The following is a 111745-nucleotide window of genomic DNA, read 5'->3' as shown; positions in this document are numbered from 1 at the left end:
GGATGTCGGGCGTCGACGACTGACGGCGCGAGGGACGGGCGTACGACCGCACCGGCTCGGGGCGGGGGACGAACTCGTCGAACCAGCGGGCCAGTCGGGCGTCCCACGGCAGCGGCGGATGGCTGAGCGCGCGGATCTCCTGGACCAGGCCGCCGGGCAGGAAGCCGCGCTCCTGCTGCTGGTGCAGGTCCAGGCCGTGCGAGAGGCCCCGGCGGTAGAACTCGTCGAGGTCGCAGGTGTCGCCGGGCGGCCCGAGCGGGGCGCCGAGCACATCGCCGACGCCCTTGCCGCGCAGGGTGGCCAGGCGGCGCATCCGGCGCAGGTCGCCGACGATCCGGTCGTACACCTCCTCGGCGGACAGGCCGGTGAACTGCGCGTCGTACAGCAGCCCTTGGGGCATCTCGCCGACCTGCATCTCGCGCAGCCAGCCGTTGATGACGTAGTCGCAGGCGACATTGAACAGGTACGGGTCGCGGGCACCGCAGCGGTCGCCGTGGCGCAGGGCGGCGTGCAGCATCTCGTGGGCGAGGATGAACCGCCATTCCTCGTCCTCGAAGGTCCGCAGCGGGTTGATGTAGATCTCGCCGGCCTCGGCGTTGACGGCGGCGACGGAGATGCCGTGGGCGCGGGCGAGTTCGGCGTCGGCGACCAGCTTGATGCCGGCCGCGATGCCGCCGAGCAGCGGGTAGGAGGTGATGAACCACTCCAGTGCCCACTGCCACGGCCGCTTCTTGACCGGTTCGCCGTCCATGGAGTCGCGTCGGCCGCCCGCCATGTCCATCGCGGTGGACACGGTGCGGGTCAGCGCGGTGGCGAAGGCCAGTTGGTGGTCCGGAGGCTGGTGGTACCAGTCCCGCCATTCCACGAGCAGCTGGTCGGGCTCGGCGCCGGCGGTACCGCAGCGCTCATACGTGGCCGGGAGCCCATGGCGTCGCCAGTGCGCGGCGAGTCGCTCCTCGTCGCCGTCCGGGTACGACAGGGGCTGGTCGTCCGGGGTTCGGCCCACGGGGAAGGACAGCAGGAAACGGTTGACGACCACGCAGCGCGCCGCGAGGTCGTACCGGTCGGGCTGCTCGCGCTCCCCCTTCGCCGCCGGGACATGGCCGAAGCCGAGGTGGAGGACGGCGTGCGCGATCGACCAGGCCCACACGGCGGGATCGGCGACGCGGGTCGGGTGGGCGTGCAGCGTGCCGCTGGAGGAGACGCGGACGAGTCCGTCCCGGAGCGCCGTGTCGCACTTCTCGTCGCGGCAGACGCTGAACTCTACGGCGGCGAGCGCGGGATTGGCCCGCACCAGCCGCATTCCCTCGGCGAACGCCTCCCCCGCGACATCCCGCTTCTTCTTTACGGGAGTCCGGTTGGCGGGAGTTCGGCTCATCGCCGCGCCTCCACCAGCCGCGGCATGTCCCGTGCCGCCTCGACCAGGAACCAGGCGGGCAGGGCGGGGTTGCCGTCGGTGTCGGAGGCGATGACGCTCTGGGCGACCTCGACGGAGATCTCCGCGAGCTGCACCAGCAGCGACTTGGCGCGGTACGCGGTCTGCCGGCCGCTCGCCGACATGTGCTCCTTGCTGGCGGGCAGTTCCTTGATGAGCCGGCCGCGGAAGGACTCGGCGAGGTAGTAGAGCAGGTCGCGGTCCTCCATGCGGTGCGGCCAGCGGGCGTCGCCCTTGATGATTGCCTCGATGCCGAACTGGCTGCGCACGATCTTGACGTAGCCGCAGAACGCGGTGGCGTGCGTCGGCGTCAGCGTGCCGTGCGCGAGCACCTTCAGCGTCTCCTCGTCGAGGTCGCGTCCGAAGGAGTGCAGCGCGTCGGAGAGCATGTGCCAGGAGCGGGGCGTGGAGAACGGCTCCTCGGTCTTCGGCGGCTTGGACCACAGGTGGTCGGGCCGGTCGATGAGGTGGTCCAGGATCCACGGGTGGATCCCGTTGTTCGCGGCCCAGGTCAGCCAGTCCTTGGCGGACGCCTCCAGGTGGACGTGGGTGAGACGGTTGACCAGCGCGGAGGCGATGGGGCGGGCGAGGGCGTTGTCCGTCGAGCGGTTGCCGGCGCCGATCACGATGGAGCCCTTCGGCAGCTCGTAGTTGCCGATACGGCGGTCCAGGATCAGCGAGTAGAACGCCTTCTGCACATCCGGGGTGGCCGCGTTGAGCTCGTCCAGGAACAGGCAGTACGGCTCGTCGCGGGCGATCGCCTCCGGCGGGCAGAACACCGACCGCCCGTCCCGGATCTGCGGCACGCCGATCAGGTCCTCCGGCGCGAGCTGGGTGCCGAGCAGACTCACGCACTCCAGCCCCAGCGACTCGGCGAAGTCCCTGACGAGGGAGGACTTTCCGATGCCGGGGGCGCCCCAGAGGAAGACCGGCCGCACGGTGGCGAGGCCGAGAAGGAGTTCGGGGATTCGGGCGGGCGTGACGGTGACGGCTGCCTGCAACGCAGGTGCTCCTTGGGGTGTGTTCGAGAGGTTTGCGACTTTGCGACTCGAACAGTGTGGGCCCGCGGCCCCTCCAACGCAGCCGATTTTCAGGCGGCCCGCTCCTCCGGCTCCGTCTCCAAGGGCACCTGGGGGCCGTCCGCTTCGCGCAGCCAGCGCCGCAGCACGCGGTGCACGTGCTCGGCGCCGACGAGGTCCTCCCCGTCGTCGACCGGCGCGGAGAAGACGAGCGGCGACAGCAGGAACGGCTTGCCCTGCGCGCCGCCGAGCCCGCCGTGCGAACCGATCTGCTCCTCGAAGGCGAGGACCTCGCCGCCGTCGGCCGGGTCGTAGGCGGAGTTGACCATGATGTCGGCGGCGTTCGGGAAGGCGTGCGTGCGCCGTACGGCGTCGGCGGCACCCGGCCCGAAGACCTCCAACGGCCCGGGCTTGTCATCCAGTTGGTCGAGAGGGATCTCCGCGCCGTACGCGCCGAGCACGAGCCCGCCGTGCTTCTCGCTGCGGACGAGCAGGAAACCGACGCCGGGATGGTTGGCGAGGGTGGTGAGCAGGGCGGGGTGGCGGGCGTCGATCTCCTCCTTGGTCATCCGGTGCGGCACGTCCGGGAAGGAGACCAGGCCGAGGTTGCCGGAGGCCAGCACGATCGGCTCGGAACGGCGGCGCGAGGGGCGGTGCTGCTCGCCGCCCTCCTCGACGGGGATGCGCAGCGCCGCGCGCACCGCCGCACGGGCCTCGGCCCCGCTGTGGGTGCGCTGCGCCCTGCGCGGCACGGGCAGCCCGCAGCCGGCCCGCACCAGGTCGCCGAGGCCGAGGCCGTAGCGGGCGCGGAAGGTCTCGCCGGGGCTCTGGCCGTGGTCCGACAGCACGACGAACCGGTACGGCCGCGGCGCGTGCTCGGCGACCTTCTCGATCAACGCCAGTGCCCGGTCGAGGCGTTCGAGGACCTTCTCGGCGTCCCGGCTGCACGGCCCCGAGTGGTGGGCCACTTCGTCGTACGCCACGAGGTCGGCGTAGACGGAGGTGCGCCCGGCGAGCATGTCGCCCATCACCGCGGCCACGACGACGTCCCGCTCGACGACGGTCGCGAAGGCGCGGACGAACGGGTAGAGACCGCCGCGCGAGACCCTCGGCCGGACCTTGCGGGCGCGGGCCCGGGTGGACTGGCCGATCTCGCGGCCGACCTCGGCGACGAAGGACAGGGCCGTGCGCACGGCGTTGGCCGGGTCGGAGAAGTAGGCGAAGTAGCCCGCCCGGGAGCGGTTCTCGCGACTGCGGCGCTTGGTGGCGATGGACAGCACGAGGGCCTGCTCGTCGGCACCGCCGCTGAAGAGGTTGCCGCGGCTGGCGCCGTCGGCGGTGAGCAGTCCGCCGTCGCCGGTGCGGTCGATGGCGCGGCGCTGGAGTTCGGCGGCGCTGGTGGGGCGGTTGCAGACCATCACCTCGCGCCCGGCCTTCTCGTACCAGCGGAAGGCGGGGACGTCGTGGTTGCTGCCGTGCAGGATGCCGAGCTGGCTGGCGCCGGTCTGGCTGGACCAGTCGGTGCGCCAGGGGGTGAGCCGGTGGGTGGGGCGGGCGCCGCCGCCGAGCCAGCGGGCGACCGTGGGCATCAGGTCCTTGTCGACGGCGGCGCACAGGACGTCGTGGCCCACGCCGTCGAGCTGCAGGAAGACGGTGCCGGGGCTGGACGGGCCGGGTGGCAGCGCTCTGCGGCGGCGGTCGGCGAGGCGGTACAGCCTGCGCCGGTACGCGTCGTCGTCCCGTACGGCGAGGGCCGCGCCGGTGGCGGAGGCGACGGCGGACATCACGGCGGCGACGATGACGGCGGTCTCGGGGGCGGCCTCGCTGTCGCCGGAGGGCACGAGGCGCAGGGCGACGATGAGCAGCGAGCCGTTGAGGAAGAACACCAGCAGGCCGAGCACCAGGGCGGGCACCAGCAGCAGGAGCCGTATGAGGAGGGGCCAGAAGATCGCCGAGAGCAGACCGAACGCGCCGGCGCCGAGGGCGGCGGTGACGGCGATGCTGGTGGCGCTGTCGCCGTCCGCGGACTGGAGCTGGAAGTCGGGCAGGATCCCGGCGAGCACGAGCATGGTGACGGTGGAGACCGCCCACACGGTGACGCTCCGCCCGACCTGACTGGCAACCCGCCGCCAACGCCCACCACGCACGCCCAGCCCACCTCACGTCCCGGCTCGCCGCCCCGAACGAGCCTTCGGTCCCCAGCGTGGCATACCGCTCCGACACCGGGCGGGGGCCGGGCCTCGGCCCGGTGTTTCTCGCCCCCGCCGCCCCTGCCCGTCCCATTCTTGAAGGGAGGCTCCGCCCCCCTGGACCCCCATCGGCCCTGAACCGGCCTCGTCCTCGAACGCCGGACGGGCCGGAATGTGTCAACGTCCGTCGTAGCCGGCCGTCGGCATCGACAGTCTCCGATGTACCCGGGCCTTCATCTGCGCGTCGTACAACGGCTCCGCGCGCCCCACGAGCTCCACCCGCACACCCCGCCGGGCGCACTCCGCGGTGAACTCCTCGACGGACGACAGCGCGCTCTCCAGCACCCTCCGGCTGGGCGCCACGAACAGGTCGAGGCCGGGCCGCACGCCCTCCCACAGCACGCTGTGGTCCGCCCGCAACCGGCGTACGAGCAGCTCACGCGCGACGACGTACCCGTGCTCCGCGGCCCAGCGGGCGCACATGGCGTGCTGGCTGCGGGAGTCCACCAGGAAGGGGTCGGCGTCCAGCTCTTCGAGAGGCGTCAGACTGGCGATCGCCGTGACACGCACTACGGATGACCCCATGGCGTCCCCCTCACCTCCGGGTTTCGCCGCCGACCCTACTCCAGCCCGTACGCTTCGGGGAGTCGCGCGAAGGAGGCAAAGAAGGTGCCGGTGGAGATCACCTGGTGGGGTCACGCCACTTGCACGGTCGACGACTCGAACGTACGCGTCCTCACCGATCCCCTGTTCGCGCGCCGGCTCGCACACTTGCGCCGCCGCCGGGGCGCGCTGCCACCGCCCGGCGCCTGGCACGCGGACGTCGCCGCGGTCTCCCACCTCCACGCGGACCACCTGCACGTTCCGTCCCTGGCGAGGCTGGCGCGGGGCACCCTCCTGCTCGTGCCCCGGGGTGCGCCCCGCGCGGTGCCGGCACTGCGTCGGCTCACGCATCTGCGGGTGACCGAGATGGCGCCCGGGGACGTGACGACGGTGGGCGAGCTGACCGTACGGGCCGTGTCCGCGCGGCACGACGGGCGGCGACTGCCCGTCGGACCGCACCGCTCCCCCGCCCTGGGCTATGTCATCGAGGGCGAGGGGCGTACGTACTTCGCCGGGGACACCGGGCTGTTCGAGTCGATGGCGAAGGAGGTCGGGCCGGTCGACGTGGCACTGCTGCCGGTGGGCGGCTGGGGACCGTATCTCGGGGAGGGCCATCTGGACGCGGGGCGGGCCGCCGAGGCACTGGCCCTGCTCGCGCCGCACAGTGCCGTGCCGGTGCACTACGGCACGTACTGGCCGATCGGCATGGACGCCGTGCGCCCCCATGAATTCCATGCGCCGGGCGACGAGTTCGCGCGGCTCGCGGCGGAGCGCGCGCCCGGCGTATCGGTGCACCGGCTCACGCACGGGGAGAGCGTGCGCCTGGAGGTGACCCGGTGACGGTGCTGGCCGCCACCACGACGGTGGTGCCGCCCGAGTCGACACAGCAGGCGATCGGCTATCCGTCGCTGTTCCTGCTCGTACTGATCGGGGCGCTCGTGCCGATCGTGCCGACCGGGGCGCTGGTGAGTTCGGCGGCGGTGGTGGCGTTCCACCAGACGGCGCCGTTCTCGCTGGCGCTGGTGTTCGTGACGGCATCGACCGCCGCGTTCCTGGGGGATGCGACGCTGTACTGGCTGGGGCGGCGCGGTATGCGGTCGAAGAACGGCTCGCGCTGGCTGGAGGCGATCCGCTCGCGCGCGCCGGAGGAACGGCTCGCTCAGGCGCAGGAGAAGCTCGCCGCGCATGGGGTGGCCGTGCTGGTGCTGTCCCGGCTGGTGCCGGCGGGGCGGTTGCCGGTGATGTTGGCCTGTCTGCTGGGGAAGTGGCCGATGCGGCGGTTTGCGCGGGGGAACCTGCCGGCATGCCTCGCGTGGGCGGTGACGTATCAGCTGATCGGGATTCTTGGGGGGTCCCTGTTCAGTGAGCCGTGGGAGGGTGTGGTCGCGGCGGTTGCGTTGACGTTGGTCATCAGCGTGGCGCCGAGTGTGTGGAGGCGGCTTCGACCTGCCAGGTGATGTTTCGTCGCGGAGTGCGGGTCGTTTGTGGTTGCTCGCGCAGTTTCCCGCGCCCCTTTAGGTTGGCTGCTCTACAGCACCTTTGAAGCGCCCACCGGCATGTCCCACAGGTCCGCCCGGTCCAACCCCGCCTTCTCCCACGCCACCCGCACGCGCGTGAGCGGTTCCAGGACCGGCTCAGCCGACAGCACGAACGTCGCCCAGTGCATCGGCGCCATCCGCTGCGCGCCCAGATCCTGGGCGGCGCGGACCGCCTCCTCCGGGTCGCAGTGGACGTCGCTGAGCCACCAGCGGGGGTCGTAGGCGCCGATGGGGAGCAGGGCGAGGTCGATGCCGGGATAGCGCTCGCCGATGCGGGTGAACCAGTGGCCGTAGCCCGTGTCGCCCGCGAAGTACACGCGCTGTCCGTCGGGGGCGGTGAGCACCCAGCCGCCCCACAGACTGCGGCAGGTGTCGGTCAGGGTGCGCTTGGACCAGTGGTGGGCGGGCACGAAGTCGAAGCGGACGCCGGACAGTTCGGCCGCCTCCCACCAGTCCAGCTCGGTGACCTGGGTGAAGCGGCGGCGACGGAACCAGCCCGCGAGGCCGGCCGGCACGAACACGGGGGTGTCGCGCGGGAGTCGGCGCAGCGTGGGGGCGTCCAGGTGGTCGTAGTGGTTGTGGCTGATGACCACCGCGTCCACGCGCGGCAGGGCGCTCCAGGGGATGCCGACGGGGGTGATGCGGGCCGGGGTGCCGAGGATGCGGCGCGACCAGACGGGGTCGGTGAGGACGGTCAGCCCGCCGATCCGCACGACCCAACTGGCGTGCCCCGCCCAGGAGACGGCGACCGTGCGCGCGTCCACGCGGGGCAGCGGGGCCGGTTCGAAGGGCAGCCGGGGGATGTCGGCCAGGCCCTCGCGGCCGGGGCGTACGGCGCCCTCGCGGGCGAAGCGGGCGAGGGTCCTGAAGCCGGGCAGCGGGGCGGTGAGACGGTCGTGGAAAGTCCGCGGCCACGCCCGGCGTTCACCCAGCGGGCGGGGTGCGGCGAGCGGCGGGAACGGGGGCGAGAGGGGTGACGGGCCCGCCGGAGCGTCGGTTCCCCGGGGCGTCGTACGCGGCGTGGTCGTCGTACGCGGTGTGGTCGACATGGCTGACTCGGACTGCTGCGTCATCGAGGAGGCTCCCATCGCTGAGCGTCGTCGCGGAGATCGTCGAAGACCGACTTCAGGTGGATCAACGCACGTTGCACGTGTGGCAGTTCCAACGGCGAGGGTGAGGTGACGCATTCCGCGCGTTCCTCGTCGCTGCCGGCCAGCAGCGGCCCGGTGGACAGCCGTACGCGCAGTGCGCCGAGGTCGTCGCCGAAGCGGTGCCCGCCCGGGGCGGGCAGGCCGAGCCGGGCGGCGAGGTAGTCCTCCAGGTCCTGCGCGTCCCCCACGTCGTGCGCGGACAGCCCGGCGCGCAGCGGGCCGAGGTCGACGTACAGATGCCGCCCGGCCTGCGGGGGCCGCGCCACGGCACCGGCCCCTACGGCGGCCGCGTACATGGCGCCGGCCACGCGCGCGTGCAAGCGTACGGCGGCGGTGACCCGCGCGGTGACCGGCTCGGGCTCGGCCAGCGCATACCCGGCCGCGAGGGCGACCGGTCCGGCGACGCGGGCGCCGAGCGCGGTGAGCACGTCGAGCACGCGCGCGTGGAGGCTGTCGCCGACCTCGCCCGCGGGGAACCGGGCGACCGCGGCCGGCCAGCCCGGCGGGAGGTGGGCGCCGGACAGGTCGGTGACGACGGTGACCTGATCGGGCAGCATCTCGGCGGGGCTGAGCAGCACGGTGTCGTGCGGGGCGTGCACGGTGTCGCGCCAGGTCTCGTCGCTGACGATGTGCAACCCCTCGTCGGTGGCGGCCTCCAGGGTCTCGTGCAGCACTTCGGGCGGGGCCACCGTGGCGGTGGGGTCGTCGGCGACGGACAGCACGAGCAGCCGCGGGTCACCACCCTCCGCGCGGACTCGGCGGACGGTCTCCAGAAGGGCGTACGGATCCGGGACACCGCCGCACTCGGCCGGTGTCGCCACGTGGAAGACGGGTCTGCCCAACAGGCGTGCGTACGGCGCCCACCAGGCCGCGCAGGGCCGCGGCACCAGGACGTCGCCGCCGAGGGCCGCGGTCAGCGCGAGCAGCAGCGCGGGCGCCCCGGGAGCGGCCACCGCCCGGTCGGGCTCGGTCGGCAGGCCACGCCGGTCCCAGTAGCCGCACGCGGCCTCCAGGAGTGCGGCACCGCCGCCGACCGGCTCGCTCTCGGCCCGCCCCGCCGCCGCGGCGAGCACGGCGGCCAGTTCGGGCAGCACGGGCAGCCCGTCGTCCGGGAGCGGCGGCCCGAAACGGACGGGGCCGTGGTCTTCGGGGTCCGTCCGGCGCATCCGTGCCTCCGCGCAGTGCCTGGTGTCCTGTTGGTCCGTCGTGGTCCGGTGCTCCCGCGCTCTGCGTACCCATCGTCGGGCAACCCCATGAGCCTCCGCTGAGGTTGCGCCCGTCACATACGGTCTGTCAGTCCTCCGCTGTGGGCGTCTTGCGGCGCAGCCGGTACACCGCGCCGCCGAGCGCGCCCGCGATCAGGACGCCTCCGGCGACCAGCGCGGAGACGGAGTCGGTGAAGGCACCGCCCGCGCCGGCCTCCACGCCACGATGGATCGCCTCGCTGGCGCAGTCTTCCCGGTGCTGGCCGCCGGTGTCCGAGGGGTGCTCGCCGGTGTCCGAGCGGTGCTTGGTTTCGTTCGAGTGAGGTTCTGACTTGTCCAGAGAGGGGTCGGCCTTGTCCGCGTAGGGATCGGTGTTGTCCGCGTGGGGCTCGGCGTTGTCCGTGTGGGGCTCGGCGTCGTCCGCGTAGGGCTCGGCGTTGTCCCCATGGGACTCGGCATTGCCCGAGTGCTGCTCACCGCAGGGCCGGCTCCCGCCCTCGCTGTCGCCCTGGCCACCGTCGACCGCACCCCCACCCCCGTCGACGCCACCCTTGCCACCCTCGGCACCACCCCCGCCGTCCTCACCGCCCCCGCCGCCGTCACTGCCCCCACCGTCCCCCATGCTGCCGCCCTCGACGCCAGTTCCGCCCTCGTCCGCGGCACCCTCACCACCGGCACTGTCGCGAGCCACTGCGAGCGTTGCGCTCCACGGCTTGCCCTCCCCGCCGGCGGCCGCCGGGCAGGTGCCGTCGCCGAGGGAGTCGCAGGAGACCGAGACGGTGACGCTGCCGCCCGGCGAGGCCGTGCCGGGGCTGACCTCCGCGGCCGGGTCCGCGGAGGCGGCCGAGGCGGTACTGCCGACGACGGCACCGGCCAGAGCGGCGACGGACAGGGCGCGGGCGGTGCGGCGCATGGGGTGAACTCCTTCGGCCGACGGCTGCGGGGTACGGCGTTCGTGCCCCCGCAGCCATGACAGCCCGCCCTGCGTCCGGGCGCGCGCGGCCGGGCACCATTCGCGGGACGGCGGACGGCCGAGCGGGTGACGCGGAGGGCGTCGAGGTGTCGACGCGTGGAGGCGTAGAGGCGTGGAGGCCTCGACCGAAGCCACTTGGCCAGTTGGATTTCCGAACCGAGTTCACCCCAGTGCGTCCGGTTTCCCAACTCACCCCGTCAGTTCATCAGCGCCGCCAGGTCCCGCTCCAGCCCGCGCCCCCGCCTGCTGACGACGCCGGCCGCGACGTCCGACAGCTTGCGGTTGGTGCCCTGCGAGATGCGGCGCAGCACGCCGAAAGCGGCGTCGGCGTCGCAGCCGAGGACATGCATGACGATGCCGCACGCCTGGTCGACGACGGGCCGGGAGCGCAGGGCGGTGCCGAGGTGGTCGAGCTCGGTGAGCGCGGCGCGGTAGGAGCGGTCGCGGACCAGGCAGCTCGCGGCGAGTTCGCCCAGGGCGTGCACGGGCCCGTGCGCGGCGTCCTCGAGGGCGCCGGGCCGGAAGCTGTAGAGACTGAGCGTGACCGTCAGGCCGGATCGGCGGAACGGGAGCGTGACGCTGGAGCGCACGCCCGAGTCGAGCGCCATGGCGCGGTACTCCGGCCAGCGCTCGTCGCGCAGCAGGTCGGCCGAGTCGACGGGCCTGCCCCGTTCCAGGGCGGCCGGAATGGGCCCGTCCCCGGACCGCAGTTGCACGGCGACGAGTCCGGCGAGGTCGGGATGGGTCACGGCGGCGGGCCGCTCGGCTCCCGCCTCGGCCACCAGGCTGCTGGCTCCGCAGCAGTCGGCGGTACAGCGCACGGCCTGTTCGACCAACTCGGACAGCCTGCGCCCCGGAAGGGCGGCTTCAGCGGATTCGTCACCCCAGTGACCCACCTGTTCGTGAGCGGGCATCCTCAACCCCTCCTCTTCCGTGCGCGTTCCCGGACCCGCTTCCGTGTGCGTTCCCGGACCCACGCGGGGAAAACAGGGAATGCGGCGGAGAAGCGGTGGAGAACAGGGAGAACCAGTTGGCACCCGCCGCTCCGCGAAGCCTCACCGACAGCTAGGTTCGTTCCCATGACGCAGACGGACGAATTCGGTGAAGAGCTCGCGGATTTCGTGCGCCGCGTCGCGGAACTCAAGGCGGCGCGGTCCCTCTCGGGAGGGGACCTGCCGACGGTCCTGGACGCGGCGATCTTCGAACTCGACCATGTCGCCGACCAGTTGTGGCCCCGGTACGAGCGGCTGTCCTCGGGCGGAGTGCCCCGTACGGCGTCCGCCGACCGTCAGGAGCACCATCTGCTGCGGGCGGTGTTCCAGCGGTTTCCGCTACCGGTGGCACTGGTGGACCGGGAGGCGGTGGTGCGTCGGCTGAACTTCGCGGCGACGTCCTTCACCGGCGTGCGGGCGGGCTATGCGACGGGCCGGCCCCTGACCGGTTTGCTCACCCATGCCGACCGGGCGGCCTTCCGGTCCCAGGCCGCGGCGGTGGCGCGGGGCGAGGGCGACCGCAGTCTCACCGTGCGCCTCCAGCAGCGGCCGTCCGCGCCGGTCCACGCGACCCTGACCGCCGTACGCCCGAGCGGGGAGCCGCACACCACGGTGCTCGTGGTGCTGCAACCCGGCGACCTGCGCGCACCCGGTGCCCCGGGCCCGGCAGAGAGCCCGACGGCCCAGATTCCCGACCTCGGCGAGACCACCCGGCACGCGGCCCTGGCGGACCTCGCGGACGAGATGACCACGGCGCTGCTCACCACAGCACGCGGCGACCGCGAGGCGGTCCTGCAGCGGGCGGCCCGGGTCCTGCACGGCTCCTTCGCCGACTGGGTGATCGCCGACACGGGCACGGCCGAGCTGTCCCGTACGACGGTGCTGGCCCCGTCGGAGAAGGAGGCGAAGGCGCTGGCGGCCCAGGCCCCCACGGCGTGCCCCCTGGTCGTGCAGACGGCACGCACCGCCTCCCCGGCCCTGCAGGTCCGCCCACCGGATCCGGCCGCCTTCGGCCACACCGCCGAGGGCGCCCCGGTCCTCGTGCAGGCGAACGTCACGTCACTGTTGTGCGTGCCTGTGACGGTCGACGGCACCGTGCGGGGCGTCCTGACGCTGTTCAGATGCGGAGTCCGTCCGGCGTTCTCCATGGCGGAGGCCAAGGCGATGGACACGATGTCCCGGCACATGGCAGTGGCGGCCGGGGGAACGCCCTGAAGGGGCGCGGGGCCGGCCGCGATCCGTAGCCGACCCCACGCCCCCACGGCGCTGCTCTCCCGACCTACGCCACGTCGCTGAGCACCTGTTCCCGCACCCGGCTGCAGCACCGGCTGATGAGCCGGGACACATGCATCTGCGAGATACCCAGTTGCTCGGCGATCCGGCTCTGGGTCATGTCGCCGAAGAACCGCATGTACAAAATCGCCCGCTCACGCTCGGGCAGCGCCGCGAGCCGAGGCGCTACGGCCTCACGGTCCACGACCGTGTCCAGCGCGGGATCCACGGAACCCAGCGCGTCGCTCAGCGAATACCCGTCCTCGCTGCCGGGCAGCTCGGCGTCCAGGGACAGGGCGGTGAAACTCTCCAGCGCCTCCAGCCCGACCCGGACATCGGCTTCGGTCATGTCCGCGTGCTCGGCGATCTCGGCGACCGTGGGCCTGCGGCCCGAGACGGTCTGCAGATCCTGAACGGCGAACCTCACACGGTTACGCAGGTCCTGCACCCGACGCGGTACATGCAGCGTCCACATGTGGTCGCGGAAGTGCCGCTTGATCTCGCCGGTGATGGTCGGCACGGCGTAGCTCTCGAAGGCGTTGCCGCGCTCGGGGTCGTACCGGTCGACGGCCTTGACCAGGCCGAGGGCGGCGACCTGCCGCAGGTCGTCGAAGCTCTCGCCGCGGCTGCGGAACCGGCCGGCGAGCCGGTCGGCCATGGGCAGCCACGCCTCGACGATCTTGTCGCGCAGGGTGTCGCGCTGCTGCCCCTCGGGCAGCTTGGCGAGGGTGCGGAAGTCCTCCGCTGTGTCGGGGGCGTCGTCGTGCGGGTGGTGCTTCGCGCTCACTGAAGTGGGCATCGTGCGTCGCAACTCCCTTGGTTGTGCTCTGGCTTGGACGGTCACCATGGGAGTGCGGGCGCGTACCGGAACCGGACACACCCGTGGCGGGGAGTCCCGCTTCCCACGGACGTGCCTCCTGTCCGAAGCACTGTTTCTTCGCCTGCCCCCGCGCCCGGGCCGCAAACACCCGGACAGGTTTTCCACCGGCCCGCAGGGTCACTCGTAGCGGGGCCGCGCAGTCCCCCACCGGAGCCCAGGAGGTCCCGCATGAGCACCAAGGTCGCCGACCACGTCCTGCAGCGCCTGCGCGAGTGGGGTGTGGAGCACGTCTTCGGCTATCCCGGCGACGGCATCAACGGTCTGCTCGCCGCCTGGGGGCGGGCCGAGAACCAGCCCCGTTTCATCCAGTCCCGGCACGAGGAGATGTCCGCGTTCCAGGCGGTCGGTTACGCCAAGTTCAGCGGCCGTGTCGGCGTGTGCGCGGCGACGTCCGGCCCTGGCGCGATCCACCTTCTGAACGGCCTGTACGACGCCAAGCTCGACCACGTGCCCGTCCTGGCGATCGTCGGCCAGACGCACCGCACCGCGATGGGCGGCTCCTACCAGCAGGAGGTGGACCTGCACACGCTGTTCAAGGACGTGGCCTCGAACTTCGTGGAGACGGTGACGGTCCCCGAGCAGCTGCCGAACGTGCTGGACCGGGCGATCCGCACCGCGTACGCGCGCCGCGCCCCCACGGCGATCATCATCCCCGGCGACGTCCAGGAGCTCGACTACTCGCCGCCGACGCACGAGTTCAAGATGGTGCCCTCCAGCCTGGACCGCAGCAGTTGGACGGCGATCCCCTCGGACGACTCGATCCGCAGGGCCGCCGAAATCCTCAACTCCGGGGACAAGGTGGCGATCCTGATCGGCCAGGGCGCGTCCGGCGCGCGGACCGAGGTGGAGCGGATCGCCGAACTGCTGGGCGCCGGCGTGGCCAAGGCGCTGCTCGGCAAGGACGCGCTGAGCGACGAACTGCCGTACGTCACCGGCTCGATCGGCCTGCTGGGCACCCGCCCGTCGTACGAACTGATGCGGGACTGCGACACCCTGCTGACCATCGGGTCCTCCTTCCCGTACACGCAGTTCCTGCCGGACTTCGACAAGGCGCGGGGCGTGCAGATCGACATCGACCCGCACATGGTGGGGATGCGCTATCCGTACGAGGTGAATCTCGTCGGCGACGCGAAGGCGACGCTTCAGCGGCTGATCCCGCTGATCGAGGAGGGCCGTGGCCGCGAGTGGTACGACACGGTGTGCGACAACGTGACGACCTGGCGCGAGGTCATGGAGCGGCGGGCGAACCTGTCGGCCGACCCGATCAACCCGGAGTACGTCGCCCGCGCCCTGGACCCGCTGCTCCCCGACAACGCGATCATCTCGTCCGACTCGGGCTCGGCGGCCAACTGGTACGCCCGCCACCTGACGATGCGGCCCGGCATGCGCTCGTCACTGTCGGGAACGCTGGCGACGATGGGCTGCGGGGTGCCGTACGCGATCGGCGCCAAGTTCGCCCACCCGGACCGTCCGGCGATCGCGCTGGTCGGCGACGGGGCGATGCAGATGAACGGCCTGGCAGAGCTGATCACGGCGGCGAAGTACAAGGACCTGTGGGAGGACCCGCGCCTGGTCGTCGGCATCTGGAACAACCACGACCTCAACCAGGTCACCTGGGAGATGCGCGCCATGGAGGGCGCCCCGTCCTTCCTGCCCTCGCAGGAGCTCCCCGACGTCCAGTACGCCGCCTTCGCCCGCTCCCTCGGCCTGACCGGCATCCGCGTGGAGAAGCCCGAGGACGTCGAGGCGGGCTGGCGCGCGGGCCTGGAGGCCGACGGCCCCGCGGTGATCGAGTTCCTCACCGACCCCGCCGTACCGCCGATCCCGCCGCATGCCACGTGGGAGCAGATGGAGGCGACGGCGGAGTCGATCCTGAAGGGGGACGCGGACCGGGGCTCGATGATCAGGCAGGGGTTCAAGGCGAAGATGCAGGAGTTTTTGCCGGGGCGGGAGAAGAAGCACCACTGACGCTGTTGAACGGCACTCAAGAGTTCAGTTGCGCACGAAACAGTTCAGCGGTCAGTTCAGTAGCGCGGTGAACTGTTCAGTGCCATACCTAGCATCGTGGTGTGGCTGAAGGTCCCAACCGTCCCGCCACGTGTCCGAGTCAGCTGTCCCCGGCCAGCAGCGCTGCAGCGCACCCCAGATCCGGCCTGCGGCCCGAGGAGCAGTGGCGAATGGCCTCACACCACGCACATCCTGTTTCTCCCTGCGGTGCACCGCGCCGACCACAGTCCCCAGCGGTGTGCAGCAGTAGCTGCTCGGCGAGGTGCTGGGCATCGAGCCTCTTCCGGAGCGACCGCCCGTCCCCGCGGTCTCTCCGCGGCGCAGCCGGGCGCAGAAATGGGAGGCGAACTTGGCGGCGTCCCGCCAGTACCGCACCCGGGAGGGGCATCTGAACGTACCTCGATCGCACATCGAAACTGTTGACGGGGCGGAGCCGGCCCTCGGTGTGTTCATCGCCAACGCCCGTACTCGCAAAGCGAGTCTTGCTCCCGAACGAGTGGAGGAGCTGTCCGCTGTTGGTATGCGCTGGCAGCGAGTCGGGGAAAGGGGTCAGCTGGGCCGTGGTGGGCGTCGGCCTCGCAGACGGTGAACGGACGGGCCTGAGCCAGCGGGGAGTCAGCCCGGGCCGTGGCAGTGCACGCGCGGCGGGTGCACATGGGCCGCTTGGGGAACTGTGGCCGCTGCCAAGCGAGTTCACGGCGGAGGATCTGGCCCGGCTGCGTGAGCAGGCCCTGCAGATCTTGAACGAGCCCCTCGACCGTCACTGGCGGGAGGGCTGAGCTCGGAGTCGAGGCGTCAGGCGATGTCGCTGGGGCGACGGGAGCCGGCTGTGATCCGATGCGACGAGCTCCTTGACGTCAGGGCGGCGAGCCGGTCGAAGACGTCCTGGGCGGCCTCCGCGTAACTGAGGCCGTGGGCGGCGGCGTTGCGCTGGGAGAGGCGGATCAGGGCCATCGTCGTGGAACTCCACACCTTGGCGTCCATCTCGTCGAGTTCCGGGTACCGCACACGCAGCGCGTCCGCGAGATGGTCCTCCCAGACGACAGTGCGGAGGTTGACAGCCGCCATGAGGGTCTCGGACTGCTCGGTCATCGGAGCCAGGGCAGTGAAGAGGTCTCCGTATTCGCGACCCCAGGTCACGACGGCTTCGGTGAGCGTCGGCAGCACCTCGGCCTCGGGCTGCCCCACCGTCTCGATCAGCCCCATGAGACGTGCGTTCGTCTGGTCCCAGATGTCGAGGATCACGGTTTCCTTCGACGGGAAGTACCGGAAGAACGTCCGTGACGTGACCCCCGCGTGCGCCGCGATCTCGCTGACCTTCACGTCGTCGAAGCCCCGTTGGGCGAAGAGCGCGACTGCGCTCGTGCCGAGCCTGCGCGCGATGCTCCTGGTGTCGCGCAGGGTCGTACCGCGCCGCTCCTCGGTGACCGCCGCGACTCCTTGTACGGCGGCGAGCAGCGCGGCGCTCGCTCCGGTGGCCCAGCTCTCGTCCCTCACCGGGCCAGGCTAGCGAATCCGGCGACAGGCGACTGTTCAGGCGTTCGACCGCCATTGATTTCCATCACGTTTCCCTACCTCTTGCCACACCCAGGTTCGTGTCATACGGTGACACGAGTTTCGAGTCACAGTGTGACACGAAATGGACGGCCGTACGGCATGGCCCGTCGGCCGCTTCTCTCCCCTCCCGGCACGCAAGGAAGCGGGCTCCCATGACTGCTCTCGTCGATCGACAGAAGATCCTCGCGGCGGCCGGTTCCGACAAGGAACTGGCCTACAAGCTGCGCACCTACTCCGGCCGCGTCCGGTTCGATCTGCCCGAGGGGGCGTTCGACCTGGTGGTCGAGGACGGTGTCCCCGCCAGGGCCGAGGAGGTGCACGCAGACCTCGCCGCCGATGTGACCTTCTCCGCGCCGGCCGAGTTCTGGTCGACCGCGTTCTCCGCTGCTGTCCCCCCGGCCGGCTACGAGAGCTGCGTCGTCGGCATGACCCGCGGTCTGAGGATCGTCGGCGACTTCGGCGGCACCGTCGCCCCCTGGCAGAGCGGCTGGGCCCGCCTGTACCAGGTGGTGCGCGAGACGGTGGCCGGCGCGCCGGTCCGCAAGCCCTTCCAGGACCCCTTCCGCGAGACGGACAACGCCGTCGGACGGTACGTCTACGTCTCCGCGAACGGCCAGGAGGCACGGATTTACTACGAGACCTCCGGCCACGGCCCGATCCCGCTGCTGCTGCAGGCGACCGCAGGCGCCGACGGCCGCCAATACCGCCACCTGCTGGCCGACCCGCGGATGCAGGAACGCTTCACGATGTACGCCTACGACCTGCCCTACCACGGCAAGTCGCTGCCTCCGATCGGGGTGCGCTGGTGGGAGGAGACCTACCGCCCCGGCCGCGACGGCCTGATCAACTGGGTGGTCGCGATCGCCGACACCCTGGGCCTGGACAACCCGTACTTCATGGGCTGCTCGGTCGGCGGCCAGCTCGCCCTCGACCTCGCGGCCGAACGCGGCGACCGCTTCGGCGCGTTCATCTCCCTCAACGGCTGGTACGGCAACCCGCCGCTGTTCGACGGCTTCTCCAACGACATGTTCCGCACCCCGTCGATCGCCGACAGCTACGCCCCCGCGCTCAACTTCGGTGCGACCGCGCCCCAGGCACCCGAGCCGAACGCGCACGAGACGTACTGGATCTACCGCTCGGCGTTCCCCGGCATCTACGCGGGCGACAACGACTACTTCGCCTACGAGCACGACCTCAAGGAGAACGGGCACAAGATCGACGCCCACGCGAAGCCCGTCTACGTCGTCACCGGCGAGTACGACCCGGCCAGCGACGACGACGTCAACGGCGGCCCGGCCGTGGAGAAGTTCATCCCCGGCGCCAAGTTCATCAAGGTCGCCGGGCTCGGGCACTTCGCCCCCTGCGACGACCCGATCGGGTTCGGCGACGCCATCGTCCCGATCCTCGACGAGGTCATCGCCAAAGCTGCCTCCGCCGGCCAGTCCTGATGCCGCTCCCGCGAAGAAAGGCCCGTACGACATGAGTGTCACCCACGACCTCGTCCGGCGGTCGGCCACCGGCAGGCCGGTCATCGACTTCGACCACCACTCGCCCGCCTACCGCGACACCTGGAAGCAACTCGCCGCCCGGTTCCACGCCACCGGCAGCCCCATCGCCTGGACCGAACACCACGGCGGCTACTGGGTGGTGGCCTCGTGGGAGGAGGTGCAGCGCATCGGCTCCGACTGGGAGACCTTCACCTCCGTCAACGACCTGACCGGCACCGAGAACGGCGGCAAGGGCCAGCTCATCCCCCAGATGCCCTACCGGCTGCACCTCGGGGAGTCCGACCCGCCGCTGCACACCGAACGCCGCCGCATCGAAGCGCCGTTCTTCACCCCGAAAGCCCTGCGCCAGTGGGCTCCCGTCGCCCGGCAGTACCTCGACGAGGCCCTCGACAAGGTGGCGGGGCGGGGGCAAGCCGAGCTGATCGACGACGTGATTATCCCGACCACGGCACGCACCACGCTCTACGTCCTCGGATACGACGCCGACGACTGGCACGACGCCGCCTACGCCGCGCACGAGGGTGTGTACCTGCTGCCGGACGATCCCCGCTACCCGCACGAGGCACAGGCACGGCTCCGGGTCCGCTTCCGCGACATGCTGGCCGCCCGCAGCCAGAACCCGGCCGGTGACGTCCTCTCGGCCCTGGCCACCGGTACGGTGCAGGGCGAACCGCTCGGTCTCGAGGTGGCCGAGAGCATGGTGAACGCGCTGGTCTTCGGCGGCTTCGACACCACTACCGCCGCGACCGCAAGTGCGCTGATCCATCTCACCCAGCACCCCGACCAGGCGGAGCGGGTGCGCACGGACGCCGCGTACCGGAAGAACGCCATCGAGGAATTCCTGCGGTTCTGGCCACCGGGGACCGGCATCGCCCGTACCGCCGTACGGGACACCGAGATCCTCGGGCAGCCGATCGCCCGTGGGGAGAGCGTCTACATGTGGCTGGCCGGCGCCAACCGCGACCCGCTGAAGTTCCCCGACCCGGACCGGCTCGACCTGGAGCGGGACAACGCGCGCGACCACGTCTCCTTCAGCACCGGACACCACCGCTGCCTCGGCTCGCCCCTGGCCAAGGCCGAACTCGACGCCATGCTGGAGACGATCCTCACCCGGCTGCCCGGCCTGCACATCGACCCGGACGCCGTGGTCGGCTACCCGAGCATCGGGGGCGCGCACGGCTACATCTCGGTCCCCGCGACCTTCACTCCCACTTCGACCCCGACGGAGGTGTGACGAACATGCCCAAGGTCACTTATGTGTCCGACGCCGGTGAGGTCCGCGTCGTCGACGGCTTGGTCGGCGACTCGGTGATGCAGACTGCAGTCCGCAACGGCGTCCCCGGCATCACCGGCGAATGCGGCGGCGTCCTGTCCTGCGCCACCTGTCACGTCTTCGTGGACGAAGCCGACCTGGATCGGCTGGAACCGGTCAGTGGCCTGGAGGACGAGATGCTCGACGGCACGGTCGTCGACCGCTGCCCCAACTCCCGGCTGTCCTGCCAGATCAAGCTCTCCGAAGAGCTCGGCGATCTGCGCGTGACCACCCCGGAAGCCCAGGAGTAGCACGTCGTGAACAGCACCGCCGTCGCCCCGCGCGACACCGGCGTGCTCGTGGTGGGCGCCTGTCAGGCCGGCATCCAGCTGGCCTGTTCCCTCCGCGAGTACGGCTACACGGCCCCGATCACCGTGGTCGGCGCCGAACAGCACGCGCCCTACCAGCGTCCACCGCTCTCCAAGACCCTCCTGCACGCGGAGACGTCGCCCGACGCGATCGCACTGCGTTCGGAGGCGTTCTACGCCGACCAGGGCATCCGGCTGGTGCTCGGGGAACGCATCATCCGGGTCGACCGGGGCGACGGCGGTGCGGGTGTCGCGTACGCGCACTCCGGCCGTAGCTTCGCGTTCGACCGGCTCGCGCTCACCGTGGGCGCCCGCCCGCGCCGCCTGCCCGTCCCCGGCGCCGATCTGGCCGGCGTCCACTACCTCCGGGACGCCGACGACGCGCTCGCCCTGCGTGCGGCCCTGGCAGAGGCGGTCGACGTCCTGGTCATCGGCGGTGGCTTCATCGGACTCGAAGTCGCGGCCAGTGCCCGGGGGCTCGGCTGCGAGGTCACCGTCGCCCTCGCCGACGACCGACTGCTCGAACGTGCCGTAGGGGTCCCGACCAGCGAGTTCTTCCTCGACGCCCACATCCGGCGCGGGGTGCGAGTGCACCTCGGAGCGCCGCCCGTACGCCTCCTGGACGACGGTCACGGGCGCGTCCGTGGCGCCGAACTCCCCGACGGCAGCGTGCTGACGGCCGACCTGGTGGTCGTCGGGATCGGCGCCGTGCCCCGCACCGAACTCGCCGAGCAGCTCGGACTGACCGTCGACAACGGCATCGTCGTCAACGAGTACGGCCTCGCCTCCGACGGCACCACGGTCGCCGCGGGCGACTGCGTCGCCTGCCCCCCGCCGGTGGACCTCCCCGACGGCCCGGCCCGGATCCGCTTCGAGTCGGTGAACACCGCCGTCGAACAGGCGAAGACCGCCGCCGCCCTGCTCGCCGACAGGCCGGTCCCCTACTGGGCCGTGCCCTGGTTCTGGTCCGACCAGTACGACCTCAAACTCCAGGTCGCCGGCCTGTCGACCGGCCATGACCGGTACGTCGTACGCGGTGAGCCGGACACGGAGAAGTTCGCCGTCCTCTACTACCGCGGCGGACATCTGGTCGCCGGTGACTTCGTCAACCGGCCGGCCGACTTCCTCGCCGTACGCTCCGCCTTGGCCGCGGGCCGGACCATCCCGCCGGAAGCGGCCACTGACACCACGGTGCCGTTGAAGAAGCTCATCGCCGACGGTCCCCGGCAGGCAGTGGCATGACCGCCGGCCCGACCGCCCTGCCCGGACTGCGGTGGAGCGTCAAAGTCCCGTTCCTGCGCTACATCGCCCGCTCTCCAGAAGGCCGCTGCTCGGTCACCGACGGCGCCTCGGTCGTCGACGAGCACATGTTCCTCTTCAGCCCGGACGATGCGTCGGCATTCGACGCCGGTACGGTCACCGGCCTGCTGAAGTTCCGGGGAGACGTACGCTTCGCCGCCCACTACGGGCTGCTCTTCCTCCGCATCGCCGACCCCTGGCTGTCCGTCACCGGCGGCGCGGGAACCCTGACCATCGCGGCACCGCCCGGCCAGTCACCCGAGCGCATCCCCCTGACCACCCTCCACCTGCGGACCGCCGATCCGACGGACCACGCCGACTCTTGCCTCGGCACGCACGTCCGGCTGACTGCTCAGGGATCCGAACTCTTCAACGGGGTCTACCCCGTGGACGAACCGTTCGACGACCTGACCCTCCTCCTCACTCCGTCCTCCACAACCGCCCTGGAGAAGACACCATGACGACCCTCGCGTCGGACACGGAAACGGCCCCCTGGCCGACCGAACCCACCCCCGACCTGCTGACCCGGATCAGCCAGGCACGGGCCAAAGGGGTGGCTTGGCTGCGCGACCGCATTGCCGACGACGGCCGCCCCGAAGGCGCCGAGACCGCCAACTCGTGGTGGCGCGCCCCTTGGGCCCTGTGCGTCGGCGGAGCCCCGGACGCCGCCGCCGCGATGATGGGCTGGGCCGAACGCGAGGCCCTCACCGACGAAGGCGACCTCCGCTCCGGCCCCTACGACGCCCCCGGCGGCACCAGCCCCGTCTACCACCTCTCCCCCCTCGCGATCGCCTCCTGGCTGCTCGGCCGCTACGACACCGCGACCGCGATCAACACCACGCTCGCACGCTTCCAGAACCCCGGCACCGGCGGAGCCTACGATCTCCGCGACTTCGCGCAGGACCCCCTGGAGGACAACCTCAAGACCGCCCAACTGGGCTTCTCCGCGCTGGTCACCGGTGACCGTCACACCGCCGACGGCGTCCACCGGTGGCTGAATCGCAACCTCGCCGACCAGCCCGACCTGCCCCACCGGCTGTTCACCAGCCGCCGCGGCGACACCCTGGTCACCGACTTCCCGGACGAGACGGCCTTCCTCCGCGTGGTCGACTTCCGGGCGCCCCGGCAGGCGTACTTCCACCCCGGCATCGCCGCCGCCTTCCTCGCCGGATACGCACGACAGACCAGCGACGCCTCAGCGCTCCGGCTGGGCCGTGAGTACCTCGCCCTCACCACAGGCGGCACCGAGGAGCAGTACGACGACCCGACGTCGGTACAGATCTGCAAGTTCGGCTGGGGCGCCGCCGCCATGCTCACGGCCGACCCGGACGGCGGCCACCTCCCCTGGACGGTCCGGATGGGCGAGTGGTTCGTACAGCGCCAGCGCCACGACGGCGCCTGGGCACCGTCGTCGTTCGCGACCCCGAGGCCCGGAATGCTCGACCTGTACTGGAAGACGGCCGAGCACGTGATGGAACTGTCCTACATCGAGCACGCCCTGCGCTCCACGAGCGCCGGCACCACCCCCGCCTGACGCATTGATGCGCACGGCCGAAGACGGACGTGTGTCGGCAAAGGAACCAGGAATGCTCGCTGTCGTTACCCAGGGCAATGGCACCGTCGAAGTGACGGATGCTCCCAAGCCCACTGTCGTGGAACCCGATGACGTGATCGTCAAGGTGAGCGCGGCCGCCGTGTGCGGGACGGATCTGCACTTCGTCCGGCACCCGTTCCTGCCGCCCACCCTCACGCTGGGGCACGAGTTCATCGGCACCGTCGTCGAGACGGGCACCCAGGTACACCATGTGACCGAGGGGCAGCGGGTGCTGTCGAAGATGTTCGTCGCCTGCGGACGGTGCAAACCCTGCCGCACCGCGAACCAGCCCCGGTGCGCCGAATACCGGCTCTTCGGCGGAGGCATCCTCGACGGAGGCCAGGCCGAGTACGTCCGCGTCCCGCGCGCCGACTTCACACTCAGCGAACTCGACGCCTCCGTGTCCGACCAGGACGCGCTCGTCCTCACCGACATCCTCCCCACCGCCTGGGAGGCGCTCGTCAAGACCCGCTTCCAGAGCGGTGCGACCGTGGGCGTCGTCGGCTCCGGCCCGGTCGGCCTCCTCATCGCGCAACTGGCCCTCGCCCGCGGCGCGGCCGCCGTCCACCTCGTGGACCTGGACCAGCGTCGCCTGAAGCAGGCGGAGAAGCTCGGCGCGGTGCCGGTGCCCGGCGGTGAGGGTGCCGCCGAGCGCGTTCTCGAACTGACCGGTGGGAACGGCGTCGACGTGGCCATCGACGCCGTCGGCGCCATCCCTGCGATCAGCACCGCCCTGGCGTGTGTGGCCCTCGGCGGCACCGTCGGTCTCGTCGGTGTCCTGCTCGACGGCGACCTGCCGGTCACCGCGCAGAACCTGTTCGGACGCCAGGTGACCATCGTGCCGGTCACCGGCAACCCGTACGCGGCCGACGACAACCTCACCACCATGATCACCGCGGGGAGGATCGAGCCGGGCATCGTCATCGACCACGAAGCCCCCCTGTCCGCCGCCGCCGAGACCTACCAGTCGTTCATGGCACGCGACTTCGTCAAGACCGTGCTGCGGCCCTGAACCCTCCCGCCGCGCTCCCGCGCTGCCGGGAGCGGGGCACTCCAGCCGACGAGATCACCAGCAACATCAGCAACACGAAAGGAAACAGACATGACCAAGGCAGCCGTGCAATTAAAGGCAGACGGCCCCGTCGAATTCATCGAGGTCGACGTCCGGCCGCCAGGTCCTGGAGAAGTCCGTGTCCGGATGGCCGCCGCCGGCCTGTGCCACACGGACGTGCAGGCCCTCTACGGCGGCGTCGCCAGCATGACCATGCCGCCACCGGCGGTCGCCGGACACGAGGGCGCCGGCGTGGTGACCGAGGTCGGCCCGGGCGTCTTGGGCCCCGCCGTCGGCGACCACGTGATCCTCTCCGCCTTGGGGCACGATGGCACGTGCGAGTTCTGTACGGACGATCATCCCTCGTTGTGCCTGCGGAGCCTTCAGCTGGCGGACCCGCGCACGGGGAACGGCCCCGCCCTGTCGGTCGACGGCACCCCGGTGACCCCCTTCGGCCCCCTCGGCACGTTCACCGAGGAGACGATCGTGCCCGCGGAATGCGCCGTCGCCATCGACAAGGCCATGCCGCTGGACCTCGCGTGCCTCATCGGCTGCGCGGTCTCCACGGGAGTGGGTGCCGTCCGCAACCGGGTCACGGTACGGCCCGGCGACCACGTCGCGGCCCTCGGCTGCGGCGGAGTGGGCCTGAACATCGTCCAGGCGGCACGACGGGCGGGCGCCGGCAGCGTGATCGCGGTCGACGTCAGTGAGGAGAAGCTGGCGGCCGCGACCGCGTTCGGCGCGACCCACGTCATCGACGCCCGCCACGTGCAGGTACCCGACGCCGTCCGCGCCGTCACCGGCCCCTTCGGCGCCCACTTCACGTTCGAGAGCACCGGTCTGACGGACTGCATGGTGCAGGCCGTCTCCGCAATCCGCCCGGGCGGAACCGCGGTCCTCCTGGGCATGGCGCCCAGCTCCTCCGCACTCGCCCTTGACAACATCGCCGACATCATCCTCCAGGAGAAGGTGATCACCGGCTCGCTGATGGGCAGCGGCTACTCGGCCCGCGACTTCCCCGTTCTGGTGCGCGAGTACCTCGAAGGGACCCTCAAGCTCGACGAGCTCATCACCCGGCGTCGTCCCCTGGCCGAGATCAACGAGGCCATCGCCGACCTGAAGTCGGGCACCGGCCTGCGAACCGTCTTCACCTTCTGAGCCCTCTCATCCGGCTCCACCCCTCGTTCGCGGGCACGGAGGTCCCGCAGCACTGCACCCGACAAAACCGTGACGACATCACCGCGGGGACGATCTGCGAACCGATGAGGCCGTCCAAGCCCGTGCCGTCGCCGCTGCACCGCCGACTGCCGGCGCCCACGGTGCACGCCACACAACGCCGAGGAGGACCTTGTGGTCGTTACCAGCATCGATCCCGTACTCGATGCTCAGCATCCCGTACCGCCGGGCGAATTCTTCGACCCTCCGCCCGGCGCGGGCCAAGATTGGCAGACCGCGCCGCCGTGGTTCGACGGGGCGGGCTGGATCATGCCGATGGGCGGTTTCCTGCTGCGATCGGGAGACCGGACGATCCTGGTCGACGCGGGACTGGGACCGAACATCGATATCGTCGAAACGCGCGGAAAGCTGTTCGACTCGCTCGCCGATCTTGGCGTCACACCCGAGCAGATCACCGATGTCGTGCTCACCCACCTGCACTTGGACCACGTCGGCTGGGTCGCTCCTGCGGGTGAACCGATCTTCACTCACGCCCGGCACCACTGCCACCGCGCTGATTACGACTGGATGCGTGCTGATCCCGGCAGCAACCCTGCCACGGCCCGGGTGACCGATACCATCCGTGCCGTTTCCGACCTTCTCGACCTGGCCGAGGGGGAGCGAACGGAGATCGCGGATTCGGTCGCGCTGCGGCTGTTCGCCGGTCACACGCCCGGCAACTGCGTCGGCGAGATCGAGACCGCCGAAGCACGAGTACTGCTGCTGGGGGACACCGCGCATCACCCGGCACTCCTGGTCGAGGATGGGTGGACCGACCGCCTGGACGAAGATCGCGCCGCGGCGGCCAGGGCCCGCGACCGGCTCGCGCAGGAGATGGAACGTACCGGAGCCATCGGTCTTGGCGCACATTTCCCGGGGACCCAGGGCGGCCGCGTCATCCGTGACAAGCAGGGCGCACGGCAGTGGCAGCCGATCCCGAGCAACCGAATCCACACGAACTGAACGCACATGAAAGGAATCACAGGTGAAAACTGTCCGACTGGGCAAGAGCGGCCTGGAGATGAGCGGCGTCATCCTGGGCATGATGACCTACGGTGACCCCGAGCAGGGCTACCCGTCGTGGACCATCGGCCTCGATGAGGCCCGTCCGTTCGTCCGCCGGGCCTACGAGGCGGGTATCACGACCTTCGACACCTCCAACGTATATTCCAGCGGCACAAGTGAGGAAATCCTGGGCACGCTGACCAAAGAGTTGGGTCCGCGCGAAGAGTTCCAGATCGCGACGAAGGTGTACGGGCATCAGCGCCCGTCTCGCAACGGCTCCGGCCTGAGCCGGGTCGCCATCATGCACGAGATCGACGCCTCGCTGCGCCGCCTTGGTACCGACTACGTCGACCTTTATCAAATCCATGCTTTCGATCCGAATACACCGATCGAAGAGACGATGGAAGCACTGCACGACGTGGTCAAGGCCGGCAAAGCCCGCTATATAGGCGCATGCAATCTCCTGGTGTGGCAGCTCGCGCTCATGCAGAACGCGGCAGACCGACACGGGTGGACCAAGTTCGTGTCGAATCAGCTGCACTACAACTTGCTGGCGCGGGAGCTGGAACGCGAGGTCGCGCCCTATGCCGAAGCCACAGGCATGGGAATTCTGCCCTGGAGCCCGCTCGCGCGCGGACGGCTCACCCGGCCGTGGGGCTCGGAAGGGTCCGGGCGTGAAGCCAACGACACACTGGCTCCACAGCTGTATACCCGTGACGAGGAATCGCACAAGGGGGTCGTGACCGCTGTGCAGGAAGTCGCCGAGGCTCGCGGGGTGCCGATGGCGCAGGTCGCGGTGTCCTGGGTGGCGAATAAATCCCCGGTGGCCGCGCCGATTGTGGGTGCCACGAAGGAACGCCATATCGACGACGCCGTCGCCGGTCTCGAACTCGAACTCACCACCGAGGAGATCACCAAGCTCGAAGCGGCGAACACCTTGGTCCGCAACGGAATCATCTGAGTCCTCCCGCCGCTGCCCCGCCGGGCCGCGCACCACAACACCATCCATTCGGTGATCATCCGACCAGGAGAAGAAGATGTGCCCGACAGGGACACCGTCATCGCATCGGTTCCGACCGGGCTGTGGTGGTGAACAGGTGCCGGCCATCGACGGACGCACGTTTCCGATGTTCGATCCGGCCGATGGCCAGGTGCCGACCGAGGTCGCCGTGGCCGACTCCGCCGATGGCACCCGCGCGCTGGGGTTGCTCGACGGCACTGTCATCGCGGGTGATGCTGCCTCGACCGACAACGACGGAGTGCGATGTCTCTGATCGGCAAACTGCTTGTCAATCGGCGCGCCGGTGAACAGACCCTGGCCTGGCACCGATCGAATCTGGCCGCTGCGGCCACCTTCGACATCACCAGTCCCCATTTCGACCACGAAACCACGCTTCCTGTTCGGCATGTGGTGAAGAGACTCGGCGGGCAGAATCTTTCGCCGGCGCTGGCCTGGGCGCTGCCACCGGCCGAGACCGCGCAGTTGCTGCTCGTGGTCGAAGATCCCGACGTACCGCTGCGAAGCCCGCTGGTGCACGCGGCGGCACTGCTGGACCCCGCAGTGACCGAGCTACCGTGCAACGCACTTGATTCGAGCGCGCTCGACGCGGGCGTGCAGATCTTGCGGTCGAGCCAAGGGCGCGGCTATCAGGGCCCGGCACCGATCAAAGGTCATGGCCCGCACCGCTATGCGTTCCAGCTGTTCGCACTCGCCGAACCAATCTCCACAGTGGCGGGCAAACCGGTGGCCTCGGCGAAGCCGAAGGCTGTCCTGGAGGCTGGTCAGGCATTGGCCCGCGCACGGATTGACGGCTTCTACGATCGACCCTGAGATGCCGAAACAGGCGAATATCAAGCCTTTTCGAGCGTTCGCCACCGCTGATGATCGGCTGGCCCCGGCGGCGAAGCAATGTCTTCGTCGTTGTGGGCCGACTTCTTGGATTTTTTTGGTCTCCTCTAACGAGACATCCACTAATCGCGCATTTTCCCCCACCCCGGCCAGATACATCCCGAATTCAGGAGTCTGGCTAGCGTTGGAAGTCGATTCGGTCAATTCCATAACCTGAGTCCGGGCCCCTGGGTGCACTGACGGGAGGCTCGAGAGAAGGCGAAGTTATGGCTGGGCATGCCTATCGACAACAATGACGGCCACGCAACTCCGGGAAACGTATGACCGATATCGTGCTAGAACAGTGCGTCGGCCGAACCCAGGATTGTTCGGCAATCCCGTGGCATACCCTGCCGAGTTCCGCCGCCGGCAATGAGGCCATTTTGATCGATCTGGAGGAGTCCTTGCTGCAACGCGCCTGCTCCCGGTACCGGAGGTTCCGAGCCCTGCTGAGTGACAGGCCAGGTCGGCACCCCTGCTCCCGGAAGGTGGACGAGGTCGCCCGATCATGCGCCGCTCGATAAGTCATCGGTGCACCTCACGCGGCATGCCTGATCTCGTTGATGACTCCGCCGCCATCTCGTCGCTCGCGATCTGATGGGCCGCATGAGCGAGCCGGTCGAGGTCCCGCGACGGCCCGTTCAGACTCCGGCGACTGCTGCGGTCCGGAGGGCGTCGGGAGTGGTTCCGGTCCAGGTGCGGAAGGCGCGGTAGAAGGAGTTGGTGTCGTCGTAGCCGAGTAGGTAGGCGATTTCAGCGATGCGCATGGTGCTGTTGCCGAGGTAGTGGCGGGCCAGGTTTTCGCGGGTCGTGGCGAGGATTTCCTGGAAGCTTGTTCCTTCGAGCTTCAGTTGTCGTTGCAGGGTGCGGTTGCTGACGGCGAGGTGACGGGTGACCGCGGTCATGGAGCTTCCGCCGGCGGGAAGGGTTTCGTGCAGCGCGGCCCGCACCCGATCGGCGACGCTGGCCGTCGCCTGCAGGTCGGACAGGCGTCGGCGGAGTTCCGGGGCGAAGAACCGCCAGAGTTGCTCGTTCTCGGTGAGGAACGGGCGGTTCGCGTCGGCGGGCGCGAAGGTGATCGCGTGCGTCTGTCCCTTGTGGACTTCTACGCCGAGGTAGTCGTCCAGGCCGGCGTGCTCGGCAGGCAGCCAGGGATCGACGGCCCGGACCGGCCGGACGTCGTGGCGGGTCGCGATCCGGGCCAGAGCGACCCAGAACACCATCTCGGCGGCGGCCAGCTGGGGCGGCGGGGGCGTGTCCGGCGGCCACCGGAAGCTGATCGTCAAGCCTTCGTCGCCGTTGTCGAGCCGCAGGTGCAGGGGGCCGATGAGGGGCTTGTAGAGGGCGATGCGCTCAGCTGCCGTCCGCAGATCGGGGCTGCACAGGGCGGCGAAGATCGGCGGGTTGAACATCTCAACCGAGATCGACCGGCCGATCGCGACAGCCAGGTCCGGATCGCCGCTCTCGGCCTCGAGCGCCTCCCACAGCCGGAAGTACTCCTCGAGGGGGAGGGCGACCGGGCCGCGGCCGAACAGGTCGGCAGGCAGCTGGGCGCGCCGGAGCACCCGGGTGGATGACACGCCGAGGTCCTTCAGCAGGGCTTTGATGCTGGGATCCAGGGTGAATCGTCCGGTGCTCACGACGGGAGCGTAACGGCCGCCGGCATGCCTGACACCAGCAGATGGCGCCATTCCTCTCGCCAAGCGCGCCATCGAAAGCTGGCGTCATACGCAAGTGAGTTGGCGCGCCACGCTAGTGCCAGGCCGCAGATCCACTTCTAGCGTTCACAGCGAAACGGCACCACGTCCACCGAAAGGATCACCACCATGACCACCAAGGTCGCACTCGTCACCGGAGCTTCGTCGGGGATCGGCGAGGCCACCGCGCTCAGGCTGCGCGAGGCCGGCTACACCGTCTACGGCGCGGCGCGGCGTGTGCAGCGCATGCAACACCTGACCGAGCTGGGGATCCGGCTGCTGGCCATGGACGTCACCGACGACACTTCCATGCGGGAAGGCGTCGAGAAGCTCATCGCCGACACCGGCCGGCTCGACGTCCTCGTCAACAACGCCGGCTACGGTTCCTACGGCGCCGTCGAGGACGTCCCCCTGCAGGAGGCCAGGGAACAGTTCGAGGTCAACGTGTTCGGCGCAGCGCGCCTGACCCAGCTGGTCCTGCCGCACATGCGGGCGCAGCGCTCGGGAACCATCGTCAACATCACCTCGGTGGGTGGCCGCATGTGCACCTCACTGGGAGCCTGGTACCACGCCACGAAGTTCGCGCTGGAAGCGCTCAGCGACTGCCTGCGCATGGAGCTCAAGCCCTTCGGGATCGACGTCGTAGTGATCGAACCGGGCGGGGTCAAGTCCGAGTGGGGCGGCATCGCCGCGCAGAAGGCTCGCGCCGTCTCCGGCACCGGCCCGTACGCCCCGCAGGCCAACGCTGTGGCCGACTCGCTCAGTTCGGAGGCCAACGAACGCCGCATGTCGTCGCCGGACTTGATCGCCAAGACCATCGTCAAGTCCGTCCGGGCACGCCGGCCCAAGACGCGTTACGCCGTCGGCTTCGGCGCCAAGCCCATGATCTTCCTGCACAACACGCTGCCCAATCGCACCTTTGACGCCTTCATGCGCCGCGCCACCGGCGTGCCCGGGAAGTACGTGCCCGCGAACAACTGACGTGTGCCACACCCGATCGATCCGGCACGGCACGCGCGGACCGCACCCGGCACTTGATCCCTTTCCCCTAGCCTTGCCGAGCACGTGTACCTGTGCGGGCACAACTCGCCGCGCACCGCAGGCGCGAACTTTTACCTACTGCGCCAGCCGGCCGGAAACCTGATGATGATCGACACGCCGCGCTTGAGTACAGCCCTGGCGCGTGAGGTTGCATGGGAGTAACAGCTGCCGGGTCCGCCTCCGGACCGTACGAGTAAGCGCTTCCTGACACTGACAGGGACAGGAAGCGCCGACCATGCCTGCTCATACTGAACCCCATGATCCAAGAGCCCGATCCCGCTGTGGACGCCGGCGTGGTCCAGGAGCGCGGTGCCGAGCTGAGCGAATTCCTTCGCGGCCGCCGCGCCCGACTCAAACCCAGTGACTATGCGTCTCCGGAGATCCTCGATGCCTGGGCGCCGCTCGTCATCGAGGATCCCGAACGGCACGGTGACGTCGACCCGGAAGCGCGGGCGTCATCGGCTGCGGTGACCAGCGCCCCGGCAGGCAGCACATGCAGGTAGGACCACAGCAGGGAACGGAATATCTCCCAGTCGGGTTCGCCCTCCCCACGTGAGCAGGGCACGCGCCAGGTCCCGTTGGATGCTCGCCGCGCCTTCCTCGGTCAGCGCACCCACGGGCACAGTGAGATCGATCTGGGACATAGCCCTTCCTCTCTCTTCCGCCAGGTCCTCGGCGAGACGAGCCTGGTCACCTGTCGACGCCGCACCCCGGCTCGAGGACACCTCCAAGCGGATGTGTTGGCCCGCCCGGTGCTACGGCGTAGTGGGCCGGTGTGGGGAGCGGAGCACGAGCAGGGTGATCTCGCTGGGGGCGAAGACGCGGAACGGCGGGCCCCAGAAACTGGTGCCGCAGCTGGCGTAGAGGAGGGTGCGGGTGCCGTGCCGGCTGAGGTCGGCGAGGGCGGGCTGGTCGAGGCGGACCAGGTGGTGGAAGGGCCAGATCTGGCCGCCGTGGGTGTGGCCGGAGAGTTGAAGGTCGATGCCGGCGGCTGCCGCCCGGTCGACGAACTTGGGCCGGTGCGCCAAGAGCAGGACGGGTAGGTCGGGGTCGGCGCCGTCAGGGCTCCGGCGAGGTGGGCGCCATGGCCTGCCAGGCCGGAGGCCTCGACGGTGACGTCGCCCTCGCCGGCGACCACGAGGGTGTCGCCTCCGCGTTCCAGCAGCAGATGACGGTTACGCAGCGGCTCCCAGCCCAGCTCGTCCATCAGATCGACCCAGCCCTGGGCCTCGCTGTAGTACTCGTGGTTGCCGGTGACGTACACACGGGCCCGGGTGGCCCGCACGGTACCGAGTGGGACGGCCTGGGCACAGCGGCGTTCGGCCGTGCCGTCCGCGATGTCGCTGGTGTGGCAGACCAGGTCGGCTTTCAGGGTGTTCACCGTCTCGCATACGCGTGCCGACCAGCGAGCGCGATCGAGTGGGCCGTAGTGGGTGTCGGTGATGAGGTGCCCAGGAGCGCGCCTGCCAGCCTGGGATTTGCCGAACCAGCTTCCTGGGCCAACCGGACAGCGAGGCGAACTCGCGCCCTGACCTGCCCCTGCGGGCATGTGACTTGCTGATCGGTGGGCCGACCGGGAAACGACATCGACGGCTTCCGCCGCAGCCACCTGGGCCTTACCCAGCGCATGCTCACTCCTGCACGCCGATGCCGAGACCCGCCAGACCCTGGACACCTACCTCCGTGAGCAATGCAGCACCACGCGCACCGCCGAGCGGCTCTTCACTCACCGCAACACCGTGCTGCGCCGCCTGACCCCCGCCGACGACCTGCTGCCCCGCCCCCTTGCCGACAACGTCACCGCCGTCGCCGCCGCCCCCGAAGTGATCCGCTGGCGCGGTTGACCGGGTGCGTCGTCGGCGAGGGTCAGGAAAGCATCGGCGTGCTTAGAGATAGAGACGTTCGTTGATCTTCAGACCGTTCTCCCGGCAGTAGTTCTCGTAGTGATCGATGAACCAGAACACGTCCACCGTCTCCATCACGCGGTCCTCCTCGTCGAGGAACTCCAGCGGACCGTTGAGCCAGAACATCGTCTTCATCCCGTGCTCAGAGTAGAGGGTATGGCTGCGCCCCGGGCTCTCCCGGACGAAGTCCCCGGGCTTCCCGACCCAGTCGTACTCCAGGTAGCGCCAGCTGCCTTCGAGGACGTAGCCGGAGACCGGGCCACGATGCCGGTGGCGGCCCAGCGTGCCGCCCTCCTGCACCCACAGCACGTTGGCGGCGCTGCTGCCGCGGACATCAAAGGTGAGGTGTTTGATGAACACGTTGGGCACGAACGGCACCCACGGGCTGCTGTTTTCGCTGATGTACCCCTCCTCCAAGGCGTACTTGTCCCGCATGCGGTCCACGCGCGCCTCGGTCGCGACGTACTGCGCCATGATCTCTTCGGACGTAGTCATGTCACCTTGCCTCATTGCCTGGGTGGGTCTGTGGGTGCGAACGTACGGTCCGACCTGCGGCGGGGGCTTGACTGAGGCCGCACGGTTACTTGAACCTGAGCGCACCCACGACCGGGTCCCCGGAAGGTGCGCAGTGAGGTGGCACCGGTATGACGCTCGACTTCTCCACGGCGCCACTCGAAGGCCGAGCTCGGCTCGACTACTGGCGTGAGGTGGTCTGCACGACGTTCGTCCAGTACGAGATGGACGTGCCGCAGCCCACGTCCGCCGGGTTCCGGGGCAGGGTCACGGCCCAGACGCTCGGAGACCTGGGCGTCGCGAGGGTGGTCTCCGACCCCCACACGGTGTTCCGGTCCCCGACGCTGATCCGGAGATCGGGCGAGGACGACCTCCTGGTCAACCTGGCCGTCCAGGGCTGTGTGACGGTCTCCCAGCAGGAGCGGGACGCGGTCTTGCGCCCAGGCGACTTCACCGTCTACGACAGTGCCCGGCCCTGCCGTATCGTCTGCGCCGACCCGTTCGAACTGCTGGTGCTGAAGGTGCCCAGGCCGCTGTTCGACGCGCACTGCCCGCTGGCGCGGGACGCGATGGCGACCACGGTGCCGGGCGACCACGGGGTGGGCGCGCTCTTCGCGCCCTTCTTCCACTCTCTGACCGCCCACTCCGCCGGTCTGTCTCCCGACGCGAGGGAACGGATCGGCGCCACGCTGCTGGAGCTGCTGGCCACAGCTCTGTCCGAGCGAACCGATTCAGGCGCCCGGCTCGGCGTACCCAGAGCAGCCCATATGGACCGCGCCCGCCGGTACATCATCGACCACATCGCCGACCCCGACCTGTCGCCCGCCATGGTCGCCCGGGCGCTGGGAATCTCCGTCCGCTACCTGCACGCGATCTTCAGAGCCGAGGACACCTCACCGTCTCGCTGGATCCTGCAACAGCGGATCGACAGGGCCGCCGGGCTGCTCGCCGACCCGGGCCGGGCGGGCCGCAGTGTCACGGACATCGCCTACGCCGTCGGCTTCAAGGACGCCTCGCACTTCACCCGCGCCTTCAAGGACCGCCACGGGTTCAGCCCGCGCGAGTACCGCAGAAGGCTCGCGGGCTGAGCCAGGTGGGAACGATCGCCGGCCGGCGCTTGCACGGTCGGATGACAGTGATGACCATGGTGGCCACCCGCTGTCAGGCGCTTGCCTCGGCCCCCTCTTCGATCAGGTCGGCGACCGGTCCGGGGTTGGCTTCGACACCCCCGAGCTACCGCGAGGCCCTGCCTTCATGCGCCGACTTGATCGGTAAGCGAATGGCTTCTAAGGCCGCACAGAAGCCGGAGACCGGCGAGAACCGGGTTGAGGCCGTCGACGAACTCAAACACCACCGCAGGGTCTACCCGGGTCACCGTCCTCTTGCGCGGCCCTCGCATTCCGTAGCGGCGCGTGGAAGGACGAGTTCACCCCTGCTGAGTCGTCGGCCTTCCTCGCGAAGGGCCGCAAACCGGGTGGATGGACGAGTCACGGCATCCCGGTGTCACAGACCCGGTCGGGTCCGAATTTCAACGGCGACCCCGGTGATGGCCTGGTCGATCCCGGCCGTAAGTTCCGGAGCCGGCAGCGCGGAGCCGACCATCCCGTCGGTGAACCCCCTGGGGGCCGGTCTGGGCGGCCACGGTGCGCCGGTAGGTGAACTCGTCGAAGCCGGCCTTGCCGCCGTAGGCGCCTGTGCCGGAGCCTCCCACTCCGCCGAACGGGGCGTTGCTGAGGGAGGCGTGCAGGAGGCCGTCGTTGCGGGTGACACCGCCGGAGGTGGTGTCCTGCAGGAAGCGGCGGAAGTCGTCGCCGTCCTCGCCGTACCAATACGCCGCCAGAGCGGCCGGACGGTCGTTGATGAACGCGATCGCCTCGGCCAGATCGTCGTAGGGGTGGATGGTCAGCACCGGTCCGAAGATCTCCTCGCGGGTGATCTCCGCGTCGTCGGGGACGTCGATCAGCAGCGTCGGCGGGATCAGGCGCGCCTCGCGGGCTGCGTCCCACAAATCCTCGTCCGCCCCCAATAGGGGGCAAGCTTGCGCCGCCCCCTCGGCACGTCAAAGGGCACAGCTCGGCCTGGCCCCGAGCGATCACCTGTCGGACACACCCCGCGCACTCGAACCGTCGGCCGTTCTTCGCCCGGTGCGGCGCTGAAGTAGGGCGTGGCTCAGAACCCAGCGGAGACGTGACGGGTTCGTTGCCGTCGGTTTGCTTTACAGCCCCGCAATGTTGGATTAACTTCCAACATTGGAAGCAGTTCCAAGTATCCGCGAGCCCAACGACGCGAGCGGTGTTACGGAGGTCCGATGACCGACCGATTGAATGTGACGTTTCCTTCGGGGCCGGACGAGTGTCACGCCTGGCTGTACCTGCCCGAGGGCGGGGGTCGGCGCCCCGTGGTGGTCATGGCACACGGTCTCGGTGGGGTCCGCGAGATGCGGCTGGACGCCTACGCCGAGCGTTTCGCCGCCGCCGGCTACGCGTGCCTGGTGTTCGACTACCGGCACTTCGGGGCCAGCGGCGGTCAGCCGCGACAGCTCCTGAGCATCAGACGACAGCTCCAGGACTGGCGGGCCGCCGTGGCGTACGCGCGCTCCCGGCCGGAGACCGATCCCCGGCGCGTGGTGCTGTGGGGCACCTCTTTCGGCGGCGGCCATGTCCTGGCAACAGCCGCCCAGGACCCGGCCGTCGCCGCCGTCATCGCCCAGGGCCTGTTCACCGATGGTGTCGCCTCTGCCCTGGCGATGCGCCCGGACACCTCGGTGAAGGTGATGGCCCGCGCGGTCCGTGACGTGGTCGGCGCCCGCCTTGGGCGCCCTCCCGCCATGGTCGCGACGGCGGGGCCGCCCGGATCCGCCGCGTTGATGACCGCTGCGGACGCCGAGCCCGGCTACCTGGCCCTCGTGCCCAACGACGCGCTCTTCTCCAACCAGGTTGCGGCGCGGTTCGCCCTGGACATCCTCCGCTACCGGCCGGGCCGCCGGACCGCGAAGATCGCATGCCCGGTGCTGTTCTGCGTATGCGAGCACGACAGCGTGGCCCCCGCGCGGCCGACCCTGCGCCATGCCCGCAGGGCCCCGCGCGGCGAGATCCGCCTCTACCCCGACGGCCACTTCGACATCTACCTCGGCGAGCCCTTCGAACGCGTTGTCACGGACCAGCTCGCCTTCCTGGCGCGGCACGTCCCCATCGGCTCCGCACCCGGTGAAGCCCCGGGACCCACGACACCCTGAAAGAGGTACGAGATGCTCTCCTACCCGATTGCGGGGAAGACCGTCTTCATCACCGGCGCAGCCGGAGGCATCGGTGCGGCCACCGCCCGCACGCTGCACTCGCGCGGAGCCGACGTGGTCCTCGCCGACCGGGGCATCGACGCCACATCGGCCCTCGCCCGCGACCTCGGCGGCGACAGGACACTGGCGCTGTCGGTGGATGTCACCGACAGCGCCGCACTGGCCGACGCGGTGGACCGTACGGTCGACCGGTTCGGCGGCCTGGATGTCGTCTTCGCCAACGCGGGGATCGCGGCCGATCCGCCGGCGACGATCGCCACCATCGACCCGGCCATGTTCGAGCGCGTCGTCGAAGTGGACCTGCTGGGCGTCTGGCGCACCGTTCGCGCCGCACTGCCGCACGTCATCGCGGCGCGCGGGCACGTCCTGGTCACCGCTTCGGTGTACGCCTACTTCAACGGTATGACCAACGCCCCCTACGCCATGTCGAAGGCCGGCGTCGAGCAGTTCGGCCGCGCCCTGCGCGCCGAACTCGGCATCCACGGCGCCAGCGCCGGGGTCCTCTACCCCGGCTGGGTCCACACGCCCATCGCTGGAGCAGCCTTCGGAAGCAACGACATCACCACCCGCATGCGCGAGATCGCCTTCCCGTCCCTGCTCGGCAAGGCCATCGCCCCCACGCGCGTCGCGGACGCCGTCGTCCGCGGCATCGAGAACCGCTCGGCCCGTGTCATGGTCCCCCGCAGGTGGGTACCGTTTTCGGCCCTGCGCGGCGTCCTTAACCCCGTCACCGATCTCATCGCCGAACGCCACCCCGAACTGCGCCGACTCCTGCGCCGACTCGAGGAATCCGCCGGCCCCACAGGCAAGTCCCCGCAGACCGACTCATCGAGGTAGGCCGTCATGACCCGCTACGACCTGGCCGGGCGCACCGTCGTCCTCACTGGCTCCACCGGCGGCCTGGGCGCCGCCCTCGCCCGAGCCCTGCGCGGGCGCGGCGCCAACCTCGCGCTGCTCGACCTCAGCCTCGCGGCCACCACGGCCCAAGCCCAGGACCTGGGAGACGAAACGGTCGCCCGTGGCTGGCACGCCGACGTACGCGACCTCGCCGGCCTGCAGCAAGCCATGGACGAGGCCGCCTCGCACTTCGGGCGCCTCGACATCGTCATCGCAGGCGCCGGGATCGACACCATGGCCCCGATGGCGACCATCGACCCGTCGGCCTACGAACGTGTCATCGACGTCAACCTCAACGGGGTCTGGCGCACCTTCCGTGCGGCTCTGCCCCACGTCGAGGCCCAACGCGGCTATCTCCTCGCGATCTCCTCCATGGCCGCCTTCGTGCACTCGCCGCTCCAGATCTCCTACACCGCGAGCAAGGCCGGCGTGTGGGCGATGTGCGACAGCCTTCGCCTGGAGGTTCGCCACCTGGGTGTCGGTGTCGGCAGCGCCCACCCCACGTTCTTCCGCACTCCGATGATGGACGACGTGACCGCGGACCCGGCCGGGCACGCCCTCTGGGGCGGCAACTCCAAGGGGTTGTGGAAGATGGTGCCGCTGGAGAAGGTCATCGCCGGTATCGTCCGCGGCATCGAGCGCCGTGCGGACCGCGTCGTCGTCCCCAGGTCCCTCACCCTGACCGCGAACGCTCCCGGTCTGTTCCGGCCGATACTCGAACGTGTCGGTTTCCGCCCTCAGGCGGTCCAGCGCGCCCACGGCCTCGCCTCGGCGTCGGGCTGGCACGACCCGGCGGTGCATGAGCGCCACCAGGCCGGTTCCCGCTGAATTCCGGGCTGAAGGAAGCGGCCCAGGGGGTCCGGCCGTTCGAGCACCTCGTAAAGTAACGGAGACCATGACACCCAAGGTCACACGCACGACACGTCGGGCCGCCGCAACCCGTGCGGCCATCGTCGACGCCGCCGAGGAGCTGCTGGCCTCCGGAGGCCCCGACGCGGTCACCTTGGAAGGGATCGCCGAACGTGCGGATGTCGCCGTGCAGACGGTGTACAACCGCGTGGGCGGCCGCGCGGCCGTTCTCATCGCGGTTGCCGAGCGGGCACTCGAGGACAACCGGACCTACATGGACGACGCCTACGCTGCCCCGGGCACCCCCGTGGAACGCATCAGGGCCGCCTCGGCCGCGTACGTCCGCTTCGCCGCCGAGCGCCCACACCAGTTCCGCCTGCTGGCCGAGCCGCCGGACGAACCCGCGGCCCTGGAACGGGTCGCCGCGCTCGTCGACGAGCAGAACGCCAAACTCGCCGCCGCCCTGGCCGACGGGGTGGCCGACGGCTCGCTCGCCGCCGACCTCGATCCCGTCACCACCGCCACCGCGTTGTGGGCTGCCATGAACGGCGTTCTCGGCCTCTCCTGGCGCGCGGACCGACTCCGCGCTGACGCCTCCCACTTGACGGAACTCGTCGCAGCTGTGGAAAGGGTGGTTCTCCGCGGGCTGCTCGCCCGCTGAAGTCCGCCCGGGGCCGTGCCACCGTACGGTGGCCGGCCTGGCTCCCGCCGCGCCGGGATACCGCCGCCTGCGGATCGCTCCCCTTCCGGGTGGCGGTATCACCCAGGCTGGAGCACGTCTGCACACGCCGTACGGCACCGCCGAGGTGTCCTGGGCGCTCTCCGGGCGTGAACTCACCGTGGAGGCCACGTCGTCCCTCCGAACACCACGGCCGACGTTGTCCTGCCGGACGGCAGGGGCGTCATCGAGGTGGGCTCCGGGAGGCACACGTGGACAGTGGCGTTGGGGGCACACACGGTTGAGCAGGCACCGTTGTCCCTGGACATGACGATGGGGGAACTCATGGACCGCGAAGATGCGGTCCGTGTCTTCAAGGACTTGCTCGTCTCGTACTTCCCGGAGGCCGCAGAGTTCGTCGAGAGCGGCTCCGGAGCTCCGGCCGGACCACCGTACAGGCGATCGCCGGAATGCTGCCCGACGGCGAGAATTTCCTGGCCAACCTGGAAGGGCGGTTCACCACGCTGACCGCCGGTACTGAAGTCTCCTGAGCTCGAGTGACCGGCTATGCCCTCGACGTGGCCACCCGTTCCCTCCTGGCTTGGCGGCTAGCCATCATTTCGTTGATGACAGCCGGGCGGCGCATCTTGCGAAGCCGGTCTCGGTACGTGGCCTGGGCGTATTCGCTAATCTCGATGCGGTCCGTCCATCGGTGCCTTCTCGTCGACATATGCCCTGCCTGCGGCGTCAGATTGCGGCGCGGAGGCGGGAACAAGAAGCCTACAGGTCTCCCTACAGGGACCCATTACGCACGGGACACGCAGGAATGCGGAAACCGCTCGCCGAACCCGGTGGCAGCGAGCCAGCCGGAAGTATGCCGCCAGCGGATCGCAGACATCCCCACTCTCTCGGTCCCACATGCGTTGGTCGATCTGCAAGTGCGCGCGCTCGCCACTGCCGACGGCGGTGCGGCCCGGCTGGCCGGCGAGCCTGTCTCCGGCGCCGAATGGTTCGATGCTCTGCGCTACCTGACGGCAGCTGCGCGACTGGTCGTCCACGATGACGAACTCGCGGAACTTCCCGGGTTCGCCGCGGACACATTCGCCGCCGTCCGCACACAGCGCGCACTCAGCCCTCGCGCAGTACACCGGTGGGGCCAGCGCGATGCCGGGCACCGCGTCCGAAGCTGCCGCCGCTCTCGCACTCGCGGAACCCATCCTGAACGCCTCCGACTGGGGTGCTGGCGCACGCCATCTTGCTCCTTGGGCGCGCAGGTTGGCCGCAGAACGGCAAACCAGGCACAGTGGCCGCAACCCGCTGCGCGGCAGCCAGCACCCGGCGGGACTACATCGCATGATGACGGCGATCGTTCCCCACCAGAGACGAATCGCCGGCGCCGTTCCCACTGGATCATCCGTCGCCCTGGAGTTCCGGCATATTCCGAATCTGATAGACGCTGATGACTACCGCAACGTCATGGCCGTTCACCTTCCCGGAACCACACCTGTCATCGGCCCCGGAACCACACCTGTCATCGGCAGGCACTTCTGCTCCCTCGCGCTCGCTCGCCTGGCCGGGGCAGAGACTTGGGCCCAAGCCGAAGTCTCGCCAGACGCCCCACAGCGGCGCAAAGGAAATTGGGGGAAAACTACCCAGCGAATCCCTGACTCTCAGGCTTCTTGGAGCGGAATTCGCACTTTGGCCGATCTATTGCGGAAACGAGGAGCCATTGACTACGCCGCTCGCCGGAGAGCGCTATCCGAACTTCTCGAAGTCCCTTATGACAGCCTGTTGACGCTGTGGGGGCTGGAATGGCTGGACGAGAAGGGCACTGGACCCCAGTCTGACTCGAGAGCCGCTGGTGCCGTGGGCGGCCCGGTGCGATCGCGGTCTGCGCACTGAACTGTTCCGCGCGAGGGTCGCTACTTCCTTCCATGCAGAGAAGAGTTCAGTGCCCAGGTCAGGGCCACGGGAACTGAACTTTTTCCTTCCGTCCGACAGACGCGGCTCGCCCGACTACCCTGAGTTCCTGCGCTGAAGGGGGCTCGGGGGATGGAGCACGGGGGAAACGCGGCGGAGCAGCACAGGCCGCGGGTGTTCATCTCGTACGCCCATGACGACGACGCCCACATCGAGCAGGTGGAGACGCTCTACGAACTCCTGCGCGCGGACGGGCTGGACGCGAGGATGGACCTGTACGCGGCCGCGACGCCCCAGGACTGGGCGCGCTGGATGGGACGGGAGCTCGCGGAAGCCGACTACATCCTTGTCATCGCCTCCCCCGAGTACAAGCGTCGCGCCGAGCACGGGGGACGGGACGGCGTGGGGCGCGGGGTCGCCTGGGAAGCCCGTCACCTGAGCAATCGGCTCTACACCGACCCCGACGCGTGGTTCAAGAAGATCCTGCTGATCCTCCTGCCCGGGCGCGCCGAGCACGAGTTGCCGGCGTTCTTCGTCGCGGAACAGGTGACCCAGTTCAAGGTGCTCACGCTGGACACGGCGGGCATCAAGGAAACAGCCCGGTGCATGTGGGGTCAGCCGTACCGGAGGCCGCCGGAGCTCGGTCCGGTCCCCCGGTACGACACCCGTCCGCCGCTCGTGTCGGCCTCCGCAGAGCCCCCTGCCCTCCACGCCACGAGCGGGGCGACGGGCCCTGCCGTGCACGACCCGGACGTGTGTCCCGACGGACTGGACAAGGCCGCCTGGCGGCAGTTGGCCGAGATCCTGCGTGATGTGCGGCCTCAGAGCTGGGCCGAGCAGGCCTACCAGTGGTCCTTCGAAGCCGAGGGTGGTCCGGGGCGGGGTGCCGCCGCGCCGCACCGCACTCCCGCCGGTGACCTGTACGCATGGGCCAGGGACCTCGGCGAGCGTCGCCACACGCCGGGCAAGGTGCCCAAGCCGGTCGTCTTCGCGCACGCCCTGGCGGCCGGTTACGCGGCCGGGGAGAGCCCCGCCGATCGCAAGCGCGCCGGTGCGCTGGAGCGGTGGGTGGACCGGTTCCTGGACGGCCGGGCGGAGCTGCCGGACGCACCGGACATCAAGCGGGACGATGCGACGCTGACCGTATGGCTGTCGGAACATCCCCAGCGGCGGGACCGGTTCTACGCCCAGATATGGCTGCGTACGACGGACGGGAGGAAGCCCCGGCGTCTTCAGCCGCCGGAGGACGCGGGGTCGCTCGTCGTGGACATGGACGGGGCACGTGACCTGTTCCAGGAGTCCATGCGGACCCTCACCGGCGCGCTCACCGACGGCCGGCAGGGGCTCCACGTGCAGCTGAAGCGCATCGAATTCGCCGTCTTCGACGACCTGTTGGAGGAGGCGTTCGAAGAGTGGCCGGTGCAACTCCTCAAGGAGCCGCGCCCGATCGGCATGCTGTACGAGGTCGTCGTCCGCTGCCCGGCCCAGCGCCGCTCCTTCGACCTGCCTCAGCTGTGGTCCCTCCGATGGAACTGGCTGACCCGGCACAGCGGCCCGGACGAACAGGCGACGGCGTGGGTGGCGGACGAGGACGTCGAGTACCTGAACGAGCACCTCGGCAAGTGGCGCAAGAACGAGCGCCTGGCCTGCGTCGCGGTGTCGACATCACCGGCCGAGCAGGGCGTCGACGCGGCGCTGGAGGCCGGGATGCCCATCGTCGTCTGGCAGCGCGACGGCCACCGCGGCGACACCTGCGTGCCGCCCTTGAACACGCTCCTGGAACTGGACAAGGTGGCCGACGTGATGGAACTCCCCAACGCCGTGGCGGAGTTGCGCACGAACATGCACGTGCCCCCGGCGGCCCGGGCGAGCGTGATCCTGCTCTGGGACGACCCGGACCACTCGCCGGACGCGGACCCGCTGAGCGATGCGAACCTCGTCCCCTGACACGACCGTCCGGCACGCTGCCGGAGACCGACCGGAGGTGCCGTGAAGGACTGGTGGATCTACAAGGGCGACCCGGCGGTGCCGACCGACCGCCGCCTCGCCCGGCTCGCCGAGCACCGGCCGCCCTGGCGGGTGTTCGAGGGCGAGGTCGACCCCGGCCACCAGGTGCCCTCGCTCGACGAGAACCAGTACGCGGCGGACCGCGAGCGCGGGGCGGGCTACCTCGCCGACGACGCCGAGATCGACCTCGTCAACACGGCCCTCCTGCTGCGGCGCCCGCTGTTGGTCACCGGGGTGCCGGGGGTGGGGAAGTCGACGCTGGCGTACAGCATCGCCGAGGACCTGGGCCTCGGCCCGGTGCTGCGGTGGCCCATCACCAGCCGGGCCACGCTGCGCGACGGCCTGTACCGGTACGACGCGCTGCGGCGCCTGGAGGACGCCAACCTCACCCGCATGCAGGCGGCGTCGGACGAGCAGCCCCTGGACCCGCCGGAAGCGGAGGAAGACGACGAACGGCCGACGGACGCGGTGATTCCGCCGACGGACGGCATCGGCCGGTACCTCCGGCTGGGCCCGCTGGGCACCGCGTTCCTGCCGACCGAGCGCCCTCGTGTCCTGCTCGTCGACGAGATCGACAAGTGCGACATCGATCTGCCGGGTGACCTGCTCACGGTTCTGGACGAAGGGCGTTTCGACATCCCGGAGCTGATCCGCCTCGCCGATCACCAGCGGACGGTGACCGTGGGCACCGACGATCCCGGCGTACGGGCCCGGATCACCGCGGGCCGGGTGCAGTGCCGGGCGTTCCCGGTGGTCGTCCTGACCAGCAACGGCGAGCGGGAGTTCCCGCCGGCCTTCCTGCGCCGCTGCATCCGGCTGACCATCGACCGGCCGGGAGAGGACAAGCTGCTGCGCATCATCGAACGGCGCATCGGAGCCCTTGCCGCCGCGGAGGCCGCCGCACCCGACGGTCTGATCAGTACGTTCCTGCGGCGACGTGAACGCGGCGAACTGGGCACGGACCAGCTGCTCAACGCCGTACAGCTGCGTCTGGCCGGGGCGTGGACGGCGCCGGACGAGATCGGGCAGCTGGCGCAGGCGACGTTGCAACCGCTGAGCGGCCCGGACGCGACGTGATCACCCACCTCCTGGACCTCCTGCGGGAGGGCGGGGTCGAGGACCCCGGCCCCGAGGAGCTGGCGGACATCCTGTGGCTCGCCCAGCACTTACTCGGGGACGAGTCTCCCGGTACCGGGGACGCGCCCGGCCCGACGGCGGACCCGTCGGCCGCCAAGCCGCCGGAACCCCAGGAGGGTCGGGCACCACAGCCCCAGGAACCCGTCGAGGGCACCGGCGGGCCCGGCGCGGGCCGGCAGTCCGCGCTGCACATCCGAGGCCCGCACCGGCACGCCCGCACCGACCGTCTCGCCGCTCCCGTGCACGTCCCGGCGGAGGCCGCGCTGCCGCACGGCCTGGCGCTGACCAGGGCGCTGAAGCCGCTCACCCGCAAGGTGCCGTCCCGCACCGCGTTCGAACTGGACGAGGAGGCGACGGTCACGCGGCTCGTGGACGAGGACATCATGGTCCCCGTTCTGCGTCCCGAACCGGCTCGCTGGCTCAACCTCACCCTGGTCGTCGACACCAGCCCCTCGATGGCCCTGTGGCAGCACGAGGTCCGCGAGCTGCACCAGGGCCTGACGCGGCTCGGCGCGTTCCGCGACATCCGACGCTGGAACCTCTCCCCGGCCCCCGACGGCCCCGGGGTCGAGGTGCGCCCGCACCCGTCGGTGGGACGCCCGGCCCGGCACCACCGCGAGATCCTCGACCCGACCGGGAACCAGCTCATCGTCGTCCTCAGCGACACGGTCGGGGCCATCTGGCACGACGGGACGGCCGAGCGTCTGCTGCTCGACTGGGCGCAGCGCTCCCACCTCAGCGTCATGCACCTCCTGCCCACCTCGCTGTGGAACAGGGCGGGCGCCGCGCCGACGCCGGTGTCGCTGCGCATTCCGCAGCCGGGGGCGCCCAACGCGCGGTGGGACCTCGCGCTGCCCCGCCGTTTCGTCGCGCGCCGGAGGCCTGCCCTGGCCGTTCCCGTGGTCGAACTGGAGCCCGGACCGCTGCGGGGCTGGGCCCAGATGACCGCGGGCAGCGGCCGTTGGACCCCCACGGCGGCGCTGCTGCTGCCGCAGCACGCGACGCGCGGACGGCTCGGCGAGGGCCCGCCCTCCCGCTCCGCGGCACCGCCCCCGCCGCCGAGCACGGACGAGGCGATCCTGCGCTTCCGCAGGTCCTCGTCGCCGAGGTCGTGGCAGCTCGCGGGTCTGTTGTCCGCGCTCTCCACGGTGACGCTTCCCGTGGCCCGGCTCGTGCAGCAGGCCATGCTGCCCGGATCGTCCCGGAGCGAGCTGGCCGAGGTCTTCCTCGGCGGGATGCTGCACCGGGCCGAGGAGACGGCCGCCGGCGGCGAACACGCCGAGCCCCGCTTCGAGTTCCCTCCCGAGGTCCGCGACGCGCTCCTCAACGCTCAGTACCACCAGGACGTACGGGAGGTCCGGGCGCTGGTACGGGCTCAGGTGTCGGACCGTCTGAGGATTCGCCCGGGAAACCTTTCTACTTTCATCGCGGCGGCCACGGATGTGGACCCGAAGCGGGCGACCGTGCCCATCGTCGGGGAGCCGTTCGCCGTGGCTTCCGCGGCGGCGATGACCCGGCTCGGCCACGATCCTTCCCCCGCCGCTTCCCCCGCCTCGGACGAGATGCCGGGTACGGAGGGCGGGACCCCGTCGGCGCGCGTCCTGATCGGTCACGTGGGTGCGGACCGCGCGTGGGCCGAGTGGGCTGCCTGGCATGTCCAGGACGCGGGCTACGAGGTCGTGCTGGACGAGTGGAAGCGGGAGACGTGGCGCACCCTCGTCGGCCGGCTGCGGCACGAGCTGAGGCGGCCGGGGACGCGCGTGGTCGCCTTGTTCTCCGAGCACTTCCCCGGTCCTGACCGGCACCGGTTCGCGGAGGACCTCGCCCGTCTGGCAGCGGTCGGCGACATGGTCCCGGTACTCCTCGACGCATCCTCGCCCCCTCCGCTCACTCGGCCGCTCCCCACGCTGTCGGGCCTGGGCGAGCAGGAGGCGCGGCAGGCCCTGCTGGAGGCTGTGCGCAGGCCCTTCGGCGACCGGGCGGAATTCCTTCCCACCGGCGAACCGGGTCGGCTGCGGCAGACGGGAGACAGCGGGCCCAGGGTGCCCGGGACGCGGCCGCGGGTGTGGAACCTTCGCCGGCGCGATTCCACGTTCACCGGGCAGGAAGGCGAGCTCGCGGACGTCCGTACGCGGCTGGCGCACGAGGGGCGAGTTGCCGTCATCGCGCTGCACGGTCGCGGCGGAGTCGGCAAGAGCAGGCTCGCCGTCGAGTACGCGCACCGCTTCAGCGGCGAGTACGACGTGGTCTGGTGGGTGGCGGCCGACGATCTCGTACGGATCCCCCGGCAACTGGCGGAACTGGCCGAGGCCATCGGCGTGGCCCGGCCCGGCACGTCACCCGAGGTCGCCCTGCCCGCCCTGGCGGCCGAGCTGCGTTCCCGGCCCCGTTGGCTCCTCGTCTTCGACTCGGCCGAAGACCCTGCCGTCGTGACCCACATTCCCGACGGGCCGGGGCACGTCCTGGTCACTTCCCGGGATCCGAACCTGCGACTGAGCATCCCGGCCGTCTCCCTCGACGTGCTGTCCCTCACGGCGTCCGTGGCACTGCTGCGCAGCCGCCGTCCGGACCTGTCCGCCGCGGACGCCGTGCGCCTGGCCGAGTCCCTGGGCCACCTCCCGCTGGCGTTGGAGATGGCGGGCGCGTTGCTCTCGACGATGAGCGTGGACGCTTTTCTGCGGGGCCTCGCCCGATCGGTCGCCGGGCTGCCCGGGTGGACACCCCCTGTGGTCGCCGTGATCCGGGAGAGCGTCCTGCGTCTGCGCCGGCAGGACCGCGAGGCGGCCGACCTGCTCGACGCCTGTGCGCTGCTGCCGGCCTCCGAGCCCTTCCCCCTGCACGCCTGCGTCCCCGCGCGGCCCGGCAGGTCGCCCCTGGCACAGGATCTGGCCGATCCGTGGGCCCGCAACCGGCTGCTGAAGAAGGTCAGCGAGGTCGGGCTGGCCCGGGTGTCCGACGGCACCCTGCAACTGCACCAGCTCACCAAGGCCGTACTGCGCGGGGATCTCTCCCCTCGGGAGCGCCGTCGCGCGGCCGCTCACGCCGCCCTTCTGCTCACGTCGGCGTTCCCGAGCGGCGTGCCGGACCCCGCGACCACCTCGCACTGGCTCGCTCTGCTGCCCCACCTGCTGGCCGTCGCTCCCCGCGACCTCGTCACCTCGGACGCCCGGCATGCGGCGGGCGAGGCCTGCCGGTACCTCTACGAGCGGGGCGAGACCGAGAGCGTCCTGCGACGTCTGCGGGAACTCCACGAAGGCTGGACGGGTTCGCTCGGGCCCGACCATCCCGACACCCTGCGCGTCGCCGCCCACCTCGGCATCGTGCTGGCCGAGGCGGGGAACCTGGAGGAGTCACGGGCCCTGGCCGAGGACACGTACGAGCGGCAGTGCCGGCTCCTGGGCGAGAACCACTCCGACACCCTGCGTGCGGCCACCCACCTCGCCGACCGTCTGGCGCGCCTCGGGCATGCGGACAGAGCGCTGAGCCTGACCGCGGACACGTACGAGCGACGGCGCCGGACCCTGGGTGACGACGACCCGGACACCCTGCGCACGGCCTCTGTCCTCGCCAAGCGCCTGGCCGGCACGCTGCGGCTGCGGGAGGCACGGGTCGTGGCCGAGGGCGCCTACGAGCGACAGCGACAGGTCCTCGGTGCCGGCCACCCAGACACCCTGCGCACCAAGGACGTGCTGGCGGCCCTCCGGCATCGCACGGCGGAAGACGATCAGCCCAGAGTCTGATGGCGCGCCTTGACAGCCGACGGTGTGGCGGGCTCGAAGGGATCGGGTTCCCTTCGCGGCAACACCAGTTCCTCGTACCGCCCCAGTGCCAGCACCACGCCGAGCATGAGGAACGGGAGTAGCACAGCGAGCAGCGCCATGGCCTGGTCCTTCCCCGGAACCGAAGTAGGTGGGGGGTGAGGGAACGGGTCTCCCTCCTTCCGGTGGGCAAACCCCTGTGTCGGCCCCCGGTGTGCGGGTACGCGGTGCGCACGCCCGAAGATCTGGAGGGAGTCATGCAGCGAGGCAGCGACCGGCTGAGCGTTCACCGTGACGACGAGATGAAGCATGAACTGCAGGGGCTGCTGAGGTCCGGGCACCCCACCCGGACCGAGGAGTGGCACGATCCGGAGCCCTCGGCCGACGACGACCCCGAGGTCGCCGGCGGGCCGGTGGGGTGGCCGGGGCCCGCCCCGGCGTCCCTGGCCACGGTCCGGCTGGAGCTGGCGCGGATTCTGGGCCGTAGCTCATTCCCGGCGACCCCGCGGGAGCTGATCGCCGCGCTGCGCCGTGAGTACGCGCCCGACGCCCTGGTCGAGCCCTTGGAGCGGCTGCCGCGCTCGTCGCGCTACGCCAACGTCCAGGAACTGGCCGAGGCCGTGACCGGGGCCGAGCGGTCCACGCGGCGCAGGAACGCATAGGGGAACGCATAGGCGCCCGGTCGGCGGGTACTGCGGGCTGGGTCACGCCGACGCGGCCGCGGCACCCCTATCGGCCGGGGAACGCAGGAGGGCCAGTGATGGCTGATTTCGTGAAGGACGTCATGACGCCGGGGGTGGTCGCCGTCCGGCCGGACGCCTCGCTCGTCGAGGCCGCGCAGTTGATGCGCGCGCAGGACATCGGCGATGTGGTGGTGGCCGACGGGCAGCGGGTCGTGGGCGTGCTCACCGACCGTGACATCACGGTGCGGGCGGTCGCGGACGGCGCCGATCCGCTGACGGTGAGCGTCCAGTCGGTGTGCAGCCGGGACCCGGTGGTGGTCGACCCGGGCGAGCGCGTGTCCGTCGCGGTCTCGCTGATGCGCGAGCACGCGGTACGACGGCTGCCGGTCGTCGAGAACGGCCTGCCGGTCGGCGTCGTCAGCCTCGGCGACCTGGCCGAGACCCAGGATCCGGAATCCGCGCTGGCCGAGATCAGCCGCGCCGCTCCGGACGAGTGAGGCGCACGAGCCGGGCGGGACCGGACCGTTGAGGTCTCGGTCGCGTCGGCCTGCCTACGGCCCGACCGGAACAAGCAGCCGCCGACGGAACGACAAGCGCCCGACTGGCGACGAGGCCCGTTCTCAGGGCCACGGAAGGACATCGAGACATCATGCGTATCGCTTTTCTGACCGCACCCGAGGGCGTCGAGCAGGTCGAACTCACCGATCCCTGGCAAGCGGCGGTGGACGCGGGGCACGAGCCGGTGCTCGTGTCGACGAAGCGGGGCACGATCCAGGCGTTCCACCATCTCGACAAGGCGGAGAAGTTCCCCGTGCAGGAGGTCGTCGGCGAGACGTCGGCCGACTCCTTCGGCGGGCTCGTCCTGCCGGGTGGGGTCGCCAACCCGGACTTTCTGCGGATGGACGGCAAGGCCGTCGCGTTCGTACGGGACTTCTTCGAGCAGGGCCGGCCGGTCGCCTCGATCTGCCACGCCGCGTGGACGCTGGTGGAGGCGGACGTCGTACGCGGCCGGGTGCTGACCTCCTGGCCGAGTCTGCAGACCGACATCCGCAACGCGGGCGGCACCTGGGTCGACGAGCAGGTGCGGATCTGCGACCACGGCCCCAACAAGCTGGTCACCAGCCGTAAGCCGGACGACCTGAAGGCGTTCTGCGAGGCGTTCCTCGACGTGTTCGCCAAGGAGTCCAAGGAGGAGGCCGCCTGATGGGGGACCGCAAGCAGGAGCAGAGGGAGACCTTCCGGGCGGACGACCCCACTGCGGGGCCGCTCACCACCGACCAGGGTGTGGAGGTCGACCACACGGACGACTCGCTGGCCGCCGGTGAACGCGGTCCGACGCTGATGGAGGACTTCCACTTCCGGGAGAAGCTCACCCACTTCGACCACGAGCGGATCCCGGAGCGGGTGGTGCACGCGCGGGGCGCGGGCGCGTACGGCTATTTCGAACCGTACGAGTCCTGCGCGGAGTTCACGCGCGCGGCCTTCCTCCAGGACCCGTCCGTGCAGACCCCCGTCTTCGTGCGGTTCTCCACCGTGCAGGGGCCCAAGGGCTCCGCGGACACCGTGCGGGACGTGCGCGGCTTCGCGACCAAGTTCTATACGTCGGAGGGGAATTACGACCTGGTCGGCAACAACTTCCCGGTCTTCTTCATCCAGGACGGCATCAAGTTCCCCGACTTCGTGCACGCGGTGAAGCCGGAACCGCACAACGACATCCCGACCGGCGCCTCCGCCCACGACACCCTGTGGGACTTCGTGTCCCTGCAGCCGGAGACGCTGCACGCGATCATGTGGCTGATGTCGGACCGGGCGATCCCACGCAGCTACCGCATGATGCAGGGCTTCGGCGTGCACACCTTCCGGTTCGTGAACGCGGACGGGAAGGGCACCTTCGTCAAGTTCCACTGGAAGCCGAAGCTCGGCGTGCACTCACTGGTGTGGGACGAGGCGCAGGAGTGCCAGGGCCGTGACCCGGACTTCAACCGGCGCGATCTGTGGGACGCGATCGAGGCGGGCGAGTACCCGGAGTGGGAGCTGGGTGTCCAACTCGTGCCGGAGGAGGACGAGTTCGCGTTCGACTTCGATCTGCTCGACGCCACGAAGATCATCCCGGAGGAGCAGGTGCCGGTGCGGCCGATCGGCCGGATGGTGCTGAACCGCAACCCGGAGAATTTCTTCGCGGAGACCGAGCAGGTCGCGTTCCACACGGCGAACGTCGTCCCCGGTATCGACTTCACCAACGACCCGCTGCTCCAGGCCCGCAACTTCTCCTACCTGGACACGCAGCTGATCCGGCTGGGCGGTCCCAACTTCGCGCAGCTGCCGGTGAACCGGCCGGTGGCGCCCGTACGCACCAACCAGCGCGACGGCTACCACCAGGGCGCGATCCACCGGGGCACGAACTACTTCCCGAACTCCCTGGGCGGCGGCTGCCCCGCGCACGCCGGCGTCGACGGCAGCGCGTACACGCACTACGCCGAACGCGTCGACGGCGCCAAGATCCGCCGCCGCAGCCCGAGCTTCCAGGACCACTACACCCAGCCCGCGATGTTCTGGAACAGCATGGCGGACTGGGAGAAGCAGCACATCGTCGAGGCGTTCCGGTTCGAGCTCGGCAAGGTCGGCGCGAAGCCGGTGCGCTCCCGTACGGTCGAGCATCTCGCCCAGGTGAACGGCGAGTTGGCTCTCGAGGTGGCACGCGGCATCGGCGTGCCGGAGCCGTCCGGGACGCAGGCCGCGGACAAGCTGTCCTCCCCCGCGCTGAGCCTGGAGTCGCTGCGCGGCGACAGCTCGGTCCGCACCCGGCAGGTGGCGGTCCTGGTCGCCGACGGCGTCGACACCGCGCAGGTCGCGTCGGTGCGGGAGGCGCTCACGGCCGAGGGCGCGATCGTCGAGGTGCTGGCGCCGACGGACGGCACGGTCACCGGTGCCCACGGGGACGAGCTCGCGGTCGACCGCGCCCTGCCGACCGTCGCCTCCGTGCTGTACGACGCCGTACTGCTGCCCGGCGGCCCCGTGGGCACCCCGCCCACGGCCGCCGACCAGGACGCGATGCGCTTCGTACGGGACGCCTACCGGCACGGCAAGCCGGTCGGCGCGCTCGGCTCGGGTGTGGGCGTGCTGTCCTCCCTGAAGCCGGAGGGTGTGCGCCTGTCCGCCGAGTTCCACCGCACGGTGAGCGACCAGGGCGTCGTGACGGACACCTCGCCGGGCCCGGCGAGCGAGGACTTCCTGCGCGCCTTCACCTCCGCCCTTGCGGCCCACCGTCACTGGGGCCGAGCGCCGGTGCACTGCTGAGGAGGCCGACCGGCGAGGCGAGGATCGACGAGGCGAGGCTGGGCTGCGGCCCGGCCTCGTCCCTTTGTGCGCTCACATCTTCGGCGCTCACATCGGCGGCCCCGTCGGCTCCGGGCCGCCCGCGCCGCGGTCGCGGGCCCCCTCGCGGGTTCGGCCCGCGGCCACCGTACGGCGTGGGTTGCGGCGCAGGTACTCGCCCTCCAGCTGTGCCATGCGTTCGTTGTGGGCCCGCAGTGCGTCGTTCGAGCCGTACAGCAGCGTGTCGTGGCGCGTCCGGTGGATGGTCTCCAGCTCTTTCATCAGCTGTTGGTCGTCCAGCCGGCCGGGGTCGACTCCGGTCATGGTGGTGCCCCGCTCGTCGTGTTCATTCATGCGGTCCGGGTACCCGCCCGGTGAGCACACAGCCCCCGAGCGGCGTACGGAGAGACCATGGATCTCGCCTTTCTGCATCCACTGTACGAACACTCCGGGCCCTGGGCCTCCGTGTACGTGGACACCTCCCGGCACACGGAGGACACACCGCATGAGCGCCACCTGACCGCCCAGGCCCTGTCCCGGGAACTGGCCGAGCAGGGCGCCGACGACGCGACCTGCCGGGCCGTACGGAACGCGCTGGAGGAGCTGGAGCACTCCTCCGAGCCCCACGGGCGTGCGGTCTTCGCCCGCTCCGGTGAGGTGGTCCTCGATCCGCCCCTGGCCCGCGCCCCGCTGCGCGACAGCGCCCACTGGGCGCCGCTGCCGCACACCGCGCCGCTGCTGGAGCTGGCGGGTGAGGACCCGGTCTGCGTGGTGGCCTACGTCGACCGCAGGGGCGCCGCCTTCGAGCTGCGCAGCGCGCTGGGCCGGCAGGAGGTCGGTTCGGTCACCGGCCGGCAGCATCCGATCCACCGGACGAGTACGTCCGACTGGTCCGAACGCCACTTTCAGCTCAAGGTGGAGAACACCTGGGAGCACAACGCGGCCGAGATCGCCGACGCGCTCACCGTCTGCCAGGAGGAGACGCGGGCCGACCTGCTGATCCTCGTGGGTGACGACCGGGAACGGCGGACCGTGCACGAACGGCTGCCGCAGCGGCTGCACGACCTCGTGGTCGAGGCCCCGCACGGCACCGGCAGCCGGCTGCTCGACGAGGACGTCGAACAGGCGCGCGAGGCGCATGTACGGGAGCGGGCGGAACGTGAGCTGGAGCGGTTCCTGGCGGCCCGTGCGCCGGATTCCCAGGGGCGCTCCGCCGCGGTGGAGGGCGTGCCCGCGCTGGTCGAGGCCGCCCGGGAGCACCGTATCGACGAGCTTCTGATTCGTCCGGACGGTCCCGACGCGCACCGGGAGGTGTGGATCGGTGAGGAGCCGGACCAGGTGGCGGTACGCCGTACGGATCTGAAGATCCTCGGCGAACAGCGCTCCTGGGCGGCGCGGGCGGACGACGCGCTGATCCGCTGCGCGGTCGCGACGGGGGCGCCGGCGCTGTCGGTGACGCCTGCGGCCCAGGGGGAGGCCCCGGTGGGCGGACTGGGCGCGTTGCTGCGCTGGCAGTGACCGCCCCGGGTACGGACCGCTACCCCGCTCCTCAAACGCCGGACGGGCTGAAACAGCCCGTCCGGCGTTTGAGGACGAGGCCCGTTCAGGGCCGAAGCGGGGGTCTGGGGGCGGCAGCGCGCAGGGATGGGACGGGTAGGGGCGGCGGGGGCGAAGAAGCTACCGGGTTCGCTCCACCCGGCGTTCGTCCCACACCGCCTCCGCCGTCTCCCGCACCCGCCCATCGCTGCCGAAGACCAGGTACCGGTCGAACGACCGCGCGAACCAGCGGTCGTGCGTGACCGCCAGCACCGTGCCCTCGAAGGCCTCCAGCCCCTCCTGGAGCGCCTCCGCGGACTCCAGGTCGAGGTTGTCCGTAGGCTCGTCGAGGAGCAGGGCCGTGGCCCCCTCCAGCTCCAGCAGCAGGATCTGGAAGCGGGCCTGCTGGCCGCCGGAGAGGCGGTCGAAGGCCTGCTCGGCCTGATGGGTGAGCTCGTAGCGGCGCAGCCGGGACATCGCCGCGCCCCGGTCCTGGGCGTGCTCCTTCCACAGGATGTCGAGGAGCGTACGACCGACGAGCTCCGGATGCGCGTGCGTCTGGGCGAAGTGCCCGGGCACGACACGCGCCCCCAGCTTCCACTCCCCCGTGTGCGCCACGGCCTCGCCGGCCAGCAGCCGCAGGAAGTGCGACTTGCCGGAGCCGTTGGAGCCGAGGACGGCGACGCGTTCGCCGTAGAAGACCTCCAGGGAGAACGGCTTCATCAGCCCCGTGAGCTCAAGTCCCTCACAGGTGACGGCCCGCATCCCGGTGCGGCCGCCCTTCAGCCGCATCCTGATGTCCTGCTCGCGCGGCGGCTCCGGCGGCGGGCCGGCCTCCTCGAACTTGCGCAGCCGGGTCTGGGCCGCGCGGTAGCGGGAGGCCATGTCGGGGCTGTTCTCGGCCGCTTGACGGAGCGTCAGCACCAGTTTCTTCAACTGGGCGTGCTTCTCGTCCCAGCGCCTGCGCAACTCCTCGAAGCGGGCGAAGCGTTCACGGCGCGCCTCGTGGTACGTCCCGAAGCCGCCACCGTGCACCCACGCGTCGGCGCCCGCCGGCGAGGGCTCCACCGACACGATCTTCTCTGCGGCGCGGGCGAGGAGTTCGCGGTCGTGGGAGACGAAGAGGACCGTCTTGCGGGTCTCCTTCAGCCGCTCCTCCAGCCAGCGCTTGCCGGGCACGTCGAGGTAGTTGTCCGGCTCGTCGAGCAGCAGCACCTCGTCGGTGCCGCGCAGCAACGCCTCCAGCACCAGCCGCTTCTGCTCGCCGCCCGACAGGGTCCGCACCTGCCGCCACTGCGCCTTCTCGTACGGCACGCCGAGCGCGGCCGTGGTGCACATGTCCCACAGCGTCTCGGCCTCGTACCCGCGCGCCTCGGCCCAGTTGGCGAGCGCCTGCGCGTACTTGAGCTGGGCGGCCTCGTCATCGACGGTCATGAGGGCGTGCTCGGCGGCGTCGACGGCCTTCGCGGCCTCGCGGATGCGGGGTGACGCGACCGACACGAGCAGGTCGCGTACGGTCGTCTCGTCCCGTACGGACCCCACGAACTGCCGCATCACGCCGAGGCCGCCGCTGACGGTGACGGTGCCGCCGTGCGGTTTCAGCTCGCCGGAGATCAGCCGCAGCAGCGTCGTCTTGCCGGCACCGTTGGGCCCGACCAGCGCCACGACGGCGCCTTCGCCCACCCGGAAGGACACGTCGCCGAGCAACGCCCTCCCGTCGGGGAGGTAGTACTCGAGATGCGCGGCTTCCAAATGTCCCATGGGGCCGAATTCTGAGGTCCACCGACGGCTCGGGGCAAACGCTTATCCGACACACACGGGTCCCGCTCCCCCAGGAGGCGGGTTCGCAGGGGCGGCAGCCCCTGGAGGAGGGGCGGCGGGGGCGAGAACTCTCGGCCCACGTCCTACTCCGCGTCCACCGGCCGCCCCGTGGGCCCGCCCTCCCCCGCCGGAGCCACCACGGCCCCGGCCCAGCTCAGCGCCTTCCACCCATCGGACGGCGCCCCCTCCAGGATCACCACCCCGGTGTTGTCGAGGGGGTGCGCGGCGGCGAAGGGGACGTCGACGTTGTCCGCTCGGGCCGCCGTCCACATGCGGATCGCGGCGCCGTGGCTGACCATCGCGACGGTCGAGGCCCCGCTGTCGGCGGCCTCGGCCACCACGGCGTCGTAGCGCGCCAGTGTCTGCGCACCGCTGTCCCCGCCCGGCATGCGCAGCTCCGTGTCACCGGCCGCCCAGGCGAACACCGTCCTCATGTAGAGCTCGCCCTGCTCGGTGTCGCCGCGCAGCATCTCCAGGTCCCCCGCGTACACCTCCCGGATCCCGTCGCGCACGAGCACCTCGAGGCCGCGCGCGGCGGCGAGCGGGGCGGCGGTGAGCTGGGTGCGGATCAGGGTGGAGGCGTAGATCGCCTCGATGTCCTCGTCGGCCAGTGCCTCGGGGAGTGCCGCCGCCTGCCGTTCGCCGAGTGCGGTCAGGCCGGCGCCCGGCACAGCCGTGTCCAGCAGGTAGTCCACGTTGGAGGGCGTCTGGCCGTGGCGGACGAGGAGCAGGCGCATGTACGGGGTTCCTCCGTGTGTCGGTCACCGTCGGCCGGACAGGAATCGGCCAGTTCAGGGTACCCAGCCCTGTATGAGCCCAGACCTCGACCTCACCGTCCCGAAGCCCGGCCGGCACGCCCTGCGCAACCGGCTCCTCGCCCTCGACTCCCGGCTGTTCGAGTTCGCCGCCGAGCGGAACTGGCCGTATGCCGAGCGGGTCCTGCCGCGGCTGAGCCGGAGCGCGAACCACGGGGTGCTGTGGTTCGCGGCGGCCGCCGCCATCGCCGCCGGCCGCACCCCACGGGGCCGCCGGGCCGCGGCCCGGGGGCTCGCCTCGTTGAGCCTGGCCTCGCTGACCATCAACACCCTCGGCAAGCGGTCGGTGCGCCGCCCCCGCCCCCTCCTGGACCCCGTACCGCTGGTCCGGCAGCTGAAGCGGCAGCCGATCACCACCTCGTTCCCGTCCGGTCATGCCGCGTCGGCGGCCGCGTTCGCGACCGGTGTCGCCCTGGAGTCGCCCGCGTGGGGCCTGGCGGTGGCCCCGATCGCGTGGTCGGTCGCACTGTCCCGTGTGTACACCGGCGTCCACTTCCCGAGCGATGTGCTGGCGGGCGCGGCCCTGGGCGCGGGTGCGGCGTTCGCGGTGCGGGGCATGGTGCCGACGCGTGACCGGCTGATCCCGCCGGCCCGGCCCCGTACGGACGTTCCGGCGCTGCCGGACGGAGCCGGCCTGGTGATGGTGGCCAACCAGGGGGCGGGCACGGCGAACCGGGTGCACGCCCTGCTGGACGCGCTGCCGCGCGCCGAGGTCGTCGAGTGCGAACCGAGCTATCTGCGCGCCGAGTTGCAGAAAGCGGCGACCCGCGCGCGAGTGCTCGGCGTATGCGGCGGCGACGGCACCGTGAACGCGGCCGCCGAGGTGGCCCTGCGGCACGGCCTGCCCCTCGCCGTGCTGCCCGGCGGCACGCTGAACCACTTCGCGCACGACCTGGGCGTGGAGGGCGAACGCGATCTGATCCGAGCCGTCCAGCGGGGTGAGGCCGTACGCGTGGACGTGGGCCGGTTCACCTGCGACGGACAGCACGGTCTGTTCCTCAACACCTGCAGCCTGGGCGTGTATCCGGAGCTCGTGCGCAAGCGCGACCGCTTCGCGCCCCGGATCGGTGCCTGGCCGGCCGGCGTGTTCGCGGCCCTGCGCGTCCTGCGCAGCGACCGCCACCCGCTGCACGCCGAAGTCGGCGGCCGCGCCCACCCGTTGTGGCTGCTGTTCGCCGGGAACGGCACCTACCACCGGCTGGGCCTCGCCCCCGCCCGCCGCCTGGACCTCGCGGACGGCGTGCTGGACGTACGGGTCGTGCACGGCGGCCGCCGACCCGCCCTGCGCCTGCTCGCGGCCGCCCTCGCGGGCCCGCTGACCCGCTCCCCGGCCCATGCGGCGGTCCAGGTGGGCCGGCTGCACCTGTCGGGGGTCACCCCGGGCGCGCTCCTCGCGTACGACGGCGAAGTCACCGAGGTGGGGGGCGAGGTGACGCTGGAGAAGCTGCCGGAGGCGCTGACGGTCTACCGTCCGCTGTCCGGCTCCTGAGCAGCAGGCTCCTCGGCAGCTCGCTTCCGATCACCTCTCTGTCCAGATACTGAAACTCAGGTCTCACCATTCGACATGCGGGCGTACGGTGTCGCGTACCGCCCGGCGGGGCCGCGAGCCCTGTGCGCCGGTACGACGAGACGAGGGGAACAGTCATGTCGAAGGCACGGTCGAAGGCACAGGAGACCGCCGTCTACACGCACGGGCACCACGAGTCCGTGCTGCGCTCGCACACCTGGCGCACCGCCGCCAACTCGGCGGCCTATCTGCTCGGCTCGCTGAAGCCGCACATGAAGATCCTGGACGTCGGCTGCGGACCGGGCACGATCACCGCCGACCTGGCGGCCCTGGTCCCCGACGGGCACGTCACCGGTGTCGACCGGGCGCCGGAGATCCTGGAGCAGGCCCGGGCCACGGCCACCGGACGGGGTCTGGCGAACGTCGACTTCGCCGTCGCGGACGTCCACGCCCTGGACTTCCCGGACGACACGTTCTGTGTGGTCCACGCCCACCAGGTGCTCCAGCACGTCGGCGATCCGGTCGGCGCGCTGCGCGAGATGAGGCGGGTCACCCGACCGGGCGGCTTCATCGCCGTCCGCGACTCGGACTACGCGGCCATGACCTGGTACCCGGCGTCCCGGGGGTTGGACGACTGGCTGGACCTGTACCACCGGGTCGCCCGCGCCAACGGCGGCGAACCGGACGCCGGGCGCCGGCTGAAGTCCTGGGCGCTGCGGGCGGGGCTCACGGACATCACGGCCGGCTCGAGCACCTGGACCTTCGCCACGCCGGACGAGCGGGCCTGGTGGAGCGGTCTGTGGGCGGACCGCACGCTGGCCTCGGCGTATGCCGAGCGGGCCACGGAGGGTGGGCACGCGAGTGCCGAGCAGTTGGGGGCCGTGTCGGAGGCGTGGCGGGAGTGGGGACGGCAGGAGGACGGCTGGTTCAGCGTGCTGCACGGGGAGATTTTGTGCCGTAAGGAAGTCTGAATCGCGAATTTCTGGTGACTCGGCGAGCAGGAGGTCAAATCATGGTTCCTATTCTGCTCGTGTTGCTACTGGCCCTGATCCTGTTCGGTGCCGGATTCGCGCTGAAGGCCCTGTGGTGGATCGCGATCGCGGTTCTCGTGGTGTGGCTCCTTGGCTTCGTCATGCGTGGCACGACCGCGGCAGGCGGCAGGGGCCGCTGGTATCGATGGTGAGTTGATTTCATTCCCAGGGGACTCATTGGGGAAGTCATTTCACTCCCTTCACTCCCTGGGAAGCAGCGGTCCCAGCGGCCCGAGGTCCAGGTTCAGGTCCTCGGGCCGCAGCCCGTAGCGCTCGCGCAGCTCGGTCATACGCTCATCGAGCAGCATCAGCGTGAGCCCGATCCGTTCCTCCTGCTCCTCGCTCAGGTCGCCCTCGTCGAAGCGGCGCAGCGCTTGGCGTTCCATGAGCTGGCGCAGCAGTTCCACGACCGTCAGGACGAGTTTCACCAGGTCGCGTTCGACGGTGTCGGGCTCGAGGTCCAGCCGATTGCGGCGAGACGTCATGTCAGCTCCCCCCAGGGTGACGGGACCTGCTCGTTGACGGAGCTGATCAGCGCGTTCAGGTCGATGCGGACGAGGTCGACGTCCGCGATGCGCAGGGTGATGTCCCCCGTGACGACGACGCCTCCGGCGAGCAGCCGGTCGAGCAGGTCCACGAGCGCGATCTCTCGGCGTTCGACGACGGTCACGGGCCCACCTCCGGCTCCTCCACCGCGAACTCCCCGGTGAAGGAATAGGCCGCCCAGGGCCCGGTGAGTTCGACCCGAATTCCGGGATCGTCGTCCTTGGCGCGGTCCACGAGTTCCACGAATTCCTCGGAATCCGCACGCGGCACCAGATAGGCGGCGTTGAGCACATTCTGCCCGGGCGCGCGGGAAAGCGCGGAGTTCTGCGGGGCGTGCAGCCGGGAATCCTCGGCGAACGAGGAAAGCGTTTCGTGCAGTCGGCCGGCGAATGCGGTGGCCCGGTGCCACACGTCCTCGCGGGCCTGTGTCTGCGTACGGCGCCGACGCAGATAGTCGCGGCCCGACAGGGCCTTCGCCTCGGGCCGAGGCTCGGTGGGCGTCGCGGCCTGAGCGGGTTCCGTTTCGGCGTACACCTTGACGCCCCACTCCACCCGCCCGTCCAGCCGGTCGAGGACGCGGCGGAAGTCCTCCTCGCGTGCCTCCATCATGGCCCGTACGCCGCTGTCGTCCCGGAAGACGGTGGCGAGCCGCAACGGCAGCGGGGTCGTGACGACGGTGAGCGCGTCGATGATCGTCTGGTGGGCGCGGGCCGTCGCGGTGAGCCAGTCCAGGTCCTCCAGGTGGGCGCGCAGCGGCGCCTCGGCGAAGTCCGCCTCCGGCACCGTACTGACCACGGCGATCAGACCGTGGTGCGTCAGCTGCTTCGGCGGCGCCCCGGCGACCCCCGACAGCTGGGCCTGCAGGGCGGAGCGAAAGGGGCGGCAGACGGCGTAGACGTAGCGCAGGCCGGTCATGGGGCCTCCTCCTCTTCCCCGGCGGGCTCGAGCTGGGCCAGACGCGCGCGCAACTCGGCGTTCTCCCGCGCGAGTTCTTTGCGGCGGGCCCCGGAGGACAGCGCCGGGTCGTCCTCCCACCAGTCGATGCCCATCTCCTTCGCCTTGTCGACCGAGGCGACGATGAGGCGCAGCTTGATGGTGAGCAGCTCGATGTCGAGCAGGTTGATCCGGATGTCGCCCGCGATGACGATGCCCTTGTCCAGCACCCTTTCCAGGATGTCGGCGAGGTTGGCGCCGCTGCCCTGGCCGTAGGGCTCGGGCAGCCGGCTGGACATCGTCATCGCCGGCTCCCGCCGCCGGCGTACTCGGTCTCGTCCTCATCCTCGTACTCGGGCTCTTCCTCGTACGCGTCCTCGGGTTCCTCTTCGTCCTCGCCCTCTTCTTCCTCTTCCTCTTCCTCTTCCTCGTACGCGCCTTCGGGCTCGGTGCCCTCCTCGCCCTCCGCGTACTCGCCGTTCTCCTCGTCCTCTTCGCCCTCCTCGTTCTCGTCGTACTCCTCCTCGTCCTCCTCCTCTTCCGCGACCGCGTCCTCATGGCTGCGAACGACCTCGCCGTCACGGATCTCGCCGCGCCAGCCGTCCTCTGCCTCTCCCTTGAGGGTGATGAAGCGGACGTAGTTCTTGAGGTCGAGGCGGGCCCGGCGGCCCTGGGCGCGCCAGATGTTGCCGGTCTTCTCGAACAGGCCCTGGGGGTAGTACTCGATGACCAGCAGGACCCGGGTGAGGCTGTCGTCGAGCCGGTGGAAGGACACGACGCCCTTCGTGGTGCCCTTCGCGCCCTCCGACTTCCAGGCGATCCGGTCGTCGGGCACCTGCTCGGTGGTGTGCGCCTTCCAGCTGCGGTTGGACCAGAAGACCTTCAGCTGCCAGTCGGAGCTCGTGTCGTCGGCGCGGTTCGCGCTCTTCACGCCCTTCGCGAAGGTGCTGAAGTCCTGGTACTGGGTCCACTGGTCGTAGGCGGTGCGCAGCGGCACGCCCACGTCGACGTACTCGATGATGACGGTGGGCTTGTTGCCCGCCCCGCCCTTGCGTTTGCCCTTGCCGCCGAGATTCTTGAACGCGCTGACCACGCTGTCCTTGGCGTGTCCGGCGCCGACCTCCAGCGCGGTGCGCAGCGGGCCCTTGCCTTCGGCGAGCTTGCGGCCGCCGTCGAGGGCGAGCTTGCCCAGCCCCGGGCTGCGCCCCTCGGCGACATCGGTCAGCTTGACCGTGGCCTCGCCGAGTTTGCGGCCGGCGCCGACCAGCATCCGCTGGGCCTGCGCGGCGAGGTACTCCTGGAGTTCGGCCTTGAGCCGGTCGGCGGCCTCGCTGTGGGCCACGCCGGCGAGTGGTTGCTTCGCCGCTCCGCCGGCCGCGGAGCCCACTGCTCCGAGGGTGTCGGTCATCATCCGTCACCGCCCTTCGACTGACGCGCCCGGCCGCCGCGGGCGGTCCCGCGAGCCCCGGCCGTCTTCCTGGTGGTCGATTTGCCGGTCCCGCTCCGCTTCGCCGCCGCCTTCCTGGGCGCTGTCCTGCCGGCGGTGGTCTTCTTCGCCGCCGTCTTCTTCGCGGGTGCCTTCTTGGCCGCCTTCTTGGCGGTCTTCTTCGGCGCGGCCCGCTTCGAAGCCGCCTTTCCTGACGGCTCCTCGTCCTCGGGCTCCTCCTCGGGCTCCTCCTCGGGCTCCTCCTCGGCTTCCTCGGACTCCTCGTGCCCCTCGGGCTCGTCGGGCTCGCGGTCCTCGTCCTCGGCGCGCGGCTCTTCGTCCTCGGTGTCCTCGGTCTCCTCGTCGGGCTCCTCGTCCTGCGCGCCGAGATCCGGCGTCGGCACCGCGCCCGACAGCTGCTCGCGCACCTCGGCGGTGCGTCCGTGCAGCCGGTCGGCGAGCGCGTCGAGCCGTCGCTCGACCAGGGCGCCTGAGGCCGCCTCGCCGACGCCCCGCAGGTCCTCGCGCAGCTGTTCCCCGATCTCCTTGATCTGCGGGTTGTTCTGGAGCTGTTGGGACACCATGTCCGTGACGGCCCGCGGGCTCAGATGCATCCGCTTGCCGGCCACGAGGGATCCGAGGGCGAACGCCAGTTTCATCTTCTTCGTCCGTCCGAGGATGTATCCGGCCCCTACCGCGAGGCCCAGTCCCACTCGGTTCATCGTGCCGTCCCGTCGCCGTTCCCTTTGCCTGCGCGCAGGCCGATCTCCAGCCGGTCGAGGAGCTCGTCCTCGCGCCGGTCGAACTCCTCCTCGTCGATCTCGCCCGAGGTCAACTGCTCCTCCAGGCTCGCCAGTTCGGCCCGCACGGCGGAGGGGTCGTAGTAGATGCGCTCCGCCTCGCGCAGCACCTGTCTGATCACCCAGCCGCTGCCGCGCACCGGTGCGAACGGCAGCAGCAGGACCTCTCCGATCAGTCCCACGGCCTCACTCCTTCGCCGTCTCGCTGCCGGACATGCTGTCGGCGGGCTCGGCGGGGCCGGGCTCGACGAAGCTGTACGGCGGCAGCGGGCCGTTGACGCGCAGGTCGAGGTGCGGATGGCCCTTGCGGAGCTGCTCGACGGCGGTCATGAACGTCTCGGCCGAGTCCCGGGCGACCAGGAACGACACGTTGGCGAGCCAGCCGGTGGACTCGGGACCCACGCTGACCGCGTCCGCGACCGGTTCCAGCGTGTGCTGCACATCGGTCGCGTCCTCGACCTCCTGGGCCTTGACCGCGGCGACCACCATCTCGCCGAGCCGGAGCCGGTCCTCGTAGGTTCCGCCGCCGGACTCCCGGTTGGCCTGCGTCATGGACCGGATCTGCGGGTTCTCGGCCAGGACGCGGTGCAGCACGGCCTCCTCGGCGTGGGTGGCCTTCACGTTGTACTCGACCTTGCCGTCGAGGGCCCGCAGGCGTTCCTCGTAGTGCTCCCCCCGTTCGGCGAGCACCCCAGTGACCGTGTCGTCGTCGGGGGCGACGCTGCCGAACCGCATGGGCAGTACGCAGCCGGTCGCGCCCGCCTCGGCGAGCACGTTGGAGTGGGCGAGCAGTTCCCTGCGCTTGGGACGCAGGTCTTCGGGGGCGTCGCTCACCAGGGCGGCGAGCGCGCCCGCCGTCAGGACGCGCACCGGGCGCGGCGGGTCGCCGACACCAGCCAGGTCCTTCGGAAGGTCGGCATGCGAACTCGCGGTAATGCCGTACACATACGTGCTCACTCCTGCTCCTCCTTCCGGCGCGTCGTGGAAGCCTTGCGGGGCCGCTGCCTGGGCTGCTCCTCGCCTTCCTCACGTGCCTGCTTGAAGGCGTCGGAGATGGTCTCGGCGGCGCCGGAGAGCGCGCCCTTGGACTTGCCGCGCGCGCCGGACTCGGTGATCTCGCCGACCAGGTCGGGCAGGCCCGGGGCCTTGCGCGGCCCGGCCTCCAGGTCGAGCCGGTTGCACGCCTCGGCGAAGCGGAGATAGGTGTCGACGCTGGCGACGACGACTCGGATGTCGATCTTCAGGATTTCGATGCCGACCAGGGAGACTCGCACGAATGCGTCAATGACGAGCCCCCTGTCGAGGACGAGCTCCAGAACGTCGTAGAGGCCACTGCTGCCGCCTCCGCCGCCGGTCTGCTGTGCCGGGACAACGGTCATGCCGACCGTTCCTCCTTGTCTCATGACGGGTGCTTGGGGTGGGCGGGCGGCCTACCGACCGCCGGGCCTGTGTGCGTCGGAACGGCCACGTTCGTAGCGGCGCACGCGCCGATACCCGGTGAGCTGTCCCTCGGGGTCGAGATCGACCTGGTAGCTCGCCAGCAGACTCATCGTGTCGGGGACGCGGACCAGTTCCAGGACCTCGATCTCGAGCGTCCAGCCGTCCTCCGTCTGCTCGAAGGACGACACCGTCTCCGCGTTCATGCCGGTGAGTTCGGCAAGCTGGCTCCGTGCCTGACGCAGGATCTCCATGGGGGTCGGCTGTTTGTCCGCCCCGCCCGTCTGCCGTCTGGATGATTTGGGTGTGTTCTGTGAATCATTCATGGGCGCCTCCTGCGCCGAGTGGCCAGGAAGGCGCGGGCCAAACCCCCTGGGGCGGCTTCTTCAGCCCCGCAGTGCGTCGAGCCTGCGCCGCGCCGGTCCGAGGGCGCGGCCCCGGTCCAGCAGCCCGGACCACGGGTTGGTGCGGGCGTGCTCCACGGCGTCGGCGATGCTCCAGCGACGGGCGTCCAGGTCCGGGTCGTCCAGCTCGGCCCAGGTCAGGGGCGTGGCCACGGGTGCGCCGGGCCGGGCGCGGACGGTGTAGGGGACGACGGCGGTCTGGGCGTAGCCGTTGCGCTGCACGTCGAGGTAGAGGCGGTCGCCGCGGTCCTTCTTGCGGGCGGCGGTGGTGAGCCGGTCCGGGTGGGCCGACTCGAGCAGGCCGGCGACGTCCGTGGCGAATTCCCGGACCTCGTCGAAGTCGTGGTGCCCGTTCAGCGGTACGACGATGTGCAGTCCGCGCGAGCCGGTGGTCATCGGCGCCGAGGGCAGCCCCAACTCGTCGAGCAGCTCACCGAGCAGCCCGGCCGCCTCCCTGACCTGCGCGAAGGAGTCCTGGCCCGGGTCGAGGTCGAAGACCAGCCGGTCGGGCCGGTCTAGGCGGTCGGTGCGGGAGAGCCAGCGGTGCAAGGTGAGGCAGGCCTGGTCCGTGAGGAAGACGAGGCTCGCGGTGTCGTCGCAGACCGTGTGACACACGGTGCCGTCCTCTTTGGGCACCTCGACCCGGGTGATCCACTCCGGGTAGTTCTCCGGGGTGTTCTTCTGCATGAACCTCGGCCCGTCGACGCCGTCGGGAAGCCGCTCCAGCATCAGGGGGCGGCCGCGCAGATGCGGCAGCATGAACGCGGCGACGGACCGGTAGTAGTCGACGAGGTCGCCCTTGGTGTACTCCTTGGCGCCGCCGCCACCGGGGAACAGCACCTTGTCGACGCGCTTGACGTCGACGGTACGGCGACCGGCCCGCACCTTCCTCGTGGCGCCGTCGCCTGTCATCGTACGACGGCCTCTTCCACCAGCAGCTTGCCCGAGGCGGCGATGGACGCGGCGTCGATGCCGGCCGCGTGCAACTGCTCGTCCGGGGACGCCGAGCCCGGCATCGTGCGGACGGCGAGGCGCACCAGGCGGGGGACGGGGCGCCCGTCGAGGAAGGCGTCGAGAACGGCGTCGCCGATGCCGCCCTCCTCGTGGTGGTCCTCCACCGTCAGCAGGCAGCCGGTGTCCTCGGCGGCCTGGCGCAGGGTGGCCCGGTCGACGGGCTTGACGGAGTAGAGGTCGACGACCCTGACCTGGATACCCTCACGGTCCAGGGCGTCGGCGGCGGCGAGGGCCTCGTGCACGGTGGCGCCGGCGGCGACGACGGTCAGCCGGTCGTAGGGGCTGGACCTCAGTACCTTGCTGCCGCCGACGGGGAACTCCTCGTCGGGGCCGTAGATGACCGGGCTTGCGCCGCGGGAGGTGCGCAGATAGCGGACGCCTTCCAGTCCGGCCATGGCGGCGACGAGCTGGGCGGTCTGGTTGGCGTCGCACGGGTACAGCACGGTCGAGCCGTGCACGGCCCGCATCATCGCCAGGTCCTCCAGGCCCATCTGGCTCGGCCCGTCCTGCCCGATCGCGACACCGGCGTGCGAGCCGACGAGGTTGATGCCGACGCCGCTGACCGACGCCATGCGCACGAAGTCGTGGGCGCGGGTCAGGAAGGCGGCGAAGGTGGAGGCGTACGGCACCCAGCCGCGCGTCGAGAGCCCCACCGCGGCGGCGACCAGCTGCTGCTCGGCGATGTAGCACTCGAAGAAGCGGTCGGGGTGTGCCTTGGCGAAGAACTCGGCGCGGGTGGAGTCGCTGACCTCGCCGTCGAGGGCGACGACGTCACCGCGGCCGGCGCCGAGGGCGGCGAGCGCCTCGCCGTAGGCGTTCCGTGTGGCGATCTCCTCCCCCTTCTCCCAGCGGGGCAGTTCGAGGTGCCCGGCCGGGACGGCGTGCAGCATGCGGGCGGCGGGCGGTTCGTGGACGCGCACATGGATGTCGCGGGGGCCGCCGAGCTCGGCGATCGCCTCGTCGGCGTCCGGCAGCGGCTTCCCGTGCAGTCCTTCACGGTCCTGGACGGACTGGACGCCCTTGCCCTTGAGCGTGCGGGCGAGGACGACGGTGGGCTGCCCGCTGGTGGACCGCGCCTCCCCGTACGCCCGGTCGATGGCGTCCACGTCGTGCCCGTCCACCTCGATGGTGTGCCAGCCGAAGGCCTGGAAGCGGCGGGCGTAGGCGTCGAGATCATGGCCGTGCCGGGTCGGGCCGCGCTGGCCGAGCCGGTTCACGTCGACGATCGCGGTGAGGTTGTCCAGATGCTCGTACGCCGCGTGCTCGGCGGCCTCCCACACGGACCCCTCGGCGAGCTCACTGTCACCGCACAGCACCCACACCCGGTACCCGGCCCGGTCGAGCCGCTTCCCGGCCAGCGCGATCCCGACCCCGATCGGCAGCCCCTGCCCGAGCGATCCGGTGGCCGTCTCCAGCCACGGCAGCCGACGCGGCGTGGGGTGCCCTTCGAGACGGCTGCCGATCTTGCGGAAGGTGAGCAGTTCGCCGTCCTCTATGGCGCCCGCCGCCTTGTACGCCGAGTACAGCAGGGGCGAGGCGTGTCCCTTGGACAGGACGAAGCGGTCGTTGCCGGGGTGGGCGGGCCGGTCGAAGTCATAGCGGAGGTGGTTCGCGAGGAGTACGGCCGTCAGATCGGCGGCAGACATCGACGACGTCGGATGCCCCGACCCGGCCGCAGCTGAGGCCCGCACACTGTCCACCCGCAACTGCTGGGCGAGCTCGACGAGTTCAGCGGTGTTCATGAGGCTCCTTCGGAGGGGTTGTGGGAGCGGGGTTCGGGGGGTTCGGGCGGTTCGGGGGCTGTGGGGATGTCGGGGTGGGGCTTGTGGGTGGATGGAGTGCCGGGCTCGGGGGTGCCGGGGTGGGGTTCGCCGCCCGGTCGGGGGGCGGGCCGCTTCACGGGGCCAGGGGGTTCGTGGTGCTGGGCGGCGTCGGGGTCCTGGACGGGGTCCGGGGGTTCGGACTTCTCGGGGGTGCCGGCGCGGCCACCCGGGCCCGATGCCCGGCCACCCTTGACTGCATCGGGGCGCCGGACGGAGAGGGGCGCGCCGAAGCGCTTGCTGTTCTGGGCCTCGGCGGCATCGGGGTGATCTGCGGAGCTCGGCGATTCGACGCCCTCGGCAGGCTCACCACCAGCCCGGTCCTCCACTCCCCCCTCGCCCTCCTTCTCCCCCCGCCCCGGCACCCGAGCCACCTCCGGTGACGCGGTGTCCAGTGGCACCGACCAGGCCCGTACGAGGCCCAACTGCACGGCTTGGCGCGGCAGTACGGCGTCCAGCAGCCAGTCGGCGGCGACGCGGACGCGGTTGCCGGGCATCGCGGCGAGGTGGTAGCCGCGGGTGACCGCGCCCGCCGCCACGCCGGACAGGTGGACGCCGAGCGGGTTGGCGGCCGCCTTGACGCCGCCCAGGTCCACGACGAAGCCCATGTCACGGTGGCGGTAGGCGCGCCGCTCCCCCATGCCGAGGGACGCGGCGACGTTGTGGGCCACGGCCTTGCCCTGCCGCCAGGCGTGCTGGGCGGTCATCGGCGTGTACTGTCCGGGCTGCTCCAGGTCGGGCACGGCGGCCCCGTCCCCGGCGGCGAACACCTCGGGCCGGCCCGGCACTTGGAGGTGCGGGTCGACGAGGAGGCGGCCCCGCTCCAGGGGCAGCCCGAGGGATTCGGCGAGCGGATCGGGCCGTACGCCGACGCACCACACCAGCGTGCGCGTGTCGACGAACTCGCCGTCGGTCAGCAGCACTCCGTCGTGCGTGGCCTCCTTCACGGAGGTGCCCATCCGCACCTCGACGCCCCGCTGTCGCAGCACCCGGTCGGCGGTGCGCGACAGCCGCTGGTCCAGCTCGGGCAGGACGCGTTCGGCGATGTCGAGCAGCAGCCAGCGGGGCCGTATGCCTGCCCGCAGGGGGTGTTTGCGCACCTGGGCGTCGGTGAACAGCTTGCCCTGCGCGGCGACCTCCGTACCGGTGTATCCGGCGCCCACCACCACGAAGGTGCAGCGCGCCGAGCAGTTCTCGGGGTCGTCGGCGGCGGCCGCGAGTTCCACCTGCCGGGTCACGTGGTCACGCAGATACAGCGCCTCGGGCAGGCCGCGGAAACCGTGCGCGTGCTCGGCGACGCCGGGGATGGGCAGCAGCTTGTTGACGCTGCCCGCGGCGAGGATCAGCCGGTCGAAGGTGAGCGTCCCGCCGTCGCCCTCGGGGCCGGTGTAGTGGACGGTGTGCCCGTCGAGGTCGATGGCGTCGGCCTCGCCCAGCACGAGCCGCACGTGCGGCAGGGTGCCGGAGAGGGAGACGGTGACCCGGCGCGGTTCCAGGATGCCGGCGGCGACCTGGGGCAGCAGGGGCAGGTACAGGAAGTAGTCGGTCGGGTTCAGCAGGGTGATGTCGGCTTGGTGCCGGGTGAGCCGGGACAGGGTGCGTGCTGCCCGGTACCCGGCGAATCCGGCGCCGACGATCACTATGCGGGGTCGACTCACGGTTGGCCTCCGGGGCTGTCGCGTACCTCGGGAGCCTTCCGCGTCCCCCTGGTCAAGGCCCCCAAACGTCGCCCCCGGCCAGGGCCGGTCTCCGGCACGCCGGCCCGGTTTCCCGCCGGGCCGCCGGGTACCCGGACGGCGACCCGTCCCCCGCCGCACACTCGACGCGGCAGTCCCGGAGGTGTGCCCATGCCCGAGTACGGCTATTTCCTGGCGTGCGAGGAGTTCCGTCCCGCCGAACTCGTCGAGCAGGCGAGGATGGCGGAACAGGCCGGATTCCAGTCGCTGTGGATCTCGGACCACTACCACCCGTGGAACGACGCGCAGGGCGAGAGCCCGTTCGTGTGGTCGGTGATCGGCGCGATCTCGGAGGCGGTGTCGCTGCCGATCGAGACGGCCGTGACCTGCCCGACCGTGCGGATCCACCCCGCGGTGGTGGCGCAGGCCGCGGCGACCTCCGCGGTCATGACGAACGGCCGTTTCCGGCTCGGCGTCGGCTCCGGCGAGGCTCTGAACGAGCACATCCTCGGCCATGTCTGGCCGCCCGCGAGCGTGCGCCTGGAGATGCTGGAGGAGGCGATCCTGGTGATGCGCCGGCTGTTCACCGGCGAGGAGGTCAGCCATTACGGCGCCCACTACCGGGTGGAGAACGCCCGCCTCTACACGGTCCCCGACGAGCCGGTCCAGATCGACATCTCCGGCTTCGGCCCGGCGGCCACATCGCTCGCGGCCCGGGTCGGCGACGGCTTCATCACGATGATGCCGGACGCGGAGCTGGTGACCCAGTTCCGCAAGGGCGGCGGGCACGGCAAGCCCGTCATGGGCGGCACGAAGGTCTGCTACGGCACCGACCGCGACGAGGCCGTACGGACCGTACGGCGGTTGTGGTCCAACCAGTTGCTGCCCGGCGAGATGGCCCAGATCCTGCCCTCGCCGCGCCATTTCGAGCAGCTGGAACCGCTGGTCACCGAGCAGATGGTGAGCGAGAACACGGTGTGCGGGGACGATGTCGACGAGCATGTGTCCGAGCTGAACGCCTTCGCCGAGGCGGGCTTCGACCGGGTCTACGTCAGCCAGATCGGCCCCGACCAGCGCGGGTTCTTCGACTTCTACCGTACGAAGGTGCTGCCGCAGCTGCAGCGGTGACGAGGGGCGGGCCCACGCGATGAAACTCCACCTTCCCGTCGTCTCCGTCTACACGGTGCCCACCGACGCCCCCGAGGCGGACGGCACGCTGGCCTGGAACTCCACGACCGTGGTGATCGCCGAGGTGACGGCGGGCGACGCGACCGGCACCGGCTGGACGTACGGCCCGGCGGCGGTCGGCGACTTCCTGCGCGACCATCTCGCGCCCCTGGTCGAGGGCCGCAATGCCCTGGACATCCCGGCCGCGCACGACGCCATGTCCCGCGCGATCCGCAACGCGGGCCGCCCGGGTGTCGCCGCCTGCGCGATCTCCGCGCTGGACATCGCCCTGTGGGACCTCAAGGCCCGCCTCCTCGAACTGCCCCTGGTCCGGCTGCTGGGCAGCTGCCGGGACCACGTCCCGGTCTACGGCAGCGGAGGCTTCACGACGTACCACGACACACATCTGGCCGCGCAGTTGAACGGCTGGGTGCACGGCCAGCACATTCCGCGCGTGAAGATCAAGATCGGCGAGGACTGGGGCCGCACGGTCCTGCGCGACATCTCCCGGGTCGAAGCGGCCCGCCAAGTGATCGGCGCCGAGGCCGAGTTGTACGTCGATGCCAACGGCGCCTACACCCGCAAGCAGGCGGTCCGCGTGGGCCGGGCCCTCGCCGAGCACGGCGTCGGCTGGTTCGAGGAGCCGGTGTCCTCGGACGACCTGACCGGCCTGCGCCTGATCCGTGACGCCTTGCCGTGCGACGTCACGGCCGGCGAATACGGCTACGACCTCCCGTACTTCGCGCGCATGATCGCCGCGGGCGCGGTCGACTGCCTCCAGATCGACGCGACCCGCTGCGGCGGCCTGACCGAGTTCCTGCGCGCCGCCGCCCTGGCCCAGGCCCACGGACTGCAGGTCTCGGCCCACTGCGCACCGCACGCCCACGCCGCCGCGTGCGCCGCGCTCCCCAACCTCCGCCACATCGAGTGGTTCCACGACCACGTGCGCATCGAGGACATGTTCTTCGACGGCGCCCTGGACCCGACGGGCGGGACGGTGACCCCGACCCAGGGCATCGGTCACGGGCTGACGCTGAGGGCGGAGGAGGTGCAGGAATACCGGGTCGCCTAGGCCGGGCCCGACAGCCCCTATCGGCTATCGGCGAACCAGGCGGCTATCGGCTATCGGCGAACCAGGCGGCTCAGCCGTCGTGCCGCCAGCACACCGGCGCCGAGCGTGAGTGCCTGTCCCATCCGGCCGCGATTCCGCGAGAGCCACTCCTGTGAGCTGCCCCGATGGGACTCGTCGTCGAAACGCCCGTGCGCCCCGAAGTCACGTCCCCGCGCCCCGTCCGCCGGTGTCCACAGGTTCCCCGGACCCGGCTGTTCGCCCTCGTCCTGCTGTGCCTCGAAACCGGTCTTCGCCAGATAGCGGTCCAGCAGGCCGGGAACGACCGCGTTGGCCACCAGCGTCGCGACCGTGGAGCCCCCCACCCAGTACTCCCGCCGCCGTCCGTGGCCGGCCGCATGCACGATCGCCCGTGCGGCGACCTCGGGCTGGTACACCGGCGCCACCGGCCGGGCCCGCCCGGGGAGGCGGTTCAACACCCACTCGAACTGGGGGGTGTTGAGAGCCGGCAGCTGCACCATCGTCGTACGCACCCGGCTGCCCTCGCGCAGCAGTTCGCACCGCAGTGACTCGTTAAAGCCCTGGATGGCGTGCTTGGCGCCGCAGTACGCCGACTGCAGCGGAATCCCCCGGTAGGCGAGCGCGGAGCCGACCTGCACGATCGTGCCCCGGTCGCGCGGCAGCATGTGGTGCAGGGCGGCCCGGGTGCCGAACACATAGCCCAGGTACGTCACTTCGGTCACCCGCCGGAACTCGTCCGGGGTGATCTCGGTGAACGGCGCGTAGATGCCGGCGAAGGCGTTGTTGACCCAGACGTCGATGTGCCCGAACGCGTCGACGACCTTCTGCGCCGCGTCGTCGACGGCCTTCGCGTCGGCCATGTCCACGCTCACGACCAAGGCCTCACCACCGGCCCGCTGCACCTCGTCCGCCGCCCCGGCGAGGCCCTCATGCCCCCGGGCCAGCAGGGCGACCCGGTCGCCCCGCGCGGCGAAGGCGACGGCCGCGGCCCGGCCGACGCCGCCGCTGGCCCCCGTCACCACGACGGCCCTGCCACGTCCCGGCAGGGCGATCTCCCACGGCCCGCGCACCGCGCATCACGCCCTGTGGTGCGGCTGCTCGGGGTCGATGTCGTCCGGATGCGGCGTCCGCGCATCGGGCATGTCCGGCGTCACCGCGCCGGGTACTCCCGTCCCGGGCGGGCCGGGCGGCATCGGCGGGTACGGCAGGCCGAGGCCGCTCGGCGGGGCGGCCGGGGCCGTGCCGCCGAGGGTGCGTCCATGGGCGGCGGCCGACTCGGCCTCGTGCTCCGGTGTCGGCCGGGACGCCGACGGGCGTGCCGCCGCCCGCAGCACATACGCCACGGCGCCGAGAATGACCGCGGTGATCAGCGCGGCGGCCCAGTCCGGCAGCCCGGTGGCGAGGCCCAGCCCCAGGGCGAGCGCGAGGGCGGCGCCCGCGTACAGGGCGACGGCGCCGGAGCCGGCGTACAGCATGGCCCGGCGGCGTTGCCGGCGCGTCTGCTCGCGCAGTTCGTCCCGCACGGTCTCGCGCGCCACCTGCGCCAGTTCGTCGACCAGTTCCCTGTCCAGGTGCTCAAGATGATCGAAGCGGTTCATGGCCGCCGAGTACCCGTACGCGCGTACGGATAACGCGCTCGGTCACGCACCGGTACCGGCGCGTGAGCCACCGCCGGTGTGAGGGGATCGCGTGAAACGATCTCCCTCTGCGAGCGCCCCCAACTAGGCTCGTCCGCATGGACATCCTGGGAACCACGCTGCGCGTATGCGTCGACGACCTGGAGAGGGCAGTCCCCTTCTACGAGCGCCTCGCGGGCGGCACAGCCCTCCGCTTCGAACGCGGCGGCGTACAAGTGGCCGCGATCGGCTGCTTCCTGCTGATGAGCGGTCCGCAGGCCGAGCTGGAGGTACTGCGCAAGGTCGCGGCCACGATCGCCGTCAAGGACGTCGACGAGGCCCACCGGGTGCTCAGCGAACTGGGCGCGCACATCGTCGCGGGTCCGGTGCCGACACCGGTGGGCCGCAATCTGATCGCGATGCATCCGGACGGGGCGATCTACGAGTACGTGGACCGCCAGGGATCGGGATCGTAGCCGAGGCCGTCCGGAATCTTCGGGTCGGCGAGCTCGGCACGCGTGAGGATCAACGTCAAGCGCGCATCTCGGCGGTGACGGCCCACCGCTGATGGTCGCGCCAGGCCCCGTCGATGAAGAGCATGCTCGGCGAGAAGCCCTCCAGGCGGAAGCCGCAGGCCCGGGCGAGGGCGATCGAGGCGGTGTTGGCCGGCTGGACGTTGATCTCCAGCCGGTGCAGCCGCATCGGCCCGAAGGCGTGGCCCACCACCAGGTCCAGGCCCTCCCGCATCAGGCCCCGCCCGGCCGCGTGGGCGAAGGCGCCGTACCCGAGGGCCCCGCTCTGGAAGGCGCCCGCGACGATGTTGTTGATGTTGATGAACCCGGCGATCCCGCCACCGTCGTCCTTCGCGCAGACCAGGAACCCCGCCTTGGTCGGATCCCCGATCAGCCGCCCCGCGTAGGCGGCGTACGCGGCGGCGCTGTCCGGCGGGAAGAGCCACGGCTGATGCAGTTCCTTGCTCTCCCGGACACGCGCGGTGAACTCGTCACCGTCCTGGTAGGTGAAGTGGCGTATGCCCACGCGAGGGCCTTCGGCGAGATATCGGGACGCGGGATGAGGCATTCGGCCAGCCTACGACCCGCTAGCGGCGCCGGCCCAGGAAGAACGCCCCGCACAGCGCACCGATGGCGCCCACACCCAACAGAGCCATCCACAGCGGCATCGTCACCTCGGGAATGAGCAGCCGGATCTCGGTGTCGCGGGTGTTCTGGAAGATGAAGATCAGGACGAGGACCACGAGCACCAGCACGACGACCCTGGCCGGGGTCAGCGCCTCGCGCAGGCCGCCCCACCGACCGCCGCCCTTCCCGCCGATCTTCGACGTCTTCGCGGTCATATGACAAGGATGCTCCGGATGACGCGCTCACGCACGGTGAACGCCCCGCAGGGCCCTCAGCCGACCACCGGCAGCCGGAGCACCCCCGTCTCCCCGGGCGTGCTGACCACCGTCACCGGCTTGATCCCCCGGTTCCCGAAGTACGCGTCGTCACTGGCGGCGATCACGAACCGCAGCCGGTGCCCCTTCTCGTACCGGTGCACGATCCCCGGCAGGGTCACGGTGAAACTCTTCGTGACGTCGGGCACCCGCACCGGCGCGACCAGCCGGTGCACCAGCGTCTTGCTGCCGTCGGGGGCGACGTCGTACAGCTTGGCGAACAGGACGAGCTTGTCGGCGGCGTCCTGGGAGTGCTGGGTCCGCTCGGCCTTCGGGGAGACGACCTTCAGCGTGGCCCGGGGCGCGCCCACGACGTCGGTGGTACGCGCGAGCGGCTCGCTGGTCCAGCCGAGGTAGGTGCCCGGGGTGTCGTACGGCGCCGGGTCCGGCAGCCCGAGGACCCCGTACAGCGAGCTCTCCGAATGGCTCGTGGAGACGGGCCAGTTGGTGTACGTACGGCTGCCGCGCGCCACCTTGCTGCGGTTGTCGACGAGTTTGCCGTCGCCGGAGAGGTAGAGGGTCCGGCTGAGCACGGGGACGCGGTCGGCGGTGGCGTACCTACCGCTGGGGTCGGTGATCCAGTCGCGGTAGTAGGCGAAGGCCGGCCCGGTGTCGACGTTCTTCTTCCCCAGGTAGCGGTCGAACCAGGCGAGGATGCGGCGGCCGACGTAGCTGGTCTCCAAGTTGCCCTGGGCGAGGTTGAGTTCACCGGCGGCCGGGGCGCTGATGCCGCCGCTGTGGCCCCAGGACTGCCAGATCATCTTCGTCGCGGTCCCCTGACCCTTGAGCGTCTTGTACGTCGCTGTCGCCTCGTTGAGGTTGAAGAGGCTGTCGGCCTGGCCCTGGACGAGGAGGGTGGGTGCTGTGACGCGGTTCAGGTACGACACCGGCGAGACACTGCGCGCGTAGGCGAACAGCTCGGCGGTCTGCTTCGCGGGGTAGCGGCCGGAGTTGAGGGTGCGGACGGTGTCGCAGGCCTTGGTGACGAAGTGCAGACAGGCGAGGGAGTTGATACGGGAGGGGTCGAGGTTCGGTTCCAGCAGGGGCTGGCCCTCGCCGATGAGGTAGAAGCCGTTGGCCCACTGCCATTTGAAGGCACCGGGCACGCTGCCGCTTCCGGCGGCGTTGTTCGGGTCGAGGGAGTACGCCAGGTCGTTCCAGGTGATCATCGGCACCAGGGCGTCGAGACGCTGGTCGACCGCGGCCGTGGCCAGCTGGATGGCCCCGCCGTAGGAGCCGCCCACCATGCCGACGCGCGGGTCGCCGGGGGCGTCGAGGGTGACGAAGTCGGCCTTCGTGCCGTCGTCGGCGGCGCGTCCGCCGCCCAGGAAGTCGACCAGCCGTGAGGCGGCGACGCCGTCGATGGTGGGGTCGTCCAGCGAGATCAGGCAGCCGGACTTGCCGAAGCCGAGCCCCGAGTAGACGAGGGAGACGTACCCGCGCTGGGCGAAGGCCTTGCCGATGGCGTCGGTCGAGCCGTCCGTCTTGCTGCCGCCGAAGCCGTTGGTGGCGAGGACGGCGGGTGCGGGGTGGGCGCGGTCCACGCCCGCGGGCCGGTACAGGTCGGCGTCGACGGTGCAGGTGCGGCCGCCTGCCTGGACGGTGAACTTCAGGGCTGTGACGGTGAACTGGCCGGTCGCGGCGGTGGCCGGAGCGGTGAGCGCGAGGGGTGCGGTGAGCGTGGTGCCGAGGACGAGAGCGAGTGGGGCTCGGAATCTGGGCATCCGACGGGACACTAGGACCTCCACACTGAGGCACGCTGGGGAACAGCCCGGCTTACTGACCAGTAAGTACTGGCCGGTTGTCATGGTGTGACACGTGTCAGACGAGGTCAATCGCCGTGACGGAGGTTTCTTGACGGAAATTCAGTGAAGGTGGGTCAGGCGAGGGCGGGCTCGTCGAGGGTCAAGGTCCCCGCGTCGGCGTCGAGTTCGGCGCTCAGCCCGAAGGGAATCGTCAGCGCACCTTCACCGTGCCCGAACCCGAACTCCTCCACAACGGGCACACCGAGGCCACCCAGCCGGTCCAGGAGCAGCGCACGCACCCGCTCGTACGGCCCGCACTCCTGCCACGACCCGAGCAGCACCCCGCGCACGCCGTCGAACAGGCCGGCGCGGTGAAGTTGGGTGAGGTAGCGGTCGAGCCGGTAGGTCTCCTCGCCCACGTCCTCCAGGCACAGCAGGCCGCCGCGTGCGCTGGTCCTGGCATGCGGAGTGCCCGCCTCGGCGGCGAGCAGGCAGAGGCAGCCGCCGAGCGTGACACCGTGCGCCCGGCCGGGGACCAGCGCGGAACTGCCGGTGGAGGTGATCGTGCGCACCGACTCCGGCTCGAACAAGGTGGCTTTCAGATGCTCCTGCGCCCGCGCGTTCTTGATGAAGTCGACGCCCGCCGCCATCGGCCCGTAGAGCGTGGCCAGACCCAGCCGGGCGGCGAACGCCTCGTGCAGCACGGTGATGTCGCTGAAGCCGACGAACACCTTCGGTCCGGCCGCCCGCATCGCCTCCCAGTCGAGCAGGTCGATCATCCGCTGCACTCCGTACCCGCCCCGCGCGCACAGCACCGCGGCCACGGACGGATCGCACCAGGCGGCCCGCAGATCGGCGGCGCGGTCGGCGTCCGTGCCCGCCAGATAGTCGAACTCGCCGTGCCGGTCCAGCACATGGGGTGCCACCACCGGGTCGAGGTCCCAGCCCCGCAGCACGTCGAGCCCGGCCTGCAGCCGCTCCTCGGGCACGGGACCGCTGGGGGCGACGACGGCCACGCGGGCGCCGGGGGCGAGTCGGGGCGGCCGTACGAGTGGCCGTAGGGGCGCGTTCACTTGGCGAGCTCCAGCTTCGGGATGCCGGGCGGATTCAGTCCGAAGACCTGGGCGTACAGGGAGAGTTCGGACTCCAGGACGCGGATCATCGTCTCCGCCCGCCGGAATCCGTGGCCCTCCCCCTCGAAGGCGATGTAGGCGTGCGGCACCCGGCGGCCCTCCAGGCGGGCCAGGAACCGCTCGCACTGGGAGGGAGGGCAGATGACGTCGTCGAGGCCCTGCAGCAGCAGGAAGGGCGCGGTGAGTCGGTCGGCGTGCGCGGCGGGTGAGCGTTCCGCGTAGCGTGCCGGTACCTCGGCGAGCGGTCCGACCAGGGTCTCCAGGTACCGCGACTCGAGGTCGTGGGTCTCTCCGGCGCCCCAGCCGGCCAGGTCGAGGATGGGGTAGAGGATCGTGCCGCAGGCGTAGACATCGGTCGTGGTGAGCGACGCGGCCGCGGTCCAGCCGCCCGCGCTGCCGCCGCGGATGGCGAGCCGGTCGCGGTCGGCGGTGCCCTCGTCGGCGAGGGCGAGCGCGACGGCCGCACAGTCCTCGACATCGACCACGCCCCACTGCTCGCGCAGCCGGTCGCGGTAGGCCCTGCCGTAGCCGGTGGAGCCGCCGTAGTTGACCTCCGCGACCCCGATGCCGCGCGAGGTGAAGTAGGCGATGGCCAGGTCGAGCACGAGGGGCGCCCGGCCGGTCGGCCCGCCGTGCGCCCAGACGACGTACGGCGGCGGTGTGCCGCCGGGGGCGACGCAGCCGGGGTTGTGGGGCGGGTAGATGTGCGCGTGGATCTCGTCTCCGGCGGGGCCGGTGAAGGTGCGGATCTGCGGTTCGGGGTAGTAGGCGGGGTCGACGGCGTCGTCGTGCTCGGCGCCGATGACCCTGGCCCGGCCCGTGCAGGTGTCGAGCTCGATCACCTCGTGCGCGCTGCGAGGACTGGCGCCGACGGCGACGATCCTCTCGCCGTACACCGCGAGTGTGGGCTCGAACTCCGTCCAGGGGCCCGCCGCGTCGACGATCTCGCCGGTCTCGGGATCCAGCACCCCGAGGGCGGTCGACCCGCGACCGTGCACCACGGCGACGAGCCCGCCCGCCAGCGGGGCGAACCAGCGCAGGCCCGGCTTCCACAGCGGCCCGCCGAACTCCTCCTCGCGCGGGCACAGGGGTTCGCCGTCGCGATAGAGGTTCCACCAGCCGCTGCGGTCGCTCGCGTACAGCAACCGGCCGTCCTGCGACCAGTCCACCTGCGCGATGGACTCCTCCGGGCCCCCGGCGACGGTCCGCGGGCCGCCGAGCGTGCCGTCGGCGGCGACCTCCGCGACCAGCAGCTCCGTACCGTCCCACGGCATCCGCGGATGGTCCCAGACGAGCCATGCCGCGCGCCGCCCGTCGGGCGAGATCCGCGGTCCGGTGACGAACCGGTGCCGGTCGTCGGTGAGTTCGCGTACGGCGTCGCGGTCCTGGGCCGCCGAGCCGTCCAGCGGGACGGCGGCCAGGACGCGGCGCACATCGGTGGGGTTCTCGCCGGTGAACTCCTCCAGCACGCACCACACTTCGCCGAGTTCGAGTCGCACCTGCGGCTCCACCCAGCGCAGTCCACCGCCCACGGTGGACACGGGAGTGAGCGCACGCGGCTCGCCGCCCTCCTCGTACCGGTAGAGCCGCTGGTCGGCGAAGTTGACGAAGACGACGAGCGGCCGGCCGTCGACCGGCACGCCCGCCCAGGGATGTCCGCCGTACTCGACGACCCTGCTGCGCACGTTCCACGGAGCGGGCAGCACCGGCTCCTCCCGGCCGTCGGCCCGCCGCCGCACGAGTGTGCGCCGCCCGCCCTCCGTGGGCCGCGGCTCGGTCCACCACGCCTCGTCGCCGACGAAGCCCACATACTCGGGGTGCCCGTCATGCGTGGCGGCGAGGGCCGCGTCGATGGGCGAGGGCCAGGAACCGTACGCCAGCGTCCGCACTGTCTGCCTCAACTCCCCTAGGCCGTCCGCAGAAACCGGTCGAGTACACGGACGCCGAAGTGCAGCGCCTCCACCGGCACGCGCTCGTCGACGCCGTGGAACATGGCCCCGTAGTCGTAGCCGTCCGGCAGCTTCAGCGGGGAGAAGCCGTAGCCGGTGATGCCGAGCCGGGAGAACTGCTTGGCGTCCGTGCCGCCGGGCATGCAGTACGGCACCACGTGCCCCTCGGGCGCGAACTCCTCGACGGCGGCGCGCATCTTGGCGTACGTCGGCGAGTCCACCGGCGACTGGAGGGCCACCTCGCGATGGTGGAACTCCCACTCCACGTCAGGCCCGGTGAGTTCATCGAGGGTGGCGCGGAACTCGTCCTCCATGCCCGGCAGACAGCGGCCGTCGACATAGGCCACGGCCTCCCCCGGGATGACGTTGACCTTGTAACCGGCTTCCAGCATCGTCGGGTTGGCGCTGTTGCGGACGGTCGCCTCGACGAGCGCGGCCGCCGGGCCGAGCTTCTCCAGCAGGCCGTCCACGTCGTCCAGGTCGGCCTCCAGGCCGTACAGCGCGGCGAGTTCGACGAGGGCGGCGCGGACCGTCGGGGTCAGCCGCAGCGGCCACTCGTGGGCGCCGATCCGGGTGACGGCGGCGGCGAGGCGGGTGACCGCGTTCTCCCGGTTGGGTCTGGAGCCGTGCGCGGCCCGCCCGCGGGCGGTGAGCTTGACCCAGCCGGTGCCGCGCTCCCCGGCCGCGATGGGATAGATCTGCCGCCCCCCGCCGTCGTGGAAGGTGAAGGCACCGGCCTCGCTGATGCCCTCGGTGCAGCCCTCGAAGAGCCCCGCGTGCCGGTCGGCGAGAAATCCGGAGCCGTCCTCGGCGCTCGCCTCCTCGTCGGCGGTGAACGCGATCACGATGTCCCGCCGGGGCCGCACGCCTTCCCGCGCCCAGCCCCGGACGACCGCGAGGACCATCGCGTCCATGTTCTTCATGTCGACCGCGCCCCGGCCCCAGACGACCCCGTCACGGATCTCCCCGGAGAACGGGTGCACGCTCCACTCGGCGGCCTGCGCGGGCACCACGTCCAGATGGCCGTGGACGAGCAGCGCGTCCGCCGACGGGTCGGTGCCCTCGACACGGGCGACGACGTTCGTACGGCTGCTCGTGCGCTCCAGCAGGGTGGGCTCCAGGCCCGCCTCGGCCAGCCGCGCGGCGGCGTACTCGGCGGCGGGCCGCTCCCGGCAGTCGCCGCCACCCCGGTTGGTCGTGTCGATGCGGATGAGGTCGGAGGTGAACGTGACGACCTCGTCCAGTGCCTGCCCGTCAGCCATACTGCTCCTCCATCGCGGCCGAGACGATCGTGGTCACTGCCTTGAAGGTACGGATTCCCTCGTACATCCGCTCGCTGGTGTACGCCACCTTCCGCTCCCCGATCCGTTCGACACCGGGGACGACGGTGGCCGCCATGGCGAGGTGCTCGGCGTCGAACTCGACGGCGACGGTGAACGGGCCGCCGCTCACCGGCTCCTGACGGACCGCCAGCGCGGCCGCCTCCTTGGCGGCGGCCTGGATGTCCGCGGCGGTCCTGGCCGGCGTACGGCACACGGCGGCGTACCGCGAGACATGGTCCTTGACGGCGACCTTCAGCGCGCCGGGCGCGTACCCGAGCGCGTCCTCGCAGGCCACGTCGTCGCCGGTGACGAGCACGACGGGCACGCCGTACTCGGCGACGACATGCGCGTTCAGCAGCCCCTCGCTCGCCCGTACGTCGTTCAGCCACACCCCGGTGATGGAGTTGGCGAGGTAGGTGTGGGCGAGGACGCCCTCCATGCCGGCGCCCGCGTGGTAGCCGACGAAGGCGATGCCGTCCACGTCGCCGTGCTGCACGCCCTCGACCATGGACAGCGCCTTGTGCCGACCGGTGAGCATCTCCGCCCGCTCGTCGAGCCGCTCCAGCAGCAGATTGCGCATGGTCCAGTGCGCCTCGTTGATGACGACCTCGTCGGCACCGCCGGCGAAGAACCCCAGCACCGCGGCATTGACGTCCGAGGTGAACATCCCCCGGCACCGCTCCCACTGCGACGTCCCGGGCAGCACGTCGGCCGGCCAGGTAACGCCGGTGGCGCCCTCCATGTCGGCGCTGATGAGGATCTTCATACCAGGCCCTGTCCTCTCCAGGTCGGACAGCCGCAACGATTCGGCGACATCAATGGCTGACACCAGTTTCGTGGAGGGCAGCGTGAGTGTAGACCGACATCGGCGTGTCGCCACGGCTTTGCCCCAGGATGGCCTGAGTCTCGTACGGCTTCGCGCCGCGTCAGAACTTCGTTTCGAGCGAGTGGCCCACCTCGCCGGGTGCCGCTGGGCAGGAGGGTGACGTCGTAGCGCGTGTCGACGGAGCCGTTCCAGCGGCCCTGGAGCTCCGGAAGCCACGAGAGTGGTTTCGTCAGAGGCGTCGGCGCCGTCGCGGCCGACGGCCCACGCCGCGCCGAGCGCACCGGAATACCGAAAACAGGTACGACAGAACCAGGCGAACGCCCCTTTCGCGCCCCCGAGGCGCGCTTGTCAGCCACCCTGTGCGGGCACTACTGTCACCACGCCTTGGTGAACGGGAAATCCGGTGTGATGCCGGTGCGGCCCTCGCCACTGTGAATCGGGAAGTCCGGCTCCAGCCCTCACGGGCAGCCACTGGGTCTTGGGACCCGGGAAGGCGGAGCACGGGCGGTGGTACCCGTCAGCCAGGAGACCGGCCAAGGCGCGTCAACCATCCACGAGGTGCTGGAGAGGGTCTGCTGAGCCATGCACATAGCCGAGGGTTTCCTGCCTCCGGCGCACGCGGTCGCCTGGGGCGTCGCGTCCGCGCCATTCGTCGTCCACGGAGTCAAGTCACTCACCCGTGAGGTCAGGGAGCACCCCGAGAGCACACTGCTCCTCGGCGCCTCCGGGGCCTTCACGTTCGTCCTGTCCGCGCTGAAGCTGCCCTCGGTGACCGGCAGCTGCTCGCACCCCACCGGCACCGGCCTCGGCGCCATCCTGTTCCGGCCGCCGATCATGGCGGTCCTGGGCACCATCACCCTGCTCTTCCAGGCGCTGCTGCTCGCGCACGGCGGCCTGACCACGCTCGGCGCCAACGTCTTCTCGATGGCGATCGTGGGGCCCTGGGCCGGATACGCCCTGTACAAACTGCTGCGGCGGTACGACGTGCCGCTGATGGTGGCGGTGTTCTTCGGTGCGTTCCTCGCCGACCTGTCCACCTACTGCGTCACCAGCGTGCAGCTGGCGCTCGCCTTCCCCGACCCGAGCAGCGGATTCCTGGGCGCGCTCGGCAAGTTCGGCTCCATCTTCGCCGTCACCCAGATCCCCCTCGCGGTGAGCGAGGGCCTGCTGACGGTGCTCGTGATGCGGCTGCTGGTGCAGTCCAGCAAGGGCGAACTGACCCGGCTGGGCGTGCTCCTCACCAAGAAGCAGTCCGGGACCGGGACCGAGACCCAGGTGGTGGGCCGATGAGCAGGAACACGAAGATCAACCTCTTGCTGCTGCTCGTCGTGGCCGCCCTCGCGGTGCTGCCGCTGGCCCTCGGCCTCGGCGACCACAAGGAGCAGCCGTTCACGGGCGCCGACGGCGAGGCGGAGAACGCGATCACCGAGATCGAGCCGGACTACGAGCCCTGGTTCTCGCCGCTGTACGAACCGCCCTCCGGTGAGATCGAGTCGGCGCTCTTCTCCCTCCAGGCGGCCCTCGGGGCCGGTGTCCTCGCCTACTACTTCGGTCTGCACCGCGGGCGGCGGCAGGGGGAACAGCGGGCGCTGGAGCGGGTGGGGGACACCGGCGGCGCAGCCGGTGACACCGCCGGGGAATCCACGGCCGAAAGGGCCTGAGTTCCGTGCTGCCGATCGACGCGGCGGCGCACAGCAGTCGCTGGCGCCGCCGTCACCCCGTGGACAAGGCCGTGCTCGGGCTCGGTCTCACCGTGCTCGCGATCTCGCTGCCGCCCTGGCCGGGTGCGGCCCTGGTGCTCCTGACGTCTCTCGTGGTGCTGCTGGGACCGGCGGGCGTGCCCGGCCGCCGGCTGTGGCGCGCCTACCGCGTTCCGCTGGGCTTCTGCGTGACCGGCGCGGTCACGTTGCTCGTCCAGGTCGGCGGGCCGGAGGGCTTCGTGTCCCTGGCCGACGACGGTCCCCTGCGCGCCGGGGAGCTGCTGCTGCGCACCTCGGCCGCCTCGCTCGGGGTGCTGCTGTTCGCCTTCACCACTCCGATGTCCGACCTGCTGCCCCGCCTGGTGAAGGCCGGGGTGCCCGCACCTGTCGTCGACGTCGCCCTGGTGACGTACCGCATGAGCTTCCTGCTGCTGGACTCGATGCGCCGGATCCGGGAGGCCCAGGCCGCCCGGCTCGGGCATGCCGGCCGGGCCGCGGAGTGGCGTTCCCTGGCCGGGCTCGGGGCCACCGCGTTCGTGCGGGCCTTCGACCGGGCCACCCGGCTCCAGGCCGGGCTCGCCGGGCGCGGCTACGACGGCACCCTGCGCGTCCTGGTGCCCGAGGCCCGGGTCTCCGTCCGCTTCACGGCCGCGAGTTGCGCACTCCTCGCAGCGCTGGCCGCCCTCACCCTCGTACTGGAAAAGGCCCTGCCATGAGCGAGCCCACCGCACTGGTCGCCCTGCGGGGCGCGTCCTACGCCTACGAGGACGGCCCCGTCGTGCTCAGCGACCTCGACTTCGACGTCCGCGAGGGGCGCGCGCTGGCGCTGCTCGGCCGCAACGGCAGCGGCAAGACCACGCTGATGCGGCTGCTCAGCGGTGGACTGCGCCCGTGCGCCGGGCAGTTGACGGTGGAGGGTGCGCCGGTCAGGTACGACCGCAAGGGCCTGACCCGGCTGCGTACGACCGTGCAGCTGGTGGTGCAGGACCCCGACGACCAGCTCTTCGCCGCGTCCGTCGCCCAGGACGTCTCCTTCGGCCCGCTGAACCTCGGTCTGCCCGACGTCGAGGTGCGCGCGCGGGTCGACGAGGCGCTCGCCGCCCTGGACATCACCGCGCTGGCCGACCGGCCCACGCACCTGCTGTCGTACGGGCAGCGCAAGCGCACGGCCATCGCGGGTGCCGTCGCGATGCGGCCGCGTGTGCTGATCCTGGACGAACCGACCGCCGGTCTCGACCCCGACGGCCAGGAGCGTCTGCTGGCCACCCTCGACGGGCTGCGCGCGAGCGGTACCACGGTGGTCATGGCCACCCACGACGTCGACCTGGCCCTGCGCTGGGCGGACGATGCGGCGCTCCTCACTCCGTCCGGCGCACGCACCGGTCCGACGCCCGTGATGCTGGCCCGCACCGATCTCCTGCACCAGGCCGGCCTGCGGCTGCCGTGGGGGGTGGCGGCCGCCCGACTCCTGTGCTCGCGTGGCCTGTTGTCCGAGTCCGCGGCCGGTCCGCGCACCGCCGAGGACCTGGCCGCCCTGGTCGCGGAGGCGACATATGACCGCTGAATGCCATCAATGACTCAATTGTTCTCTCACTCCCTGTTCCATGGATCGACGTACGACGGGAGTACGGGGAGTGAGGGAACATGGCCAAGGACGTCGCGGATCCGGGCGGCCCACCGCGGCCCGCCGGCTTGAAGCCCGATGCGATCGGGTTCGTCGACGCGCTCGTCATCGGGCTCAACTCCACCTCCCCGGCGTACTCGGTGGCGGCGGTCATCGGCCCGGTCGTGGCACTGGTGGGGATCTACGCCCCTGGCGTGATGCTCGCGTCGTTCGTGCCGATGCTGCTGATCGCAGCGGCCTTCTACTACCTCAACAAGGCCGACCAGGACTGCGGCACCACCTTCTCCTGGGTCACCCGGGCCATGGGGCCGTGGGCCGGGTGGCTCGGCGGCTGGGCCATCACGATGACCGGGGTGCTGGTCGTCGGATCGCTGGCGGACGTCGCCGTGACCTTCGCCCTGCTCGCCTTCGGCCTCGACGACTGGGCCGAGAACGACGCCGTGCGCCGGCTGCTCACGGTGCTGCTCATCCTGCTGATGACGGCCGTGTGCGTCATCGGCACCGAGGTGTCGGCGAAGGTGCAGAACGTCCTGATCATCGCCCAGGTCGTCTGCCTGCTCGCCTTCGCCGTGGTGGCGCTGTACCGCGTCTACGCCGACACCGGCACGCTCGGCTCCGTCGAACCGTCGATCGGCTGGCTGGACCCTTTCGGAGCCGGCGGGGCGCCCCTGACCGGAGCCCTGTTGCTCGGCGTGTTCATCTACTGGGGCTGGGAGTCGGCCGTCAATCTCACCGAGGAGGTCGAGGACTCCGCCACCGCTCCCGGCAGGGCGGCCGTGTGGTCGACGGTCATTCTGCTGGTGACCTACGTGGCGGTGGGCTTCGCGGTGGTCGCCTACGCCGGAACCGCCTACCTGGCGGAGAACGCGGCGGAGGAGGAGTTCGTCTTCGCCCTGCTCGCCGGCGAGGCGATGGGCGGCTGGGACTGGGTGGTGCTGCTCTCGGTCTCCACGTCCGCGCTGGCGTCGACACAGACGACGATCATCCCGGCGTCCCGTACGGCGCTGTCGATGGCGCGCCGTCATGCGCTGCCCGCGCATTTCGCCCGCATCCACCCGCGCTTCCGCACCCCGGACGTGAGCACGTGGTGGGTCGCCGCCATCGCCATCGCCTGGTATGTCGTCGTCAACGAGATCAGCGCCAACGCGTTGTTCGACTCTCTCACCGCGCTCTCGCTGCTGATCGCGTTCTATTACGCGCTCACCGGTGTCGCCTGCGCCGTGTACTACCGCCGCCAACTCACCAGCAGCGTCCGCCACTTCATCCTCATCGGCCTCGGCCCGCTCGTCGGCGCCGGGCTGCTGGCATGGCTGCTGGTGGAATCGGTCATCGACATGTCCGATCCCGCCAACTCCTACAGCGGCGACTCGTGGTTCGGACTCGGTCCCCCACTCGTCATCGGCATCGGCATCGCCGCCACGGGCGTGCTGCTCATGGTCGTGTGGCGGCTGGTGGCTCCCGCCTTCTGGTCGGAACGCCCCGGTGTGGTCGACCCCTGAGCTTCCAGGTCGCCGTCGCCCCCTGCCGCCGACCGCCCCGCCGTACGGCCGGAGAGGTCGGTCTGGAGGCCGCCGAGGGTCTTGCGGGGTGTAGGGGTTGTCGATCTCGCGGTCGCGGGCCTCGATATGCCGCCTGAGGTCGGCGCAAGAGATGCCGCCCCTGCCCGGCGTGGAAGTTGACCTCAGGACCGATGAAGGCGATCGACCAGGATGTCGATCACCAACGGCGTCCGCGGCCCGAACCCGAGCAACACCCCGTCCTCCAGATCCACGACCCGCCGGTTCATCCCCGCCGGCGTCTGCCCGATTCCCGGAATGTCGACCAGCCCGTCGATGCCACCGACCGATTCCAACCCCTTGGTCATCATCAGGATCACATCCGGCCGCGCCCGCACCAGGGCCTCGCTGGTGATCGGCGTGAACGGCTTGTCCAGCCCGGCCTCCTTGCCCGCGTCCACCGCCCCCGCCGCCTCGATCAGCGAGTCGGCGCCCGAGCCCTTGCCGCCGATCAGGTAGACGGCCGCGCTGCCGCGCATGTACAGGAAGGCGACCTTGGGCTCGCTGCCGTCGGGCACGGCGGCGCGGGCCGCGGCGAGTTCGTCGCTCATACGCTCATTGAGGGCTTTGCCCGCGTCGGGGACGCCGAGCGCCTCGGCGATGCGGGTGGTGCGCGTGGTGACGTCGGCGAGTTCGGTGGCCGGGTCCAGTACGACGACGGGGACGCCGGCGTCGCGGATCTGGTCGATGGCCTCGGCCGGGCCGGTGTCGGTGTCGGCCAGCACGACCGTCGGCCGCAGCGACAGGACGCTCTCCGCGCTCACGTCGTGCGCTTTGGTGACCTGCGGAAGCTTCTTCGCCTCCGCGAAGGTGGCGGTGATGTCGCGGCCGACGACACGGTCGCCGAGGCCCAGCGTGAACACGATCTCCGCGACTCCCCCGTTGAGCGGCAGGATGCGCGAGGCGTCCTGCACCGTCACCTCGCGCCCGTCGGAGGAGTCGACGGTGACCGGCAACTTGGGCGTGGGCGGCTCCCCTTCGAGGGGGACGAGGGTGTTCTTCGCGAGCTGCTTCTCGGCGGCGGTCGCGCGTTCGCTCGCGGAGGCGGGTGACGCGTCCGCCGTCGAGGAGCCACCGCCCCCGCCACCGCAGGCACCCGTCAGCAGCGCGAGCGCCAGAGCGAGGGGTACGAGGGCGCGACGGCGTCGGGGCCCGGGACGGGTCCTTTCGGCCACTCGGCGAGGTCCGGCCGACGGTTGGGGCCTGCCGGCCGACAGGTGGGGTCTTCCGGTCATCGGGTGGGGTCTTCCGGTCATTCGCATCGCTCGGCCCTCCGGTCTCTCGTATCGCACCCAGTTGATCAATAGCTTAGGTTAGGTTTACCTTATTAACTCCTGGTGGGGGTGCGACGTGAAATCGCCATGTGGCCTGCGCGGCAGGCGAGTTGACCGTACGACCGTGATGGCGGCCTCGGCCGCCGCCGTCCTCCTGGTACTTCCGGCCGCCTCGCCGGCGGCCGCGGCGGGCGCCTCCGCGACGGGCCCGGAGGGCCAGAAACTCACGGTCTCCAAGTCCTCCGGCCTCGCCCCGGCGGGCGAGACGGTCACCGTGTCCGGCACCGGCTACAACACGGAGAAGGGCATCTACGTCGCCTTCTGCGTGGACAACGGCGTCGGCAAGACCCCCACACCCTGCGTGGGCGGAGTGGACATGTCCGGCGAGTCCGGGGCTTCCGCGTGGATCTCCTCCAACCCGCCCTCGTACGGCGAGGGTCTGGCGAAGCCGTACGAAGGCAGCGGCCACAAGGGCTCGTTCAGCGTGCAGCTCAAGGTGCGCGCCGAGGACGCAAACACCGACTGCACCAAGTCCGGCGTGAAATGCGCCGTCATCACCCGCAACGACCACACCCGGGGCGGTGACCAGAGCCAGACGGTCCGGATTCCGGTGACCTTCACCGGCAGCGGCGGGAGTTCGTCGGCCGACGGCAGTTCGACGGTGACGCCCGGTGGGACCGCCGGTGCGACCGAGACCGGCGGCGCCACGGACGGCTCGGGCACCGGCGGCGAGAGCGCCTCCGACGGGCCGCTCGCGAGCACCGGGTCCATCGCACTGACCGCCGGGACCACCGCGGCCGGTCTGGTCACGGCCGGAACCGCAGCCTGGCTCTGGGCGCGCCGGTGCCGGACGGCGAAGGCCGGTCGACCGCACTCAACCGCAGGTTGAAGAGGGAGACTTGAAGATGACGAAGAGACCCGGCGCCGCCGCCGTGACGGGCGGCGCCCTGCTCGCGCTGTTGCACCCGGGCGCGGGATCGGCGGCCGCGCAGGACACGGACGCGTTCCCGCGCACGGTGTCCGGTGGCTACGCGAGCTGGACGACAGCCGACTCGGAACCGGCCGACCACGGCATGGCGTTCGACGTCACCGAACCCGCCGTACAGGGTTCCACCGACCTCGCCTGGTTCCCGGCCACGGGCGGCGGGGCGGACCCCGAAACCGGCGCGGCGGACCTGAAGTTGGCAGGGGCGGCCCGGCTGGTGCCGTCCGCCGGCTCGGTACAGCCACTGACGCTCGGCGGTCTCAGGCTGCGCCTGGACGGCGACGGGGGCGCGCTCCACGCCCGTACGGCCGTCGACGGTCAGGCCCGCGAAGTGGCGCTGGCCGACGTGGCGGCGAGCGGCGCGGGTCCCGTCGTACGGACCAGTGGCGTGACGTGGACGGGATTGAGGGCTTCCCTCACGGACGAGGGTGCGCGGTTGCTGTCGGAGTGGAGCGGCCGCGCGTTCACGAAGGGCGACGGGCTCGGCCTGCTCCATGTGACGGTGGGGACCGGCGGCACCGCCCCTGAGCCCCCCACCGAACCTCCGGCCGAGACACCGCTGCCGTCGCCGAGCGCGAGCGCGCCGGAGAAACAGCAGCCGACAGAGCGGAAACAAGCGGAGCCGTCGGCGACGGTGATCCGGGCGGCGCTGACTCCGGGCGATGAACAGGAAGTCACCGGCGCGGGGTTCGAGCCCGGCGAGGTGGTCCTCGTCACGATCGACGGGGACACCCGGTACCAGGCGGTGGCGGACGAAGAGGGCCGGATCTCCCGGGCCTTCCCGGTGTACGCGACGGCGGTCGAGGGCGCGCACACCGTCGAGCTCCACACCGTGACGGGAGAGCGCGCCGCTGTCGCGCAGTTCGAGGTTCAAGCCGTCTCGGGCTGAACCGGCGGGTTCAGTGGGTTGACCAACGCGAATTCTCATCGAGGAGCGGGCCGCTCGGTCCGCTCCTCGCCATGCTCAAATCCCCTGTGGGCACGGGGAGTTGAAGCACTTTGCCGAGTGTTGACAGCCACCGGGAGTTCATATTTAGGTTTGCCTTACCTAACTCCAACCGGAGTGGGAGCACACCAGAAAGGTGAAGCGCTCACCATGAGAGCTGTTCCTTCCGCCCGTATCGCAGCCCGCACCGGCCTCGCCGTCGCCGCCTCCGCCGCCCTGACCCTGGGCCTGGCGACCTCGGCCTCCGCCGCCACCTCGACCCGCACGGTCACCGACGGCGGCGCCACGTACAACCTGTCGGTGACGGCCCCGGACACCGCCGCCACGGCCGGCCAGGTCGTCAACGTCACCGGCTCCGGCTTCAACACCGGCCAGGGCATCTACGTCGGCCTGTGCGTGGTCGACGGCGCGCAGGGCGTGAACAAGCCCACCCCGTGCCTGGGCGGCCAGGACGAGGACGGTTCGACCGGCGCCTCGCACTGGGTCGACAACACCTTCGGCGGCATGTTCGCCAACAGCTCCAAGTTCGGCTCCGGCGGCACCTTCAACGTGAAGATCTACGTCAAGGCCACCCTCGACGACGGCTCCGTCTGCGGCCAGGACGTCGACTGCGCGATCGTCACGCGTGCCGACCACTTCGACAGCAGCGACCGCACCTACGACGTGCACGTCCCGATCACCTTCCAGTAACCCATCCATCCGGCCGGGCCCCCACCGGACGAGTGAGGAATTCTCCATGCAACTCAGACGCCCGGCGGCGCTCCTCGGCGCCGCCGCGCTCCTGACCGCGTCCGTCGCCGTGGGCCCGGCCGCGCAGGCCTCCGACACACCGAAGACCGGAATCGGCGCGGGCGGCCAGAAACTCTCCGTCTCCGCCACCGCGCACCTGGACCCCGACGGCGAGACGCTCCACGTCACCGGCGAGGGCTACGACACCGCCAAGGCCATCTATGTCGCCCTGTGCCGGGACAACGGCGACGGCAAGATACCGAGCCCCTGCATCGGCGGCGCCGACGAGGACGGCAGCGGCAGCTCATCGCACTGGATCGTCCCCGAGGGCGACGAGTACGCGGGCGATCTCGCCCGACACTGGGGCACGGGCGGCACCTTCGACGTCGAGCTCAAGGTGCAGGCCAAGGACGCGAGCGTCGACTGCCTCAGGTACGCCTGCTCGGTCGTCACCCGCGTCGACCACCGCAACGCCGGCGACCGCTCCCAGGACGTGCGCGTGCCCGTCACCTGGGAAGGCCAGGACACCGGTGGAGGCGACGGCGACGGTGACGGCGTGGACGTGCCGCCCGGCACGATCAGCTACGTCCGGTCCGCCGCGTTCACCACCGTCGGACGCCCTGTGGACCTGCTGCTGCACCCCGACTCCGGGAAGCTGTACGTCGGTTCGGAGAACATCCCCGACACCGCCGACGTGGCCGAGCAGGGCCTGTACGTCCTCGATCCCAAGGACGGCAAGGTCCTCAGCCACATCGCCCAGGCCCCGGGCCCGAACGGTGCGATGGCCGCCCGTGTGGTGCGCCGGATCATCGGCCCGCTCGCCGGTGACGGCGTGGTCTTCCACTACCCGCTGCGCGGCCTCGGCACCGCCAAGGACGGCGACACGGCCGCGCAGGGCCACTGGTACAACGGCGCTTCCTTCACCGGCGTCGGGCAGGACGCCGACACCTCCTCCATGCTGGTGGCGGCCGGCCCCGAGCTGCGCCGTGTCGACCTCGCCACCGGCACCGTGAAGAACACGGTCACGCTCGAAGGTGGCGACCGGCTCGGCGTGGACGCCGCCCGGGGCGTGGCCTGGTCCATCGGCACCTCCGAGGACAAGCAGGTGCTGCGCCGGGTGGACACCACCACCTTCCAGGTCACCGCCACGACCGAAATCCCCGCAGACTCCTCCTACTTCGTCGAGACGGACCCGGCGACCGGCAACGTCTGGCTGGGTGGCAGCACGTCAGTGCTCGTCCTCGACGAGGACGGCAAGCGGCTGACCACGCTGACCGGCACGGACCGGCCCGTGGCGGCGGCCTTCGACAAGACCACCGGGCGGGCCTTCGTGCTGCGCGGGGACATCGCCGGCAGCGCGTCGGACGACGACGACGGCTCCCTGGAGATCCTGGACAGCGCGACCTTCCAGCAGGCGGCCACGCCGGTCACCCTTGCGGGCAGCGACTCGAGCACCTACGCGGGCATCGCCGTCGCTCCCGGCGCCACGTCCGTGTACGTCACCCAGTACACGACGAACAAGGTCGTCAAGCTCGACCTGCGCATGTCCCCCAAGGTCACCCGGTCCCCCACCGACCGGACCGTCGCCCCCGGCGACGAGGTCTCGTTCGTCGCGGCGGCCGAGGGCACCCCGGAGCCGACCGTGAGCTGGCAGGTCAGCCCGGACGGCGGCCAGACCTGGTCGACGGTCGAGGGCGCGACGAGGAACGCGGACTCCTTCACCGCGAAGGCGGCGCAGGACGGCTACCGGTACCGCGCCGAGTTCGAGAACTCCGTGGGCACGACCCGTACGTCGCCGATCACCCTGACCGTCAAGGATTCCTCCGGCGACGGCGGCACCGGAGGCGGCGACGGCGAGGACACCGAGCCGTCCGGCACCCGGACGGAGACGGGCCCCGAGGGACAGAAGCTCACCGTCACCCCGGTCAACAAGCTGGCCACCGAGAACCAGACGCTGAAGGTCACCGGCTCCGGCTACGACGTCGACAAGGGCATCTACGTCGCCCTGTGCGTCGACAACGGCGACGGCGAACTGCCCACGCCGTGCATCGGCGGCGTCGACATGAGCGGCGAGTCCCACTCCTCGGCCTGGATCTCCTCCAGTCCGCCGGACTACGGCCAGGATCTCGCGACCCCGTACGGCGACGGCGGCTCCTTCGAAGTCGAACTCACCGTCGACGCCAAGGACGAGTTCACCGACTGCTTCAAGGCCAAGTGCGTCCTCGCCACCCGCGCCGACCACACCCTCTCGGGCGACCGCTCCCAGGACGTGAAGATCCCGGTCAGCTTCGTCGGCCAGGACCCCGTGGACACCGACCCCGAGACCGGTGACAGCGGCGGCACGGGCGGTTCCGGCTCCTCGGGCGGCACGACGGGCGGCGGATCGGACACCACCGGCGGCAGCAGCACCGGTTCGGCCACCGGCGGCACCGGCACATACACCGCGGGCGGCAGCCTCGCCTCCACCGGCGTCACCGTGGTCTCCGCCGCCGCGCTCGCGGCCGCGTTGACGGCCACGGGCTGGATGGCGTACCGCCGCGGCCGCAGGGCCGAGTGATCTCAGGGTGGTTCGCCCTCCGCTCCCCTCGGCCGGAGGGCGAACCACCGTCGGCTCAGACCCGCGCCGGGCCGCGGTGGTTCCTTCGTACCGTCACGCCGTACGGCCCGCCACGACCCACTTCGACGGCAGCTCGATCCGTGTGCCGTCGGGCCCGTACTCGGTGGTGACCAGCGGCAGTTCGCCGCTCGCGAGGACGGTGAGCCCGGCCGCGCGCAGATACTCGGGCACCGCGTCGTCGGCGACCTCGCCCGGGGCGATGCCGTGCCGGAAGATGGGTGCGAGCTTGGGCGGCGGTCCCGCCGGGTGCTGGGCGAGGCCCATCAGGACGGGCTTGGCGGACTCGGAGAGTTCGACGAGGAAGGCCCGGCCCCGCTCGCCGACCAGCGTGGCGATGCCGTCCACCATGGGCTGCCGGTCGTCGGGCTCGGCCTGGTGGAGCACACCCCGCATGTAGACGTTGGCGTCGCCGAGTTCGGCGTGCAGCGTCTCGGCCTCGGACTTCTCCCCGGCGTCGAACAGCCGGTACGTCGCCTGCCCGGCGGGATCCGCCTGCCGGGCGTGGTCGAGGGCCGCGGCGGACAGGTCCGCGCCGAGAACGTGCCGGAAGCGGTCGGCGAGGAAACGGGTCTGGGTGCCGTTGCCGCAGCCGAGGTCCACCATCGGCAGGCCGGGATCGGCCAGGTGCGCGTCGAAGAGGGCCAGATGACGGCCTGCGGTCAGGGCCGGCTCCGCATCCCAGAACACCGCCCCCTGTTCGGCCGGGGCCGCACGCCAGAAACCCTCCCAGGCCTCCCGGTATCGACTGGTCACGCTCATGCCCGACTCCCCAGGGTGCGACGCCGACCCGTCGTCGAGTGACGGGCCCATACGGTTTATCGCGGCCTGGGCGCGGCTACAAGCGCGTGGCGCATTCCTTCACTCCGCATTCGAGACCGATACGCCGTCGTACGCCCCTCGGGGCACAAGTGATCAGCGGCGCGGGAGCGTGAGTTCGAACCAGACGGTCTTGCCGGCGCTCGTACGGCTCGTGCCCCACTCGCGCGCCAGCGTGCTCACCACACGCAGCCCCCGCCCGGCCTCGTCGCCGGGCCCGGCGTTGAGCAGCGTCGGCAGTTCGTGATCGTCGTCGTCCACTTCGCACAGCAGCGTGTCGCCGCGGATGAGGCGCAGTGCGACGGGACGGCTGTGGGAGTGCCGTACGGCGTTGGTGACGAGCTCGCCGACCAGCAGTTCGGCGGTGTGGACGAGGCGGGACAGGCCCCACTCGTGCAGCTGTTCCCGGACGACGGCGCGGGCCCGGCCGACCTGTCCAGGGTCGAGGTCGATGCGCCATTCGGCGACGTCGTCCGGCTCGATGCCGTTGAGGCGGGCCAGCAGCAGGGCGACGTCGTCCTTGCGTCCGCCCCGTGTGTTGAGGGCGCGGATGATCGTGTCGCACGCGTCGTCCATGGACGCGGCCGGATGGGCGGCGGACTCGCACAGGGTCGCGAGACCGACACCGATGTCCTCGCCGCGCACCTCGACGAGGCCGTCGGTGCACATCACGATCCGGTCGCCGGGCTCCACGCGCACGCTCACCGCCTCGAAGGGCACCCCTCCGACGCCGATCGGCGCACCCGTGGGCAGGTCGAGCAGCTCACTGCGCCCGTCCTCGGCGCGGACCAGGACGGGCGGGATGTGGCCGGCGTTGGCGAGGTGCAGTTCGCTCGCGATCGGGTCGTAGACGGCGTACAGACAGGTCGCGAGGTAGGTGTCACCGAGGCGCTGGGCGAGGTCGTCGAGGTTGCGCAGGAGCTGGGCGGGCGGCAGGTCGAGGGCGGCCATGGTCTGGACGGCCGTGCGCAACTGCCCCATCATTGCGGCGGAGTTGAGGCCGTGGCCCATGACGTCGCCGACGACGAGGGCGGTGCGGGCGCCGGGCAGCTTCACGGAGTCGAACCAGTCGCCGCCGACCCGGCCGAGCAGGGTGCCGGGCAGATAGCGGGTGGCGATGTCGCAGCCCGCCATGCGCGGCGGGATGTGCGGCAGCATGCTGTCCTGGAGGGTCTCGGCGACGCTCTCCTGGTAGGTGTACATGCGCGCGTTGTCGAGCACGAGGCCCGCGCGGGCGGCGAGTTCGGCGCCGGTGACCCGGTCCATGTCGTTGAACTCGACGCGCTCCGGGTGGCGCAGCAGGATCATGAAGCCGAGGACGACATTGCGGGCCTTGAGCGGCACGACCAGCATCGAACGGCCGGTGATCAGCGGCCTGATGTCGCGCTTCTCGAACTGCGAGGCGATCGCGTGCCCCATCTGCTCGCTGATGCGTGGCACCAGGACGGGCTCGCCGCTGGTCATGCACTGGAAGAACGGCGTGTGCGCCGGGAACGGCATGGCCTCGCCGACCGGCACGACGTCGTCCCAGCGGCCGGGTTCGTCGGTGTGCTCGACGGCGACCCGGTGCCACATGGTGGTCGTGTCCGGCACGCCCTCGGGGAACCCCTCGCCGGCGACGACCTGTTCGCGCAGATAGGTGCCGGCGACGTCGGTGAAGCGGGGCACGACGGCCTTGCTGACCTCGATGATGGTCCGGGCCAGGTCGAGGGAGGTGCCGATCCGGCCGCTGACCTCGTTCAGGAACTCCAGGCGTTCGCGTACTGCGGCGTATTCGAGGTCCTCGACCTCGTCGGCGTACTCCTGCGCTAACGGCAGGCCCTCGGCGGCGGCCCGGGCGGCCCGCTCCCGGCGTGCCCTGCGCTCCACGCGCCGGGGAACACCCCAGTCGGGGGTGACCGGGACCCGGTCGTTCTGGCTGAACTCCAGTACCGGATAGCCGAGTTCGAGGACCTGCCCGACGATGCGGGCGCCCTCCTCGACGCTCATGCTGGGCAGGATCTCGGGGAGCCGGCGGGCGAGTTCCTCGGCGCCGGGGAAGTCGGTGTGCAGGGCGAAGCCGGGGGCGACGCGTTCGAAGCCGGTGGGCTCGTCGGGTTCGCTGCCCTGCTGAAGTGCGCCCACATCGGCGCCGAGCACCAGCAGCCGCTCCGGCCCGGGCCCCACCAACGGGTACGCCCACCACAGGACGTCGACCCGGTCGCTCCCCCACCCTGCGGACGGGGGGACCCCCATCTCGCTTCGCTCGGGCACGGTGAGGCGGGCGCGGCCCGCAGCCGGGTAGAACAGCCGCCCGTCGAGGGACGATTCGAGGTCGTGACCGAGACCGTCGTACGCCCCGTAGCCGCCGTACGGCGCGAGGTCGTCCTCGTCGGGGAGCGCGCCGGAGACGGGCAGCAGATCGACGGCCGGGCGTCCGAGCGCCTCCTCCTTGGCGGCGCCGAACAGCCGGCGTGCGCCGGAGCTCCAGTGGGAGACGAGGCCCTCGCGGTCCACCACGACGACGGCAAGCGGGACTCGGCCGGCCGCGGCGTGTTCTGTCACCGCGCCGTCCCTCTCGGTGCCACGGTCCATGGAAGGCCCTCTCTCCCCACGGCTCCGCAAGATCTGTGCCGCCTGGTCCACCGTACGGCTCCCGGCGGAGGTGATGTGCGGCAATAGGGGAATTGGTGTGACGGGATCCGAGGGCCGGCCCGCGCCGCGTCCGCGCAGGACAGCGACGGTGCCGGTCGTCGGCTCAGTCGTCGTGCCCGAGCTGAAGGTCGCGTTCCGTTCGGTCTCCTCCGGCGACTTGGAGCACGGTGGCGACCGGCGGGTAACCCGTGGCGATGAGGGTGTACTCCCCACTGGAGAGGTCGACGAACCGGAAGGTTCCGTCGGGGCCGGTGGTGAGCGTGTCCCTGACGTTGCCGGCCGGGTCGAGCAGCGTCACGCGCGCGTCCTCGACGGGCCGCCCACCGCCCGCCCGCACGGTGCCGCGCAGTGTGGCGCCGCCGGCCAGTTCGATGTCCTGGCGTGTCTCACGGGCCACCTGGACGGTGACGGGGACGGCGGCCGGGCGGAAGGCGGGCGAGCTCGCCGCGAGGGTGTACTGGCCGGCCACCAACTCGGTGATGACATAGCCGCCGTCGTGGCCGCTGCGAGTCGTGGCGACGACCTCGCCGTACACGTCGGTGAGCGTGACGGTGGCGTCCACGGGTGTGCCGTCCGGGGTACGCACGTTCCCGGCGAGGCGTCCGGCGCCACCGAGGACGATGTCCAGCTCCACGGGGTGCTCGCCGACGGTCACGGAGACGGCCTGCGGCTGATGACCGCCCGCCGACGCGATCAGCACGTACGGTCCCGGGGCGGGCGTCGCCAGCGCGTACCGCCCGTCCTCGCCGCTCGCGCCGCGCCCGACCTGCTGCCCGGCCACGTCGATGAGCGTGAGCGCCGCGCGCGGTACGCCCGTTGCGTCCGGGTGCTGAACCGTGCCGCAGACGGGAACTCCGGCGGCGTACGGCGAACGGGCCGACGGGAGCTGGGCGTCCACCAGCGCCGCATCCGGCTCCGTCGCCGGGACGCTGTGGGACACCAGGGGCCTTTCCTTGAGGAAGAAGGCGATGAGCAGGCCGAGCACGAGCACCGGCACGAGGTAGAGGAAGATCCTCGGCATGGCGTCGGCGTAGGCCCGCACGTAACCGTCGCGCAGCGCCGCGGGCATGGCGTGGACGAGCTGCGGAGTGATGGACTCGGGATCGGGCAGCTCACCGCCCGCGCGCGTGGGCAGGCGTTCGGCCAGGGCGTCGGCGAGCCGGTCGGCGAAGAGGGTGCCGAAGAGCGCCGCGCCGACGCTGCCGCCGATCTGCCGGAAGTAGTTGTTGGCGCTGGTGGCGGTGCCGAGGTCGGCGGGGCGCACGGAGTTCTGCACGGCGAGGATCAGGACCGGCATCACCATGCCGATGCCGGCGCCGAGGACGGCCATCCACATGCTGTAGTGCAGCCGGGGCGTGTCGACTTCCAGGCGGGACAGCAGCCACATGCCGATGACCGAGAGCGCGCTGCCGAGCACGGGGTAGATCTTGTAGCGGCCGGTGTGGCTGATGAGTTGACCGGCGACGATCGAGGTGCCGACGATGCCGGCCATCATCGGCAGCATCAGCAGGCCGGACTCGGTGGCCGTGGCCCCGTCGACCATCTGCAGGAAGGTCGGCAGATAGCCGGCAGCACCGAAGAGGGCGACACCGATCACGAGGCCGACCAGGCTGGTGACGTTGAAGACGGGGTCCCTGAACAGCCGCAGCGGGATGAGGGGTTCGACGGCGAAGTGCTCGACGACGAGGAACAGGACGGTGGAGACGACCGCTCCCGCGCCGAGGCCGAGGATGACACGCGAGTCCCAGGCGTATTCGGTGCCGCCCCAACTGGTCAGCAGGACCAGGCAGGTGGAGGCGGCGGCGAGGAGCAGCGAGCCGAGGATGTCGAGCCGGGCCTTGGCCTTGGGCTTCGGCAGTTTCAGGACGACGGTGACGACGGCCAGGGTGACGAGGCCGAAGGGCACGTTGATGTAGAAGCACCACCGCCAGGAGAGGTGGTCCGTGAAGTAACCGCCCAGCAGGGGTCCGGCGACCGAGGCGAGGCCGAACGCGGCGCCGATCAGGCCCATGAAGCGGCCGCGCTCCCGGGGCGGCACGATGTCCGCGACGATCGCCTGGACGCCGATCATGAGCCCGCCCGCTCCGACGCCCTGGATCGCGCGGTAGGCGATCAGCTGGTCCATGGTCTCGGCCCGTCCGGCGAGCGCGGAGCCGACGACGAAGACGACGATCGCGAACTGGAAGACGCCCTTGCGGCCGAGGAGATCGCCGAGCTTGCCGTAGATGGGCAGTCCGACGGTGGCGGTGAGCAGGTAGGCGGTGATCGCCCAGGACATCCTGTCCAGGCCGTGCAGCTCACCGACGATCTTCGGCAGCGCGGTGGCGACGATCATCTGCTCCAGCGCGGCCAGCAGCAGCGCGAGCATCAGCGCGAGGAAGACCAATCGCACCCGGCGCGGGCTCAGTCGGGTCTCCGCGCCCTGGGGCGGAGCCTGTGGAGGCGGTGCGGTGACGGTCTCGTCCTGCACCAAAGTCGCGCCGCCCACGTTCCGCTCCCCTCGCCGCACCTGCTCACATTTCCCGCATTAAGCGACAACTACGAGCAAGCACGGCGAGTTACGGCGCCACCCCGGACACGACGGAGATCCACTCGATCCGGTGAGGAGGCCAAGGGCCCTCGGACACCAGGGACTTACTTCGCGACCTCAGCGGCAAGCTTGTCGAGCACGGCGTCGTAGATCCGGCCGAGACCCTTGGGCGCGAAGGTCCTCTCGAAGAAGCCGCCGATGCCGCCGGCGCCCTGCCAGGTGGTGGTGACGACGACCCGGGACTTGCCCTCGCCGGCCGGGGTGACCCGCCAGGTGGTGACCATGGAGGAGTTGCGGTCCTTCTCGACGAGCTCGCCGTCGGTCGGCTCGGTGACCTCCAGAAGGCAGTCGCGCACACGCTTGCTGGTGGCCTGGAGCTTCCAGTGGACGAGGGTGCCCTCGCCGTCGCCGCCCTCACGCACCTCGTACTCGCTGAAGTGCTCGGGGAGCAGATTCGCGCGCGTGCCGCTGTAGTCGGCGAGGGCGTCGAACACCTTCTCCGCGTCCGCCGCGACGACCCGCTCCGTAGTGGCCTCGACCTGCGCCATTGACTTCCTCCAGGACCAGAATTCTCGGGGGTTGGGGCAAGCCAACCACCCCGCTCCCGGACCGCCCAAATCGGGGTCCCGCTCAGCTCCCCGAAGCGATCACACATCGATCGAAAACGAAGCCAGGGACAGAAACCCGGGACAGAAACCCAGGACAGGAGCCCGGCACAGAAGCCGGGAGAGAAGCCTGGGATAGAGGTCGCACGATCAAGGGAACATGTGTTCTATTCTGGGGGCAGTGCTACCGAGGAGGCGTCATGCGCTGGGAGAACCTCACCCTGGAGTCCGACCACAGCCGGGCCGACTCCGCGCTGTTCGGCGCGGACGCCGTAGTGACCCGCACCTTCGACACGCCCGAGTTCGCCGGCATCACGTTCCACGAGATCCGGGCGCGCTCGATCATCAACCGGGTGCCGGGCGCCTCGCGGATGCCCTTCGAGTGGACGGTGAACCCCTATCGGGGCTGCACGCACGCGTGCGTGTACTGCTTCGCCCGCAAGACCCACAGCTATCTGGACCTCGACACGGGCCTCGGCTTCGACTCCCAGATCGTGGTCAAGGTGAACGCCCCGGAGCTGCTGCGCCGCCAGCTCTCCTCGCGCCGCTGGCAGGGCGATCACATAGCGATGGGCACGAATGTCGACTGCTACCAGCGCGCCGAGGGCCGCTACCGCCTGATGCCGGGCATCCTCGCCGCCCTGCGCGACCACGCCAACCCCTACTCGATCCTGACCAAGGGCACGCTGATCCTGCGCGACCTCGACCTGCTGAAGCAGTCCGCCGAGGTGACCGACGTCGGCATATCCGTCTCGGTCGGCTTCACCGACGCCGAACTGTGGCGCACCGTGGAGCCGGGCACGCCCGCCCCCGAGCGCCGCCTCGAGGTCGTACGGACCCTGGCCGAGCACGGCCTCGGATGCGGTGTGCTGATGGCACCGGTGATTCCCTTCCTGAGCGACAGCCCGGCACAACTGCGGGCCACCGTGCGGGCGATCGCCGCCTCCGGGGCCACCTCCGTCACGCCGCTGGTGCTGCATCTGCGGCCGGGGGCCCGCGAGTGGTTCATGGCCTGGCTCGGCCGCGAGCACCCGCATCTGGTCCGCCGTTACGAACGGCTGTACGCGGACGGCGCCTACGCGCCGAAGTGGTACCAGCGCCGGATCACCCGCCAGGTCCACGACCTGGCACAGGAGTACGGCATCGGCCCCACGCGCGCGGGCATGCCCCGGCGGATCCGCGAGCCCGAACCGGAGCCCGCCGAGCACACGCGGCCCGAACCGACCCAACTCTCACTCATCTGAGGGCATTGGAGCGCATCCCTCGACCCAATCGGGTCAAGTCCCGCCGGAACGAGTTGTTCCGGTCGCCCTTTCCGGGACGAATGCGGCAGGGACCGCGACACTCGCGGCCCGCGCCCCTCCGTCCTGGAAGGACCCCATGAGAGAACGCGCAGCCGTACTGTGCGGCGCCGCCGCCGTCGTGGCCGGGGCCCTGACGGCCGTCCCCGCAGAGGCGAGCCCGCCGCCCCCCGCGGACACCGCTCACGCCGCACCCCTCACCTGGAACAAGTGCGGCACCAAGAAGTACCCGACGCTCCAGTGCGCGTCCCTCGCGGTGCCGCTCGACCACTCCCGTCCGCGGGGGCGGCAGATCACGCTCGCGCTGTCCCGCGTCCCGCACACCGCGAAGAAGTACCAGGGCCCCCTGCTGGTCAACCCGGGCGGCCCCGGCGCCAGCGGCCTGACGCTCGCCGGATTCGTGGCCGCCGCACTGCCCAAGGCGGTGGCGGCGCAGTACGACGTCATCGGCTTCGACCCGCGCGGAGTCGGCAAGAGCAAGCCGGCCCTCGACTGCAGGCCCGGCCACTTCGCCGCGGTGCGCCGGGACGCCGTGCCGAGCACGGCACAGATCGAGCAGGCCAACCTCGCACGTGCCAAGGCCTTCGCCCGGGCCTGTGGCGAGAAGTACGGGGACGTACTGCCGTACATCGACACGATCAGCGCGGTGCGGGACATGGACCGGATCCGTGCCGCACTCGGCGCGCGGCAGATCAACTACTTCGGCTACTCGTACGGCACCTATCTCGGCGCGGTCTACGCGAAGCTCTTCCCGGAGCGGGTGCGGCGCGCGGTCCTGGACTCGGTCGTCGACCCCACCGGTGTCTGGTACGACGACAACCTCGCGCAGGACCACGCCTTCAACGACCGGCACCGCGCGTTCATGGCATGGATCGCCAAGCACGACACGACGTACCGGCTCGGCACCGATCCGCAGCGGGTCGAGGCGCAGTGGTACGCGATGCGGGCGGCCCTCGCCAGGAAGGCGGCCGGCGGCAAGGTGGGCGCCTCCGAGCTGGAGGACACCTTCATCCCCGGCGGCTACTACAACGGCTACTGGCCCTACCTCGCCGAGGCGTTCGCGGCGTATGTGAACGGCAAGGACGCCGACCCGTTGGTCGAGGCGTACGAGAAGTTCGGCGCCGCCGACGCGTCCGACGACAACGGCTACAGCATCTACACCTCGGTGCAGTGCCGTGACGCCGCCTGGCCGCGCGACTGGCGCGAGTGGCAGGCGGACAACTGGGCCGCGTACGCGAAGGCGCCGTTCATGACCTGGAACAACGCCTGGTACAACGCGCCGTGCGCATTCTGGCCGACGAGCTCGCTCGCCCCGCTGAACGTCGCCAACGGCAAGGTCCCCCCGGTGCTGCTGTTCCAGGCGACCGAGGACGCGGCCACCCCGTACGAGGGCGCCGTCACCGTGCACCGGCTGCTGGCCCGCTCCAGTCTGGTGGTCGAGCGGGGCGGCGGTAACCACGGCATCACGCTGGGCGGGAACGCCTGCCTGGACAAACGCCTCGCGGCCTACCTGACCGACGGCACGGTGCCGCGCGGCCGGGGTGGGGTCGACGCGGTGTGCGAGGCGCTGCCCGACCCGAAGCCGGTGAGTTCCAAGGTCGTGTCCACGTCGTCGCGCGGCGGCGAACTGCACGAGCTGCTCGGCTTCCGGCGCTAGCGCAGGCTCTGAGCGCCTGACGGTCCGTCGGGGGCGTTGTCAGACCCATGGTCCACCATGGACGCATGAGTGAGCTGATCAGGATTCCCGCCCCCGACGGAGTCGCCCCCGCCGCCCAGTACACGCATGTCGTGCTCGGCTCCGGCCGTTTCGTCGCCGTCTCCGGCCAGCTCGCCCTGGACGAGGACGGCAAGCTGGTCGGCGAGGGCGACCCGGCGGCCCAGGCCCGCCAGGTCTTCGAGAATCTGCGGCGCTGCCTGGCCGCGGCCGGCGCGACTTTCGACGATGTCGTCAAACTCACCTACTTCGTCACGGACATGGCGCACATGCCCGCGATCCGCGCGGCCCGCGCCGAGCACATACCCGACGACCGGCTACCGGCCGCGTCGGCGGTGCGGGTCGCCGGGCTGGTACGGCCGGAGTTCCTGATGGAGGTCGAGGCCTTCGCGGTGCTGCCGGGTTGATGGAAGGCGAGCCCGGGTGGCTGGTGTCTACGGTGCCGTCATGGACGACGACGGCACACTGATCCGCCCCATGACCCTGGCCGACTGCGCGCGCGTCGCCGAGATCCGTATCGGCGGCTGGCAGAGCGCCTACAAGGGCCTCATCCCGCAGTCCCACCTGGACGCCCTCGACGTGGCACAGGACGCCGAGCGCCGCCGCGCCCTCTTCACGCAGGCCGACGGGAGGGTGGTGAACCTGGTCGCCGAGCACCACGGCGAGGTCGTCGGCTGGGCCTGCCACGGACCGTACCGCGACGGCGAAGTGCGCACCGAGGACGCCGAGTTGTACGCCCTCTACGTGCACCCCGGGCGGTACGGCGGCGGCGTCGGGCACACCCTGCTCCAGGAATCGCTGCGCCGGTGCACGGCCGCCGGGCACACGCGCATGCTGCTCTGGGTCCTCGGGCACAACACCCGTGCCCGGCGCTTCTACGAGCGGGCGGGTTTCCGCCCGGACGGCTCCGAGGAGCCCTTCGAGGTGGACGGCGTGGAGGTGCCCGAGGTGCGGTACGCGCGGGAGCTGGTGCCGGGCTGACAGCCACCGTCGGCGCAGGTGCCCGCGGGTTTCTTTTCAGGTGTCCGCGTGCCCTGCGGCAGCCGGGCCGGCCCGCCGCGACCGGGCTCGGCACAGGGCCCGTGGATCGCCGTCAGGCATCAGGCGCATCACCGCCGCGCGAGTCGCCGCCGACCGGCCGGGAGCCTCCCCTCTGACGAGGGATCCGCGCCAGCGCACGCACCGCCGCCTCCGCGAGGGCCGGGTGGGCCAGTGCCTCGTTCAGGACGCGTCTGGCCCGGGTGTCGCCGAGCGCGCCGAGGCCCTCCACGCAGGCGAGGGCCACGCGGCGGTAGGGGTCGTGCGGGCGCAGGCGGCGCTCCAGGGTGGTGATGAGGGCGGGCACGGCCTCGGGGGCGCGCAGCTCGACCAGGAGCAGGACGGGGTGCAGGGCGTAGGCGACGCGTAGTTCGTTGGTGGCGAGGGCGGCCGCCGCGCGGGCCGTGCGCGGGTCGCCGAGCCGGGCGAGGGCGTGAGCGGCGGAGGCACAGCGCTGCGGGTCACGATGGTTCAGGAGCAGGACGAGCGACTCGAAGGCCCGGCGGTCCCCGGCGAGGCCCAGCCGGAAGGCGGCCAACTCCCTGGCCCACAGCGGCTGTCCGGGCGCGGTGAGCACCTCGGCGAGTTCGTCGAGGTGCTCGGTCGCCACGAGGCGGTCGTACGCGGCCGACGCTCCGGACTCCTGCCGTAAGCGCTCCGTGAGTGATCGCAACTCTTCGTCCATGAAGCCGAGCGTATGCAAGCGGCGCGCCTCGCGGGACCTACATCACAAAGACGAGGTCTGGCGCGCTCGTTACCCACGGGTTAAGCTCATACGAGCGAGTCACCCACTCGCAGATTTGCTTGCAGCGGCCTGGTGACGCAGCCGCCGCGAGTGCTGGTCGGTTCGGTACATCACGTACCTCTCAGTACGACTCGGCTCCGGGACAGGGCCGGTCGGATCCACCGTTCCCCGGGGCGTGTGCGCGCTCCCGGTGACGGCACCGGGCGTGTGCGCCAGTAGCCCGGCAACACCCGCACTCACTCCTTTCGCACCCGGTGCGCCTCCTCGGCGCACCCGGGCGCGCTTCCAGTCGTCACCCTCATTCCTGGAGTCCCGCGATGGCCACTCCCCTGTCCGACACCGCGTCCGACACCCCTCTGTCCCCGCTCAAGACCGTTGCCGTCGTCGGCCTCGGCACCATGGGCACCGGCATCGCCGAGGTCCTGGCCAAGGCCGGTCGCGAGGTCATCGGCATCGACATCAGCGAGGCCGCGGCCGCCAAGGCCGTCGCCGCCCTGGAGTCCTCGACCGCCCGTGCCGTGGAGCGCGGCCGACTGACCGAGGAGGAGCGCGCGGAGGCCCTCGCCCGCGTCCGCACCTCCACCGACCTGCGGGCGGCGGCTGACGCGGACCTGGTCATCGAGGTGGCGCCGGAGTCGTACGACGTCAAGCAGCAGATCTTCCGCGAGTTGGACGGGATCGTGCGCCCCGAGACGATCCTGGCGACCGGCACCAACGCCCTGTCCGTCACGCGGCTGGCCGCGGACTCGGCCCGCCCGGAGCGCGTGCTCGGTCTGCACTTCTTCAACCCGGCGCCGGCGATGCGCCTGGTCGAGGTCGTCTCCTCCGTGCTGACCGCGCCGCAGGCCGTGACCGCGGTCACGAACCTCGCCCTCGATCTCGGCAAGGAGCCCGTCGCGGTCGGCGACCGGCCCGGTTTCGTCGCCGACGGGCTGCTGTTCGGCTACCTCAACCAGGCCGCCGCGATGTACGAGGCGAAGTACGCCTCCCGCGAGGACATCGACGCCGCGATGCGGCTGGGCTGTGGGCTGCCGATGGGCCCGCTGGCCCTGCTCGACCTGATTGGCATCGACACCGCGCGCAGGGTCCTGGAGGCCATGTACGCCGAGTCGCGCGACCGGCTGCACGCGCCCGCGCCGATCCTCAAGCAGCTCAGCGAGGCGGGCCTGACGGGCCGTAAGTCGGGCCGTGGCTTCTACACGTACGAGGCTCCGGGCAGCGCCACCGTCGTGCCGGACGGGCTGACGCCGCGGGACGACGCCGCCCTGACCCCCGGCCGGACGGTCCGCTCGGTCGGTGTCGCGGGCTCCGGCACCATGGCGTCCGGTATCGCCGAGGTCTTCGCCAAGGCCGGGTACGAGGTCGTGCTCGCCGCCCGCAGCGAGGAGAAGGCGCAGGCCGCGAAGGCCCGTATCGGCAAGTCGCTTTCCCGCTCTGTCGACAAGGGGCGGATGACCGCCGAGGCCGCCGCGCAGACCCTGGACCTGATCACCGCGGCGGGTTCGTACGACGCGTTCGCCGACGTCGACCTGGCCGTCGAGGCGGTCGCCGAGGACCTGGAGATCAAGCGGCAGCTGTTCGCGACGCTGGACAAGGTCTGCAAGCCGGGCGCGGTGCTGGCCACCACCACCTCGTCGCTGCCCGTCGTCGCCTGTGCCCGTGCCACCTCGCGTCCGCAGGACGTGATCGGCATGCACTTCTTCAACCCGGCGCCGGCGATGAAGCTGGTCGAGGTCGTCCGTACGGTGCTCACGGCCGACGACGTCCACTCCACGGTCCGCGAGGTCTGCGGCAAGATCAAGAAGCACGCCGTGGACTGCGGTGACCGGGCCGGATTCATCGTCAACGCGCTGCTGTTCCCGTACCTGAACAACGCGATCAAGATGGTGCAGGAGCACTACGCGACGCTCGACGACATCGACGCGGCGATGAAGCTGGGCGGCGGCTACCCGATGGGTCCGTTCGAGCTGCTGGACGTCGTCGGGCTCGACGTCTCCCTGGCGATCGAGAAGGTCCTGCACCGCGAGTTCCGCGACCCGGGTCTCGCCCCGGCGCCGCTCCTGGAGCACCTGGTGGCCGCGGGCTGCCTCGGCCGCAAGACGGGCCGCGGCTTCCGCGAATATGCCCGGCGCTGAGCGGCCCGGCGACTGGTTCAGAAGCGGTCAGGAGTGGGGCGGGCTGCTGGACCCCGGCAGCTCGCCCCCGGCCGCCCCGCGCAGCTCTCCCCCGGCCGACCGAAGCAGCTCGCCGCCATCCGCCCGACCCGGCACTCCCCCGTCCGCCCAGGGCGGGGGAAACCCCGTGCATGCGCATCAAGCTGCGCACATGCAGTACGTTCGGGTCATGCCCCAGCCCGCCAAGTCCTCACGTACACCAGCCACGCCCGACGCACCGGAAAGTGCCGCCGGCAGTCGCGCGGCCGCCCAACGGCTCAAGATGCGCCGCGAACTGGCGGCCGCGGCGATGGAGCTGTTCGCGACCAAGGGGTACGAGGCGACCACCGTCGACGAGATCGCGGCCGCGGCCGGGGTCGCCCGCCGCACGTTCTTCCGCCACTTCCGCTCCAAGGAAGAGGCGATCTTCCCGGACCACGACGACACCCTGATCCGCGCCGAGGCGGTGCTCAACGCCGCACCGGCCCATGAGCACCCGCTCGACACGGTGTGCCGCGGTATCAAGGAAGTCATGCGGATGTACGCGGCCCGGCCGGAGATCTCGGTCGCCCGCTACAAGCTGACGCGCGAGGTACCCACCCTGCGCGAGGCGGAGATCGCGTCGGTGGCCCGCTACGAGCGCCTCTTCACGCGCTACCTCCTCGGCCACTTCGACGAACACGCCCACGACGACGACGCCAACGACGACCCGCTGCTGGCGGAGGTCGCCGCGTCCGCCGTGGTCACCGCGCACAACCACGTCTTGCGGCGCTGGCTGCGGGCGGGGGGCCAGGGCGATGTGGAGGCGCAGCTCGACCACGCCTTCGCGATCGTGCGGCGGACGTTCGGGACGGGTATCGGGGCCGGCCGGGAGACCGCGCCGCGTACGGCGCCTGCCTCCGTGGCGGCGCAGGGGGAGGTGCTGGTGACGGTGGCCAGGACCGACGCGCCGCTGGACGAGGTGATGCGGACCATCGAGCAGGCGCTGAAGGAGCGGGCCTAGGCGAACGGGCCCGGGCCGGCGGACCCAGGTCGGCGGATTCATACCGGCGGACTCAGGCCGCTACGCAGGGTGCTCGTGATGGCTCCCTCAGTGGGAACCATCGCGTCGGCTCATCCGTCCTCCATGTCGAAGCACGATCTTCATGGGCCGTGACGGAAGTGAGTTGCCATGCAGACGAACGACCCGAGCAAGCTCGAAGCCACGCTGGCCGACGGGCGGCGCATGACCCTGTCCCTCGCCGCGACGGACGCGAAGTGGGCGGCCGAGGGCATAAAGGGCCTGCGCACCGTCCCGCCCACCCACACGGGCCGCGGGGAGGAGCCTCCCGCCCTCCCCGAGGAGCCGGCGCTCCCCCTGCAGGTGGCGCTGCTCGGCCTGGGCGCCTAGCGCCGACCTGAAGGCGCCGGACCGACCGGCCCGGCGCGAACCGGGCCGCCGGCCCCGGTTCCGCCCCCCGTCAGCAGCCCGGCGACCAGCCGTCCCGTCGCCGGGGCCGGCATCACGCCCAGCATGTTGTGGCCGGTGGCGAGCAGGACACGGGGACGGCCCGGGAGCGGGCCGATCAAGGGCAGGCCGTCCGGGGTCATCGGGCGCGGCCCCATCCACTCCTGTTCCCGCCGCTCCGTGGGCGGAGTGCGGCTTCCAGCTCATACGGACCGCCGACCGGCTCGCCATCCACCGGAACACGCTGCTGTACCGGCTGACGAAGATCGAGGAGCTCGCGGGCCGCGGGGTGCGGGAGCCGCGGACGGCGATGGCGCTGTACCTGGCCTGCCCGGCCGACGCTCTCCAGCGCCGCGCTTCAGCACCGCCCCATTCCACCCGATTGATACCTACTCACGGGTAGCTTTGATCGATCATCGCTCATTTGTTACGTAAAGATTTCATCTGAGAGCAAGTTCTGGCACTCGGTGCCTTGCCAGGTGACACGCCGTGCCATACGTTGAAGGTGTCCGGGCGGCCGGCGTGCAGAGACCATTCGTACGCCGGCTGTCCCCGCAAGCCCCCTCCCGGGCCTGCGCGCCCGGACGCCTGCGTCACAGGCAACCTCCCGCGCCACAAAGCGCTGCCGAACAGCACCACCCGCCGAACCGACGGCAACCACCACAACCCTCAGCAGCACCGACGTAACCCTCAGCGCCCCTCCCTCAGGGCGCTCACCGCCGGAGGCAACACCGTGACCGTGAAGGACATTCTGGACGCGATCCAGTCGCCGGAATCGACGCCGGCCGACTTCGCCGCCCTGCCGCTCCCCGAGTCGTACCGCGCGATCACCGTGCACAAGGACGAGACGGAGATGTTCGCGGGACTGGAGACCCGCGACAAGGACCCGCGCAAGTCGATCCACCTCGACGACGTGCCGCTGCCCGAGCTCGGCCCGGGCGAGGCCCTGGTGGCCGTGATGGCCTCCTCGGTCAACTACAACTCGGTGTGGACGTCGATCTTCGAGCCGCTGTCGACGTTCGGATTCCTGGAGCGCTACGGCCGCACCAGCGAGCTGGCCAAGCGCCACGACCTGCCGTACCACATCATCGGCTCCGACCTCGCGGGCGTCGTCCTGCGCACCGGCCCGGGCGTCAACTCCTGGAAGCCCGGTGACGAGGTCGTCGCGCACTGTCTGTCCGTCGAGCTGGAGTCCAGCGACGGCCACAACGACACGATGCTCGACCCCGAGCAGCGCATCTGGGGCTTCGAGACCAACTTCGGCGGCCTCGCCGAGATCGCCCTGGTCAAGTCCAACCAGCTGATGCCCAAGCCGGGTCACCTCAGCTGGGAGGAAGCCGCGGCCCCGGGCCTGGTCAACTCCACCGCGTACCGCCAGCTGGTCTCCCGCAACGGCGCCGGCATGAAGCAGGGCGACAACGTCCTGATCTGGGGCGCGAGCGGCGGACTCGGCTCGTACGCCACGCAGTTCGCCCTCGCCGGCGGCGCCAACCCCATCTGCGTCGTGTCCTCGCCGCAGAAGGCGGACATCTGCCGCTCGATGGGCGCCGAGGCGATCATCGACCGCAACGCCGAGGGCTACAAGTTCTGGAAGGACGAGCAGACCCAGGACCCGAAGGAGTGGAAGCGCTTCGGCAAGCGCATCCGTGAGCTCACCGGCGGCGAGGACATCGACATCGTCTTCGAGCACCCCGGCCGCGAGACCTTCGGCGCCTCGGTCTTCGTCACCCGCAAGGGCGGCACCATCACCACCTGCGCCTCGACCTCGGGCTACATGCACGAGTACGACAACCGCTACCTGTGGATGTCCCTGAAGCGGATCATCGGCTCGCACTTCGCCAACTACCGCGAGGCCTGGGAGGCCAATCGGCTCATCGCGAAGGGCAAGATCCACCCCACCCTGTCGAGGGTCTACTCCCTGGAGGAGACCGGCCAGGCCGCGTTCGACGTGCACCGCAACCTCCACCAGGGCAAGGTCGGCGTCCTGTGCCTGGCCCCCGAGGAGGGCCTGGGTGTGCGCGATGAGGAAATGCGCGCCCAGCACATCGACGCCATCAACCGCTTCCGCAACATCTGAGAGCAGTCGAGGTCATAGATGACTGAGCGTCAGCCTGCCGAAGGCAAGCGGGAGAAGGACCGGCCGTGGCTCATGCGGACCTATGCCGGTCACTCCACGGCCGAGGCGTCCAACGAGCTGTACCGGCGCAACCTCGCCAAGGGCCAGACGGGTCTGTCGGTCGCGTTCGACCTGCCGACCCAGACCGGCTACGACTCCGACCACATCCTCGCCCGCGGCGAGGTCGGCCGGGTCGGCGTGCCCGTCGCGCACCTCGGTGACATGCGCCGGCTGTTCCAGGACATCCCCCTGGAGCAGATGAACACCTCGATGACGATCAACGCCACCGCCATGTGGCTGCTGGCGCTCTACCAGGTCGTCGCCGAGGAGCAGGGCGCGGACATCACCAAGCTCCAGGGCACGACCCAGAACGACATCGTCAAGGAGTACCTGTCGCGGGGGACCCATGTCTTCCCGCCGGGGCCCTCACTCCGGCTGACGACGGACATGATCGCGTACACGGTCTCCCACATCCCGAAGTGGAACCCGATCAACATCTGCAGCTACCACCTGCAGGAGGCGGGCGCCACGCCGGTCCAGGAGATCGCGTACGCGATGTCCACCGCGATCGCGGTTCTCGATGCCGTACGCGACTCAGGGCAGGTCCCCGCCGAGAAGTTCGGGGACGTCGTGGCCCGTATCTCCTTCTTCGTGAACGCGGGTGTCCGCTTCATCGAGGAGATGTGCAAGATGCGGGCGTTCGGGCGGATCTGGGACCAGGTCACGCGCGAGCGGTACGGCATCGAGAACCCCAAGCAGCGCCGCTTCCGGTACGGCGTCCAGGTCAACTCCCTCGGCCTGACCGAGGCGCAGCCGGAGAACAACGTCCAGCGGATCGTGCTGGAGATGCTGGCCGTGACCCTCTCCAAGGACGCACGCGCGCGTGCCGTCCAGCTGCCCGCCTGGAACGAGGCCCTGGGCCTCCCCCGGCCCTGGGACCAGCAGTGGTCGCTGCGGATCCAGCAGGTCCTGGCGCACGAGAGCGACCTGCTGGAGTACGAGGACATCTTCGAGGGCTCGCACGTCATAGAGGCGAAGGTGAGCAAGCTCGTCGAGGAATCCCTCGCGGAGATCGAGCGGATCCAGGAGATGGGCGGCGCGATGGCCGCCGTCGAGTCCGGCTACCTCAAGTCGCAGCTCGTCTCCTCCCACGCCGAGCGCCGGGCCCGGATCGAGTCCGGGCAGGAGAAGATCATCGGCGTCAACATCTTCGAGACGACCGAGCCCAACCCCCTGACGGCCGACCTCGACACGGCCATCCAGACGGTCGACCCGGCCGTCGAGGCCCGTGTCATCGCCTCCCTCCAGCACTGGCGCGACACCCGCTACCAGCCGCCCTTCAACCACCCGCGTCCCTGCAAGGCGCTGGAGAAGCTGAAGGAGGCCGCCAAGGGCACCGCCAACCTCATGGAGGCCACCCTGGAGTGCGCCCGCGCCGGGGTCACGACCGGCGAGTGGGCCGGGGCGCTGCGCGAGGTGTTCGGCGAGTTCCGGGCGCCGACGGGTGTGTCGTCGGCCCCGGTGGCGGTCCCCGCCGAGGAGGGCTCGGCCATGAGCGAGGTGCGCCGCAAGGTCGACCTGACGGCCAAGGACCTCGGCGTCGGCAAGCTGCGCTTCCTCGTCGGCAAGCCCGGCCTGGACGGGCACTCCAACGGCGCCGAGCAGATCGCCGTGCGGGCCCGTGACGCCGGGTTCGAGGTGGTCTACCAGGGCATCCGGCTCACCCCGGAGCAGATCGTGGACGCGGCCGTCGCGGAGGACGTGCACGCGGTCGGCCTGTCGATCCTCTCCGGCTCGCACGCCCAGCTGGTGCCGGACGTCCTGGAGCGGCTCCGTGTGGCCGGTGCCACAGATATACCGGTGATCGCCGGTGGCATCATCCCGAATGGTGACGCCGAGCAGCTCCGAGCCGCCGGAGTGGCCGCCGTCTTCACCCCGAAGGACTTCGACATCACCGGAATCATCGGCCGCATCGTCGACGAGATCCGGAAAGCGAACAAGCTCGACCCCCTGGAGGTCCCCGCATGACCACGGTCAACCGCCTTCGCCCCCGGCGTTCCTGCCTGGCGGTACCGGGCTCGAACCCGCGCTTCCTGGAGAAGGCCCAGGGCCTCCCCGCCGACCAGGTCTTCCTGGACCTGGAGGACGCGTGCGCGCCGCTCGCCAAGCCCGAGGCGCGGCACACCATCGTCAAGTTCCTCAACGAGGGCGACTGGACGGGTAAGACGCGGGTCGTGCGCGTCAACGACTGGACGACCGAGTGGACGTACCGCGATGTCGTCACGGTCGTCGAGGGCGCCGGCCAGAACCTCGACTGCATCATGCTGCCGAAGGTCCAGACGGCCGAGCAGATCGTCGCTCTCGACCTCCTCCTCACCCAGATCGAGAAGACGATGGGCTTCGAGGTCGGCAAGATCGGCATCGAGGCGCAGATCGAGAACGCCCAGGGCCTCAACAACGTCAACGAGATCGC

105 protein-coding genes, 3 pseudogenes and 1 riboswitch (2 of these 109 only partly in view) are annotated in these 111745 nt (G+C 71.0%); of the genes and pseudogenes, 61 read left to right on the top strand and 47 right to left on the bottom strand.

All coding sequences use genetic code 11. The annotated features are described in order from the left end of the window. From ACTMVF_RS10915 to ACTMVF_RS10900, 4 genes are all read right to left on the bottom strand, one after another. Positions 1-1378, bottom strand: the 5' portion of a protein-coding gene (locus tag ACTMVF_RS10915; RefSeq protein ID WP_441270742.1) for a vWA domain-containing protein. The gene continues 431 nt to the left of window position 1, outside the view; 1378 of the gene's 1809 nt are visible here — the first part of the coding sequence; its start codon is at positions 1376-1378; the stop codon falls past the left edge of the window. Next, positions 1375-2436: an ATP-binding protein gene (locus ACTMVF_RS10910; RefSeq protein WP_441270741.1), complete on the bottom strand. Its 1062-nt coding sequence runs from the start codon at positions 2434-2436 to the stop codon at positions 1375-1377. The genes ACTMVF_RS10915 and ACTMVF_RS10910 overlap by 4 nt, the downstream gene beginning before the upstream one ends. An 89-nt stretch (positions 2437-2525) precedes the next feature. Continuing rightward, positions 2526-4547: a phage holin family protein gene (locus tag ACTMVF_RS10905; protein ID WP_441270951.1), complete on the bottom strand. Its 2022-nt coding sequence runs from the start codon at positions 4545-4547 to the stop codon at positions 2526-2528. A 273-nt stretch (positions 4548-4820) separates the two neighbouring features. Then, complete coding sequence (locus tag ACTMVF_RS10900) at positions 4821-5228, bottom strand: hypothetical protein (RefSeq protein ID WP_441270740.1); 408 nt, start codon at positions 5226-5228, stop codon at positions 4821-4823. A gap of 84 nt (positions 5229-5312) precedes the next feature. Between ACTMVF_RS10900 and ACTMVF_RS10895 the strand changes: the two genes are divergently transcribed. Beyond that, a complete protein-coding gene (locus ACTMVF_RS10895; protein ID WP_441270739.1) occupies positions 5313-6086 on the top strand; it encodes an MBL fold metallo-hydrolase in 774 nt (257 codons plus the stop codon). Beyond that, entirely contained in the window at positions 6083-6703 is a 621-nt protein-coding gene (locus tag ACTMVF_RS10890) for a DedA family protein (protein ID WP_441270738.1), read from the top strand. The genes ACTMVF_RS10895 and ACTMVF_RS10890 overlap by 4 nt, the downstream gene beginning before the upstream one ends. Positions 6704-6774: 71 nt before the next feature. Here ACTMVF_RS10890 and ACTMVF_RS10885 read toward each other — a convergent pair whose 3' ends face one another. The 4 genes from ACTMVF_RS10885 to ACTMVF_RS10870 all read right to left on the bottom strand — a co-directional run bounded on the left by ACTMVF_RS10885 (position 6775) and on the right by ACTMVF_RS10870 (position 11027). Continuing rightward, the gene (locus ACTMVF_RS10885; RefSeq protein WP_441270737.1) at positions 6775-7857 is read right to left on the bottom strand and encodes an MBL fold metallo-hydrolase; all 1083 of its coding nucleotides are present in this window, start codon (positions 7855-7857) and stop codon (positions 6775-6777) included. Continuing rightward, positions 7854-9101, bottom strand: a complete 1248-nt coding sequence (locus ACTMVF_RS10880) for an aminotransferase class I/II-fold pyridoxal phosphate-dependent enzyme (protein ID WP_441270736.1) — start codon at positions 9099-9101, stop codon at positions 7854-7856. The genes ACTMVF_RS10885 and ACTMVF_RS10880 overlap by 4 nt, the downstream gene beginning before the upstream one ends. Positions 9102-9228: 127 nt before the next feature. Further along, positions 9229-10053, bottom strand: a complete 825-nt coding sequence (locus tag ACTMVF_RS10875; RefSeq protein ID WP_441270735.1) for a hypothetical protein — start codon at positions 10051-10053, stop codon at positions 9229-9231. 257 nt (positions 10054-10310) lie between these two features. Then, entirely contained in the window at positions 10311-11027 is a 717-nt protein-coding gene (locus ACTMVF_RS10870) for an ANTAR domain-containing response regulator (RefSeq protein ID WP_441270734.1), read from the bottom strand. Between the two features lie 165 nt (positions 11028-11192). On the opposite strand from ACTMVF_RS10870, the gene ACTMVF_RS10865 reads away from it, so the two are divergent. Next, the gene (locus ACTMVF_RS10865) at positions 11193-12320 is read left to right on the top strand and encodes a PAS domain-containing protein (protein ID WP_441270733.1); all 1128 of its coding nucleotides are present in this window, start codon (positions 11193-11195) and stop codon (positions 12318-12320) included. 64 nt (positions 12321-12384) lie between these two features. On the opposite strand, the gene ACTMVF_RS10860 is transcribed toward ACTMVF_RS10865, so the two are convergent. Beyond that, a complete protein-coding gene (locus ACTMVF_RS10860) occupies positions 12385-13176 on the bottom strand; it encodes an RNA polymerase sigma factor SigF (protein WP_441270732.1) in 792 nt (263 codons plus the stop codon). 249 nt (positions 13177-13425) lie between these two features. Between ACTMVF_RS10860 and ACTMVF_RS10855 the strand changes: the two genes are divergently transcribed. Continuing rightward, positions 13426-15225: a thiamine pyrophosphate-requiring protein gene (locus tag ACTMVF_RS10855; RefSeq protein WP_441270731.1), complete on the top strand. Its 1800-nt coding sequence runs from the start codon at positions 13426-13428 to the stop codon at positions 15223-15225. 301 nt (positions 15226-15526) lie between these two features. After that, on the top strand, positions 15527-15853 hold the full coding sequence (locus ACTMVF_RS10850; RefSeq protein WP_441270730.1) for a helicase associated domain-containing protein: 327 nt from the start codon (positions 15527-15529) through the stop codon (positions 15851-15853). A 206-nt stretch (positions 15854-16059) separates the two neighbouring features. On the opposite strand, the gene ACTMVF_RS10845 is transcribed toward ACTMVF_RS10850, so the two are convergent. Beyond that, on the bottom strand, positions 16060-16761 hold the full coding sequence (locus ACTMVF_RS10845) for a TetR/AcrR family transcriptional regulator (RefSeq protein ID WP_441270729.1): 702 nt from the start codon (positions 16759-16761) through the stop codon (positions 16060-16062). Positions 16762-16973: 212 nt separating this feature from the next. On the opposite strand from ACTMVF_RS10845, the gene ACTMVF_RS10840 reads away from it, so the two are divergent. The 12 genes from ACTMVF_RS10840 to ACTMVF_RS10785 all read left to right on the top strand — a co-directional run bounded on the left by ACTMVF_RS10840 (position 16974) and on the right by ACTMVF_RS10785 (position 27944). After that, entirely contained in the window at positions 16974-18269 is a 1296-nt protein-coding gene (locus ACTMVF_RS10840) for an alpha/beta fold hydrolase (protein ID WP_050399406.1), read from the top strand. A gap of 31 nt (positions 18270-18300) precedes the next feature. Continuing rightward, on the top strand, positions 18301-19563 hold the full coding sequence (locus ACTMVF_RS10835) for a cytochrome P450 (protein ID WP_441270728.1): 1263 nt from the start codon (positions 18301-18303) through the stop codon (positions 19561-19563). 5 nt (positions 19564-19568) lie between these two features. Further along, positions 19569-19892, top strand: a complete 324-nt coding sequence (locus ACTMVF_RS10830; protein WP_037673461.1) for a 2Fe-2S iron-sulfur cluster-binding protein — start codon at positions 19569-19571, stop codon at positions 19890-19892. 6 nt (positions 19893-19898) lie between these two features. Next, positions 19899-21191, top strand: a complete 1293-nt coding sequence (locus ACTMVF_RS10825; protein WP_441270727.1) for an NAD(P)/FAD-dependent oxidoreductase — start codon at positions 19899-19901, stop codon at positions 21189-21191. After that, positions 21188-21709 carry an HtaA domain-containing protein gene (locus ACTMVF_RS10820; protein ID WP_441270726.1) on the top strand — a complete coding sequence of 174 codons (522 nt, stop codon included), beginning with the start codon at positions 21188-21190 and terminating at the stop codon, positions 21707-21709. Before ACTMVF_RS10825 ends, ACTMVF_RS10820 begins: the two co-directional genes overlap by 4 nt. Further along, positions 21706-22782, top strand: coding sequence for a hypothetical protein (locus tag ACTMVF_RS10815; protein WP_441270725.1), 1077 nt, complete (start codon positions 21706-21708; stop codon positions 22780-22782). Before ACTMVF_RS10820 ends, ACTMVF_RS10815 begins: the two co-directional genes overlap by 4 nt. Positions 22783-22834: 52 nt before the next feature. Then, positions 22835-23854 (top strand): alcohol dehydrogenase catalytic domain-containing protein, encoded by a 1020-nt coding sequence (locus tag ACTMVF_RS10810; protein ID WP_441270724.1) that lies wholly within the window; start codon positions 22835-22837, stop codon positions 23852-23854. A 90-nt stretch (positions 23855-23944) separates the two neighbouring features. After that, positions 23945-25051 carry a zinc-binding dehydrogenase gene (locus ACTMVF_RS10805; protein WP_441270723.1) on the top strand — a complete coding sequence of 369 codons (1107 nt, stop codon included), beginning with the start codon at positions 23945-23947 and terminating at the stop codon, positions 25049-25051. A 192-nt stretch (positions 25052-25243) separates the two neighbouring features. Continuing rightward, positions 25244-26071, top strand: coding sequence for an MBL fold metallo-hydrolase (locus ACTMVF_RS10800; RefSeq protein ID WP_441270722.1), 828 nt, complete (start codon positions 25244-25246; stop codon positions 26069-26071). Between the two features lie 22 nt (positions 26072-26093). After that, positions 26094-27074 carry an aldo/keto reductase gene (locus tag ACTMVF_RS10795; protein ID WP_441270721.1) on the top strand — a complete coding sequence of 327 codons (981 nt, stop codon included), beginning with the start codon at positions 26094-26096 and terminating at the stop codon, positions 27072-27074. 136 nt (positions 27075-27210) lie between these two features. Continuing rightward, positions 27211-27387: a hypothetical protein gene (locus tag ACTMVF_RS10790; protein ID WP_441270720.1), complete on the top strand. Its 177-nt coding sequence runs from the start codon at positions 27211-27213 to the stop codon at positions 27385-27387. Next, positions 27378-27944, top strand: coding sequence for a YbhB/YbcL family Raf kinase inhibitor-like protein (locus ACTMVF_RS10785; RefSeq protein WP_020276854.1), 567 nt, complete (start codon positions 27378-27380; stop codon positions 27942-27944). Before ACTMVF_RS10790 ends, ACTMVF_RS10785 begins: the two co-directional genes overlap by 10 nt. Before the next feature lie 698 nt (positions 27945-28642). On the opposite strand, the gene ACTMVF_RS10780 is transcribed toward ACTMVF_RS10785, so the two are convergent. Further along, on the bottom strand, positions 28643-29641 hold the full coding sequence (locus ACTMVF_RS10780) for an AraC family transcriptional regulator ligand-binding domain-containing protein (RefSeq protein ID WP_441270719.1): 999 nt from the start codon (positions 29639-29641) through the stop codon (positions 28643-28645). Between the two features lie 186 nt (positions 29642-29827). On the opposite strand from ACTMVF_RS10780, the gene ACTMVF_RS10775 reads away from it, so the two are divergent. The 3 genes and pseudogenes from ACTMVF_RS10775 (at position 29828) to ACTMVF_RS10765 (ending at position 31242) form a co-directional block, all read left to right on the top strand. Beyond that, on the top strand, positions 29828-30679 hold the full coding sequence (locus tag ACTMVF_RS10775) for an oxidoreductase (protein WP_441270718.1): 852 nt from the start codon (positions 29828-29830) through the stop codon (positions 30677-30679). A 4-nt stretch (positions 30680-30683) separates the two neighbouring features. Further along, positions 30684-30880, top strand: a pseudogene (locus ACTMVF_RS10770) (MBL fold metallo-hydrolase); the annotation flags it as partial. 116 nt (positions 30881-30996) lie between these two features. Beyond that, entirely contained in the window at positions 30997-31242 is a 246-nt protein-coding gene (locus ACTMVF_RS10765; protein WP_441270717.1) for a hypothetical protein, read from the top strand. Between the two features lie 252 nt (positions 31243-31494). Here ACTMVF_RS10765 and ACTMVF_RS10760 read toward each other — a convergent pair. Next, positions 31495-32186 (bottom strand): annotated as a pseudogene (locus ACTMVF_RS10760) (metallophosphoesterase); the annotation flags it as partial. Between the two features lie 190 nt (positions 32187-32376). Between ACTMVF_RS10760 and ACTMVF_RS10755 the strand changes: the two are divergent. After that, positions 32377-32583, top strand: coding sequence for a helix-turn-helix domain-containing protein (locus tag ACTMVF_RS10755; protein ID WP_441270950.1), 207 nt, complete (start codon positions 32377-32379; stop codon positions 32581-32583). Between the two features lie 42 nt (positions 32584-32625). Here the strand turns inward: ACTMVF_RS10755 and ACTMVF_RS10750 are convergent, their stop codons facing one another. After that, positions 32626-33138 carry a 2,4'-dihydroxyacetophenone dioxygenase family protein gene (locus tag ACTMVF_RS10750; protein WP_441270716.1) on the bottom strand — a complete coding sequence of 171 codons (513 nt, stop codon included), beginning with the start codon at positions 33136-33138 and terminating at the stop codon, positions 32626-32628. Between the two features lie 149 nt (positions 33139-33287). On the opposite strand from ACTMVF_RS10750, the gene ACTMVF_RS10745 reads away from it, so the two are divergent. Beyond that, the gene (locus tag ACTMVF_RS10745; RefSeq protein WP_441270715.1) at positions 33288-34244 is read left to right on the top strand and encodes a helix-turn-helix domain-containing protein; all 957 of its coding nucleotides are present in this window, start codon (positions 33288-33290) and stop codon (positions 34242-34244) included. Positions 34245-34684: 440 nt separating this feature from the next. Here ACTMVF_RS10745 and ACTMVF_RS10740 read toward each other — a convergent pair whose 3' ends face one another. Then, the gene (locus ACTMVF_RS10740) at positions 34685-35164 is read right to left on the bottom strand and encodes an aldehyde dehydrogenase family protein (RefSeq protein ID WP_441270714.1); all 480 of its coding nucleotides are present in this window, start codon (positions 35162-35164) and stop codon (positions 34685-34687) included. A gap of 300 nt (positions 35165-35464) precedes the next feature. Here ACTMVF_RS10740 and ACTMVF_RS10735 point away from each other — a divergent pair, with 300 nt between their 5' ends. The 8 genes from ACTMVF_RS10735 (at position 35465) to fxsT (ending at position 47659) form a co-directional block, all read left to right on the top strand. Continuing rightward, on the top strand, positions 35465-36391 hold the full coding sequence (locus tag ACTMVF_RS10735; RefSeq protein ID WP_441270713.1) for an alpha/beta hydrolase: 927 nt from the start codon (positions 35465-35467) through the stop codon (positions 36389-36391). 12 nt (positions 36392-36403) lie between these two features. Then, the gene (locus tag ACTMVF_RS10730) at positions 36404-37288 is read left to right on the top strand and encodes a short-chain dehydrogenase/reductase (RefSeq protein ID WP_441270712.1); all 885 of its coding nucleotides are present in this window, start codon (positions 36404-36406) and stop codon (positions 37286-37288) included. 6 nt (positions 37289-37294) lie between these two features. After that, positions 37295-38176, top strand: a complete 882-nt coding sequence (locus ACTMVF_RS10725; RefSeq protein WP_441270711.1) for an SDR family NAD(P)-dependent oxidoreductase — start codon at positions 37295-37297, stop codon at positions 38174-38176. Between the two features lie 67 nt (positions 38177-38243). Next, the gene (locus ACTMVF_RS10720) at positions 38244-38858 is read left to right on the top strand and encodes a TetR/AcrR family transcriptional regulator (protein WP_441270710.1); all 615 of its coding nucleotides are present in this window, start codon (positions 38244-38246) and stop codon (positions 38856-38858) included. Positions 38859-38886: 28 nt separating this feature from the next. Next, on the top strand, positions 38887-39186 hold the full coding sequence (locus ACTMVF_RS10715) for an alpha-L-rhamnosidase C-terminal domain-containing protein (protein ID WP_229914557.1): 300 nt from the start codon (positions 38887-38889) through the stop codon (positions 39184-39186). 1721 nt (positions 39187-40907) lie between these two features. Next, entirely contained in the window at positions 40908-42722 is a 1815-nt protein-coding gene (locus tag ACTMVF_RS10710; RefSeq protein WP_441270709.1) for a VMAP-C domain-containing protein, read from the top strand. Between the two features lie 42 nt (positions 42723-42764). After that, positions 42765-43859 (top strand): AAA family ATPase, encoded by a 1095-nt coding sequence (locus tag ACTMVF_RS10705; RefSeq protein WP_441270708.1) that lies wholly within the window; start codon positions 42765-42767, stop codon positions 43857-43859. Further along, entirely contained in the window at positions 43856-47659 is a 3804-nt protein-coding gene (fxsT, locus tag ACTMVF_RS10700) for an FxSxx-COOH system tetratricopeptide repeat protein (RefSeq protein WP_441270707.1), read from the top strand. Before ACTMVF_RS10705 ends, fxsT begins: the two co-directional genes overlap by 4 nt. Here fxsT and ACTMVF_RS10695 read toward each other — a convergent pair. Then, on the bottom strand, positions 47644-47799 hold the full coding sequence (locus ACTMVF_RS10695) for a hypothetical protein (RefSeq protein WP_441270706.1): 156 nt from the start codon (positions 47797-47799) through the stop codon (positions 47644-47646). The genes fxsT and ACTMVF_RS10695 overlap by 16 nt on opposite strands. A 135-nt stretch (positions 47800-47934) precedes the next feature. Here ACTMVF_RS10695 and ACTMVF_RS10690 point away from each other — a divergent pair, with 135 nt between their 5' ends. The 4 genes from ACTMVF_RS10690 (at position 47935) to ACTMVF_RS10675 (ending at position 51657) form a co-directional block, all read left to right on the top strand. Beyond that, positions 47935-48339 carry a DUF2795 domain-containing protein gene (locus ACTMVF_RS10690; protein ID WP_441270705.1) on the top strand — a complete coding sequence of 135 codons (405 nt, stop codon included), beginning with the start codon at positions 47935-47937 and terminating at the stop codon, positions 48337-48339. 98 nt (positions 48340-48437) lie between these two features. Next, a complete protein-coding gene (locus ACTMVF_RS10685; RefSeq protein WP_441270704.1) occupies positions 48438-48857 on the top strand; it encodes a CBS domain-containing protein in 420 nt (139 codons plus the stop codon). 152 nt (positions 48858-49009) lie between these two features. Beyond that, a complete protein-coding gene (locus ACTMVF_RS10680; protein ID WP_441270703.1) occupies positions 49010-49564 on the top strand; it encodes a type 1 glutamine amidotransferase domain-containing protein in 555 nt (184 codons plus the stop codon). After that, positions 49564-51657 carry a catalase gene (locus ACTMVF_RS10675; RefSeq protein ID WP_441270702.1) on the top strand — a complete coding sequence of 698 codons (2094 nt, stop codon included), beginning with the start codon at positions 49564-49566 and terminating at the stop codon, positions 51655-51657. Before ACTMVF_RS10680 ends, ACTMVF_RS10675 begins: the two co-directional genes overlap by 1 nt. A gap of 87 nt (positions 51658-51744) precedes the next feature. On the opposite strand, the gene ACTMVF_RS10670 is transcribed toward ACTMVF_RS10675, so the two are convergent. Next, positions 51745-52029 carry a DUF6158 family protein gene (locus ACTMVF_RS10670; protein ID WP_301995534.1) on the bottom strand — a complete coding sequence of 95 codons (285 nt, stop codon included), beginning with the start codon at positions 52027-52029 and terminating at the stop codon, positions 51745-51747. A gap of 57 nt (positions 52030-52086) precedes the next feature. On the opposite strand from ACTMVF_RS10670, the gene ACTMVF_RS10665 reads away from it, so the two are divergent. After that, positions 52087-53193 carry a baeRF2 domain-containing protein gene (locus ACTMVF_RS10665; RefSeq protein ID WP_441270701.1) on the top strand — a complete coding sequence of 369 codons (1107 nt, stop codon included), beginning with the start codon at positions 52087-52089 and terminating at the stop codon, positions 53191-53193. 159 nt (positions 53194-53352) lie between these two features. Here ACTMVF_RS10665 and ACTMVF_RS10660 read toward each other — a convergent pair whose 3' ends face one another. Further along, positions 53353-54972 carry an ABC-F family ATP-binding cassette domain-containing protein gene (locus ACTMVF_RS10660; RefSeq protein WP_441270700.1) on the bottom strand — a complete coding sequence of 540 codons (1620 nt, stop codon included), beginning with the start codon at positions 54970-54972 and terminating at the stop codon, positions 53353-53355. 143 nt (positions 54973-55115) lie between these two features. Further along, positions 55116-55769 carry a histidine phosphatase family protein gene (locus ACTMVF_RS10655; protein ID WP_441270699.1) on the bottom strand — a complete coding sequence of 218 codons (654 nt, stop codon included), beginning with the start codon at positions 55767-55769 and terminating at the stop codon, positions 55116-55118. A 73-nt stretch (positions 55770-55842) separates the two neighbouring features. Here ACTMVF_RS10655 and ACTMVF_RS10650 point away from each other — a divergent pair, with 73 nt between their 5' ends. The 3 genes from ACTMVF_RS10650 to ACTMVF_RS10640 all read left to right on the top strand — a co-directional run bounded on the left by ACTMVF_RS10650 (position 55843) and on the right by ACTMVF_RS10640 (position 58537). Further along, the gene (locus tag ACTMVF_RS10650; RefSeq protein ID WP_441270698.1) at positions 55843-57336 is read left to right on the top strand and encodes a bifunctional phosphatase PAP2/diacylglycerol kinase family protein; all 1494 of its coding nucleotides are present in this window, start codon (positions 55843-55845) and stop codon (positions 57334-57336) included. A gap of 155 nt (positions 57337-57491) precedes the next feature. Continuing rightward, on the top strand, positions 57492-58325 hold the full coding sequence (locus tag ACTMVF_RS10645; protein WP_441270697.1) for a class I SAM-dependent methyltransferase: 834 nt from the start codon (positions 57492-57494) through the stop codon (positions 58323-58325). 41 nt (positions 58326-58366) lie between these two features. Then, positions 58367-58537, top strand: a complete 171-nt coding sequence (locus ACTMVF_RS10640) for a hydrophobic protein (protein ID WP_394721338.1) — start codon at positions 58367-58369, stop codon at positions 58535-58537. A 48-nt stretch (positions 58538-58585) separates the two neighbouring features. Here the strand turns inward: ACTMVF_RS10640 and ACTMVF_RS10635 are convergent, their stop codons facing one another. From ACTMVF_RS10635 to ACTMVF_RS10575, 13 genes are read right to left on the bottom strand one after another with little or no spacing between them, the layout of a single operon-like run. Beyond that, positions 58586-58870: a gas vesicle protein K gene (locus ACTMVF_RS10635; protein WP_356590360.1), complete on the bottom strand. Its 285-nt coding sequence runs from the start codon at positions 58868-58870 to the stop codon at positions 58586-58588. After that, positions 58867-59055, bottom strand: a complete 189-nt coding sequence (locus ACTMVF_RS10630) for a gas vesicle protein (RefSeq protein WP_031475810.1) — start codon at positions 59053-59055, stop codon at positions 58867-58869. Before ACTMVF_RS10630 ends, ACTMVF_RS10635 begins: the two co-directional genes overlap by 4 nt. Next, a complete protein-coding gene (locus ACTMVF_RS10625; protein WP_441270696.1) occupies positions 59052-59846 on the bottom strand; it encodes a GvpL/GvpF family gas vesicle protein in 795 nt (264 codons plus the stop codon). Before ACTMVF_RS10625 ends, ACTMVF_RS10630 begins: the two co-directional genes overlap by 4 nt. Next, a complete protein-coding gene (locus ACTMVF_RS10620; protein ID WP_441270695.1) occupies positions 59843-60169 on the bottom strand; it encodes a gas vesicle protein in 327 nt (108 codons plus the stop codon). The genes ACTMVF_RS10625 and ACTMVF_RS10620 overlap by 4 nt, the downstream gene beginning before the upstream one ends. Continuing rightward, positions 60166-61272, bottom strand: coding sequence for an SRPBCC family protein (locus ACTMVF_RS10615; RefSeq protein WP_441270949.1), 1107 nt, complete (start codon positions 61270-61272; stop codon positions 60166-60168). The genes ACTMVF_RS10620 and ACTMVF_RS10615 overlap by 4 nt, the downstream gene beginning before the upstream one ends. After that, positions 61272-62012: a DNA primase gene (locus tag ACTMVF_RS10610; RefSeq protein ID WP_441270694.1), complete on the bottom strand. Its 741-nt coding sequence runs from the start codon at positions 62010-62012 to the stop codon at positions 61272-61274. The genes ACTMVF_RS10615 and ACTMVF_RS10610 overlap by 1 nt, the downstream gene beginning before the upstream one ends. Then, positions 62009-62272 (bottom strand): gas vesicle protein GvpG, encoded by a 264-nt coding sequence (locus ACTMVF_RS10605; RefSeq protein WP_441270693.1) that lies wholly within the window; start codon positions 62270-62272, stop codon positions 62009-62011. Before ACTMVF_RS10605 ends, ACTMVF_RS10610 begins: the two co-directional genes overlap by 4 nt. A 4-nt stretch (positions 62273-62276) precedes the next feature. Beyond that, entirely contained in the window at positions 62277-63047 is a 771-nt protein-coding gene (locus ACTMVF_RS10600; RefSeq protein WP_441270692.1) for a GvpL/GvpF family gas vesicle protein, read from the bottom strand. Next, the gene (locus tag ACTMVF_RS10595; protein WP_441270691.1) at positions 63044-63469 is read right to left on the bottom strand and encodes a gas vesicle structural protein GvpA; all 426 of its coding nucleotides are present in this window, start codon (positions 63467-63469) and stop codon (positions 63044-63046) included. The genes ACTMVF_RS10600 and ACTMVF_RS10595 overlap by 4 nt, the downstream gene beginning before the upstream one ends. A 51-nt stretch (positions 63470-63520) precedes the next feature. Continuing rightward, complete coding sequence (locus tag ACTMVF_RS10590; protein ID WP_128434242.1) at positions 63521-63853, bottom strand: gas vesicle protein GvpO; 333 nt, start codon at positions 63851-63853, stop codon at positions 63521-63523. A gap of 60 nt (positions 63854-63913) precedes the next feature. Continuing rightward, a complete protein-coding gene (gene ligD / locus ACTMVF_RS10585) occupies positions 63914-64843 on the bottom strand; it encodes a non-homologous end-joining DNA ligase (protein WP_441270690.1) in 930 nt (309 codons plus the stop codon). Further along, a complete protein-coding gene (locus tag ACTMVF_RS10580) occupies positions 64840-66687 on the bottom strand; it encodes a transketolase (protein WP_441270689.1) in 1848 nt (615 codons plus the stop codon). The genes ligD and ACTMVF_RS10580 overlap by 4 nt, the downstream gene beginning before the upstream one ends. Continuing rightward, the gene (locus tag ACTMVF_RS10575; RefSeq protein ID WP_441270688.1) at positions 66684-68423 is read right to left on the bottom strand and encodes an FAD-dependent oxidoreductase; all 1740 of its coding nucleotides are present in this window, start codon (positions 68421-68423) and stop codon (positions 66684-66686) included. The genes ACTMVF_RS10580 and ACTMVF_RS10575 overlap by 4 nt, the downstream gene beginning before the upstream one ends. A 189-nt stretch (positions 68424-68612) precedes the next feature. Between ACTMVF_RS10575 and ACTMVF_RS10570 the strand changes: the two genes are divergently transcribed. Continuing rightward, entirely contained in the window at positions 68613-69569 is a 957-nt protein-coding gene (locus tag ACTMVF_RS10570) for an LLM class F420-dependent oxidoreductase (protein ID WP_441270687.1), read from the top strand. Positions 69570-69588: 19 nt separating this feature from the next. Beyond that, a complete protein-coding gene (locus ACTMVF_RS10565; protein ID WP_441270686.1) occupies positions 69589-70680 on the top strand; it encodes an enolase C-terminal domain-like protein in 1092 nt (363 codons plus the stop codon). 50 nt (positions 70681-70730) lie between these two features. Here ACTMVF_RS10565 and ACTMVF_RS10560 read toward each other — a convergent pair whose 3' ends face one another. Continuing rightward, the gene (locus ACTMVF_RS10560; RefSeq protein ID WP_441270685.1) at positions 70731-71768 is read right to left on the bottom strand and encodes an SDR family oxidoreductase; all 1038 of its coding nucleotides are present in this window, start codon (positions 71766-71768) and stop codon (positions 70731-70733) included. Between the two features lie 6 nt (positions 71769-71774). Beyond that, positions 71775-72296 (bottom strand): phage holin family protein, encoded by a 522-nt coding sequence (locus ACTMVF_RS10555; RefSeq protein ID WP_441270684.1) that lies wholly within the window; start codon positions 72294-72296, stop codon positions 71775-71777. A 137-nt stretch (positions 72297-72433) separates the two neighbouring features. Between ACTMVF_RS10555 and ACTMVF_RS10550 the strand changes: the two genes are divergently transcribed. After that, entirely contained in the window at positions 72434-72790 is a 357-nt protein-coding gene (locus ACTMVF_RS10550) for a VOC family protein (RefSeq protein WP_441270683.1), read from the top strand. 55 nt (positions 72791-72845) lie between these two features. Here the strand turns inward: ACTMVF_RS10550 and ACTMVF_RS10545 are convergent, their stop codons facing one another. The 7 genes from ACTMVF_RS10545 to ACTMVF_RS10515 form a co-directional block, all read right to left on the bottom strand. Continuing rightward, on the bottom strand, positions 72846-73394 hold the full coding sequence (locus tag ACTMVF_RS10545; RefSeq protein ID WP_441270682.1) for a GNAT family N-acetyltransferase: 549 nt from the start codon (positions 73392-73394) through the stop codon (positions 72846-72848). 19 nt (positions 73395-73413) lie between these two features. Beyond that, a complete protein-coding gene (locus tag ACTMVF_RS10540; protein WP_441270681.1) occupies positions 73414-73668 on the bottom strand; it encodes a DUF1049 domain-containing protein in 255 nt (84 codons plus the stop codon). A 56-nt stretch (positions 73669-73724) separates the two neighbouring features. Continuing rightward, positions 73725-75491 (bottom strand): CocE/NonD family hydrolase, encoded by a 1767-nt coding sequence (locus ACTMVF_RS10535; protein ID WP_441270680.1) that lies wholly within the window; start codon positions 75489-75491, stop codon positions 73725-73727. A 155-nt stretch (positions 75492-75646) separates the two neighbouring features. Further along, on the bottom strand, positions 75647-76585 hold the full coding sequence (locus ACTMVF_RS10530) for a S66 peptidase family protein (protein ID WP_441270679.1): 939 nt from the start codon (positions 76583-76585) through the stop codon (positions 75647-75649). Further along, positions 76582-78546 carry an LpqB family beta-propeller domain-containing protein gene (locus ACTMVF_RS10525; RefSeq protein WP_441270678.1) on the bottom strand — a complete coding sequence of 655 codons (1965 nt, stop codon included), beginning with the start codon at positions 78544-78546 and terminating at the stop codon, positions 76582-76584. The genes ACTMVF_RS10530 and ACTMVF_RS10525 overlap by 4 nt, the downstream gene beginning before the upstream one ends. A 5-nt stretch (positions 78547-78551) precedes the next feature. Continuing rightward, positions 78552-79856, bottom strand: coding sequence for a M20/M25/M40 family metallo-hydrolase (locus ACTMVF_RS10520; RefSeq protein ID WP_441270677.1), 1305 nt, complete (start codon positions 79854-79856; stop codon positions 78552-78554). Beyond that, positions 79849-80682 (bottom strand): M55 family metallopeptidase, encoded by an 834-nt coding sequence (locus ACTMVF_RS10515; protein ID WP_441270676.1) that lies wholly within the window; start codon positions 80680-80682, stop codon positions 79849-79851. Before ACTMVF_RS10515 ends, ACTMVF_RS10520 begins: the two co-directional genes overlap by 8 nt. Positions 80683-81110: 428 nt before the next feature. Further along, a riboswitch (cobalamin riboswitch) is annotated at positions 81111-81294 on the top strand. Between the two features lie 30 nt (positions 81295-81324). Between ACTMVF_RS10515 and ACTMVF_RS10510 the strand changes: the two genes are divergently transcribed. The 5 genes from ACTMVF_RS10510 (at position 81325) to ACTMVF_RS10490 (ending at position 85565) form a co-directional block, all read left to right on the top strand. Beyond that, positions 81325-82032 (top strand): energy-coupling factor ABC transporter permease, encoded by a 708-nt coding sequence (locus tag ACTMVF_RS10510; RefSeq protein ID WP_441270675.1) that lies wholly within the window; start codon positions 81325-81327, stop codon positions 82030-82032. After that, positions 82029-82403 carry an energy-coupling factor ABC transporter substrate-binding protein gene (locus ACTMVF_RS10505; RefSeq protein ID WP_441270674.1) on the top strand — a complete coding sequence of 125 codons (375 nt, stop codon included), beginning with the start codon at positions 82029-82031 and terminating at the stop codon, positions 82401-82403. The genes ACTMVF_RS10510 and ACTMVF_RS10505 overlap by 4 nt, the downstream gene beginning before the upstream one ends. A 5-nt stretch (positions 82404-82408) precedes the next feature. Further along, on the top strand, positions 82409-83158 hold the full coding sequence (gene cbiQ / locus ACTMVF_RS10500; RefSeq protein WP_441270673.1) for a cobalt ECF transporter T component CbiQ: 750 nt from the start codon (positions 82409-82411) through the stop codon (positions 83156-83158). Continuing rightward, positions 83155-84006: an energy-coupling factor ABC transporter ATP-binding protein gene (locus ACTMVF_RS10495; RefSeq protein WP_441270672.1), complete on the top strand. Its 852-nt coding sequence runs from the start codon at positions 83155-83157 to the stop codon at positions 84004-84006. Before cbiQ ends, ACTMVF_RS10495 begins: the two co-directional genes overlap by 4 nt. A gap of 80 nt (positions 84007-84086) precedes the next feature. Continuing rightward, entirely contained in the window at positions 84087-85565 is a 1479-nt protein-coding gene (locus tag ACTMVF_RS10490) for an APC family permease (protein WP_441270671.1), read from the top strand. 182 nt (positions 85566-85747) lie between these two features. On the opposite strand, the gene ACTMVF_RS10485 is transcribed toward ACTMVF_RS10490, so the two are convergent. Continuing rightward, positions 85748-86857, bottom strand: coding sequence for a heme/hemin ABC transporter substrate-binding protein (locus ACTMVF_RS10485; RefSeq protein WP_441270670.1), 1110 nt, complete (start codon positions 86855-86857; stop codon positions 85748-85750). A gap of 166 nt (positions 86858-87023) precedes the next feature. Between ACTMVF_RS10485 and ACTMVF_RS10480 the strand changes: the two genes are divergently transcribed. The 4 genes from ACTMVF_RS10480 (at position 87024) to ACTMVF_RS10465 (ending at position 92113) form a co-directional block, all read left to right on the top strand. Further along, positions 87024-87785: a hypothetical protein gene (locus ACTMVF_RS10480; protein ID WP_441270948.1), complete on the top strand. Its 762-nt coding sequence runs from the start codon at positions 87024-87026 to the stop codon at positions 87783-87785. Positions 87786-87801: 16 nt separating this feature from the next. Continuing rightward, positions 87802-88770 (top strand): HtaA domain-containing protein, encoded by a 969-nt coding sequence (locus ACTMVF_RS10475; protein WP_441270669.1) that lies wholly within the window; start codon positions 87802-87804, stop codon positions 88768-88770. 207 nt (positions 88771-88977) lie between these two features. Continuing rightward, complete coding sequence (locus tag ACTMVF_RS10470; RefSeq protein WP_441270668.1) at positions 88978-89517, top strand: hypothetical protein; 540 nt, start codon at positions 88978-88980, stop codon at positions 89515-89517. Positions 89518-89563: 46 nt separating this feature from the next. After that, positions 89564-92113, top strand: a complete 2550-nt coding sequence (locus tag ACTMVF_RS10465; protein ID WP_441270667.1) for an immunoglobulin I-set domain protein — start codon at positions 89564-89566, stop codon at positions 92111-92113. A gap of 93 nt (positions 92114-92206) precedes the next feature. Here ACTMVF_RS10465 and ACTMVF_RS10460 read toward each other — a convergent pair whose 3' ends face one another. From ACTMVF_RS10460 to ACTMVF_RS10445, 4 genes are all read right to left on the bottom strand, one after another. Beyond that, positions 92207-92932, bottom strand: coding sequence for a class I SAM-dependent methyltransferase (locus ACTMVF_RS10460; protein ID WP_441270666.1), 726 nt, complete (start codon positions 92930-92932; stop codon positions 92207-92209). Between the two features lie 153 nt (positions 92933-93085). Then, the gene (locus tag ACTMVF_RS10455) at positions 93086-95563 is read right to left on the bottom strand and encodes a SpoIIE family protein phosphatase (protein ID WP_441270665.1); all 2478 of its coding nucleotides are present in this window, start codon (positions 95561-95563) and stop codon (positions 93086-93088) included. Positions 95564-95726: 163 nt separating this feature from the next. After that, positions 95727-98111: an MFS transporter gene (locus ACTMVF_RS10450; RefSeq protein ID WP_441270664.1), complete on the bottom strand. Its 2385-nt coding sequence runs from the start codon at positions 98109-98111 to the stop codon at positions 95727-95729. Positions 98112-98257: 146 nt separating this feature from the next. Beyond that, positions 98258-98701 carry an SRPBCC family protein gene (locus ACTMVF_RS10445; RefSeq protein ID WP_403333953.1) on the bottom strand — a complete coding sequence of 148 codons (444 nt, stop codon included), beginning with the start codon at positions 98699-98701 and terminating at the stop codon, positions 98258-98260. A gap of 257 nt (positions 98702-98958) precedes the next feature. Here ACTMVF_RS10445 and ACTMVF_RS10440 point away from each other — a divergent pair, with 257 nt between their 5' ends. The 4 genes from ACTMVF_RS10440 (at position 98959) to ACTMVF_RS10425 (ending at position 102754) form a co-directional block, all read left to right on the top strand. Next, a complete protein-coding gene (locus ACTMVF_RS10440) occupies positions 98959-100002 on the top strand; it encodes an Rv2578c family radical SAM protein (RefSeq protein WP_441270663.1) in 1044 nt (347 codons plus the stop codon). Positions 100003-100138: 136 nt separating this feature from the next. After that, complete coding sequence (locus tag ACTMVF_RS10435; protein WP_441270662.1) at positions 100139-101716, top strand: alpha/beta hydrolase; 1578 nt, start codon at positions 100139-100141, stop codon at positions 101714-101716. Positions 101717-101781: 65 nt separating this feature from the next. Further along, on the top strand, positions 101782-102180 hold the full coding sequence (locus tag ACTMVF_RS10430) for a RidA family protein (RefSeq protein ID WP_441270661.1): 399 nt from the start codon (positions 101782-101784) through the stop codon (positions 102178-102180). 40 nt (positions 102181-102220) lie between these two features. Then, positions 102221-102754 (top strand): N-acetyltransferase family protein, encoded by a 534-nt coding sequence (locus ACTMVF_RS10425; protein WP_441270660.1) that lies wholly within the window; start codon positions 102221-102223, stop codon positions 102752-102754. A gap of 112 nt (positions 102755-102866) precedes the next feature. Here the strand turns inward: ACTMVF_RS10425 and ACTMVF_RS10420 are convergent, their stop codons facing one another. Continuing rightward, positions 102867-103496, bottom strand: coding sequence for an adenylosuccinate lyase (locus ACTMVF_RS10420; RefSeq protein ID WP_441270659.1), 630 nt, complete (start codon positions 103494-103496; stop codon positions 102867-102869). 377 nt (positions 103497-103873) lie between these two features. On the opposite strand from ACTMVF_RS10420, the gene ACTMVF_RS10415 reads away from it, so the two are divergent. The 3 genes from ACTMVF_RS10415 to ACTMVF_RS10405 all read left to right on the top strand — a co-directional run bounded on the left by ACTMVF_RS10415 (position 103874) and on the right by ACTMVF_RS10405 (position 107099). Beyond that, positions 103874-105691, top strand: a complete 1818-nt coding sequence (locus tag ACTMVF_RS10415) for a 3-hydroxyacyl-CoA dehydrogenase family protein (RefSeq protein WP_441270658.1) — start codon at positions 103874-103876, stop codon at positions 105689-105691. Between the two features lie 208 nt (positions 105692-105899). Then, a complete protein-coding gene (locus tag ACTMVF_RS10410) occupies positions 105900-106712 on the top strand; it encodes a TetR family transcriptional regulator (RefSeq protein WP_403333965.1) in 813 nt (270 codons plus the stop codon). 168 nt (positions 106713-106880) lie between these two features. Continuing rightward, on the top strand, positions 106881-107099 hold the full coding sequence (locus ACTMVF_RS10405) for a hypothetical protein (protein ID WP_441270657.1): 219 nt from the start codon (positions 106881-106883) through the stop codon (positions 107097-107099). Here ACTMVF_RS10405 and ACTMVF_RS10400 read toward each other — a convergent pair. Then, positions 107096-107314, bottom strand: a complete 219-nt coding sequence (locus tag ACTMVF_RS10400; RefSeq protein ID WP_441270656.1) for an FAD-dependent oxidoreductase — start codon at positions 107312-107314, stop codon at positions 107096-107098. The genes ACTMVF_RS10405 and ACTMVF_RS10400 overlap by 4 nt on opposite strands. A 35-nt stretch (positions 107315-107349) precedes the next feature. On the opposite strand from ACTMVF_RS10400, the pseudogene ACTMVF_RS10395 reads away from it, so the two are divergent. From ACTMVF_RS10395 to ACTMVF_RS10380, 4 genes and pseudogenes are all read left to right on the top strand, one after another. Beyond that, positions 107350-107559, top strand: a pseudogene (locus tag ACTMVF_RS10395) (helix-turn-helix domain-containing protein); the annotation flags it as partial. Between the two features lie 330 nt (positions 107560-107889). Next, positions 107890-109233 carry a crotonyl-CoA carboxylase/reductase gene (ccrA, locus tag ACTMVF_RS10390; RefSeq protein WP_441270655.1) on the top strand — a complete coding sequence of 448 codons (1344 nt, stop codon included), beginning with the start codon at positions 107890-107892 and terminating at the stop codon, positions 109231-109233. 18 nt (positions 109234-109251) lie between these two features. Continuing rightward, positions 109252-111300 (top strand): protein meaA, encoded by a 2049-nt coding sequence (locus ACTMVF_RS10385; RefSeq protein ID WP_441270654.1) that lies wholly within the window; start codon positions 109252-109254, stop codon positions 111298-111300. Further along, positions 111297-111745, top strand: partial view of an HpcH/HpaI aldolase/citrate lyase family protein gene (locus ACTMVF_RS10380; RefSeq protein ID WP_030948307.1) — the beginning only. It continues 514 nt past the right edge of the window; only the first 449 of its 963 coding nucleotides appear in the window; it begins with the start codon at positions 111297-111299; the stop codon falls past the right edge of the window. The genes ACTMVF_RS10385 and ACTMVF_RS10380 overlap by 4 nt, the downstream gene beginning before the upstream one ends.

Origin of the sequence: Streptomyces sp. SD31, from assembly GCF_052068475.1 — a bacterium.
Taxonomy (GTDB): domain Bacteria; phylum Actinomycetota; class Actinomycetes; order Streptomycetales; family Streptomycetaceae; genus Streptomyces.
The sequence above is the reverse complement of the archived record's forward strand: the minus strand, read 5'-3'. Positions and strand labels throughout refer to the sequence as shown.

Bases quoted from the DNA above. Each gene is read 5' to 3' on its own strand.
- ACTMVF_RS10900 (WP_441270740.1), bottom strand. From the start codon at position 5,228: ATGGGGTCATCCGTAGTGCGTGTCACGGCGATCGCCAGTCTGACGCCT.
- ACTMVF_RS10885 (WP_441270737.1), bottom strand. From the start codon at position 7,857: ATGACGCAGCAGTCCGAGTCAGCCATGTCGACCACACCGCGTACGACG.
- ACTMVF_RS10880 (WP_441270736.1), bottom strand. From the start codon at position 9,101: ATGCGCCGGACGGACCCCGAAGACCACGGCCCCGTCCGTTTCGGGCCG.
- ACTMVF_RS10875 (WP_441270735.1), bottom strand. From the start codon at position 10,053: ATGCGCCGCACCGCCCGCGCCCTGTCCGTCGCCGCTCTGGCCGGTGCC.
- ACTMVF_RS10870 (WP_441270734.1), bottom strand. From the start codon at position 11,027: ATGCCCGCTCACGAACAGGTGGGTCACTGGGGTGACGAATCCGCTGAA.
- ACTMVF_RS10865 (WP_441270733.1), top strand. From the start codon at position 11,193: ATGACGCAGACGGACGAATTCGGTGAAGAGCTCGCGGATTTCGTGCGC.
- ACTMVF_RS10860 (WP_441270732.1), bottom strand. From the start codon at position 13,176: ATGCCCACTTCAGTGAGCGCGAAGCACCACCCGCACGACGACGCCCCC.
- ACTMVF_RS10855 (WP_441270731.1), top strand. From the start codon at position 13,426: ATGAGCACCAAGGTCGCCGACCACGTCCTGCAGCGCCTGCGCGAGTGG.
- ACTMVF_RS10840 (WP_050399406.1), top strand. From the start codon at position 16,974: ATGACTGCTCTCGTCGATCGACAGAAGATCCTCGCGGCGGCCGGTTCC.
- ACTMVF_RS10835 (WP_441270728.1), top strand. From the start codon at position 18,301: ATGAGTGTCACCCACGACCTCGTCCGGCGGTCGGCCACCGGCAGGCCG.
- ACTMVF_RS10830 (WP_037673461.1), top strand. From the start codon at position 19,569: ATGCCCAAGGTCACTTATGTGTCCGACGCCGGTGAGGTCCGCGTCGTC.
- ACTMVF_RS10820 (WP_441270726.1), top strand. From the start codon at position 21,188: ATGACCGCCGGCCCGACCGCCCTGCCCGGACTGCGGTGGAGCGTCAAA.
- ACTMVF_RS10815 (WP_441270725.1), top strand. From the start codon at position 21,706: ATGACGACCCTCGCGTCGGACACGGAAACGGCCCCCTGGCCGACCGAA.
- ACTMVF_RS10810 (WP_441270724.1), top strand. From the start codon at position 22,835: ATGCTCGCTGTCGTTACCCAGGGCAATGGCACCGTCGAAGTGACGGAT.
- ACTMVF_RS10805 (WP_441270723.1), top strand. From the start codon at position 23,945: ATGACCAAGGCAGCCGTGCAATTAAAGGCAGACGGCCCCGTCGAATTC.
- ACTMVF_RS10785 (WP_020276854.1), top strand. From the start codon at position 27,378: ATGTCTCTGATCGGCAAACTGCTTGTCAATCGGCGCGCCGGTGAACAG.
- ACTMVF_RS10775 (WP_441270718.1), top strand. From the start codon at position 29,828: ATGACCACCAAGGTCGCACTCGTCACCGGAGCTTCGTCGGGGATCGGC.
- ACTMVF_RS10765 (WP_441270717.1), top strand. From the start codon at position 30,997: ATGATCCAAGAGCCCGATCCCGCTGTGGACGCCGGCGTGGTCCAGGAG.
- ACTMVF_RS10750 (WP_441270716.1), bottom strand. From the start codon at position 33,138: ATGACTACGTCCGAAGAGATCATGGCGCAGTACGTCGCGACCGAGGCG.
- ACTMVF_RS10745 (WP_441270715.1), top strand. From the start codon at position 33,288: ATGACGCTCGACTTCTCCACGGCGCCACTCGAAGGCCGAGCTCGGCTC.
- ACTMVF_RS10735 (WP_441270713.1), top strand. From the start codon at position 35,465: ATGACCGACCGATTGAATGTGACGTTTCCTTCGGGGCCGGACGAGTGT.
- ACTMVF_RS10730 (WP_441270712.1), top strand. From the start codon at position 36,404: ATGCTCTCCTACCCGATTGCGGGGAAGACCGTCTTCATCACCGGCGCA.
- ACTMVF_RS10725 (WP_441270711.1), top strand. From the start codon at position 37,295: ATGACCCGCTACGACCTGGCCGGGCGCACCGTCGTCCTCACTGGCTCC.
- ACTMVF_RS10720 (WP_441270710.1), top strand. From the start codon at position 38,244: ATGACACCCAAGGTCACACGCACGACACGTCGGGCCGCCGCAACCCGT.
- ACTMVF_RS10710 (WP_441270709.1), top strand. From the start codon at position 40,908: ATGGAGCACGGGGGAAACGCGGCGGAGCAGCACAGGCCGCGGGTGTTC.
- ACTMVF_RS10695 (WP_441270706.1), bottom strand. From the start codon at position 47,799: ATGGCGCTGCTCGCTGTGCTACTCCCGTTCCTCATGCTCGGCGTGGTG.
- ACTMVF_RS10690 (WP_441270705.1), top strand. From the start codon at position 47,935: ATGCAGCGAGGCAGCGACCGGCTGAGCGTTCACCGTGACGACGAGATG.
- ACTMVF_RS10685 (WP_441270704.1), top strand. From the start codon at position 48,438: ATGGCTGATTTCGTGAAGGACGTCATGACGCCGGGGGTGGTCGCCGTC.
- ACTMVF_RS10680 (WP_441270703.1), top strand. From the start codon at position 49,010: ATGCGTATCGCTTTTCTGACCGCACCCGAGGGCGTCGAGCAGGTCGAA.
- ACTMVF_RS10675 (WP_441270702.1), top strand. From the start codon at position 49,564: ATGGGGGACCGCAAGCAGGAGCAGAGGGAGACCTTCCGGGCGGACGAC.
- ACTMVF_RS10670 (WP_301995534.1), bottom strand. From the start codon at position 52,029: ATGAATGAACACGACGAGCGGGGCACCACCATGACCGGAGTCGACCCC.
- ACTMVF_RS10665 (WP_441270701.1), top strand. From the start codon at position 52,087: ATGGATCTCGCCTTTCTGCATCCACTGTACGAACACTCCGGGCCCTGG.
- ACTMVF_RS10660 (WP_441270700.1), bottom strand. From the start codon at position 54,972: ATGGGACATTTGGAAGCCGCGCATCTCGAGTACTACCTCCCCGACGGG.
- ACTMVF_RS10655 (WP_441270699.1), bottom strand. From the start codon at position 55,769: ATGCGCCTGCTCCTCGTCCGCCACGGCCAGACGCCCTCCAACGTGGAC.
- ACTMVF_RS10650 (WP_441270698.1), top strand. From the start codon at position 55,843: ATGAGCCCAGACCTCGACCTCACCGTCCCGAAGCCCGGCCGGCACGCC.
- ACTMVF_RS10645 (WP_441270697.1), top strand. From the start codon at position 57,492: ATGTCGAAGGCACGGTCGAAGGCACAGGAGACCGCCGTCTACACGCAC.
- ACTMVF_RS10640 (WP_394721338.1), top strand. From the start codon at position 58,367: ATGGTTCCTATTCTGCTCGTGTTGCTACTGGCCCTGATCCTGTTCGGT.
- ACTMVF_RS10635 (WP_356590360.1), bottom strand. From the start codon at position 58,870: ATGACGTCTCGCCGCAATCGGCTGGACCTCGAGCCCGACACCGTCGAA.
- ACTMVF_RS10625 (WP_441270696.1), bottom strand. From the start codon at position 59,846: ATGACCGGCCTGCGCTACGTCTACGCCGTCTGCCGCCCCTTTCGCTCC.
- ACTMVF_RS10620 (WP_441270695.1), bottom strand. From the start codon at position 60,169: ATGACGATGTCCAGCCGGCTGCCCGAGCCCTACGGCCAGGGCAGCGGC.
- ACTMVF_RS10615 (WP_441270949.1), bottom strand. From the start codon at position 61,272: ATGACCGACACCCTCGGAGCAGTGGGCTCCGCGGCCGGCGGAGCGGCG.
- ACTMVF_RS10610 (WP_441270694.1), bottom strand. From the start codon at position 62,012: ATGAACCGAGTGGGACTGGGCCTCGCGGTAGGGGCCGGATACATCCTC.
- ACTMVF_RS10595 (WP_441270691.1), bottom strand. From the start codon at position 63,469: ATGACCGTTGTCCCGGCACAGCAGACCGGCGGCGGAGGCGGCAGCAGT.
- ACTMVF_RS10590 (WP_128434242.1), bottom strand. From the start codon at position 63,853: ATGAATGATTCACAGAACACACCCAAATCATCCAGACGGCAGACGGGC.
- ligD (WP_441270690.1), bottom strand. From the start codon at position 64,843: ATGACAGGCGACGGCGCCACGAGGAAGGTGCGGGCCGGTCGCCGTACC.
- ACTMVF_RS10580 (WP_441270689.1), bottom strand. From the start codon at position 66,687: ATGAACACCGCTGAACTCGTCGAGCTCGCCCAGCAGTTGCGGGTGGAC.
- ACTMVF_RS10570 (WP_441270687.1), top strand. From the start codon at position 68,613: ATGCCCGAGTACGGCTATTTCCTGGCGTGCGAGGAGTTCCGTCCCGCC.
- ACTMVF_RS10565 (WP_441270686.1), top strand. From the start codon at position 69,589: ATGAAACTCCACCTTCCCGTCGTCTCCGTCTACACGGTGCCCACCGAC.
- ACTMVF_RS10555 (WP_441270684.1), bottom strand. From the start codon at position 72,296: ATGAACCGCTTCGATCATCTTGAGCACCTGGACAGGGAACTGGTCGAC.
- ACTMVF_RS10550 (WP_441270683.1), top strand. From the start codon at position 72,434: ATGGACATCCTGGGAACCACGCTGCGCGTATGCGTCGACGACCTGGAG.
- ACTMVF_RS10545 (WP_441270682.1), bottom strand. From the start codon at position 73,394: ATGCCTCATCCCGCGTCCCGATATCTCGCCGAAGGCCCTCGCGTGGGC.
- ACTMVF_RS10540 (WP_441270681.1), bottom strand. From the start codon at position 73,668: ATGACCGCGAAGACGTCGAAGATCGGCGGGAAGGGCGGCGGTCGGTGG.
- ACTMVF_RS10535 (WP_441270680.1), bottom strand. From the start codon at position 75,491: ATGCCCAGATTCCGAGCCCCACTCGCTCTCGTCCTCGGCACCACGCTC.
- ACTMVF_RS10520 (WP_441270677.1), bottom strand. From the start codon at position 79,856: ATGGCTGACGGGCAGGCACTGGACGAGGTCGTCACGTTCACCTCCGAC.
- ACTMVF_RS10515 (WP_441270676.1), bottom strand. From the start codon at position 80,682: ATGAAGATCCTCATCAGCGCCGACATGGAGGGCGCCACCGGCGTTACC.
- ACTMVF_RS10510 (WP_441270675.1), top strand. From the start codon at position 81,325: ATGCACATAGCCGAGGGTTTCCTGCCTCCGGCGCACGCGGTCGCCTGG.
- ACTMVF_RS10505 (WP_441270674.1), top strand. From the start codon at position 82,029: ATGAGCAGGAACACGAAGATCAACCTCTTGCTGCTGCTCGTCGTGGCC.
- ACTMVF_RS10495 (WP_441270672.1), top strand. From the start codon at position 83,155: ATGAGCGAGCCCACCGCACTGGTCGCCCTGCGGGGCGCGTCCTACGCC.
- ACTMVF_RS10490 (WP_441270671.1), top strand. From the start codon at position 84,087: ATGGCCAAGGACGTCGCGGATCCGGGCGGCCCACCGCGGCCCGCCGGC.
- ACTMVF_RS10485 (WP_441270670.1), bottom strand. From the start codon at position 86,857: ATGACCGGAAGACCCCACCTGTCGGCCGGCAGGCCCCAACCGTCGGCC.
- ACTMVF_RS10480 (WP_441270948.1), top strand. From the start codon at position 87,024: ATGGCGGCCTCGGCCGCCGCCGTCCTCCTGGTACTTCCGGCCGCCTCG.
- ACTMVF_RS10475 (WP_441270669.1), top strand. From the start codon at position 87,802: ATGACGAAGAGACCCGGCGCCGCCGCCGTGACGGGCGGCGCCCTGCTC.
- ACTMVF_RS10470 (WP_441270668.1), top strand. From the start codon at position 88,978: ATGAGAGCTGTTCCTTCCGCCCGTATCGCAGCCCGCACCGGCCTCGCC.
- ACTMVF_RS10465 (WP_441270667.1), top strand. From the start codon at position 89,564: ATGCAACTCAGACGCCCGGCGGCGCTCCTCGGCGCCGCCGCGCTCCTG.
- ACTMVF_RS10460 (WP_441270666.1), bottom strand. From the start codon at position 92,932: ATGAGCGTGACCAGTCGATACCGGGAGGCCTGGGAGGGTTTCTGGCGT.
- ACTMVF_RS10455 (WP_441270665.1), bottom strand. From the start codon at position 95,563: ATGGACCGTGGCACCGAGAGGGACGGCGCGGTGACAGAACACGCCGCG.
- ACTMVF_RS10445 (WP_403333953.1), bottom strand. From the start codon at position 98,701: ATGGCGCAGGTCGAGGCCACTACGGAGCGGGTCGTCGCGGCGGACGCG.
- ACTMVF_RS10440 (WP_441270663.1), top strand. From the start codon at position 98,959: ATGCGCTGGGAGAACCTCACCCTGGAGTCCGACCACAGCCGGGCCGAC.
- ACTMVF_RS10435 (WP_441270662.1), top strand. From the start codon at position 100,139: ATGAGAGAACGCGCAGCCGTACTGTGCGGCGCCGCCGCCGTCGTGGCC.
- ACTMVF_RS10430 (WP_441270661.1), top strand. From the start codon at position 101,782: ATGAGTGAGCTGATCAGGATTCCCGCCCCCGACGGAGTCGCCCCCGCC.
- ACTMVF_RS10425 (WP_441270660.1), top strand. From the start codon at position 102,221: ATGGACGACGACGGCACACTGATCCGCCCCATGACCCTGGCCGACTGC.
- ACTMVF_RS10420 (WP_441270659.1), bottom strand. From the start codon at position 103,496: ATGGACGAAGAGTTGCGATCACTCACGGAGCGCTTACGGCAGGAGTCC.
- ACTMVF_RS10415 (WP_441270658.1), top strand. From the start codon at position 103,874: ATGGCCACTCCCCTGTCCGACACCGCGTCCGACACCCCTCTGTCCCCG.
- ACTMVF_RS10410 (WP_403333965.1), top strand. From the start codon at position 105,900: ATGCCCCAGCCCGCCAAGTCCTCACGTACACCAGCCACGCCCGACGCA.
- ACTMVF_RS10405 (WP_441270657.1), top strand. From the start codon at position 106,881: ATGCAGACGAACGACCCGAGCAAGCTCGAAGCCACGCTGGCCGACGGG.
- ACTMVF_RS10400 (WP_441270656.1), bottom strand. From the start codon at position 107,314: ATGGGGCCGCGCCCGATGACCCCGGACGGCCTGCCCTTGATCGGCCCG.
- ACTMVF_RS10385 (WP_441270654.1), top strand. From the start codon at position 109,252: ATGACTGAGCGTCAGCCTGCCGAAGGCAAGCGGGAGAAGGACCGGCCG.